The organism is Paenibacillus sp. ALJ109b, from assembly GCF_010747435.1.
In the GTDB taxonomy this organism is placed as follows: domain Bacteria; phylum Bacillota; class Bacilli; order Paenibacillales; family Paenibacillaceae; genus Paenibacillus; species Paenibacillus taichungensis.
The window spans coordinates 1-115,343 of sequence record NZ_JAAIFP010000030.1; the positions used below are offsets into that span (position 1 = coordinate 1).

The following is a 115,343-nucleotide window of genomic DNA, read 5'->3' on the forward strand; positions in this document are numbered from 1 at the left end:
GGTCGAGGGCTTATCCAAATATGCAGGTTGTAAGTCGCAAATTTCGTTTCGGATCTAGTTTTCAGAGAATAATCTCTGAAGCATATTCCCTGATAGCTCAGTTGGTAGAGCACTCGACTGTTAATCGAGTTGTCACAGGTTCGAGCCCTGTTCGGGGAGCCATATGGAGAGGTGTCCGAGTTGGCCGAAGGAGCACGATTGGAAATCGTGTAGGCGCCACAAGCGTCTCGAGGGTTCGAATCCCTCTCTCTCCGCCATAGTAAGGCCCGTTGGTCAAGGGGTTAAGACACCTCCCTTTCACGGAGGTAACAGGGGTTCGAATCCCCTACGGGTCATATTTAACTTCAAAAAAAGAAGTTGATTTACACAGCAGTTTTATGATAAGATCATAAATGTGTTGTTCGGAGGCTTAGCTCAGCTGGGAGAGCATCTGCCTTACAAGCAGAGGGTCGGGGGTTCGAACCCCTCAGCCTCCACCATATAACTTTTATAACGACGCGGGGTGGAGCAGCCCGGTAGCTCGTCGGGCTCATAACCCGAAGGCCGCAGGTTCAAATCCTGCCCCCGCAATTATACTTTCTTTCAAGAAAGTGATCTGGAACCGTGGTGTAGTTGGCCTAACATGCCTGCCTGTCACGCAGGAGATCGCGGGTTCGAATCCCGTCGGTTCCGCCATTTTAATCTTTACATGAGGAAGCTGTTCACTAAATCTGCTATATGGCACCGAACGCCCTAGATAAAGTGTAACGTTTCAGGATTAAACTTTATTATGGCTCGGTAGCTCAGTCGGTAGAGCAGAGGACTGAAAATCCTCGTGTCGGCGGTTCGATTCCGTCCCGAGCCACCATTTATCACAACTTAATACGCCGGTGTAGCTCAACTGGTAGAGCAACTGACTTGTAATCAGTAGGTTGGGGGTTCAAGTCCTCTCGCCGGCACCACTTATGGAGGATTAGCGAAGTGGCCAAACGCATCAGACTGTAAATCTGCTCCCGTACGGGTTCGGTGGTTCGAATCCATCATCCTCCACCAGTTTTTAGGGGCATAGTTTAAAGGTAGAACAACGGTCTCCAAAACCGTTGGTGTGGGTTCAATTCCTGCTGCCCCTGCCAATTAACTTTTAAGAACATATTGTATTATGGCGATCGTGGCGAAGTGGTTAACGCACCGGTTTGTGGATCCGGCATTCGGGGGTTCAATTCCCCTCGATCGCCCCTTTGTTTTTTTGGGGATTAGCCAAGCGGTAAGGCAACGGACTTTGACTCCGTCATGCATAGGTTCAAATCCTATATCCCCAGCCATTTGCGGACGTGGCTCAGCGGTAGAGCATCGCCTTGCCAAGGCGAGGGTCGCGGGTTCGATTCCCGTCGTCCGCTCCAAAATATGGCGCCATAGCCAAGTGGTAAGGCACAGCTCTGCAAAAGCTTTATCCCCAGTTCGAATCTGGGTGGCGCCTCCAGTATAATTTTATAAAACACGATATGCCGGCGTGGCGGAATGGCAGACGCGCTCGACTCAAAATCGAGTGGGAAACCGTGGAGGTTCGAGTCCTCTCGCCGGTATTCAAGTAAGTAAAAGCTCATTAGATGCAAAATCTAATGGGCTTTTTTATTTGGCAGAATGTAAGTACTGCTTTACCCGTAAACTGGCGATTTATCAATTGATGTGCAACTGCGTCAATTTCCTCCCACGACTTCTACACCTGGTTTATGGTATGTATTTGATGCGCAAATATCCAATCCCTCTGGAATAAACCTGTATGAGCACTGACTTGCCGAGCAGCAATCCCCTTTCTTAGTGCTTTCTTAGTGGCTTTAACCTACAAGCCAAGAAAAGGAAGTGAAGAGGCTTTTCAAAAGGTAATCTCTTCAGGAATTTCCCTTTTAAGGGCCCTTTACCGCTTCCGCTCTCTTTACAGCACAATGCCAGAAAAATCCCCCAGCCGGGCCTGCTGTTCTCCTGAGGCTTAATTGTATCACTGACCTCGCCGCGATTAAGCGAGAATGCCTTTACCTGTATCATGGCCTCTCATGGTTGTACCTTCGTGCATCGACTTCCTGAATAGAAAATGATTGCTTATTGTACGGAATTGACGACCAAATGAGCAATCACTGGTCAAGTCTGGAGTCTCATGCGATTTACAATATTCAGGCATTCAAGAGACATCATCCAGCTTTATTTGGAGACTCTAATTATGAATGGTTTCGTCTCATGATTAGAATTACGTGGGTATGAGGCTTTGAAATTACTTGCTTTCTTGTATCATAAATCTTGACACAGTTGGAAGCATAGGGGTACAGTGAAGTATAAGATTACATGAGGAGAATGAAGCTGTGGCTAAGTACTCGGTTATCAAAGAACATATTAAGCAAAGGCTGATAAGAGGTGAGTGGACTGAGGGCTATAGACTTCCATCCAGCCGCGAGTTTGCCCAATATTATGAGTCTAGTGTGAATACGATTGAAAAGGCAATTAAGGAGTTGGCGGAGGAAGGGTGGCTCATCCGGGATAGCCGCAGAGGCACCTTTATGAATAAAGGAAAGGAAACTTTGCAAAGTGGTACACGTCTGGTGGCTGCTTTTGTTTTTGGCATTGATAATCCAATATGGGCGACTGCGCTGCGAGGTGTGGAAGATACCTTATTTTTACGAGGCTATCAGCTGCTGAGTTCAAGTGATGATCGAAATCTTGAAAAGCTGGAATCCCTCGTGCGAGGGGCAGTCGAAAGAAAGGTAGAAGGGGTTATCTTAAGTCCCTTTATGAGCGAAGGGCATGAAGAGATTAATAATCGGATTTTCTCCCTACTTCAGGATTATGGGATCAAATACATAAGCTTGGATCGGGTGGTTTATAACACAAGCATTCCGTATGTAACCAGCGATAATATTGCGGGCGCTTACAACCTAACCAAACTGCTCATCGGACAAGGACATAAGCGTATATTATTTATTAAAAATAGTAATATAAGCACGATAAATGAACGACTTATGGGTTTTAAGCAGGCCTTTATTGACTCGGAATTAGAGTATTCTGATGAATTTGAAGTCTTTATTTCTACCAAGTATGAGGATTTCTCCGATGAATTTGATGATTACTGTGAAATTTTAGAGAGAAAAATGAAAGAGATGCAGTTCACGGCTGTATTTACTGCGAATGATCAAATTGCCGAGGCAGCCATCCGTTCCTTAGAAAATCTGAATTATCGTATACCTGATGATGTATCACTCGTAACCTATGATGCAGAAAATTTAAATCGCAGAATTAAATTAAATGTAACTGGGGTCACACAGCCTTTTTATGAAATGGGACAATGTGCTGCGCAATTATTACTGAAGATGATTGATGAGAATGAAGATCCATTGTTTTACGGACAAGTATGCAAATCGAACATTTATATCGGGGAGTCTGTTAATTCGATATCTGAATGATTTTTTTTGGCATAAATTTATTGAGCGGCTTCATTGAAATTCCGTTGCGGACTTTCAATGAAGCCGCTTTTTGATTCGTATTTGATAACCAATAAGGGGAAATAGTGCTTACCGATAACATCTGTATCATTAACTGTATCATTAATTATATAATAACAAATAAAATATTGACACAGATATTCATTAGTTGTATTGTTTGTTGTAAGCGGTAACAATAATTTTTTTGGAGGGGCTTTAATGCTAAGTTTTTGAAGGAGGAAAGAGTAGTGATGGTAACTTCACACAAGTTTTTTAAACGATTTTGGAAGCAAAGGTATTTATTTTTAATGGTCTTGCCTGGCTTTTTAGTTGTACTGGTGTTTAGTTACTTTCCAATGTACGGGATACAGATTGCCTTCAAAAAGTATAGTGCGGTTCGCGGGATGTGGGGCAGCGAATGGGTAGGTTTTAAGTACTTCATTTTATTTTTCCAAGATCCTATGGCGATGAGGGTGCTCAAGAACACCATATTGTTAGGTATCTATTCCTTGTTATGGGGATTTCCGGCCCCGATCATTTTGGCGTTGTTATTCAACGAATTAAAGTTCCCTAAATTTAAAAAAGCGGTGCAGACCATATCCTATTTGCCGCATTTTATCTCCACGGTCATTATTGTTGGTATTCTTCGGACATTCACTGAGAGGGATGGCTTGTTTAACAAAATTGCAGGTTGGTTTGGCATTGATCCGATTGTGTTTCTGTCAGAGCCAGAATGGTTCAGAACCATATTTATCAGCTCAAACATATGGCAAGGGATCGGTTTCGGTACAATCTTGTACCTAGCGGCATTAAGCAGTGTTGATCCTACGTTACATGATGTTGCGAGTATTGACGGAGCAAATCGTTGGCAGAAGGTGCTGAATATTAACTGGCCGCACATCAAACCAACAACGATTATTTTGCTTATTTTATCTCTTAGCGGGATTTTGGGGACGGATTTTCAGAAAATCCTTATGCTTTATAACCCAGACACCTATGAGGTTGCGGATGTTATTGGAACCTATCTTTATCGTGAAGGGATCATGGGGTCAAGGTTTGAATATACGACAGCTATCGGGCTCTTCCAGTCCTTGGTTGCATTTATCTTGCTTATAGGGGCAAACATGTTAAGCCGTAAAGTATCAGACACGAGTATTTGGTAGGGGGTGTGGAACATGGTAGGTAAAGAAAGTGTTGGCTCTAAAATATTTGATCTGTTCAATATTTTGTTGATGCTGCTTCTATGTGTGGTCATGTTATATCCCTTTTTGCACGTTATTGCAGTTTCTTTAAGTAGTTCTGAGCCTATTCTTAGAGGCGATATTACGATTTTTCCGAAAGGGTTTAACGTAGGCGGTTACAAATATATCTTGCAGGATCCATTTCTGTATTCAGGCTACGCACATTCCATTATATATGCACTCGGGTCTACCTTGTTTATGCTAACCTTTACTTCGCTAATGGCGTATCCGCTGACAATTCCGGACTTCATGGCCAAAAAATTTCTTTCGATCTTTTTGATCATTACAATGTTCTTTAGTGGTGGCTTGATCCCTTCTTATTTACTCGCACGCAGTCTTCATCTACTTGATACCTATTGGATTATGATTATCCCCGGCTGTGTATCTGCGTTTAATGTCTTTTTATTCAGATCCTTTTATCAATCCATACCATCCGACTTGCGTGAATCCGCTGTTATTGATGGTGCTAACGAGGTTCAAATCTTAACGAAAATTTATTTGTCACTTTCCAAGCCACTCTTGGCAACATTTGCACTATTCGGTATTGTCGGGAGCTGGAATGGATGGTTTGAAGCACTGGTGTATCTTCAGGATGAGAATAAGTATCCTTTACAACTGATCCTAAGGAAATATTTATTCTCCATTTCCTTCGATTCCGGGACGGGAACAGAAGTCATGCAAGCGATGATGGCGCAAATGAATGTGAATCCGAAAAATATTCAAATGGCGATTGTTGTCATTGCGATGTTCCCCATCATGGTGATCTATCCGTTCCTCCAAAAATATTTTGTAAAAGGTGTCATGATTGGCGCTGTTAAAGGTTGATTTTGCAAGGCAGTTGAGAGGATTGGACAAAAGAGATGACGATGATTCCAGGAGGGGTAACGATGAGACAACGCTTCAAATTATCTTCTTTATTACTTGCAAGTGTACTAAGCATGGGAACTATCTTAGCAGGATGCAGCTCTGACTCTAATTCCACAAATTCGGGAAACAGCGAAACTACGGAGCAAGCTGGAACGCTAAGTTTTTCTGTAACCCTGCCTTCCTTTGGCGCCAAAATTGAAGATTCTATGGTGCACAAGGAATGGATTAAACAGATGGAAACTCTAATGGGTGAGAAGCTGGACATTAAATATAATTACATCCCGATTGGCGAATACGAGGAGAAATCCAAGCTTTTGCTTGCGAGCGGCGATACAACGGATTTGTTCATGGTCATGAGCAAAGACCTTTTTAAGCAATATGAAACGGAGGGTACATTCCTGGAACTGAGCAAGTATAAAGACCTTCTGCCTAACTATATGAGCCTAATCGACCAAGCAACAGATGGGAGAATCAAGGCAATTCGATCGGATGGGGAGTTCTATGGATTATGGAACATTGACCTTCCAAGGCAAGCGAAGGCTAAAGGCATGGGCGTATACACTCCGGCAACCTATCGATATGATATTTTTCAAAAGGAAGGCATTCATATTCCAAACACGATAGATGAGCTGTATGCAGCCGCAAAAACGTTAAAAGAGAAATATCCGGATTCCTATCCGGTGAATACACAAAGCAGCTCTTTCGATCCACTCTTTTATGCAAATCACAACGGAGGCTCGTCCATCTATTGGAATGGGAAAAATTATGTTTACGGACCGTTCGAAGAATCATATAAGGACGCGCTGCAATTTGCCAATAAGCTATATGCCGAGAAGCTGTTAGACCCTGAAGTGTTCTCGGATAAAACAGATGCTGTTAAGAAAAAAGCAATGAGCGGCACAAACTTCATCTTGCTGTCAAACTGGTTTACTTTTGCTGGTGACTGGAATCGTGCATCAACGGGAGGGGAGAAGTTTGTCATTTCTCTATTCCCCGATAATCCAAAATACGGGAAAGCATGGCAGAGCGTAAACGACTTCAATTCAGTAGGGGTTAGCTCGGGCGCTGTAATGGTCGTCAGTCCGAAGGCGAAAAATGTAAAAGATTTAGTAAAGCTGTTGGATTTGCAATATAAACCGGAAATTATAAACCTGATTACTTGGGGGATCGAAGGTACGAGCTACACCAAAGATGCCAGCGGCAAACCGACTTTTGTAGATTCGATCAAAAGTGCGGAGAACCCATGGATTGAAGGCGATAAATACGGAACGAGATCAAGCAGCTCCTACCGTCCTGGTCTGCAAATGGCCATTGATACAAGAGCATTTGTTGATTTTGCACCTAAGGACACAGGTAACGTAAATGGCAAACTGGTTGAACAACCGTGGGAAACTGTGTTCCAAGACATGCCGTTTCCAAATGATTACGTGCCTCCAATGATTTTCGAGCCTAGTCTTGAATTCACAGATGATGAACGCGAGCAGATCACTTCGGCCATGTCGCCGGTAAATACGTATGTAGCAGAGATGCAAAATAAATTCGTGAATGGCAAAGAAAGCTTTGATAAATGGGTAGATTTCCAGGCTAAGATTAAGAAAACAGGCGATCTCGATAAAGTTCTTAAGATCTATGACGATGCGTTGAAGAGATATGAGGAAAGACGTGCAGCGAATAAATAAATCAATAAATAATGGTCATGCCCGCTATGTCCTTCTAGGGGTGGGCATGATTTTGAACATTAAAACTGGAGGTGGATAACTGCATGGAAGCTGTGGAATGTAAACAGAGAGTGGAGAAGTATAAGGGAATCTTTACGGAACCGCCGGAAATTGTCCCTACGGACAAGGTCGTCGATAGCCCGGTCATTGGAAATGGCGATCTGGGCGTCACTATTAGCGGAAAGCCTGAACAGCAGCGTATATGGATTTCGAAAACGGATTTCTGGAAAGCGCAGCTGATGTACTCAAATGGTAGCCCGTGCTTGCTCGGCGGAATTGATGTTCATTTACCCGACCTGGCAAATGCTTCGTATTATAGCGAGCAGCGGCTGGATGAAGCAAAAATCGTATCGACATTTCATGGAGAGGCAGCGTCGGTCACGATGACTTCCTGGGTATCAGCCATGGAAAATGTGTTAATCGTAGAGCTGAGCAGCGAAGGGCAAGCCGTTGCCGTTACGCTAGATCTGTGGGTACAGCCTGGAAATGGCTCGGAAACGGAGCAGGGGCAGGTTGGCGATACTGCGTGGGTAGCACGTAAATTTACCGGTGAAGGCATTGAATGGCCGACGGAAGGTGTTATTGCTATGCGCAGCTCATCCGGCAGTCAGTCCTTTGAACTAAAACCTGGAACAAAACAATATATTATTGCCTACGTGGTAACGAACCATGATGAGGAGAATTACCTGCAGGAGTCTATCAGAAAAGTGGGACTTATCGACGAGAATAGGATGGCTTTACTTCGTTCAGAGCATGCTGACTGGTGGAGCGGGTTCTGGGCTAAGTCAACAATCGAAATCGGGGACGAACTGCTGGAGAAGTTCTGGTACGGCTCCCATTATATTATGGCTTGCTGCAGCCGAAACAAGAAGTTTGCACCCGGTCTATTCGGCAGTTGGATCACGACGGATACCCCGGAATGGGCGGGAGATTATCATTTGAATTATAATTACCAGGCCCCTTGGTGGGGTGTGTATTCGTCCAATCACATTGATTTGAGCGAGCCGTATGATACGCCGCTGCTGGAGTATATGGCAAATGGTCGTCGATATGCGGAGGAGTACTTGGGATGTAGAGGGCTCTATTACGATGTTGGTATTGGTCCGAAAGGTTTGCCTACTGCATTATGCAATACTCCTTATGAGAACGGGCACATGTTTTTGGGACAGAAGAGCAATTCGGTGCTGAGTACAGTTAACATGTTAATGCGGTTTTATTATACGTATGATTTGGAATATGCCGGTTTGGTGTACCCGTTCCTGATTGGGGTGGCGAATTTCTGGGAAGATTACTTGACCTTCGAGGATGGTCGTTATGTGATTTACCGTGATGCTATCCATGAAGTCGGAACTTATACAGAGTCGCACGAAAATGATGATTGGGATCGCGGTTTGGAGGATATGAATCCCATCCTTTCTTTAGCGCTCATCCGGATGTTATTTAAAGGGCTGCTCGATATTTCCAGGCAATTGCAGCTTGATGCAGATCGTCATGAGAAGTGGACTCATATCTTGGAGCATATTAGCGATTATCCGACATTTGAACGCGAAGGGAAAACGATATTTCGCTTAACGGAGCAAGGGCACGAGTGGTGGGGGGACAATACCCTCGCTATTCAGCATATATGGCCTGCTGGCGGAATAGGTCTTGACTCAGATCCGCAGCTTCTAAAGATTGCCAAGGACACGATTACAGTCTTGAATCGGTGGACGGATTATAACGGCTTTCCAACAATATTTACCGCTGCTGCGCGTGTCGGTTATGAGCCTGAGACTATTCTTCGCGAGCTTCGCCGCCAATGCTCGGAGCATAGCTTCCCGAATCTATTTATTTTCTTCGGCGGAGGAGGCATCGAATGCTGCAGCGGAGTACCTTCGGCCATCAATGAAATGCTGCTGCAAAGCCATGAGCAGGTGATCAAGCTATTTCCAGTTTGGCCACGGGAGAAAGATGCCCGTTTCCACAAGCTGAGAGCCGTTGGAGCATTTGTTGTATCCAGTGAGTTGTCGGAAGGAAAGGTAACACACATTGACCTTACAAGTGATAAGGGCAGAGTGTGCAGCATATTGAATCCATGGTCAAGTGGCGAGTTTTCAATTGTAGAGATAAATGGTGCTCCTGACCAGCAAAGGGAAGTCGAGTGGCAGTTGTCTGCAGACATCATTTCTTTTAATACAGAAGCCGGCAAGTCTTATAGACTGCTAGGACATTAGAAATAAAACCGCTAGCTACGAGGTAACGATTGAATATAGCATGTCAGGGGGAAAGTGTGTGTCAAAAATTAAAGATGTACTTGTGCTCCACCACAGCCATTTGGATATCGGCTATACTCATGCGCAGCCTATTCTACTAGAACTGCAGAAGAGATATATCGATCAGGCGTTACAATTATGCGAATCGACCGAGGATTGGGCGGAGGAAAATAAATTCCGCTGGACTTGTGAATCCAGTTACCCTGTGCTGAGGTGGCTGGAGGATGCGACAGATAAACAAATGAAGCAGTTCGGTCGTTATCTGCAAAGTGGGCAAATTAGCCTCTCGGCTTCGTTCATGCATACAACACCTCTTGTGACCGCGGAGCAAACGATTCGTATGCTGCAACCCATCAAGGAATTGCGCAGCCGGTTTGGGATCGACATCAAGACGGCGATTCACCATGATGTCAATGGTCAGCCTTGGCCTTACAGCCAATTGCTGCTCGATGCGGGTGTAGAGTTTTTCATCATGGGGATTAACATCCATATGGGCGCTGTTCCATTCAAAAGACCGAATGCTTTTCACTGGAAGGCGCCTGATCACAGGAAGCTGCTAACATTCAACGGTGAGCATTATTCACTGTTCAGTCAAATCTGCAACGTAAACGCCAAAAACACGGATAGCATGGCGGAAGGTCTTGCCCAATATCTACAGAAGATTGAGGATAATCCAGCCTATCCATTCGATTTCGTCTATTTAACTGCAACCAATCTGCCGCTATACGATAACAATCCTCCGGATCAGGATCTGGCAGACCTCATCAAACAATGGAATAGCGAGTCGCGCGAACAGCGAATTTCATTCGTGACGCCGGAGATGCTGTATGCAAGAGTGCGTAAGCATACGGAGCAGCTCCCGACATATGCCGGGGATTGGACGGATTACTGGAACTTCGGTTCCGGAAGTGCAGCCAAGGAAACGAAACTGAATCGCCGCACGAAGCAAGGCATGAAGGCAGTCGAGCTGTTGGAATCCTTCCAAGGGAAGGCGGATGGAAGATATTCTGAAATCAAACGGCAAGCGTGGGAGCAAATCCATTTATACGACGAACACACTTGGGGAGCATTTAACGCCATTGCCGATCCAGATCATTTGAATGTTGATATTCAATGGGCACACAAAGCGCATTACGCGTACCAAGGCAATAGTCTAACCGGCTACTTGCTTGGAAGCCAGTTGGAGCAGCTCTCCGAAAATCCGCTTCAGGGTGATAACCCCGAAGGGATTATGCTTTTGAATTATTCGTCTGTTCCAATCAAACATGATCTGCAAGTTCCCTTAAGCTTTCGAAAGCCTGGACGGCATCTGGCCGCCGACAGAATGAGGCAAGTGCTTATGAACAATGATCGCTTTACTACCGAAGAGAGCTACGGAGTGATTGAACTGCCGCCGTTCAGCTGGCGGAAAATTCCCTACAATAAGCTGGAGAAGGTGAAGCAGGCTTCAAATCTTGAAGTAATTGCCGGCGCCAAGGAGAAAGGGAACGATCCGTTTAGCGCGATGAATCGAGTATTCGAGATCAAGGTGTCAAACGGTCGTATTGAGTCTCCATATCACAGGCTTGATTTCGATCCGGTTACAGGAAGAATTCTTAGCTTGTATGACAAGCAAAGAGGCTGGGAGACACTTGATTTGACTAGTCCGTGGACGTTGTTCCAATACGTTCAGGAGACGATTGACACGACCGTCTCCGAAAATAGCAGACAAACTATTTTTTCGCGGGATGTTGAGAAAGGCAATAACAGCATCAGCTGCTGGAATAACGACTGGCCTGCTGCAAGGCAGACGTACTCCCGTTTGCTAGACTGTTTCGTTGAACGGGGCGCGAATGATGCAAAACTGGTGCTGCGGTGGGATGCGCCTGGAGTGGATCATCTGGAACAGCGCTTCACACTATTCAACTACCGTCCAGAGATTGAGATCAAAGTTTCTTATATGAAGCAAGATATCACCACTCCGGAAGGGACATACTTCGCGATTCCGCTCAATTTAGTGGACTGGCGATGCTTCTACGATACTGCCGGACAGCTTGTGGAGCTGGATGAGCAGCAGCTGCCAGGTGTATGCAGAGATTTTGTGACCGTGGACAAAAGCGTTTCCTTATTCGACGAAGACCACGGTGTGACACTGGTTTGTCCCGACGCGCCTTTGGTGCAAGTAGGGGATTTCAATTTTGGCAGAGAGCATAAGCAAATCGACAAGTCGGCCAATCCCTTGCTGTTAGCCTGGCCTATGAATAACTACTGGGAAACAAACTTTAGAGCACGTCAGCCTGGTTTCAATTCGTTTACTTATCTGTTGTCGACTTATCGGACGTTCGAACCGACGGCGATCACTGAAGCTTCCACCCAAGCCGTATCACAAATCTACATAACTCCTGTTATGGATTGCAAGAAGGAGGAGGCCGGGAGATTCATCAATTTAGAGAGTGAACATGTGCACATTTTTGATGTAAAACCGGCGGAGGCAGGCAGAGGCATTATTATACGGTTAAATAATGTGAAGGACGACAATTCAGAGGCTCAATTGAGTTTTCCAGGCAGACTGATTGTGGAAGCGTACGAGTCTAATATCCTTGAGGAGCAGTTGAATTCACTGGCTACCCAGGATGTAAACACGCTACATATCAGCCTTGGACCTAAGCAGATAAAGCATGTACTGATTATATTAGAAAAATAGGATAGCGAAAGATGAGAAAAATAAATCTTATGTGCGACTCAAATCGAATTGAAATCGTGGGGATCGAGTACTCTCCCGCATTGGAAAGCCCTACAAATTGCAAAAGCATTTTGTGGGGCAATTTTTATAATTACATTGGATGATACTGTCTTAGAAAGGATATGGAAGTATTTTTATGTGTTCACGCATAAACTAAATGGATATATTGTAGATATTCAAAGTCTGTGATATAGTTTGGATTAATTGCAGATATTATAGCTCTTTTAAATTTATAAAAGAAACGGAGTGAAGCAACGTGTCAGAGGAAAAACATGTATCCAAGCATTCTGAAATTTTATTTGATCGATCTGTATGGGAAGAAGCGTGGAAGAATCAGTCCACAGCTTCAAAATACAATATGAATAGCACGGCGTTTGACGCGACATCAGCATTTGAACGATGGGCCAGAGAATATCATCAACAGTCGTTTACTGAAGAGGGAAAGAAGCGATCCGAACGCATCACAGGCTGGATTGAAAATCAGGGAGTGAGTTTTGACGGGTTATCGATATTAGACATTGGAGCAGCGTCGGGCATCTTTACGATTCCTTTTGCAACCAAAGGAGCGACCGTGACTGCTGTAGAGCCCTCTGAACTGTTAGTTTCATTAATGAAAGAGACAATTCCTGCATCACTAACATCCAGTATTGATATCGTTTCAGAGCGGTTCGAGGACATATCGATTCAGGAAAAGGGCTGGGAAAAGAAATATGATTTTGCATTTGCATCCATGTGCCCGGCGATGTCGAATTGGGAAACGATTGAACAGGCGATAAGTACTGCCCGAAAGTATGTTTATATCAGCACGATGGCCGGAGCGAGAGAGCACACCCTAATCAATGAGCTTAAAGAGGTACTGGGTGTCTATCCATCACACGACCCGGGAGATATGGGATATATACAACAGCTACTGTACCTGAAAAATTATTCGTACACCATCTTAATCACTAAAGAAACAAGTTTTATTGAGATGCCTGTTGAGGAAGTCGTTGATAAGCTTCAGGAATGGCTTAACATGCACGAACTGCCAACGGATAAAGGTTCACTTGCCTTGGCGGAACAATATATTAGAGCCACTTACAAGGATGGTGTGGTTACATTCTCACGCGGAGGAAAGTTCGGTAAAATTCTGATTCAATTGGAGCAACCGAATATGAAAGTCGTACGTACCAAGGAACAGTAGACCCATTTCAGCAGTATTCAATTTAGATAAAGTTTTAAAAGGGAAAAGGGAGCAGATATACTGCTCCCTTTCTGATTGTCAGATATAAGACATCTTATTCTTCGACTAAATAACAAACGTTCTTCTTCTATATAATAGAAATAGTTATAACTCTCGTACTTGTCCCCCAAAGAGCCGTTTATTGCTTCATGGATAGATCAGGCTTCTGCTTACGTTCCCTATACTGTCCAGGCGTAATCCCTTCCCATTTTCGAAAAGAACGGATAAAGTTCTGCGGATTGTTATAACGAAGCCGTGCGGCGATATCCTTGACCGTCAGCTCGCTTTCGTCGAGCCACTTTTTAGCTATACTGAAGCGGTACTTCGTCAGATACTCACTGAATGAACAGCCTGTCTCTTTGCGGAACACACTACTTAGGTAGTTGGCATTGTAATGAAGTCTGGATGCGCATTCCTCCAACGTCAGATCATTATCGTATTCTTGCTGAATGATGGCAATCATTTTTTCGGATATATGCTGATATTGGGCGTACTGTCTTTCCTTCAAAATGAGAATGATTGGTATGATGATATGTTTGTTAAACCATTGCTCAACCTCAGCTGCATACTGCAGAGCATGAAGTTCATTGAAAATAGACCCATGGCCTTTGGAGATCTGTCCCAGTCGTATACCGGATTCCTGCATCATCTGCAAAATATGTGTTAACAATCGGGTGAGTGCTACCTGATATTCTTCCGGTGTGCATTCCATGCCAAAGAGCACTTCAAGCAGCTGATGGAGAAGAGAGGAGGCCAGGGCTTCATCGGCATTTTGGATAGCCTCTATCAGCGTATACTCCAGTGATTCGGGATATGGCAGTGCCCAATGGGAGGTACGATTATCGGTCGACTCAAATTGAAAGATGATGCCTGCTCCCAGTTTCATTCGATGCTTGAGTGCCTCAAAGGACTCCGTATAAGCTTGTGGTATCTGAAATAGGGAGGTGTGAGGCTGACTAAAGCCAATGCTTACTTGAAGACTAAGGATCTCACTGATCTGATGTTGGAGTTGTTCGGTTAACGTGTACAGATGTAGTGAAAAACGAACACGGTCTTGCTCAGAGGTACCGATGATTGTAACGACAGCCTGTTCATATACCACAGGAAGTAACTGTTGTTCTGCATAAATACTCTCCTCCAGTATGTTCTGAACGGCAAACAACAACAGATCCCGATCCTTGGCATGATATTTGGTGTGATTCATAAGATCAGTCTGGACTGCAATGACGGCTATTTGTTGCCACTCTTGAAGCTGTGAACCATAACCATTCTCTCTGAGTGTGTCATGAAGAGTGGATGGAGCATTTTTGCCCTGAAGCAGGTTGATTAAAAAATGAGTGCGTATCTGCAACTTATATTGATTTAGTTTGCTTTCAAGCTGGGATTGAGAAGCAGAGAGCTGCGAGACGCCAGCTCTGATTTGCTCGAATTCGTCTATATGAAGTGTAGACTTGGTTCCAAGGCGATCGGGTAAGCGTTTATCACCGAGTTGTGCAAGAAGCTTGCGGATGGGAATATGCATTCGTCTCGATCCTATCCATGAGAGCAACAGTGAGAGCAGTAGCATAGCAACACTGATATACATGGTGTGCAGCCCTATCTGAACATACTCGTGAGTAAGAATATTCGTAGGCGAAATGAGAATATATGTCCACCCTTTTAGAGAAGAATGCGTATAGGACAGCGAGTAACGTGTATCTGCAATACGTACCTCACGTTGACCTGAAGAGGCGGCGAAACCACGCTTAGATAACAATTCATTAAAGTTGGCCTTCGAATCACTGTCCCATATTCCTGCTGCGGCTAATGGCTGGCCAATATATTCGGGATCGGGGTGGACCATGATGCGCTGTTCACGATTCAAAATGATTAGTCCGACTGTAGAGCTATCGGGTGCATCCTCTTCCAGTGGTTTTTGCAGTGAACACGCGGGAATTCCCGCAATCAGGGCAGCGTCAGAAGAAATATTTACATCGGGTATCGATCTGGCGAGTGCAATATGGTAAATGCAGCCTGAATTCACCGGTCGCTCATTATTGTTAAACACAGATGAGGGTGCAAGCTGCCAACCGGATGTGAGTGTGTTCGATAACAAGTCTTTCATGGGCAGAGCCATTGGAAAATCAGTATTCAGGTACAGGCCAGCATGATTGATAAGCCAATCCTGGGTCTGATTTACGAGCGTAATATCCATTAGAGGCTCCCATGACCTCATATTCTTGAATTCGGTCTGTAACTTCTCAGCAAACAAAGGCCCGGTACCCTGAACCGATGATGATGAAGTTAGCGAATGGAGCGTGTCCGGTGACCGAACGGCCTGATCGAGCATATAGCTTACGGTTGCAAGTTTGTGCTCCACGTTGGTTTGCATTTGGATTAACAGTTGTTTATTAGCTTGAGCACGATGCAGCTCTGATTGATTTGAAGAATAGATAAAAGCGGCGATTCCCGTCAACAGAATGGGCAGGGTACTTAACAAGATTCCGAAGACTATCATTTTATGTAGATAGCTGAATGATCGCACAGGTCCACTCCTGACTTTTGAATTAGTAACACTTTCTATTTTAGTAAACGCTTACATATAGAACAATCTAAATTTTGTTTATTTGGATAAAAAAGTAATAAAAATTCAAGCAGAAATAAAGAGGTCATCAAATCGTTCAAATTATAATAGAGGTTGTTTTAGCTTTAATGGAAGGCATAATGGGAAACGTCAGTCGAGGGAGAACGTAGATAAGAGGTATGGAAGTCGTATTCATACGGGGTGAAACGGCTTTGAAGAAGGGTAATAAGGGATATCTAAGGCCTTTATTCGGTATAGTGGCCAATGGTCTGATCAAGGGACAGTCAAAGGTCCAACCCGATCCCCGACCTGAGTCTAGGATGAAAAACCGTCCACGGTCTGTTTTGAAAAGTCGCAGTTTCCCCTAGAATAAGGACATAAGGTTAAACAAGAAACAAACGAACAAACACACAAACCAAAATTAACGAACCGAAAGGGTGGTGAACAATAATTATGAGATGGAATAAAGGAAATGGCTGGGCGGTTGTACTGATTGCATTGGGTGCACTCCTCCTCTTCGGAAAGTTAACTCCTCTACTGGGACATTTAATGGGTTATCTAATTCCGATCCTGATGATTGCACTTGGCTACTACGGAGTTAAACGAGGAAATGTACTGCTTGGATGGATTGTTCTCTTCATCGGTATCCTCTCATTGCTGGGTAAACTGGCCTGGCTGATCGGACCGATCATCGCGATTGGCTTAATCATCTTCGGATTCTCCATGTTGAGTAATAATCGCAGTCGTCGTGGCCGTTACTAAGCTTTCACGATTATGATAAGGAGGACAGACAAAATGAGTGTATTTCGTCGAATGCGGGACATTACCGTAGCTAATTTAAACGAACATCTGGAGCAAAGTCAGGATCCAGTCAAACTGATTGATCAGTTTCTGGTCTCGACCCGCCAAGACATCGGTGAAGCCGAGAAGCTTCGTCATCAATATGCAAGCCATACCAGACAAATGAAACAACAAGCGGATCAGGCAGCAGGTATGGTACACAAACGGGAAGAACAAGCTTCCATGGCTCTGAAAGCAGGCGAGGAGCATTTAGCCAAACTTGCCTTGCAGGAGAAAATCCTCCACGAGGAAAAAATGGAGCAATACAATGAATTATACGCACAAAGCAACGCGGCTTTACAGGAATTGGATGAACAGATCGACCAACTGAAAGTGGAGTACCAAAATGTATACAGCAAACGTCAATATTACTACGCTCGTATGCAGACGATTCAATTGCAGCAAAGAATGAATCAGAGAGGTCACTACAACGGTCAGAATGTACCCTGTATGTTCAACCGGCTGGACGATCAAGTTTCTGATCTCGAATATGAGGCACAAAGTCTCCGGGATTTGCGGCGGATGAGTCAGGATGGGTCAGGTACATCTGGCACCATGTCATCCTCTACGCTGGACAAAGAACTGGAACGGCTGAAACAAAAGCTGAACAATGACAGAAAGGAGTAGACACATGAATAAACTTTACCGCTCATCGCGTAATCGTATGCTGACAGGTTTGATCGGCGGCATCTCTGAAAATCTTGGATTTAGTTCCACGCTGCTGCGTATCATTTTCTTCATCAGTATTTTCGCTACGGGGGGTACATCATTGTTGATCTACTTCATCGCTGCATTGGTAGTGCCAAAAGAACCCTATCACGCTGATCCATACACTTATGGTGCTGATCACGTAAGAGGATACAAGTAAAAGAAAGGAGTAAGCACATGAGCAAATTATATCGCTCAACGCGTGACCGGATGCTGACTGGATTATGTGGTGGGATATCCGAGTCGATCGGCATGGATTCAACCTTGCTGCGTATCATCTTCGTCATCAGTATCTTCGTAACTGGCGGCACGTCGTTGTTAATCTACTTCATCGCAGCACTGGTGGTGCCAAAAGAGCCATATCCACCTTATGATCCATACGGCTATGGTCCGGGCCCTGGTCCTGGCGCTGGTAGAGGGTACAACAACTTTGATCACGAGCCGCCAAGAGGTCCTTTCCAAAACAACCATAATCAAGGCCCAGGAAACTTCGGTCCTGGCCCAGGATACAACAGCAGACCTCAGTCTGGTCCACGTTCTTACGACAATAACGCTTACGGAGCAGGGTCACAGCAAGAAAGTGAACTTGATTCCATGATGAAAGATATTGAGAAAAAAGCATTGAAAAAAGAAGTTGAAGAGCTTCGCCAAAAATTATCTCGTTACGAGAAGGGAGAAAAGTAAAATGGGAGTATTTAAACGGATTAAGGATATGACTAAAGCGTCGGTAAATGATATGTTGGATAAAGTGGAAGACCCGATTGTAATGTTGAACCAGTACTTGCGTGACATGGAGGCTGAAATTCATGAGGCAGAGGTAACAGTTGCCAAACAAATGGCGAATGAGCGTCGCATGAAACAGCGTCTGGACGAAGCAGAACGTACATCGGTACAACGTGAGTCTCAGGCAGAGGCTGCACTGGCTAATGGTCAGGAAGAAGTGGCCCGTAAATTGCTGGAAGAGAAAATCTACTTCGATCAAAAAATTACGGAATACAGAGAACTTCATGCACAGTCCGAAGCTCAAGCCAAAGATTTGCTGCAACAGCTGCATGACATGAAAGATGAGTTCTACAAAATGCGTAACAAACGTAATGAACTCGTATCCCGTGCACAAATGGCGAAAGCCAAAAAACAAATGTCCCAAATCAACAGCTTGCACTCCATCGAGAGTGGCGGCGCATCCCTTGGATTCCACCGCATGGAAGAAAAAATCATGCAAATGGAAGCTGAAGCTGATGTGATCCGTGCACCTTATCGTAATACACAATCTACGTACACTAATCCTGTAGATACAGAAAAGCAATTCAAAGTGGATCAACAGCTGCAAGCTCTGAAAAACAAAATCGGCAATGGTGCCAAAAATGAAACGGGCGGTACTTCAAAAGAATAACTGTTCGCTCAGCAGACAATATGATATTCTATAAATCGTGAATAAAGAACGGTTTCTAGAACAAAGGTTAAGCCATACAGGTGTTCAAAGCCTGATATGGCTTTTCCGTCGAATTGGGAAGATCAACTTACAGAGGAGGTGCGGCAGAGATGAATAAGAAGGGTCAATGGCTTGCTGTTGTAATCATTGTCATCGGCATGCTGATGTTACTGAACCGAAGTATTAACCTGCTGACCGTCGCCGCACTGATTCTGTTAACGATAGGTATGGTTCAAGTTCGTAAGGGTGACACACACAAAGGCTATCGATACCTTGGTATCGGTGCCGCTCTGTTGTTGCTTGATAATCTAATGATTGTATTTTTGATTGTACTGGCTTCGCTGGCCTATTTTTATTCCAAAAACAAAAAGATTCATCTAGATGGACATGTCATGCGGAAGCAAAATTTTATGGCTCGTTACTATTGGGATCAAGCACCATGGACATTGCGGAGTATGAGCCTATGGCATGCCATGGGTGAGATTAATGCAGATTTGTCACTTTCCCTCCCGGAGGAGAAACAAACGATTGTACTTTTGCAGGGAGTTATGGGGAATGTTCGTCTGATACTGCCTGAAGATTATGGTGTTGAAATTGAGGCTTCGGTACTCTTTGGACGGATTAGCCTGAATGGAGAGCAGGATAGTGGCATGATGAACAAATTGGTATGGAGAACTCCTGGATATGAGTCCAGTGAACATAAAGCAAAATTTGTCATTTCTTATATTGTTGGCGACCTAAGCATCAGTAATCCGTAATAAGTTAAATAGGTGAAGAAGGAGGAGACCCGGATGAAGACAAAACGACATACCGACATGGTAACCCGAAGTATGGGTGAAGGGATCCTCCTTGTTTTCATTGTGCTCATTGTAATCTTGTATGTATTGTATACATATGGTTATCTTGCTCCGTTTGCAGGGTGGAGGCATCTGATTCAATCGGGTCTGGCGTTACTGCTGCTCTTGATCGGTATGGGTGCGGCCTTTGGCTTCTATCAGAGCTACCGGGTCAAACGCAGGCTTGAACTATTGCGAGAGACGCTGCTGCAATGGGAAAAGGGCTCACTTTCACGTACAGTGCCAGACCTTGGTATTGATGATGTCGGGCGATTAAGTGAGCAGCTTGGACGTATCGGCAAAAAGTGGGAAGATCAGGTATCCTCACTACAGAGGCTGTCTACGAATAACGCTCAGCTGGCTGAACAGGCCAGAATAACGGCCATTGTGGAAGAGAGACAGCGCCTGGCAAGAGAATTGCATGATGCGGTATCGCAGCAGCTGTTCGCCATTTCCATGACCGCAACAGCGGTTGGACGAAGAATGGAAAAGGATTTTGCGCGTGCCCAGCGGCAGGTGGCCTTGATTGAAGAGATGGCGTCGGTAGCTCAGTCTGAGATGCGGGCGTTACTATTGCATTTGCGACCTGTCTATCTGGAGGGTAAACATCTCGAACAAGGTTTGCGTGATCTTGTGATGGAGTTGAAAACAAAAGTACCTATGGACATCGTACTCGAAATGGATGAAGACATTCATTTGATCAAAGGCATTGAGAATCATCTGTTCCGTATTATTCAGGAAGCGATGTCCAATACATTACGTCATGCGAAGGCGGAAAAGATGGAAATTCGGCTTCAGCGCCGGATGGATGCCATTCGGGTACTGATTCGTGATGATGGTCAGGGATTTGATCTTGACGATCAGAAACAGGCCTCCTATGGTCTGACCAATATGCGTGAACGTGTGACTGAAATTGGCGGAGCCATTCAATTTGTAACGGCGCCGGGCAAAGGAACACGAATTGAGATTACAATACCTTTGATGAACGATGAAAGCGAGGAAGAACATGTCAATGGAGACGGGAATAGAAACGGAGACGGAAGCGGAAACGTCGATCAAAGTGTTGCTCGTGGATGATCATGAAATGGTACGTATTGGCCTCGCTGCGGTGCTGGATACCGAAGATGGCATTGAAGTAGTGGGGGAAGCGGGCAGCGGTGAGGAAGGTATTCGCTTGGCACAGGAGTATAAGCCTGATGTTGTCCTGATGGATCTCGTTATGGAAGGGATGGACGGGATTGAAGCCACCCGGCAGCTGCTTAAAATGTATCCGGAATGCAAGGTCATTGTGCTGACCAGTTATCTGGATGATGAAAAAATGTATCCGGTTATTGAGGCAGGAGCCTTCAGTTATCTGTTGAAAACATCGAGAGCCAATGAGGTGGCAGATGCGATCCGCGCAGCAGCTCGGGGGCAATCGGTTCTGGAGTCACAAGTGGCGTCAAAAATGATGAATCGTTTCCGACAGCCGCAGGCAGTGGCACCAGCTCATGATGAATTGACTGATCGGGAGATGGATGTACTTCGGTTAGTAGCTAAAGGCAAATCGAACCAGGACATTGCAGATGATCTCATTATCGGTATAAAGACAGTCAAATTCCATGTCACGAACATACTAGCAAAATTGGGCGTGGATGACCGTACACAGGCAGCCATCTATGCTTATAAGAATGGACTTGCGGAATAGAAAAAGAAGCGTGCGAAGGTTGAGGCATGCACTATGATTTTGCTGAGTAGATAAGGTGAAGTTAAGAAATCGGTGGAGCACGATTCGAAAGTTTGTTCTGCCCATAAGATGATATAAGGTCCGATCAGCCATGAAGATGGTGGATGGGGCTTTTTTTGTGTGCCAAAAAGAAGTTTAGCAAATGAGTAATGGGGGCATGCTGTTGATAGATTCATAGAGTGTAAGAAAGAGCGGAGGATTCGAATGTTAAATCGATGGATGACAGCAGGCATACTGGCATTAGCAATCATTATACTTGTAGGCATGACTCATGTGTACGCTGAGAAGACGGAATCCGAAGCAGGCAAGCTGGAACAATTGATGAAGACCGCCGATACAGCAATCGATCATGTGGACCGTCTAGTCATTAAATGGCAAGGGGAAGGCCGTGGAGATGCAAAAGAGCAGGCGGAGCTGCTTGCTCATCAGTTAGGATTGCAACAGCCTGAACGCGGTGTTCAGACGGGGCATGATGTGTATCGTAGTGAGATGGTTGCTGATGCTCAGTATGCAGGCATTCTGGTCAATGTTGTCGTGACGGGGGAAAAGGAATACTATGCGATCGTCCAATTAACAGGCAATGAACATACAGACCAACGTTTATTGACCACATTACATGAACAAGTATCCCAGTTGCTCAACGATTCGGGAATGAAAGCAGCATGGAATTTCGCTGTGCAGGGCACCGGTGCAACTGAAGAAAGTGGCGCCAGCAGTCAATTGCAGCAAATCGAGGAACAGCTATCTGGAGATATGAATATGCAAGCGATAGAACGTTATACAGATAACAGCACTGCCAGCGTGTCATATGAGGCATCGGATCTGCCCATAGCGATTAAGAGCGGTAAACATCACTTGAACATGCAGCTTGCTGTCCATCAGGATGACGAAAAGGGGACTAATCGAGTTACAGTAGGTTTCCCGGTGATCACGATCGAATATTAATGAAATATTTTAGCAGATTTATAAGTCTGATCATGAATTTTTATAGATGAAATTTCCATGAATTGTGGAAAAATAGTGATAATATTTCTCAGGAAAATTAGTGCAACCCATGGGGCTTTATGCTAAAATGGCATCACATCCAAGAAGGAAATTTGCTGGTAATTGACGGTTGTATGTTGCGTATATAACACCATTACATAGCTCGGGGAGAGTGTGGAGATATCTTCCCGGAAAGAAAGAGGAGCCCATGGTCGAAAAACAAATGCAAGATGAAGTGCAGACACCAGGTGCAGTATTTTTCATTTTTGGAGCAACGGGTGATTTGGCCCGCCGGAAGCTGTTTCCGGCGATCTACAGTCTCTACCGCGAAGGCAAGTTAGCCGAAGACTTTGCGGTTATTGGTGTAGCGCGTCGTCCGAGGTCACCAGAAGAATTCCGGGAAGACATCTATGAATCCATTAAGGAGTTCTGCCGCTATCCGGCGGGGGAACCCGACGAGTGGAACGCTTTTGTCGAACATTTTGAGTATAAATCACTAGATATCAATAACGTGGACGGTTTCAAAGAATTACGTGAGCAGACAGAGAGTTTGGAAGCGAAGTTTAACACACCGGGTAACCGTCTGTTCTATCTGGCGCTGGCACCTGAGCTCTTCGGTAGCGTCTCATATAGTTTGCGTGATGGTGGAATGCTGGAGAGCCGCGGGTGGAATCGACTTGTGATTGAGAAACCATTTGGATATGATCTGCAATCTGCGGAGCATCTGAATGAGCAGATTCGTGAAGTGTTCCGTGAGGAAGAGATTTATCGGATTGACCACTACCTGGGCAAGGAAATGGTACAGAATATCGAAGTGATTCGCTTTGGCAATGCCTTTTTCGAGCCGCTTTGGAACAATAAACATATTGCCAACGTTCAGATTACTTTGGGAGAGACGGTTGGTGTGGAAGAACGTGGTGGATATTACGATCATTCGGGAGCATTGCGAGATATGGGACAGAATCATATGCTGCAGATGCTGACGATGATTGCTATGGAGCCGCCAAGCCGTTTGTTCCCGGAGGACATCCGCGATGAGAAGGTTAAGGTACTGCGATCTCTGCGTGCGTTTACCTCTAATGAAGAAGTGAGCACTAACGTTGTGCGCGGGCAGTATACGGAAGGGGAGTATCGTGGTAAGCAGCTTCCCGGCTATCGTCAGGAGGACAAGGTTGATCCGGAATCCAATACGGAGACTTACTTTGCTGCACGTGTATTTGTAGATAATTTCCGCTGGGCAGGTGTGCCATTCTATATTCGGACAGGCAAGCGCCTTCCGGTGAAAACGACTGAAATTGTAGTTGAATTCAAATCCATGCCGAGTAACGTTTATCTGGGCAAAAAGTATAAACTGGAGCCAAACTTGCTCGTCATTCGGGTAAACCCGATGGAAGGCATTTATATTAAAATCAATGCCAAGAAGCCGGGTTCAGACTCCGAGATTCAGCCGCTGGCGATGGATTTCTGTCAGAGCTGCATGATTGGAATCAACTCGCCGGAGGCGTATGAACGTCTGCTGCATGATGCAGCAGAAGGAGACTCCACTTACTTTACCCGTTGGGATGAAGTTGCTACAGCATGGTCCTTCGTTGACCGGATTGCGGCGGCTTGGGCGGAAAATAACGGAGAGTTGCATACGTATCCAGCAGGTACGTGGGGGCCAGAAGCAACAGGCAAACTACTGGAGCAGGATGGGTTTCACTGGTGGCCGGTGAACGGTCAGGACGAAGATAGTGTCATCTGGCAAGTGAACAATTAATCGCGGGAGCAACATTTACTGTGGCAGAGATTTTGATTAGAGCGAAGTCATTGTATTGGTGATAAGACTAACACTGAAATAAGACTTGGGAAGAACGCAGAGATGCGATCTTTCCAGGTCTTTTTTGCGATGGAGAAGTGGGGATGTAAAAATGTACATATAATAAAATAAGTTATTGACAAAAAGTAAGTATATAACTTATACTCAATCCAAGAGATAAAGAGATTACGCAAAGACATGCGAAACCCGATGACGAATCGGATACGTACATCATTCATGAGATAAAATGTGAACCAGGTGAAGGGGTTACGAAATACATTCATGAAGAAAAAATTTTAGCATAATATCTTTAATCTAAGAATACTATTTTGTATATATTGAATGGAGGAAAAGAAAATGTTGGATGTAGGATTGTTATTGATTCGTTTGGTGATTGGGTTGTCGTTCATGGCGCACGGGGCTCAGAAGTTGTTTGGATGGTTCGGGGGATATGGAATCAAGGGTACCGGAGGCTGGTTTGAATCGATGGGGATGAAACCAGGCGCATTGGTAGCGCTGCTGGCAGGGCTCGCTGAATTCGGAGGCGGATTGCTGCTGGCTCTGGGTCTGCTCACACCGGTAGGCGGCATTCTGATTGCTCTGACTATGGTTATCGCGATTGTGAAGGTTCATGGTGCGAATGGATACTGGTCCACACAAAATGGGTTTGAATATAACCTTGCCATCCTGGTGGTTGGTGTAGCACTGGCTTTGACAGGTGGCGGACAATACGCACTGGACGCATTAATTTTCTAAGAGCGGCAAGCGAAATGAATAATGAGTACCTGGACGCCATAATGATGGCGGAAGGGTGCTCTTTTTTTGCAATCGGAAAAGAGAAGAATCTGCTGTACGTAATCGGTTATTTTCGGTAAAGATTATGGTACAATAGGAAAGTTGGATACTAAATCAGGTCTACGGCATGTATGAAGCACAAAGCTTAGGGAGGATGAACTCCGTTGTAAATGTGTAAAATTAACATAGGATACTTAACTGCCTAATATGCGAAATGCGAATGTACAATCAACCGGCCTCGCCGGATTGCATAAAGATTGAATGGTAGACCGGCCTCGCCGGATTAACGTGAATGAACGGACGAAAGGGATAGAATCTATGAGCAAAGCTGCAGATAACATTCTTCAACAGGAAGTGGACAAACGCCGGACGTTTGCCATTATCTCTCACCCGGATGCGGGTAAAACGACATTGACCGAGAAACTGTTGCTGTTCGGGGGCGCGATTCGTCTTGCCGGTACAGTAAAAGCTCGGAAAGCAAGCAAACATGCAACAAGTGACTGGATGGAGATTGAGAAACAGCGGGGGATCTCGGTAACTTCTTCCGTAATGCAGTTTGATTACCTGGGTCATCGCATCAATATCTTAGATACACCGGGTCACCAAGACTTCAGTGAAGATACGTATCGTACACTGACAGCTGCCGATAGCGCAGTAATGTTGATTGACGTGGCCAAAGGTGTCGAGGCACAGACCATTAAATTGTTCCAGGTTTGTGCGAAGCGCGGTATTCCGATCTTTACATTCATTAATAAGCTGGACCGTGAAGGACAAAGCCCGTTTGATCTGATGGAAGAACTCGAAAACGTACTGGGGATTCGCTCCGTACCGATGAACTGGCCGATTGGTACAGGTCGTGAACTTTGTGGCGTGTATGATCGAATGAAAAATCAGGTAGAATTGTTCCAAGGGGACGATCACTCGACGATTAAAGTACAAAAAGTGGATGGATACGAAGATCCGATCATTCGTGAGATGGCAGGAGATTATCTGCATGATCAGCTGTGTCAGGACCTAGAGCTTCTGGATGTTGCAGGAGACCAGTTCGACATGGAGAAGGTACAACGTGGTGAACTGACACCTGTATTCTTCGGTAGTGCCATCAATAACTTCGGCGTGCAGACGTTCCTCGAGAACTTCTTGCAGCTCGCACCGAAGCCGGAACCACGTCGCAGTACAGCAGGTGAGATTGAGCCAACGAATGAGAAGTTCAGCGGTTATGTCTTCAAAATCCAGGCGAATATGAACCCAGCACACCGGGATCGTATCGCATTCCTGCGGATTGTATCCGGTAAGTTCCAGCGCGGTATGAGCGTGAAGCATAATCGTGTGGGCAAAGAGATCAAACTGTCTCAGCCTCAGCAATTCCTGGCACAGGATCGGGACATTGTAGAAGAGGCTTACGCAGGCGATATTATTGGTCTGTTCGATCCGGGTATCTTCCGAATTGGCGATTCATTGAGCCAAGGTAGCGAGGTTATTTTTGATGAACTGCCAACGTTCTCACCAGAGATTTTTGCCAAAGTTACGGTTAAAAATGCATTGAAACATAAGCAGTACCAAAAAGGGATTGACCAGTTGACCGAGGAAGGAACAATTCAGGTGTTCAACACCGTTAGCTTCGACGAGACATTGCTCGGCGTAGTGGGTCAGCTCCAATTCGAGGTATTTGAATACCGGATGAAAGGCGAGTACGGGGTAGACGTGCAGCTACAGCGTATGCCATATCAATTTGCACGCTGGATCGTGGACGAGAATCTGGACCCAAGTAAATTCCGGATCAACTCTGCTCTGGTGAAAGATAAAAAAGGAAATCATGTAGTACTGTTCGAAAATGAATACGCGATGAGAACCGCAATGGACAAAAACCCAACGGCGAAATTCCTGGAGACAGCTCCATAAGTCGTTTTTTCCTAAAATAGCAAATACAACAGACAAAAATGACCTAAATCCCTGATCAGAGGGGTTTAGGTTTTTTTTGTCGTTCCCAGCGTTTATAGCTCATTAAGGATTTCGCCTTATGGGGGAAATGAGAATAACATTCAGTCATTATTCAGTCTGCTTCAGCAGCAACGGACGAGGATATCTCCGATCTGTTTGACCAGGTAGCTGAAATCATTCAAAGCCAACGCCCCGAACCTCCGCCTGCAAAGGATTCATCGCGTTCGGATCGCAATGGAACACCTCCAATGACGCAAGCCATGGGTCGAATAATGCCGTCATTTGTATGGAATAATCAAAAAAATTCTAAAGAACAGAACCAAGATAACACAATGAACAATGAGCTTACTGTTGATGAAAAGAAATCCTTGCTGAGTGAGTTGCAAAGTCTTATTTCCAGCTCGGGATTAGAGGCAGACGGCTTTTTTCTTTTCTAAAACACGGGTATACACAAACAAGGTACAGCCTCCTGAGTTATGCTCAGTGGCTGTACCTTGTTTGGTTGGGGAGCCTAATTAGTCTACAGGGATATAACTGCCTTGCTCTTGGAGCAAGGTATCATCCAGACCAATGAGCCAAATTCTTTCTTTGCAGACAGAACAACGTGATGATGGTACCTTTCCCTCCAAGGCTTCAGTTATCTGATGGGTTGAACGGGAATGGTGTGCAGATGCTCCTGCGCGATTTGAATTAATTCTTCCTGCTTGGCAGGTTCCGTGTTCTTCCAGATCATTTCGAAAATGGCACCAAGTCCGGGTAATGCTGCTTCCGGTCCATCTACAGAACCTTCAATCATCTCCCGGAGCTGATCATCACTTTTATCATGAACCTTATGAACAATGGCTTCACGCAGGCTTAATGTAATTGGCATCGCAAGTCCCTCCTCGTATATTCGGCTGCTCTAATACTGTTCCCTGGGAAGCGTGAGCGCATTCAAGTTTATTGGGCTTTGTGGTATACTACGAAGGATATTTACATTTACCCTTTAATTGAAAAATGGACTACCAATAGATGCGTAATGCTGAAGTGCAGCGGGAGGTTAGACCCTAATGGCAAAAAAACAATATGCCGTCATTGGCATGGGACGGTTCGGATCAAGTGTAGCCAATGCGCTGAGCGGCATGGGATTCGACGTACTGGCAATTGATGCAGACGAGCAGCGGACCCAGGAAATGTCCAATGTGGTGACTCATGCCGTATCGGCAGATTCGACGGACGAAGAAGCGTTGCGTGCGCTGGGCATACGAAATTTTGATGTCGTCGTTGTGGCGATTGGTGAAGACATTCAGTCGAGTATTCTCACGACCCTTATTCTGAAGGATATGGGTGTACCTGTTCTGATTGTAAAAGCACAAAATGAGCTTCATGGTAAAGTATTGCAGAAGATCGGAGCGGACAAGGTCATTTATCCTGAGCGGGATATGGGACTTCGTGTAGCCCATCATCTGACATCTCCAAACATTCTCGATTACATCGAGTTATCTGAGGATTACAGCATTTTGGAGATGAGAGCGTCTGAGCAAATGATCGGTAAAAATCTGCTGGAGCTAAATATTCGTGCGCGTTTCGGTTGCAACGTGATGGCGATTCGCAGTGGGAATTCGATGAATATATCTCCGTATGCCGAGGATCGGATTGCGGACGGCGATGTGCTGATCATTGTTGGCCACAAGGACCATTTGACGAAAATGGAGCTTGCATATCCAAAGTGATAAGTACGTTGATGGGATGATGGAACATTCTTTGGTCGGATAATTTCAATTCGTCATGTAACATGTTGATAAAAAATCCCGCAGACGGGAAGGATGGAAAGATGGATATTGTATCACCGCAAAATACACGTGTGAAGGAATGGGCACAGCTGCTGGAGAAAAAGCACCGTACCCGTCAACATAAATATATTATTGAAGGCATTCATCTCGTACAGGAAGCGCTGCGCGCCGGGGCGGATCTGGATTGCATCGTTTACGATGGGGAGCAGGGTGTACCCAAGGAACTGGCTGGACTGGAGGCTCCACTTCAGCGTGTGGAATGGATCAGTGTATCCCCTGCGGTTATCGCCAAGTGTACGGATACAATGACACCCCAACCTGTTTTTGCCGTTGTACATAAAGGTCGTGAGCCGCTTCAAAGCTTGTTGTCTTCCTCCAAGGGGCTGGTCGTTGTTTTGGACAATGTTCAGGACCCTGGTAATGTGGGGACGATTATTCGCAGTGCGGATGCAGCGGGAGCGGCAGGTGTTGTGCTCGGTGCGGGTTGTGCCGATGTCTATAATCCGAAAACGATCCGTTCGACGATGGGGTCATTGTTTCATTTGCCGATTGTAGAAGGGCAGTTGGAATCGTTACTGCCTGAAGCAAAGGCTGCGGGTGTAAAGTTGGTTAGTACGTCTTTGCAGGCAGAGTATTCGTGCTACAGTTATGATTTTACACAATCGGTGTGGCTTGTGATCGGTAATGAGGGCAAGGGCATATCGGAGTCTACTGCACAACTGGTGGACGATGCGATTACAATTCCAATGCAGGGACAGGCTGAGTCACTTAATGCCGCGATGGCGGCAACGATCTTGTTGTTCGAGGCGATGAGGCAGCGGATGGTTTAGCCGTTATCATATGAAGTAAGAAATATAAGCTTATTCCAACTCGAACGATGAGTGAGGAATGGGCTTTTTTTGCATGGTCGGAGAAAGTGGAAATAAATAAATCGAACGATATGGAGCTGGTATGCCAATATATAGTGTAAGGAGGAAGGGGATGGATGATGAGTGAGGCAGAAGAGTACATAAAACTTGTGGAATTAACCCGGGCTGGCGACTACGAAGCATACGGAGAGTTATATGAGCTAACGGTGAGGGATGTGTATCGTACTGTTCGTTTTCTGATTCGTGACTCATCTGACGCGGAAGATCTGGTACAGGAAATTTATATTCAGGCATACAGGTCATTAGAGCGTTACGATTCGGAGAGAGCGTTTCGTCCATGGTTAATGGGTGTGACAATGCGGCAGGTCCGAAGTTACCGGCGCAGACGGTTGACACAATTTCGTTTTAGCAAGCGGATGGAAAAGTCTGATACGGGGCTGGTGTATGATTTTTCCGGAGACTTAATCAACAAATTGGCAAATCGCCCTCTGCTTGAACAGGTGTACAGATTGCCGTACAAGCTGCAGCAGGCGATCACTCTTCACTATTTGAACGAGTACACGCAAGAGGAGATTTCATGCATATTGGACATTCCGCTAGGAACGGTAAAATCGCGTATTCATGCGGCATTAAGCAAGTTGAGGCAGAATCAGAAGTTGGACCTAGGTATTCGGGGAAAGGTGGAGGATGTGCATGAATCTCGATGAACAGCTGCGAACAGACTACCAGGAAGAGACCAAAGAGTGGACAATTCCTGAGAGAACAAAACATAAAATCATGAATGCGATTCGAAGTGAATCACGTCTCAAAAGACATCGGAAAAAATGGCTGGTTACTGTGCTGCTGGCTGCTGTGCTCATCATTCCTACTGGAGCCTATGCGGGGTACACCTATTTGGCTAACGAGATGTATGGCTCACAGGAAAATATATCATCGGTGGGTGGAACATCGGAGGATTACATGAGACTGGAGGAGAAGCTCCAGACAGCCAAAGCACATTTAAGTGAAGAGGAATTCATTCAATTTATGGGTCTGATGAAGCAATTGGGGCAAATGGCTTTGAAGTATGCGGATCAACAGGGAGAGATGCACCCCGAGCAATGGAGTGCCACAGAACAGACGGAGTTTAATCGTCTTAATGCAGAACTGGAACCATTTTTCAAAAAGTTGGAAGCAGCAAGTGTAGACTCTCCAAAAGAACCTTTGGACCAGGAGCAATTCTGGGAGGAACAGCTAGCAATGGCAGAGACGAAGTTTTCAAAGGAGCAGTTTACCGAGTTCAAATCGTTATATGAACAGATGAAGCAGTATGAAGCCATGGTGATGGATCAGGATGGGAACATGCATGAAGAACGATTGTCTGCGGAGCAGAAAGAAGAACTGAAGCAGGTACGTGAGCAGATTTTTCCCTTCTTGGAGAAGTTGGGACTGGATGTACGCAAACCGGGTGAGTAGCTTAGGTAGTGTTCAGGGGCTGAGGAGCGAAAGGATGTCATTCCTTTTGCTCCTTTTTATTTTGTAGAAATGATCTTGTAGATGATCTTCTTATCTGCCCTGCACTTTCATCCGATACTGATGCGGCGTAGTGCCTGTTGCATTGCGGAAGACTTTGCAAAAATAAGATGGGCTGGACATGCCTACACGGTGGCCTATTTCCGGAACAGCGTGTGTAGTACTCGTGAGTAACACACAAGCATGACGAATACGGGTAGCCTGGGCGTAAGCAACGATGGTAGTTCCGGTAGCTTTTTTAAATATATGGGACAGATGATAAGGCGAGAGATGCAGTGTATCTGCGATATCCTCCAGACGAAATGCTTCATTGTAGTGCTCTTCAATCCAATGCATGACAGCCTCAGCATGAGGATGCAGAGCGGAAGAACCCACTGGGAGCGCAGTAGAGTTGGGAAACCGCGTGTCTTTCCAAAGGTAGCGAAGCTGTGCGAGAAGTCCAAGTAAAAAAAGTCGTGTATCCTCTTCCGCTTCATGTGGAAGCAACGTAGGCAGAATATTGGCAAATTGCTCAATCATCTGAACCAGTGGGGAAGAAGCGGAAAGACGGATCGGTTGAAGCGGAGATGTTTGCCCGAAAAGGTCCATTGTAAAACGATTCGATACGGCAAAAAGCCGAGAGTGCGAGTTCAGCAAGTGCTGCTCATACATCAGGACACTGCGAACAAAGGGATGTTCTGTCGTGACTTGAATCTGGATCTGATGCAGCTGAAAAGGGCGGAATATCATCAGTGTACCCGGTTCAAGGGGGAAAGCCTGACCCTCGGTTATTAGCTGTCCATATCCATCATGGATATACGTGATTTCCATCTGTGAATGAGTGTGAAAAACCTCTCGGAACGCAGTGGTGGAGGTGCGACGGCATGCCAGATTAAATTGATCCTCAGTGATGATGGGCATTAGGAATGCCTCCCCTTCAAGAGCGCAATATAGTTTCATTTTATCACAAGATGAACGCATAAAAGCGCTTTATTATTGTGTATTGTGAAGAGAATAAGGGAGGTATGCATTCATGTTAAAAATAGCCATTATTGGAGCAGGCGCGATCAGTGCAGCGCATATTACAGCGTATTTGGCATTTCCTGAACGATGCCAGATCGTAGCTGTGGTGGATATGTACACGGAAAAAGCACAGAAACGAATTAACGAATACGGATTGAAAGGAGCGCAAGCTGTTACCGATTACCATGAATTGCTGGATCAAAACATTGATTTGGTTTCCATCTGTACCCCTCCATATACCCACGCACCGATCACATGTGATTTTCTGCATGCAGGTACACATGTGCTTGTCGAAAAACCAATGGCCTCTTCTTTACAAGAGGCGGATATGATGCTGGAAGCGGCGCAAACGAGTGGTAAGCTGCTTTCGGTGGTGGCGCAGAATCGTTTTACAACACCGATGATGAAACTGAAAGATGTGCTGGATAGCAAACTTATGGGTCCCATTGTCCACGTACAGGTCGATTCGTTCTGGTGGCGGGGCCATAATTATTATGATCTGTGGTGGCGTGGCACATGGGAAAAGGAAGGCGGAGGCTGTACTCTTAATCATGCGGTACATCATATTGATGCGATGCTTTGGATGATGGGCCCTCCGGTGGAACTGCAGGCCATGATGGCGAATACGGCGCATGATAATGCTGAAGTAGAGGATATTTCCATGGCGATGCTTCGTTTCCAAGAAGGAGCACTTGGTATGATCACCTGCTCCGTGGTACACCACGGAGAGGAGCAGCAGTTGATTTTTCAGGGTAAAGAGGCCAGGGTATCTGCGCCTTGGAAGGTCGTTGCTTCTACGGCACGAACGAATGGATTCCCAGAACCCAATCCAGATATGGAACAACAGATTCAAAAACTCGTTGACGACTCACCGGATGTTATTCATGTGGGTCATGCCGGGCAAGTGGAAAATGTGCTAAACGCCATTGAGACAGGATCACCGCTTCTGGTGGATGGGAAGAGTGGACGGGATACATTGGAACTCATTATAGGTATCTATAAATCGGCCAGTACGGGGGAGAAGGTTACTTTTCCACTAGAGGCGGAGGATGCTTTTTATACAAGGGAAGGGATTATGCAACATGCGGTGCATTTTTATGAAAAAAAGACAGCCGTGGAGAACTTCGAGGATGTGGATATTACGTTAGGGAGAAAGTTGGAGTCATAGTTAAATAAACATGGAAAAGAGGCCAGTCCCACAGATATTGTGAGATCTGGCTTCATTTTATTGAAATCCTATTTACAAAACAAAATCAATATACCCGATGTTTCTATCCATTTAATTTTGCGATGGCTTCTCTAATTAACCCTAAAGAGGTAATGTCATGGCCAAGGCAGAATCTGACGTAACTACGACATACTGGCAGGAAGTCATGCAGAAGCTGGAAAACAAATTGCCAGAGATGAAAAAACATTGGAGATAAATGTCCTCATTTTGCCGGTGGTGATGGGAAGTATGATAACATCAACACCGATTGGAGGGTTTCAAGTTTCTGGACGGGTATGCTATGGATTATGTACAATATGACAGGAGAGGAAATCTACCGGCATATGGCATGGTCGTGGGATGAAACTTTGGAGCAATGGTTTATAAGACCAATCCTAGATATTCATCACGATGTTAGCTTCCAGTCATTGGCATCAATGCGGGGAAATCCTTTATGTCCATGAAGGGCAAAGCATTGTGGTTTTGAATAATCATATCCATCCCATTTGTAAAGGCATACTCTTCTTTTTTCAGCCATATCAGCTGCATCAGGTTTATGCCGAGGTTCCAGATACACCAAATGAAAAGAATATTTTCTATGTATATCCCATTGTAATGGACCGATATCTGGAAGCGTTCCCGCATCGCCGTGCTTTTTTTTCGGGGTTGGGGGAGAATGGGAGGAATCGGTGCTGTTTTTGCTTCAACTTTTGAATGTTTTGGATCAACAAAGTGATGGGGAACAGGAGAGACAACCATACTTGGTCGAATCATGTCAATTAAGACATGCGGAGAAGATGATGCATTGGATTGAAGAGCACTATATAGATGAAATCAGATTGGATCATATGGCGAACGATATCCATTTATCCAAGTCTTATGCTTCCTGTATCTTTCAGCAAGAAACAGGAAGCGGTATTACGGACTACGTCACAGCCCGAAGACTCAAGCAGGCTTATCTTCTGCTGGAAACGACAACTCTTTCCGTTGAAGAGGTTGGCAGACGGGCGGGATTTCCCAATGGATCTTATTTCATTCAATTATTTCGCAAGTCGGCGGGAACCACTCCGCTACAGTATCGACAGCATTTTGAACGCAGCAGCAGACATTAAATCACATGAGTGTAACTGCTGATGTTAATAAAAGTAGCGTCAGTACATTATCGTGATGAAATTTAAAGTGCTATTTTAAAATTGAAATTGCAATGTATTCGGAAGTTAAAGCGAAAATGAAGTTTTCTCCTCTAAAATAGAATGAGTTTCTATACTTTCCTCAAAAGTACGTGCTACAGCCACTTATCGGCCCACCGTTCCACGGAGCTTAATGCGCGCCCCAGCTCTGTGCCTTTGCGGGACAACATATATTCTGTCCGAACAGGGCGCTCCGTAACCACATGACGCACGACCAGTCCCTCTTCCTCCAGTTCCTTCATCCGTTCATTAAGTACCCGTTTGCTCAGGTCCGGAATATAAGCGTGAATTTCACTGAATCGTTTGGGTTCTTCCATCAATGTATGAATAATGAGGGCTACCCATTTCCGGCCAATGATCTGATAAGACTGTTCCACCTTTTCGCATATTTGCTTGGCATTCTCATCATCGCTCATAATAGTACTCCTTTGATTTAGTTATGCTTATTATAGCATTAGTATACTTATTGTAACCTGAGTGTCCACAAGCCCTATGTGTAAAATGTCACATACCAATTGTTCTTAATGTTACCACATAAAGCGTTAACATTAAATAAAAACCCTATAAACACTGGTGTTCACAGGTTGGACACGATTGTTGACGAATTGTGACGACAGGTGTAAGATGGGTAACGTCAATTCAATTGGTTACAATTTATAACCTTGATTAAGGTTGTGGAGAGAAGGAATGTTCCATGTTTAATTCAGGTCAGATACACAAGCGGAGGTAAGGCGGGGAACTCCCCCACTAATTCCGTCTTTTGTCATGCTTGGATTTGAACATTTTGCATCATCATATACTATACTGCACAGATCATAGGAGGCACTCCAATGGACGCAATGACATTTGTCCTCTTCGGGGCAACAGGCGATTTAGCCAAACGTAAGATTTACCCTGCATTATATAATTTGTACATTGATTCAAAAATGCCGAAATCCTTCTCCGTTATCGGTCTTGGACGGCGTGAATTGTCGGATGCTGACTTCCAGTCGAATGTTGAAAAGTCACTTCATACCTTCTCCCGTCAAACACCGGAAGAAGAAGCTCAGGTTCGCGACTTCATTGGGGCTTTCCGTTATTGTTCTTTAAATAATACGAAGCTTGAAGATTACACCAAATTGCTGGAACTGGTTCAGAAACGTGAACAAGAGCTCAATATTCCCGAAAATCGCATGTTCTACATGTCGGTTGCACCGGAATTCTTTGAGCCAATTGCACTGAACATTCAAGAAAGCGGCTTGGGTAACACCAAAGGCTGGAAAAAACTTATCATCGAAAAACCATTCGGACACGATCTGCAATCTGCTCGTGAACTGAATGAGAAACTCAGCAATACCTTTGCAGAAGAAGAAATTTACCGTATTGACCATTTCCTTGGTAAACCGATGGTTCAAAATATTGAAACCCTCACTTACGCGAATCCGGTCATTCAGGCTTTGTGGTCCAATCGATACATTGCCAATGTACAGATTACGGCGAGTGAAACGGTTGGTGTTGAAGAACGTGCTGCATATTATGATCAAAGTGGTGCCCTTCGTGACATGTTCCAAAACCATATGCTCCAGTTACTGATGATGATTGGTTTGCACTTGCCAAAACGCTGCACACCGGAAGAAATTCAATTCAAAAAACAGAAGATCGCTGAAGCTCTTCGTCCATTGACGAAAGAGAATATCGCTTCCGAAGTCGTTCGTGCCCAATATGGAGCAGGCGAACTGCAAGGTGCTTCTGTTGTTGGATACTTGGACGAGCCTGACATTCCAGCTGGTTCTCAGAATGAGACATATGTTGCCGCGAGACTGTGGATCGATGATCCATTCTGGAGTGAAGTTCCATTTTACATTCGTACAGGTAAACGCCTGGCTGAAAAATCAACCAGAATTGTTGTTGAATTTAAGGCTCCATTGAAAACAGGTCATGAATCCGAAAATACAACAGAGCCTAACCTGCTGACAATTGAAATTGGACCGAAAGAAAGCATCTCGCTTCAATTGAATGCGAAAAACCCACTCAACCAAGGTGAAGTGGAACCGATGCATATGAACTTCAACTCAGGTGAACGCAACATTCCGGAAGCTTACGAAAACCTAATCTTTGACGCGATGCGTGGAGATTCTACATTCTTTGCTCACTGGAACGAAGTTGAACTGGCTTGGCAATGGGTACAGCCGATCTTGGAAGCATTCCAGGAGGGCAGTGTGCCACTCGACACGTACAGCGCTGGTTCGCAAGGACCTGAGTCAGCAGATCGTCTGATTGCAGAGAATGGCTACCGTTGGTGGTAAAAGTAGTGTAAGAGCAGCATCAGAGAAGAAAACACTACAGTCTGTTCTGCTCAATAATATACAAATTTTTATGAATTACACCGTTCCAATTTTGCATAAGTCCTTCCGGTAATACTCGGAAGGCCGCGAAAATTTTTGAATATAGATTAGCGGTTCAATTCAAATCAGTTCATAACAATTACGCGTGAGTAGTGAAGGGGACGAAATCGATTCTGAAGAAGCGAAGCGTGCGCCTTTATCCCCGGATTTCCCCCTTGAGGGTAATGAAAAGAAATCTGGGGGTAAGAGCGATCGAAAGAACGATTCGTAACCGGAACGGCTACTGCGCCAAGGTTAAGCACTTATTTTGGAATTGGCCAGATAAAAATTAGAAATGTTCATAACAGGAGGAACTAGCAATGAAACTTGGACTTATTGGATTAGGTAAAATGGGATTGAACCTGGGTAGAAACTTGATTGACCACAAACATGAAGTGGTTGCTTTTGACCTGAACGCTGAAGCTGTTAATGAAATGAAAGAATACGGCGCAACAGGCGTATCTTCTTATGCAGAAATGGTGGCTTCCCTTGAATCCCCACGTGTATTGTGGATCATGGTTCCTCACAACGTGGTTGACGCTGTATTGGCTGAAGTAAGCCCACTGTTGTCCAAAGGCGACATCATCATCGAAGCCGGTAACTCGCACTACAAAGAGTCCATCCGTCGTTACGAAGAAATGAAACCTAAAGGCATTCACTACATGGATGCTGGTACATCAGGCGGTATGGAAGGCGCACGTAATGGCGCATGTTACATGATCGGTGGCGATCCTGAAGCTTGGGCAGTAGTTGAGCCAGCGTTCAAGGATACTTCAGTTGAAAATGGTTACCTGTATGCAGGTAAAGCGGGTAGCGGTCACTTCCTGAAAATGGTTCACAACGGTATTGAGTACGGTATGATGGCTTCCATCGGTGAAGGCTTCGACGTATTGGAGAAAAGCGGCTTCGATTTCGACTTCGAACAAGTTGCTCGTGTATGGAACAACGGTTCCGTTATCCGTTCTTGGTTGATGGAATTGACAGAGCGTGCATTCTCCAAAGATGCTAACCTGGATGAAATCAAAGGGGTTATGCATTCTTCCGGTGAAGGACGTTGGACAGTTGAAACAGCATTTGACCTGCAAACTGCTACGCCAGTTATCGCGTTGTCCCTGTTGATGCGTTACCGCTCCCTGGAAACAGACACGTTCACAGGTAAAGTTGTCGCAGCATTGCGTAATGAATTTGGCGGTCACGCTGTAGAAAAAAATTAATTCATATATAACTGTTAACATATACGAATAATCGGGTAATGATGAGTATAGTTGTTTACAAAATTCATCAAGTGGAGGGAACATATCATGAAATTTTTCTTAGATACAGGTAATGTTGAAGAAATCAAACGGATCGAACGTCTTGGTCTGGTGGATGGAGTCACGACCAACCCGTCTTTGATTGCCAAAGAAGGTCGCGTATTTAAAGAAGTGATTCAGGAGATCTGTGGCGTTGTTAAAGGCCCGGTCAGTGCTGAAGTAATCGGACTTAAAGCCGAGGATATGTTGAAGGAAGCTTATGAAATTGCAGAGTGGGCACCGAATGTAGTGATTAAACTACCGATGACCGAAGATGGACTCTATGCTTGTCATGAACTGACGCAAAAAGGAATTAAAACCAATGTGACGCTGATCTTCTCTGCAGCACAGGGCCTGATGGCAGCGAAAGCTGGCGCAACTTACATCAGTCCATTTGTTGGTCGTCTGGATGATATTGCGGTGGATGGCATGAAGCTGATTCGCGATCTGCGTCTCATTCTGGATACGTATGATTTGCCTTCCGAAATTATTGCAGCAAGCATCCGTAATATCAAACATGTCGAGGATGCAGCTCTTTCTGGTGCGCATATCGCGACCATTCCGGGTTCGCTCCTGCCAACATTGTGGAAACACCCGCTGACAGACAGCGGCATTGAGCGTTTCCTGAAAGATTGGGAGTCCGTTCCGAAATAATAAAATGTGGATAGGATCTGATGATTCCTCAGAGCCATATTCCATTAAAAAGCCTTTCGCCTTGCAGATAAACAAAATCTGCTGGCGAAAGGCTTTTTTAGTTGGAAGTGATGAGATCCCCGTACGAGCAGGTGCTGTCCTTCTTTTTCGGGACAACAGTGCATAAGGATAGTATATAGCCTATAGCTCATCCCGCAGGGGAGGGACGCCCGATGATGAGAAGACGATGGCGAAGCCGAAGACGGCGCAAGCCGCCAAGTGGCAGGCGCAAAATGTGGTTGATTATTTTATTGGTAACAGCATTTTGTTTGATGCAGGGTTTTGCCTATGTGGATAAGAAAATGAAACCGCCCATCATGCATCTGGCCAAAATTAGAGTGAAGCAAATTGCAACGGAAGCGATCAACAAGGCGATTACAGCGCAGGTTTCCGAAGGCAAATCCACCGAAGGATTGATTGACTGGAAAACTGATACGGCTGGGAAAGTGTCCGGATTCATGCTGAATTACGATGAGCATATGCGGATCACTGCGAGTACGATGAACATCGTGCAATCCACTTTGCAGAACGTGCATATGTTAAAAGAAAAAATTCCGCTGGGGCAGGCGTTGGGCAGCCCCGTACTGGCATCCTTTGGTCCAAGTATACCGGTTCGTATTGAGCCTCAGGGAGCCGTCAAGGTGGATCTGAACACCCGTCAGCAGAACGCCGGTATAAACATGATTCTGGTTGAAGTGTACATTCACATCATTGCCGAAGTCGCGGTGGTGGTGCCCTTTGACATGGAACCCGAGACCGTTGATACGGAAATTCCGATATCTTACCTGTTGGTGGTCGGGGATGTGCCGATGTATTACTATGATAATCAGGGCAAGCCGGTGGGCAGCAACGGTAGCAACGCACCCGCGATTGCACTGCCATCCGGTCAGACGGGTGTTTCGAGTGGTCATGGAGGAACGCCTAATGCAACCTCTCCCAATCAGCAGCAGGCTCCAGCAAACGGTCTGAACGGAAATGGACTGGAGGTTGAGCCGGATTTGTCTGATCCGAATGGGGGATTGCAGCTTGACGTAGATGTAAACCACTGATGAGTCAAAGGCAATATCGAATAAAAAAACGGGGCCTCAATGTGAGGTCCCGCTTTGCATTAAAAATCATCTCAATACTAAATAGATACTTCTTATCCTTCGTTCCAACCTCATTTTGCCTCAATTGCTTTTGGCTTTCTTCTGTTTGCGTTCTTCCTGCTCCCAATGCTTCAGATTAGGGTAAGGGTCAAACGACCATTCATTCAGCCCGCTATCACGATAAATTCCATAGTGCAGATGAGGAGGAAACTTACCTTGTGTACCCGGTTTACCATACCCTGAACTACCCACCCAGCCCAATACCTGACCTGGGGTAACCACTTCGCCGATATGGGCGTTTTTGTCGAAGCCGGATAGATGGGCGTAATAGTGGTAATGGTTGTTCAGATCACGAATACCGATACGCCAGCCGCCAAACGGATTCCAGCCTTTGATCTCCACGACACCGTAACAGGTACTGCGCACAGGCAGGCCATGTGGTGCAAAAATATCCGTGCCTTCATGAATACGATACCCACCCCAGCTGCGTTTGGTCCCCCAGGTGCTGCGGTAAGAGTAGTTGGTTCCAAGAGGGACGGGGAAGGCGTGATCAAAGAGATCGAGGTTGTCAAAATGCTCATATAATTTCGCGAATTGCTGAATGCGCTGCACCGCACGGGAGTTATGATAATATTCCCATAGAGCGATGTTGAAGTCCTCCGGCTTGTTCCCATAATTCTTAATAATGGAAGCCATGCTGTAGAGTACGTCCAGGTCATTATTGGCATCTGCTACACCATCACCAGAACCGTCACGACCATAACCATTGAAAAAGACAATGGAGCCCGGATGTTGATCCGTCTCATCTGGATTGAGCCAGCCTCTCCAGGCTGGGGAGGTCATGAATATGCCGGTCAGCCGTTCCGGATGTTTACGATCTTTCGGATGTGCACGCGAGATGGTTCGTTCGTATTGATCAATCGCTGCGAGCCTGTACCAGGGAATTTGGGTCATCTGACCAATGCTTTCATATAGATGTCGGCGTGAAGCGAAAATTTCCGCTGGTTTTTGCTTTACAGCCTGTGGTTTGGAATCAACGGCGGTGGGTTCACCGTAAACATCAACAGGCAAGAATGGGAGAAGCAGTGTGCCTGCAAGCAATGTTTTGATCCAAAAGGAATACGTTAACCGCGATGTAAAGCGATCTTGCACAGGGAAGCAGCCCCCTTTCCAATGAGATGATGCACATGGTGCCCGGTGAACCAAGCTATAACCTAGCGTTCTTCAAAAGTCTTCATTTTATCCATGTAAGCATTTTGCATAAATCCAAAAAGCGACTTTCAATCAGCGAGAGGTAGATCGAAATGGGTTTATTCGTCTACCTCTCGTACTCGGGAGCGAAGGAATCGAATTATGCAAAATGCGGATGTAAGACATGAATGCACAAGATGTGACAAATGGGGGTTTTTCCAGCGCTTTCATGGTATAATATGTTCCGAGCAACAGCCTAACTTCAGTAGAAAGAAGGTTTATGCATTGGCTAAACGTGTTAAAGAACCGAAACCGGACTGGATTCGGATCAAATTGACAACCGGCGATAACTATCAGGAAATGAAAACGATGATGCGTTCCAAAACGCTGCATACAGTATGTGAGGAAGCACGGTGCCCAAATATTTACGAATGTTGGGCCAATCGGACGGCTACTTTTATGATTTTGGGCGACATTTGCACACGGGCATGCCGTTTTTGCGCGGTGAATACTGGCTTGCCGACGGAACTTGATTTGCAGGAACCAGAACGCGTGGCAGAGGCGGCAGAACAGATGAATCTGCAGCACTGCGTAATTACGAGCGTGGCGCGTGACGACCTGAAGGATGGAGGAGCGACGATTTTTGCGGAGACGGTGAAAGCCGTTCGTCGTCGTTTGCCTTTATGTAGCGTAGAAGTGCTGATTCCAGACTTTTTGGGTGACCGGGATTCCTTGCAGATTGTCATGGATGCCAAACCGGACATCTTGAATCATAACATTGAGACAGTAGAGCGGCTATCGGACAAAGTTCGTGCCAAAGCAAAATACAAGCGTTCACTCGAACTGCTTGCTCGTGCCAAGGAAATGCAGCCAAATATCCCGACGAAATCGAGCATCATGCTTGGTGTAGGTGAGGAATATCATGAAATTTTGCAAACGATGGATGATCTGCGCGCTGTGGATTGTGACATTATGACGATTGGTCAATACTTGCAGCCATCTGAGAAACATCTGTTTGTGGAGAAGTATTATCCGCCAGAGGAGTTCGCATCATTGAAGCAGGAAGGACTGAAGCGTGGATTCAGCCACGTGGAATCCGGACCTATGGTCCGCAGCTCCTACCATGCCCATGAACAAGTGAAATCTGCTGCGAAAAATAGTGAAAAGGCGGCATCTCACGCATGATGGAGGAGACAGGTTTGGAAGAAGAAAAAAGTTCAGAACAGATTCAGGAATCGGTTCAGGAGCCTGTACAGGACAAACCTAAAGAACCGGTTATTGTTCAAATCGGCGGAAAAAATTATGAAATCGTGCAGAATCACAAAGAAGGCTGGAATCCTGAAGTGTTCCGTGACCGTTACAGCGAAGTGCTGGAGCGGTACGATTACATTATTGGGGACTGGGGTTACAGCCAGTTGCGGTTGAAGGGTTTTTACCGGGACAACCATCCCAAAGCAACGAAGGATTCCACGATCTCTAGCATGGTGGACTATATCAATGAATATTGCAATTTTGGCTGTGCGTACTTTGTGCTTCAGAAGAGCAAAGATCAGCCTCAAGCCAAAGCAAAAAGCGGTTCCTGAGAAGGACCGCTTTTTTTGTTGCATGTATTTAGTCCAAAAAAGCTGTGCGAACCCTGTTCCAAAACGGATATGGCCGGAAACGGGCAAAGCTGACCTTGTGACGAGCCACTTGGCAGCGTACGGATATGAGATCTTCCACCATAACATTTACGTGGTCAATGGTAAGCAGCAACCGCTGATCCTTGCGTGAGAAGATATCACAGTGATGGTGCTTGGGCAAAATAACCGGTGAACCCAGCGTCCGATAGACGCGGTTATTAATCGAAGCAATCTCGGCGATCTGAATGGCCTCGATCGTTGGATGCACCATGGCGCCGCCAAGCGCCTTGTTGTATGCCGTACTGCCTGAAGGTGTCGATACACAGATACCGTCACCCCGGAACATCTCAAACGTCACGTCATTAATGTCGACCTGAGCCACGACTGTACCGTCCACACCTTTTAACGTAAATTCGTTCAGTGCAATATAAGAGGTATTGCCCGACTTTTTACGAATCTCAAGCTCCAATAGCGGGTACTCGACAATCCGGGGTTTGAGTCGTTCCGGGTCGCCTTTGCCGCTCATCAATCGAACCAATTCCCGTAATTCTTCCTTTTTCCAATCGGCATAAAAGCCGAGATGGCCTGTATGAACCCCAACAAAAGCAATGTCCGGGATGCGGTCGATGAAATTGTGAAATGCTTGCAGCATCGTACCATCGCCTCCGATGGAGATGACAATCTCCGGCGATTCTGCATCCAGCTTAAACCCTTCCTCTTTTGCCAGCGCATGAAACTGCTGACTGAGATCAATCGATAACTGGTCTCCGCGGTCTTGAACATAGTATCTCAAGATGAAAGCTCCTTTGTGGTCATTATACTACCGATGATAATCAATTCCAGGGAAGAACACAACGTTGGATTGATATTCAGTTGAATATAAACGCACAGGATGGCTTATTTTTTCATACGTCGAGGTAAGAAAAAGGGACTCATCAGAGAAAGTATCAGTAGTAAAAGTAATACGACTCCAAGTACACCAATTCCCGAAAACAGGATCTGTCCCCAATCTGGTGTATACGAAAATAATTCTGGCTTGGCACCGGTTTGGAACAAAACAGGCCATTCTGAACCACCCATCATCGGCATCCATAACAAAAGTACAAGTATGGGTGCAATGAGAGCGTGGATTGCTCTCGCAAACAGAAAGGGGCCATATCTCATGGGTGTGTTGCTCAGGACACTCATAATCTGGGCATGGACGGATAATCCTCCCCAGGAGAGGACAAATGCAGCAGCAGCAGCTTTGTACACGAGCGGAATGGAAATGCCCGCCCCTCCTGCTTCCTTGGCTCCCAAAGTGACTTCGAATAATCCGCCTACGAGACTGTGAGATAAGGCAGGGGGGAATCCTGTATATAGAAGTAGTTGTTCCGTAATGGCGTATAACCCGCCCAGCCATCCAGTTTGAACGAGTAACTCCATCATAACGGAGAAGAATACAACTAACCCTCCTACGATAATAATAAGGCGAAGGGATGAGGAGATTGCCTGGCGCAGCAATTCACCAAATGCCCGTCCATCAGCCTTTCTTGCCTCGTGCATTGCATAAATGGCTCGGAGCAGTCTGTTTCTGTGTACCTCTTCAGAGGCGGAGGGAGAGTCGTTGATCGACTGTTTATCCATTACGGAGACATTTCCATGGAAGCGCATGAGCAAGCCCACAAGAAATGCAGCACCATAATGTGATGTGACCAGTATGGGAGCGATAGCTACATTATGAAAAAAACCGACCGATACGGCTCCAATCATGAAGATGGGATCGGATGATGTGGTGAAAGCAACGAGGCGTTCACCTTCTTCCCGAGTAACCAATTTTTGCTCCCACAATTGTGCAGTCAATTTGGCTCCAGTGGGATAACCGGAAGCGCAGCTGACAGCAAACACAAAGCCGCCGCTTCCAGGAACACGAAATAGCGGACGCATCAATGGATTTAAGAGTGTACCCAAAAAATGAACAATGCCAAAGCCAAGAAGCAGCTCGGAAAGCACTAGAAAGGGAAAAAGGGAGGGAAACAGCACGTCCCACCAAATGGATAGTCCTCGTACACCTGCATGCCAGGTTTCCGCAGGAAACAGCACCATCAACACACACAGGATCAGAAGAGCTAATGGGATCAGGACATGGGTGATTCGTTGTGAAGCGGCCATGAATTCTTCTCCTTTATTTTTGGAATGGTCAGTGTGCAGCAAAGCGATGGTGCTTTTGCCATCAATATATGAGACAAAGCGGACAAACAGTACAATTTAATGTTTAGAAAGCGCTTGCAAAAGTGGCTGTGTTTTTAATAGATGTATGCTAAAATGATAAAAACGCCTGGACTTCACCTATTTACCTAGAAGGTGGAATTAAATCGGATGGAGTGATGATTATGAGTCTTGTCACCGGAATCCTGGTTTGTGCTTTTGTTTATGTTATACGTGCCTCGCTTGCGCGCTCTGAAGAAGAGGACTGGCGAAGTTATTAATGAAATATTTGGTGCGCCAAACCTCATGTTTGGCGCTTTTTTTGTGCATTCCGTACGAGATAGACCTGTATGAGTCATGGCTGTGTGGGACCATAAGCCTTTCATGTTATATAGGACTTTTGGGATTTTTTTGATAGAATGAAGATAAAGGTGTTCGTGGCCTTGTTCTTCAATCTCCTTTCACAATTAAGCATGGGAGTGTAATATATGTCAAAATTCGACACCTGAAAGGAGGGAAAAGCGGAATGAATCCTAGTTTGAGCATCTACGACAATCTTGGTGGAGAGTCAGGCGTTCGCGCACTGGTCGAAGCTTTTTATCCGATTGTTCAGCAGAATGAGAAGTTGGCACCTCTTTTTCCGGAGGATATTCAGCCGGTAATCGACAAGCAATACATGTTTTTATCTCAGTTCTTCGGTGGTCCTGCATTGTTTTCCGAGGCTTTTGGTCATCCGATGATGCGTGCCCGTCATATGCACTTTGAAGTGACGGTTGAACGGGCAGAAGCCTGGCTTGCATGTATGGATCAGGCGTTGACACAAGTTGGTGTGGAAGAGCCGTTGCATTCTTTCGTCCTGCAGCGATTGTCGGGGCCAGCACATCATTTTGTGAATACACCTTAGTTCCAATTACAAGCTTATGGGAGAGGGATGGAATGAGTGGAATTAGAGCCTCTGTATAAGGTAAAGGTGAAGTGTCATTACTGCGAGACTGAGTATGATACCTCACGCGTAAGACCAAGCTTAAAACGGCCCTATCGGACGGATTCCGATTTTTGCGCGTATTACAAGCGGGAAAATCCGGATTTCTATGTTGTTCGAATTTGTCCTGAGTGTGGATTTGCTTCGACAGAGAATTCGACGGAACAATTAAACGATAAACAGCGCAAGGCTTTTAAGGAGCAGATCGGCAATCGTTGGGTGAAACGAGACTATAGCGGAGCGCGGACACTGGAACAGGCAATGGATTCGTACAAGCTTGGACTACTGGTTGCGCAGGTTATTCAGGAGAAAGATCGTGTCGTTGCAGGTCTGCTGCATCATATTGCCTGGCTTTATCGGTACATGGAGGATCATACCCAGGAAAACCGTTTTCTTGAATTTAGCCTTGAGGCTTATGTAAAGGTTTATGAACGGGAAGGTACTGGCGGGAATGAAGCCAAGCTTCTTTATCTTTTGGGAGAGTTGAACCGCAGGGTAGGTCGATTCCATGAGGCTGTAAAATGGTTCGGCAGGGTTATTCATGACAAGCGCATTACCGATGCAGCCATGATTCGTGCTTCGCGAGAGCAGTGGGCATTACTGCGGGAACAGATGATTTCGAGCAAGGTGGAATTGCCAGATGAAATGATTGAAGCAGACAAAGAGGCTGCGAAACGCAGCCCCATTTGATAAGTGAGAGTTGTTCTCTAATTGCGGACAGGACGACTGGACAGCAGGTAATCACTATCGTTGTCGATCACAGTCATGCTGGCATTACAACAAGGAAAGACCAGTAATTTCTTTTTGCCTTCGCGAATGCGTACAAGCTCCTTTGGTTTGAGTGGCAGCAGTACATTGTTTGCATGGCAGTACGGACATTGCTGTACATAAATGTCCCCCATTACAATATCGTAAGGCCAGCTGTTCTCAAAGGGGATCATTCTTGCTCGCCTTCCGTAGAGGCAGGTTTAGCCGCTTCTTCTTTGGCCAACTCGGCGATTTTCTGCATCAGGATATGCTGCGGCATATGCATCAGATGTTCGAGGGGAACACCCAGAGATTCTGCTAATTTGACGGCTGTGTCAGCCGAGACTTGTAAAGGTTTCATACGATTACCTCCTGAAAATAGCTTAAACTATTTCTCTAGTATAGAGATATAGCGCTTATAAAACCAGTTCTAATTCAAGGTTAATTATCCATTCTACTGAGAGAGGTGCCTTATTTAAATGAAAACACCATTACAACCCGTCTGGGATCTGGAGTCCATTTTTAGTGGAGGTTCTGCCTCAGAGTCATTCGCTGCGTATCTGATTGAGCTGGAGCAGGATGTACGTAAGCTGCAAGCCCTTTTGAAAGATACACCTGCACCCAAGTCTCTGGAAGAAACGAATGCGTTTGATCCGATCCTAGAACTGCTGCAGAGCTGTTATATCCGAATTTCGGAAGGGTCGGCATTTGTGTCCTGTCTTTCTTCACAAAACCAAAAGGATAAAAAAGCAGTTCAGCTTCAGGGAACCATTAGTTCTCTTGCCGCGATGTTGAACAGTACCAAGTCCCAATTCGACAATACGCTTAGCCAGACGACAGACTCTGTATGGGAAGCATGGATTGCTCGGGAAGATATTCAGCCGCTTGCCTTTGCACTGAACGAGAGCCGCACGCTAGCTCGTGAGAAACTGTCACCTGAACTTGAAGGTCTTGCGCTGGATCTCGGCGTAGATGGTTACCATGGGTGGGGAAAATTCTATAACACCATTGTAAGCAAGGTTAACATCCCATTTGAACAAAATGGTGAAACGGTGATGTTATCCGCAGGTCAGGCTGCGAATAAGCTGAGCGACAGTGACCGAAATGTGCGCGAGACTGTATTCGCTAACTGGGAACAGGCTTGGACGGATGTCGAAGACTTCTGCGCAGATACATTAAACCATCTTGCCGGTTTCCGTCTCAAATTGTATGAGAAGCGCGGCTGGGATGATATTCTCAAGGAACCTTTGGCGATTAACCGGATGTCGCGTCAGACGCTTGATACGATGTGGGACGTAATTAACGGTGCCAAACCTGCGTTGGTTCGATATTTGGAGCGCAAGGCGAAACTGCTTGGTGTAGAGAAACTCAGCTGGAGTGACGTAGATGCACCCGTAGGCAAGTCGGGTGGAAAAGTCACATATGACGAGGCGGCTATCAATATTGTTGATCAATTCGCCAAGTTCAGTCCCAAACTTTCCAAATTTGCAGAGATGGCGTTTGAGAAACGTTGGATCGAAGCAGAGGACCGCGCTGGCAAGCGTCCAGGGGGATTCTGTACGTCCTTGCCACTCAGCAAAGCAACACGTATTTTCATGACCTTCTCTGGGACGCCGTCGAATGTGTCGACACTTGCCCATGAACTTGGTCACGGATATCATCAGCACATTATGGAAGAACTGCCAGCCTTGAATCAACGCTACGCCATGAATGTGGCGGAGACGGCATCAACCTTTGCCGAGCTGATTGTAGCGGATGCTCTGGTTCAAGCAGCAACGGATGAGCAAGAGAAGCTAGCTCTGCTTGAAGACAAGATTCAACGAAGCGTTGCGTTCTTTATGAATATTCATGCTCGTTTCCTGTTCGAGAATCGATTCTATGAGCAACGCAAACAAGGTTTGGTGAATGCAGATGAGTTGTCCAGACTGATGGTGGAAGCACAGCAAGAAGCGTTCTGTGGTGCGCTTGCATCCGATCATCCGCATTTCTGGGCATCCAAGCTGCATTTCTATCTGACAGGTGTACCATTCTACAATTTCCCGTATACGTTCGGGTATATGTTCAGTGCAGGCATATACGCCAGAGCGCAGGAGGAAGGTACGGCATTTGCCGATAAATACGATGATTTGCTGCGAGATACGGGCCGAATGACGGTAGAAGAACTGGCTCAGAAACATCTGGGTACAGATCTTACACAACCTGATTTCTGGCAAAATGCAGCGAACCTGGTCATTGCCGATATTGATCAATTTCTTGAGATGACAGAATCCGCAAAATAGTATTCCTATATATGTAATGAGGCTGCAATCCTGTGTAAATGTACACGGGATTGCGGCCTTTTTTAGTGTTTTTTAAAGCTAAGCTCTCGTTAAATATTTTGTCGCAATTGAGAGAAATAACTCGCTAAAAGCACGCAAAATGGCAATTAATTGTGCAAATTATAGTCATAATTACCCAAGTTTGTTTGACTTTGTTGAATGACCACATTTGTTGTCATATAATGAGTCGTAAGTCCTTGTTTTGTAGGATGAAGTGCATAAAGGAGGAGCGTTATGGTAAAAATTGACCAGCTTTCATTAGCACGACAGTTGGATCTGGTGTTCAAAGAGCTTGATCATGAATTATCAGGGTTAGATTCAGGTGTAGTTTTTGTGCAAATACGAAATAATGTAATTGGAAAGTTTGGGATTCGACATAATCCGATAACCGGACGTGACGGTCAAATGGAAGTGGAGGACGGTGGACTAAACGAAACCCAACGCTCTTCTTTCCGCGCAATGGCACTGGAAACTTTGAAATTCAAGCGAAATTGGACTCATGGAGAAATTGCATATGATTTTACAGTAAGACAAGGTATGATTCTGGTTGATGCCACGATGGAGTCCAACTATAATATGGCGAACCTGATGATTCGTTATCCAAGAACCAATACATACATGGATTCAGGCATGGAGTCGTCTTCATAATTGTGAAGAGCACACAGGAAAGCGGCACTTCCGAGGAAGGCCGCTTTTTGTTATTGCATATGCGAGCACGAATTACGAGCTTACGAACGACCCGATAATTGCTGCTCAGCGATTTGGACCAGACGTTTAGTGATGTAACCACCCAGTGAACCTGTCTCACGGGAAGTGTAGTTACCATAGTAACCGTCTTGGGGAATTGTTACACCCAGCTCTTGTGCAGCTTCAATTTTCAATTGTTGCAAAGCTGCAGTTGCTTGAGGAACAACCAGATTGTTTGAAGAATTTCTGCTTCCTTGGTTTTGACCTCCGTACATGTGTGTCACCTCCTTATGGCTTGGTGATGTTAGTATGGTTAGAGAATGAGGAAATATGCATGATATGGCGTAAGGGAAAATTTGGATATAAAAGATAAGATATAACATGAAAAAAGCCGACCCAGTATGGATCGGCTACGTAGAATAAAAGGAAAAAGTAGGAGCTGTGTCCCATAGAAGTCGCCTGAGAGTACAAGATTCTACTCAGTTGGGGGTACAATCTCAATACGTGTAAAAAGTTCAACGGGCTGTTCTGGTTCCAGACGAATCAGTCCCGTTTGCTCGTCTGTTAAATTCAAATTGGGAGCATCAGGAAGCCAGGTATAAGGTTCAATGCATAGAAATTGATCGGATTCTCCCTTTGTAAAGAGGACCCAATGTTTGAAATATGCTTCATCCGCTGAATATTTAAGCGTGTATCCATCCTGCCTGCGCAAGTGAGCTACTGCTGGTTGCCCTTCGGCAGCTTTCAAAATAGTATCCCAGTTTCGTCCTTGCATGTTCATGCCTTCGTTCAAAGAAGACCATTCTCCAAGAGATTCAATCTCACCTGTAGGCAGTTGTTCTTCATTCTGAGCGTAAATTCCGGACACAGGAAGTTGAAGTGACCATTCAGCGGGTTTACCGTCAAGCAGAAACCATGTATGATATCCCATTCCAAAAGGAGCAGGAGTAGAGCTCAGATTGGTCACACGCAGACGCTGGCTTAACACCGCGTTTTGAAGTCTGAACGTCATCTCAAGCTTCAAAGGAATTGGAAATTGAGCCATCCAATGCTCTTCATTTTCAGTTAATAATTCCATTGTAATTGCACAGCCATCTTCATCTTCTTCGATGTCGCTGACACACCAGGACTGGCTGCGGTGGAGGCCGTGAATATGGTTGTCATTGGCCGTATTCTGATCGAATTGGTAATGAACTCCCTCATATTCGAATTGTCCTCGATGAATGCGGCCTGGCGGAACAAGAAGCGGAACGCCGAAGTGATACGGCTTCTGCAAATAAAAGGCTAGTTCATCTTCTTCTGGACTGCGAACGACATCGCGGCCCTGCACCAGATCGCGAATCGAGATAATATTATTTCCAAGACGCGGCAGCAGGGTAATCTCCAATTCACGGCTATGTAGGATATACGTGTCGTAACCATTCCATTGGCCTTTGGTCACTTGTTTCATATCGATGCTCCTTTTCCCACTTGAAATCTGTCTGCAAACGGCCTTTCCTATATGCCGTTGCAGGCGTGTCATTGTGTACATGCCATTTATCCCATTAGCATACCGAATGAATGCTGGTGATTAGGATAAGCAATTCCATCATAACAGATTTCTGTGAAGTGGGTAAAAAAAGCTATTCCCATTTTGACATTCTGGTCCGCGCGGATTAAGATGGTATTCTGAACGATGCGTTTTATCCAATGAATGATAATCAAAGCGATGACAGGGACAAGTAAGCCAAGAGAACTCTCTTCAGAAAGCCGGTGGATGATGTGAACCGGTGTGAACTCTTTACCGAATGGACCCTTGAGTGCTGGCTTGAACAGGCGATGTCTGAAGTTTGGACTACCCTTAGTAGAATCGGACGTATACTCCACGTTACGGAGAAATGAAGGCATTTCTTCTACATGATCTAATCAGGTCTAGAGGAATGGAGAAATGCGAATAAGGGTGGCACCACGGTCTCACGTCCCTTGCGGATGTGGGGCCTTTTTGCGTTCGCGGAGAATTAGGAACAAACAAATAGGGAGGCGTTATGTGAAATGAAAACAGTACTTTCGGGAATTCAGCCGAGTGGCAAGCTCACATTGGGCAACTACATCGGAGCAATTAAAAACTTTGTCAAATTGCAGCATGACTACCAATGTCACTTCATGGTGGTTGATCTTCACGCTGTAACGGTAGCTCAAGAGCCAGCAGCACTGCGTGAGCAATCTGAGGCGGTAGCTGCCTTGTTTATCGCAGCTGGAATCGATCCTACGAAATCCAATGTGTTTCTGCAATCCCATGTACCGCAGCACGCGGAATTGGGCTGGTTGATGACTACACTGACATCGATGGGCGAGCTCGAACGCATGACTCAGTTCAAGGACAAATCATCTGGTAAAGATTCCGTTGGCGCTGGGCTGTTTGTCTATCCTTCATTAATGGCTGCTGATATTTTGCTGTATAATGCTGATCTTGTGCCAGTAGGCGAAGACCAAAAGCAGCATCTGGAACTGACACGTGATCTGGCGGGACGCTTTAACCATCGTTATGGTGAGTATTTCACGATTCCAGACCCGTATATTCCACAGGTGGGTGCTCGTGTAATGTCACTGGATGATGCTTCTTCCAAAATGAGCAAAAGTAATCCAAATGCAGGCAGCTACATTGCCTTGCTTGATCCACCAGATGTGATTCGCAAAAAAATTAGCCGTGCCACAACCGATTCCGGTCGTGAGGTTGTATATGATCCGGCAAACAAACCTGAAGTCAGCAACCTGATGAGTATCTATGCTGAATGCGCAGGTCTGTCATTGAAAGAAGTAGCGGAGCGCTATGAAGGCAAAATGTATGGTCCATTTAAAAAAGAACTGGCTGAAGTGGTCGTATCTGTTATTGAACCTTTACAGGAACGGTATCGTGAGATTCGTGAGTCTGGCGAATTAACTGACATCCTGGAAACTTCAGCTCGTCGCGCAGAAGCGGTGGCTTCCCAGACACTTAATGCGGTTAAAGAACGTATGGGGTTTGTTCCTAGACGTACGTTGTAGTAGGACGAGGCAAGTAACTTAAAGTAAATGAATTGTTCACATAATAAAGAGGAGCCCTGATGGGGGCTCCTCTTTATTATCGTTTCGTACTAACCTATGAAGTTTACCGGGTCAAGAGGCTGTTTCCGAGGTGGTACGTGCTTCACGACGCTCTTTCTTTGCGCGAATAACAAATCCCCATCCGATGTTGGCAACGGACAAGACAAACAGCAGCGTAGCCAACCAGCCGGAGTAAGAGATCATAATCGCCGTAACCGCTAACAACATAATCGAAGAGAATGCAAACCATAGCGATAAACCTTTGCTCATTGGGAAAAACCTCCATATAGAAATTTGATGGAATTCCGTATAACCTGAAGCGCACGAGCCATAATAATCTTGCAAGCTTGCAATTACATTACAGACACAGATTGAAGGGAGATTTTAAATATGGCTCAAGGATCTCGTTCTAACAACTTGGTGGTACCTCAAGCAAACTCAGCACTGCAACAATTGAAAATCGAAGCTGCACAAGAACTGGGTGTAACTATCCCACAAGACGGTTACTACGGTAACTACACTTCCCGTGAGACAGGATCTCTGGGTGGGTACATCACCAAACGTCTGGTACAAATCGCTGAGCAGTCTCTGGCTGGGTCTGGCAAATAATTATTATAACCAAAAAGCAACAAGCAGAAGCCCGGAGCGGAAACGCTCCGGGCTTTCTCGCGCATTCGTTCCTATGTCTGATTGTGCCCTTCCATGCACCTTTCGTCAAGAGCGTGCGGATAAAAGTTTTTTATCCATTTTCTCGTCACTTAACCAGCCGACATACGTATCAATCGTTTCGAAATTTCGATCCATAACGACTACAGCGACAAATGGATATTGTTTGCGGTGTCGATAACGCACATCTGCCCAGCGAACCTTGTATCCTGCTGGTAATTCTTCCACCTCTGCAACAGCATAGGAGGTGAAGTAAAGAAACGCAGTGACTTCAGGAGAGTTGCGTGAGGCAGCGACAGCCGCGTGAGTGGACGATGAAGCATGGAGATTCCAGGTTAAGACGGAATGGTCCATTTTGCCAATCTCATAACTGCCGTCTTCAAATCTTTTCACCACATGCCATCGGTTCCAGGATATTGTTGGGATGACCATGTAATGAGCCTCAGAATTATTTTTGTCGAGTCGCTTCACCTGTCTAACAGCCATAGCACGTGCTATTGTCCGCCATACATAATACAAGCCAATCAAAATATACAGTGAAACAAAGAGTGGAGCAGGGGCGATCAGATCAAAAGCCCATAACAATATGGCCAGCACATGTGTGGTAAACAGAAACGGATCAAAAATATGAATGATGTTCCAGGCAATCCAGCGTTCAGTAAAAGGCCGCGCTGCCTGAGTTCCATAGGTATTGAACAAATCGGTAAAAACGTGAACGCCTACGGCGACAGCAGTCCAAGCCGCGACGTGTCCAACAGCGACACCCGGGAAGATCAGTGCAATGACACCAGTGATGAGCAGAACCCATAACAGGAGAAATGGCAGTGAATGGGACATACCCCGGTGATTCCGGATGTAGAGCGAGTTGCTTTTGAGACGTAACGCAGTATCGATGTCAGGAGCCTGCGAGCCTGCAATGGTTCCAACCATGACCGCAGCTGCGAGCATGGGACTCGTCGCGACAACAGGATCGACATAAGCCAGACCGGCCAAACCAATCCCCATGACAAAATGTGTAGAAGTATCCATAAACGTCTCCTTTGTGTGGTGTATCGTTAATGCGAGTTGCTTCTCTATCTAGGTGATACCCATATATAGTGTATATTATCCGCCTACCGGGAAGCAAAACACCCTAATTTCCAAAGATATGACAAGAACCTGCTCAATTGACAGCAATTGTACGAGCATTGTCAAACTCTTTTTCCTTTTCCTGTGATAAACTTTATATCGGAGGCAGAGAGAGAAACCTCCATGAGATCAAGAAGAAGGGGGATTCACAAGCGTGGACAATCCATTGAGATACCAGGCTTCTTCCGATTCGGCAACACGATCTGCGCCTCCGATGAAGTCAGGGACGTGGAAAGATTTTATCCATATTACGAAACCGGGCATTCTTCGAACCAACCTTATTGCGGTTTTTGGTGGCTTTTGGCTTGCATCCCAGTGGGACGTCAACTACGGCAAAATGCTGCTGACCCTGCTTGGAACGGTACTGATTATGGCTTCTTCTTGTGTATTTAACAATTACTTTGACCGTGAACTTGATCTCAAAATGGAACGTACCCGCAACAGGTCCTTGCCAACAGGACGTTTAACACCCAAAGTCGTTTTATCCTATGCCATTATTTTGGGTGTGATTGGATTATCCGTACTCTTTTCCTTCTCCGGGGTACTTGCCGGATTATGCGGCATTTTTGGCATGTTTGTCTATGTGATTATGTACACCCTTTGGTTAAAACGTTCGTCGACATGGAGCACCTCCATTGGCGGTCTGTCTGGTGCAATGCCGCCAGTCATCGGTTATGTCGCAGTAACTGGACGGATGGATCTTGGTGCATGGCTGCTTCTGGCCATGTTGTTTTTATGGCAGCCTCCACACTTCTGGGCGCTCGCGATCCGCAGGGTGGAAGATTATCGGGCTGGTGGATTTCCGCTATTACCGGTGGTAAAGGGTATTGAACGAACCAAGATTCAGATGATTCCTTATCTGGTTTTGCAAATCTTTGTCCCGGTCCTCATGTATGCTTACGGGTATGCAGGAATCTTCTATCTTACGGTCTCACTGATACTTTCCGTGCTGTGGCTGTACTACGCACTTAAAGGCTTTCGTGCACAAAATACAGATGCCTGGGCCAAAAAGGTATTCCTTTACTCCATTAACTATCTATCTTTGAGTTTTATAATGATGATTCTGGATACAGTGCACAAATGAGCAGCTTGAAATGCTTTAATAAACATTAGATGGGCACGGGTTCGTGGAACAGCTACAATAACAAGGGGGCCCATTGTCGGTTGGGTTCTTGGTATACATATGCAACAAAGTGGTATCGGAATGAGGAAATGTCATTCAAAATATGATCCAGAGTCCATGAATTTTATAGAGAACTGCTTCAACTTTTATGTATGCGTATTCATATGATCTGATATCGGAAGGGACGATAATGATGTTGAAAAAGTATAAATGGACATGGATGCTGTTAGGGCTTGCACTAATTATGGCGGTGTATTTAATGTGGGGCACCGTATTTGCCAGCAAGGAAAAATTACCCGAAATTCGGGAGATTCAATCCTTTTCGATGGAAAATGTGGATGGAAGCACAGTATCTCTGGATGATACCAAAGGCAAGGTGCGTTTGTTCTACTTTTATTTCACCAGTTGTCCGGATGTGTGCCCAATTACGACGTTTACGTTATCTCAGGTGCAGGATCTGTTGAAAGAGGACGATACCTTTGGCAAGGATGCCTCATTTGTGTCCATCTCGTTTGATCCGAAAGTGGATACCAAGGAGAAGATTAAGGAATTTGCAGATCGATTCCACGCGGATTATGAAGGCTGGTACTTCCTGCGGGGGGATATGGATCAAACGAAGCAGCTCGCCAGAGATTCATTCCAGATCCTCATTGAGGGTGAAAACAAGGACGATTTTGCCCATATGAACATGATTGGATTGGTGGATCGGAATAACCAGTTGCGCAAAGTATACAATGCGTTTAATACAGAGGATGTTGAACCAGCAGTCATTGCGGAAGACATTCGCAATCTGATCAAGGAATAAAGATGCGTTCATTATAATCGCCAAATAAAGAGGCTGCTTCCTGGGTTGAATGAATACCCCGGCGAGCAGCCTCTTACGGTTTAAAACGATGGGAATTCAGGATATTGGATATACGATTCCAATCCGGCTTTCTCCAGCTGGGCGATGATGTATTCATCGGGAGTTCCCTCTACACCCGCATAACCGCGTCGTGTATACATCTGTACTGCATCCGGGAAGGCATCTCGCAGCACACCCCTGATTTTTTTGCCCGAACTGTCATTATCCATAAATAAGTAGACCTCATCGTAACCAACCTGTTTGCGCAGCGACTCAAGCTTGAGGGAATTCAGTGTTCCAAACGTGCACAAAATGTTGATTTCGGGTCCTACAAGACGTTTTAGTTTGCTGCGGTCGTTTTTACCTTCCACAATGACATGAATAGGCATCATATTCACCTCTTGATCGAGAGCTTATGTCGACATTCCCCGGGAAATGTTGCAGCGGAAATCGACTGGATTATATAAAATGGACTTTCTAATTTTTACACGAGCGACTACATTGACAGAAACATCTTTGATTTCTAACTTTCAGCAACAGTGGCCGTTCCGTTTACGAATATTTAAGAAGAGATCTTGAAGATGAAGAAGTCACCTCGTTCGTGTGTAAAACATCAGTCCATTTTATATAGTTTAGCTGTAAATGGGGGAATGATGCAAAACCAAGAAAAATACAAGCCTTTCTGTTGTCAAAGAGTACGGATAGTAGATCATTCTGATACGGTTAACCCAGTATGCTTTTAGGATCAGATAGTGAAGCTTCGCGTCTGGCTGTGAAATAAGGGAGCAGCATAATGCCGATCATCAATAATACAAAAGCAATGAAATATGGCGATAAACCCACACGAAGCTGTCCTGCTGTGATTGGGCCGATGAAAGAACCGATGGAGGTAGCAATGGATTGCAATGAGAAGATTCGACCCAGCTTGTTTCCGCCGCTTAAATGAATAAAGAGTGTTGCCATGGCTGGGAAAATAATGCCTTTGGACATCCCCAGAACGAAAAGCACGGAAGACAACGGAATTTGTGGTATCGCCGCCATAGCAAAGAAACATAAAGACATCAGCAGCACACCTGCAATCAACCGCAGTTTGGGAGAATAACGGTTGAGAAATAGCATGCTCAGGGTAAATAGTGCTCCAATACTGATAATGGAAAACAAAAGTCCGGTAGACATCATGGACGAATGTCCGCCTCCACGCAGTGGCAGTTCAAAAAACAGAATTCCTTGGGCACAGGCAATGACAAGAGGCAGAGCAAAGTACCGCCAGGATACGGGCAGGAATTTTCTTTTTTCTTCAACCGGGTTGCTAGGCATGGCGGGCTCGGTCACTTTTTCGTGCTGAACTTCAACGAGGCCTTTGGGCATGGATAACCATGCGATAACACCAGACAGAATGAGCAGATAACCGAGACTTGCAAAGGTGGCCGAAAATCCTAAAGCTCCCACGATCAATGCGCCTGCGGCGGGGGACACCACGGATGCCAGCGTATGTACGACGCCATGGCCTGACATGTACTTACCTTGCTTGATTGGATCACTTGACAGCTGCGCAAGCAGTGCGAGACAGGCCGGAGAGAGAAAAGCAAGTACAAACCCGCTGATGGAGCGCAGGGCGAGCAGCTGCCATGGCGTATGGATTTGTGCCTGGATAAGCAAAATGATGCCTGCACCCAGCAAACTGAATACAATGTAACGACGACTGCCATGTTTGTCGATTTGGGTTCCGGCAATCAGATTGCCTGGGAGATGAGTCAAGGAATAGATGCCCATCATCCAGCCGATGAAGGTCGGGGCCGCCCCGAGCGAGATAGCGAAAGGGGTCAAGATTGGATACTGCGCGTGCAGATCAAAAACAGCAAGGAACAAAAATAGATATAGCCAGATGGCCGTTTTCACATAAGCCCCTCCTTGTTAAGCGATGCATGTTCAATAACTGGTCATGATGTGTTCCCCGTTCCCTTGGACAGAACCTCATGGTACTACTTGTACGCCCGGCGGGACGAACTTAGACCGTTTATTTTTACATAGGAGGGCTTAGCTGACAGCAGCTTCGGAAATCATGTATAATATTCGGGAAGTGTTAATAATCAACTCTAATACGGAAGGTGTAGTCATGAACATAGAAGTAATCAAAGAGTTTGTGATGCAGAACTGGCTGGTGATTGTGGTTGCGTTGATCATTTTGTTCTTTGTTCTGAACGTGGTCAAAACCGTATTGAAATGGGCGATTGCCATCATCATTATTGCGGCTCTACTGATATACAGCGGCATCTCCATTGATCAGATCAAACAGACAGTTACTGACGTTCAATCGAGTACGATGGACACATTGAAGAAGGAAGCGACCAGCATGATGCTCAAAGAAGCTTCCAAAGCAACATACACTAAGGGACAGGATGGAGCATTTACCATCACAAGCCCCAATGTGGAGATTAAGGGTAGAACGAATTCGGATAAAGTCGATGTTACATTCCGGGGGATCTCAGTGGGTGAATGGAAGGTCGACAATGAAACGATACGAACTTTTGTCAAACAGGCACAGGAGAACGGAACAGCACCGGCTTCGTAGTAAAGGAGGAATGGATACGTGCTGCAAAGTTGGCTGGATAGTCTGAAAGAATTCAACGGCATAACGATTATGCTGCTGCTGATTGTGGCCGCTTCATTGCTTCAGGGGTGGTCCAGAGGTGCTTCGCGTTCGGCAGGAAGACTCTTTGGATTCCTCATGGATGGCATTATGGCGGTCATTGGTATTCTGTTATCCATCGGTTTAACATTATGGCTTGCGCCATATGTTCAGCAATGGTTGTCTGTGCATGCGGCAGGCATGCCAAACCGTGAATTGAACCGATGGGAGCAGATGTATTATACATTGATTACGGCGATTGCTGATTTTCCGCTGATGCGGTTTGCCGTGTTGTTTGTGATTAGTTATGGCTTCATCCGATTGGTTCTCGGATTGCTCTCTTCCCTTATTTTCAGCAGAAGATACAGTTCGGCAGAGCAAGAGAGCAGACCAAAAGGATTTTTCAGCCGTTTTACGGGTGCTGTGATTGGTACAGTTATTGGCTCCGTCCGCGGGATGATTGTGATTGCCGTGTTGTTCATGATTGTCAGTCTCTATCCTGGCAGCATGTTTAGTCGCTATGTAGAGGCTTCACCCATTTATATGCAAGGGGCCAAATCTGTCATAGAGCCATTATCAGGTACTTTCATCAAAGACAAGCTACCCGTATTTACACAAGCCGTGCAAAAGGAACTTGGAGCGATTCTGCAACGCAAATATGAAGTCATTGACCATAACATTCCGGCGGATATTGAATCTGCGGCAAAAGAAATTGTGAAAGGTCAAACGACAGATGAAGCCAAAGCCAGGGCATTATATGACTGGGTAGGTTCTCGCATTCAATATGACTATGGTAAAGTGGATGACTATGAGCAAAAGGGCATATGGCACGAGCAGACGCCACAAAATACATTTGATACACGTCAAGGTGTATGTATTGATTACGCTCGTCTATATGCGGTCATGGCTCGTTCACAGGGGCTGGAAGTCAAAGTGGTTACAGGGCTTGGTTATAACGGGCAGGGTGGATATGGTCCACATGCTTGGAATGAAATATATTTAAGTGATTCGGAAAGCTGGATTCCGCTTGACCCCACTTGGGCGATCAGTGGCGATTGGTTCAATCCTCCTAACTTTGCCGATACCCATCTGAAAGATCAATCAGCTTAACATTACGCCGGACATGGGTCCGGGAGATGACGACGTTGCCAGGTTATCATGCCGAGGCTGTAAAGTCTGGACGGTATGCATCAAGTCATGAAAGAGGTAGGATGAATGAACAATCATTCAAAAGAGAAGGACGAACTTACGGACAAGCGGCGCTTCAGTTACCGGATGAACGTATTTTTCTTCGCATCCTTTGTTATTTTTAGCGTTATTATTGTACGGCTGGCATTTTTGCAATTCGTGGAAGGGCCTGAGCTCAGTCAGGAGGAAGCGAGCAATATTACCAAAGATGTACCGCTCGCTCCCGTGAGAGGAACCATCTATGATTCCACGGGCGAGGTGAAGCTGGCTTACTCCAAGCCGATTCAATCCTTGTATCTGACTTTATACAAAAACTATGGAGATGTGGATGGCAAGCCTAATCCGAATATAGCGGAAGTGGAGGACATCGCCACCCGGCTGCATGATGTTTTTGAGCAGTATAAGAAAAAGGATTCCGAGGCCCTTACGGTCGATAACATCTTAGAAGCAATGGACCTCAACTCGCGTAAAGCAAACGGGTTCATGCCACGTCTGATCAAGAGTGATCTGTCCGATGAGGAAGTGGCCTATTTCCTGCAGCACAAGGATGAATTCAAGGGAATTCAGATTGTAGAGGAAAGTGTGCGTTACTATGATCCGGATACGGTAGCCGTTCAGACGATTGGTTATCTCAAAAAGTTCAAAAGCTCCAAAACATTGGATAAATACAAAGAGGTTGATGAGGCCAATAAAAAGCAAACGGACCCAGGTCTTGTATATACCGAGAATGAGTTTGTTGGCTTTGATGGACTGGAACTGCAATATCAGGATGTTCTGCGGGGAAAAAGTGGGTATAACTCCGTTGATGTTGACTTGCGGAATTTGCCTGAAGGTGTAGCAGGCTCTACCCCACCCGAAAAAGGGTATGACCTGATTACAACGATTAACAAAAATGTTCAGGTGAAGACAGAACAGGCGATACTGGATCAACTAAGCTGGCTGCATACACATCCAGTTTCAGGTAAGCTGCACCCGAATGCCAAAACAGGTTTTGCGGTAGCTATGGAAGTGGATACAGGTAAGATTGTTTCGATTGCCAGTATGCCAGATTATGATACGAATATCTGGAGAACGGGTAGTATTAGCAACGATCAATATGATGACATCAAGTATGTATACCAAAATGGTACAATTCGCTCGTTCCCGCCCGACGATTCTAAAAAACGAGCTGAATCTATCGTATTACTTGGTTCAACGATTAAACCACTTAGTGTATTGATCGGTTTGAAAGAAGGATTTTTCACAACAAATACGGTGTATTCAGACAGAGGTTCAACGACTTTCGGTGGAGATAACCGTAGAGTTCAGAACTCATCGGGACACGTGTATGGGTCGTTAACTCCCCATGATGCGATTCGACATTCCTCGAACGTGTTCATGATTGATGAGATTGGCAAGAAACTTTACTCTCAATATGGCGCAGAGGGAATCAATGTTTGGGATAAATACATGAAGCAGTTCGGTTTGGGTGTATCTACTGGGGTTGATCTGCCGAATGAATTCTTGGGGATTAGGGATTATATGAACACCAATGAAAGTTCACTAACACGACTTGTTTATGGCTCCTTTGGACAACAAGGGAAATATACAACGATGCAGCTGGCACAGTATGCTACGATGCTAGCGAATAAAGGAAAACGTATGGAACCACAATTAGTCAGTGAGTTCCGTGATTCGCAAGGCAATGTGGTTGAGAAAATGAAACCGAAAGTGCTTAGCACAGTCGATTTTAATGATGCTTACTGGAATGAAGTACAGCGAGGCATGGCAACCGAAGTAACGGCGTTTAGTGGATTCCCTTATGACTTTGCAAGAAAAACAGGTACATCCACACAGTTAGTCGGAGGCAAATTGGTGGATAACGGGGTGTTTATTGCTTACGCTCCACGCAACAATCCGAAGCTGGCTGTAGCTGTGGTCATTCCGGAAGGGGGCTTCGGTTCGAACAGTGCGGCTCCGGTAGCACGTGCGATCTTCGACGCGTATGACGAGGAGTTTGGTCTGGACGGTGTACCGAAAAAAGATAAAAATAAGGAATCAGATACACAGTAATGTGAGTCTTTGATTCAAAGAGGGGACCCTTTCGAGGGTCCTTTTTACGTTTGCCAGGAGACTGAGAGGCCACTTTCCCACAAGCTGCTGCAAATCAGTATGTAACAAACATCGTTTATGACACGTTTATATAAGAGAATGAAAAATTATTTCAAAAGTAAAGAGATTAACGATATGTCTGTATTGACATCATTTCGAAAGAATGGCCATATGTCTCTTCTGTTTACGAAAATGTAACCAAAATCTGGAGGACATGGCAGCTGACCTTTGATAGACTTGTAGAAGGAAAGGTATGTTACTTGAACCGAATGATGCAATATGCGTGATAGATGAATCTACTTTTACATAAGAACGGAGAGGCTTATCCCATGTTTAACCGATTGAGGAAAAAGAAAATAACCAACGAAGATACACCAGTCAACAACAAGCCGTCTAGTGTAAGAATGAATGTGTTTTTTTTCGCTGCGTTTGTGATATTCAGTATCCTAATTTTTAGATTGGCCTTTGTGCAATTTGTTGAGGGACCTGAACTGACCTATATGGAAACTAGCCGTAATACCAAAGATATTCCGCTCGCCCCTGTTCGTGGGCCAATCTACGATGCGACAGGGGAAGTTGCGCTGGCTTATTCGGAGCCTGTGCAGTCCCTCTATGTATTGTTGTATGAGGATTATAGAAATGATGATCACAAGCAGGAGGCGCAGGAACTTGCTGATGAACTGGCGGCTGTGTTTAAGCAGTTTAATCCGGGGGACAAAGAACAACCAGATGCAGAAGAGATTATGAAGCGACTGGATCTGGAATCTCAGAAGGCACATGGGTATACTCCTCGTCTGGTGAAATCGGATCTCAACATGAAAGAAATTGCTTATTTTATGGAGAAAAAGTCTGAATATCCAGGTGCTATGGTACTTGAGGAAAATGTAAGAAAGTATGATCCCGATAGGGTCGCAGTTCAGGTGATCGGATATACAAGAGAGTTCAAGGGCCAACAGGACAACTTGGACAAGTATAGAGAAATCAGCAAATCGGAAGCAACAGAACGCGATCCAGGATTGCGCTATACCCAGCAGGAAAAAGTTGGAGTTGATGGCCTTGAATTTCAATATCAGGAGGAGCTTCGTGGGCGTAGCGGCTACCAATCGATCGATATTAATTTGCGTAATTTGCCAGAGGGTACGATGCAACAGACTCCGCCGGAGAAGGGATACAGTCTGGTCTCCACAATCAATAAGGAAATTCAGATGGCAGCGCAGCAGGCAATAACGGATGAATTGCGTAAACTTCCGAACGCCGTTACGGGATATGCGGTAGCCATGGAAGTGGATACAGGCAATGTAGTGGCTATGGCGAGTATGCCTGATTATGATCCGAATGACTGGGATTATGACAAGATCAAGTACGTTTATCGCAACGGAACAATGGCTTCCTTCCCGCCGGACGATTCGAAAAAACATACGGAATCCGTTGTTTTGTTGGGTTCCGTAATCAAGCCACTCAGTGTATTGATTGGATTGAAAGAAGGACTATTTACGACGGGGCAGACCTATCCCGATCAGGGATATGCCATTTTGGGGAAAGACGGGAGAAAAGTGAGGAACTCCCATTCTGCATATAATGGCAATATTACAGCGAGACGGGCTATTGAGAAATCTTCCAATGCCTTTATGATTGATATGGTTGGCAAAAGACTTCTAAATAAGTATGGCTCGGATAAAGGGCTTGATGTTTGGCACGAGCACATGCAGGAGTTTGGCTTGGGTGTATCGACTGGTGTTGACTTGCCTGGTGAATTCTTGGGCAGACTTGAGTATAAAAACAAAGATGAATCGGCTCTTACACGTCTGGCTTTTGCCTCATTTGGTCAGCAAGGTAAATATACAACGCTTCAACTCGCACAATATACCACGATGCTTGCGAATAAAGGCAAACGGATGGAGCCTCATTTAGTAAAGGAAATCCGTGACGCAGAAGGCAATGTGGTGAAGAAAATTAAACCAAAAGTGTTAAACGAGGTTGATTTTGCTGATGCATACTGGAATGAAGTGCACAAGGGTATGGTCACCAAAGTAAGTTCGTTTGAAGGGTTCCCCTACGATTATGCGAGAAAAACAGGAACCTCGGAGCAGGGAACAGGACCAAACAAAAAGGAAAACGGTGTATTTATCGCATTTGCACCACGGGATAATCCGAAGTTGGCTATAGCGGTTGTTGTGCCCGAAGGTGGCTTTGGATCGGTCAGTGCGTCTCCGATTGCACGTAAAATTTTCGATGCTTACGATGAAGTGTATGGCCTTGATGGGACTCCAAAAGGGAAGAAAAATCAGGGGAAAGATACAGAGTAACGTGAAGAAACGAAAATGAATTAGCACAGATAAGCGAAAAAAGACAAACAATCTAATTAAATCGCCAATATACTCATTTGGACAGGCAGGGGAAATTATCCCTTGCCTTTTTATTTTGCATCGGCTAAAATTTGCACAAGGGAAACATTATTAGTCTTGTATAAATTTTAATACCTTGTACAACAAAATTAGATGAGGACAATTATGTTAGGAGAGGGAAAGGGGCGGTTTGAATTGTTGATGGTGAAGATGAGGAGCATTCAGAGAGGGTTAATGACGCTGACAGCTCTTGTTCTGGTTATCGTGCTAACAGCGTGCTCAGGTGCAGCGGAAACAGGAGGTAGTGAAGGGAAGGTACAGGTCACAGCCACAACAGGCATGATTGCGGATGTAGCGAGGGAAGTCGGCGGGTCATATGTTGACGTGACCGGGCTGATGGGCCCAGGGGTAGATCCTCACTTGTACAAAGCTTCGCAGGGAGATATTCGGAAGCTGGAGCAAGCGAAGGTTATCTTCTATAACGGGCTGCATCTCGAAGGAAAAATGACAGACATCTTGGAGAAAATGTCCAAGAGCAAAATAGTAACAGCTGTCACGGAGAACATTCCGGTGGATGAATTGCGATCAGGGAAAGATACAGGCGGAACAGAATACGATCCACACGTCTGGTTTGATGTTAGCCATTGGATGCATGCCGCAGAAGCTGTACGCGATACACTCGTGGAAGCAGACCCTGAACACGCAGAAGAATACAAGGTACAAGCGGAGCAGTATTTAACGAAACTGGAGGCATTGGATACTGAGGTGCGGGAAAAAATCCAGGAGATTCCGGAAGCCAGCCGGGTACTGGTCACGGCGCATGATGCCTTTGGATACTTCGGCCAAGCTTATGACATGAAAGTGATGGGGCTCCAAGGAATCAGTACAGCAGCAGAGTATGGTGCGAGGGATGTCAGTGAGTTGCGAGATTACCTTGTGGAAAACAATATCAAAGCGGTATTTGTAGAATCCAGCGTACCGGCAAAAGCGATGGAAGCGATTATTGCGGGGGCAGCGGAAAAAGGACATACCGTAAGCATTGGTGGTGAACTGTTCTCGGATGCGATGGGTGCTGAGGGAACAGAAGAAGGAACGTATATCGGTATGATCCGCCATAACACTCAGACAATTGTAGAAGCATTAAAATGATAAACGATATGAAGAGAGGAGTGGACAGAGTATGAGCGATACAATTTTATCCGAAAAATCTCAATCACAACCAAATGCTAACCATCTGAAAGGAACACAGCCTACATCAGCTCCGCTTAGTGTTCGGGACCTGGCGGTGGCTTACCATAAAAAGCCGGTTCTCAGTGGGGTGTCTTTTGACATCCCGGAAGGTCAGCTGATTGGTATTCTTGGCCCCAATGGGGCAGGTAAATCAACCTTGATCAAAGCCGTTCTAGGACTAGTGCCAAAAATGCACGGCGAAGTGAAAATCTTTGGTCAGTCCTACCGAGAACAGCGTCGCCGAATCGGCTACGTACCTCAGCGTGAATCTGTTGATTGGGATTTCCCGACTCACGCCCTCGATGTTGTCATGATGGGGCGTTATGGACATCTGGGCTGGTTCCGCCGTCCTGGCAAAAAAGAACGGGATCTGGCAGCTCACTGCCTGGAGCAAGTGGGCATGGGTGATTATATGTACCGTCAGATCAGTCAGCTTTCTGGAGGACAGCAGCAGCGTGTCTTTCTGGCAAGAGCATTGGTACAGGATGCGGAATTGTATTTTATGGATGAGCCGTTTGCAGGTGTGGACGCCACAACGGAGAAAGCTATCATTTCACTGTTGGAACAGTTAAAGAAGCAAGGGAAGACCGTACTGGTTGTTCACCATGATCTGGCGACAGTAGAGGAATATTTCGACCATGTGCTGTTGCTTAATGGACGGCTGGTTGCAGGTGGACCGACGAATGAAGTATTTGTACCGGATACTTTGCAAGAGACGTACGGAGGCCGGATAGCGATGATCGGAAACCGGTCGGAGAAAGGCCAGGTGTAGTGCATGTGGAACTGGATAGTAGCCATTTTGTCCGATCCCAATACACGCTGGATATTGCTTGGCTGCTTGTTGCTCGGATTCAGTAGTGGAATTATTGGCTCTTTTACATTTTTGCGTCGTCAGAGTCTCATGGGAGATACGCTGGCGCATGCAGCTCTACCAGGAATTTGTATCGCTTTTATGTTGACTGAAACCAAATCAGTAGGATTATTTCTGTTCGGTGCGCTTGTGGCTGGAATCATTGCGACCTTCGGAATTTCGTGGATTACACGGTATTCCCGGATCAAGCAGGATGCGGCAATGGGGATTGTGCTAACTGTATTTTTCGGTATTGGCGTAGTGCTGCTTACTCGAATTCAGCACGGTGCAAGCGGCAGTCAGAGTGGACTTGATAAATATTTGTTTGGGCAGGCCGCGTCCATGGTGATGACGGATGTGTATGTCATGGGCGGTGTCTGTCTTGTATTATTGGTCGCTTGTCTGGCATGGTTCAAAGAATTCAAGCTGGTGAGCTTTGACCCGGGATTTGCACGAGGTATGGGACTGCCGGTTGGCATGCTGGAACAACTGATTCTGCTCTTGACCGTTATTGCGGTTGTCGCAGGGATTCAGGCGGTTGGCGTGGTGCTGGTCGCCGCTTTGCTGGTGACCCCTGCAGCAGCAGCTCGCTGCTGGACGGACTCGCTCTCGCTTATGGTACTGTTGGCCGGCGTATTTGGAGCACTGAGCGGTGCGACAGGTACAATCTTCAGCACCCTGGTGCCTAATCTGCCGACAGGGCCAGTAACGGTACTGGCAGCAACAGTGCTATTTGCGGGTTCCGCATTGCTTGCTCCACGACGCGGACTGTTAGCACGACGTTTGCGAAGTATGCAGGCGAAATCCGCCTATTTGAGAGAAGAACATGCCACGCTACAGACACTCTCTGCACAGCGAGCACAGCAGGAACGGGGTGAGTTGTAATGGCAACGTTTTGGATTATATTAACGGCTATCCTGGTATCCTCCGCCTGCGCCATTCTTGGCTGTTTTCTCATATTAAGACGGATGGCTCTGGTTGGAGATGCGATCAGTCATGCGGTTCTCCCAGGTATTGCGATTGCTTTCCTGTGGAGCGGTTCACGTGATTCGTTATGGATGCTGCTTGGGGCAACCGTATTTGGATTACTGACGGTGTTCTTCATTCAAAGCTTGCAGGCTGGAGGACTATCATCGGATGCTTCCATCGGAATAGTGTTTACGGCACTCTTCGCAGTGGGTGTGATTTTGATCAGTTTGAATGCCGGGCATATTGATCTGGATCTCGATTGTGTCTTGTTCGGTGAGATCGCTTATGTCCAGTGGGATACCTTAACGCTTGGAGGGACGGATGTAGGCCCAAGGGCGGTCTGGATGCTGGGCATCACCTTGCTGGTCATCCTCCTTGTAATCGGCCTGTTCTACAAGCAGTTCAAGTTGTGTGCTTTTGATCCGGCGCTGGCTGCGGCCTGCGGTATTCCGGTGGTGTTGTTCCACTATTTGCTTATGGGGCTCGTTTCCATGACATCTGTGGCTTCATTTGAGAGCGTAGGGTCTATTCTCGTGGTAGGCATGTTGATTGTACCTGCAGCGACGGCTTACTTACTTACGGATCGATTGGGTAAAATGATTCTGTACAGCGTGCTCGTAGGAGCAGCTTCCTCGGTAGGAGGCTACATCATGGCTTACGCGTTGGATGCTTCCATTGCAGGTTGTATGGTGGCCGTAGCAGGAATTCTGTTTGTGCTGGCCTTGCTGCTGTCTCCGAAGCATGGTATTGTCTTCCGGTATGCTCGTCGCAAATTTGCGGCACGTTAATGGATAAAAAAGTAGCAGCCGCCTGCATTGCAGGCGGTTTTTTCATGGATTTGAGTAAGTTTTATCTCGTACCAGACTCCTACACGAATTGGAACAGACACCTGTTGTCATGTTGCAAAGGTTCACCCGTATCGCGGGTTACTTTGTTGCAGGCCGACGATCTGTGGTAAAATGTCGTTAGCTGTGACGTCCGGAGCATCCGCCTACGCGAATGCCGGGCGATCTTTTTGTGAGAGTATGTTAGATAAGATATAAAGAGCATATAAGTTGAACTGGAGATACATTGGGAAACGGAGTGGACAGAAAAGTCCTGAAGAAGCGATTACTTGGTTTTATAAATTTTGTTTTTCCAAACAGGTATATGGGGTTTTATAAATAACAGGCGTAGTGGAGGGAACGGAATCGATCTGAAGAAGCGAAGCGTTCGCCTTTGTATCCAAATTACAACTATTAGAAAGTTGTTCAAGAAAATTTGGATACAACAGCGATCGGAAGACGATCCGTCCCCGTAACGTTCACCCTGCAGACCCTTAGGAATACCAATGTTGTAGCTATAAAGGAAATATATAAAATCAAAGATAACAGCGATCGAAAGGTTTTCTGGCCACGTAGTGTCTATATGTATATCCATGAGTTCAACTTGGAGAGAGACAACTGAGGAGGAAATACGGCATGAGTGAACTAAAATACAAATTGCTTGCATTGGATATGGATGGAACATTGCTTAACGATAATCATGAGATCACACAGGAAACCGCCAAATGGATTCAGATCGCCATTCGACGGGGCGTGCATGTGTGCCTTTCGACGGGAAGAGCTGTTTTTCATGCGATGCCTTATGCGGTACAGCTTGGGCTGGAGACCCCGATGGTAACGGTCAATGGCAGTGAAGTCTGGAAAGCTCCGCATGATCTGCATATGCGCCATCTAATGGACCCGGCATTGATCCGCAAAATGCAGGAGATTGGCGAAAAATATAATAGCTGGTACTGGGCATACTCCGTGGAAGAGCTGTTCAACCGGGATCGCTGGACGGACAATATTGAAGGTCTGGAATGGCTGAAATTCGGATTCAATACCGAAGTAGATGAAGTCCGTCACCAGATTATGATGGAGCTGCAACAAATGGGCGGCTTGCAAATGACGAACTCCTCACCTGTTAATATTGAGATTAACCCTGGTGGTGTATCCAAAGCGAGTGGCGTAGCTGAAGTCTGCAAGCTTCTGGGCATAGAGATGTCCGAAGTGGTTGCTGTTGGAGACAGCTTGAATGATCTGGCTGTTATTGAAGCTGTGGGTCTTGGTGTTGCCATGGGCAACGCGCAGGAGCAAGTGATGGAAGCGGCTGACCTGATCGTAGCGAGCAACAACGAAGATGGCATTGTTGAAGTCATCCGTGATCATATTTTGAAGGGGGAGTAACCTTTGCTCGCAACTGTTGGCTGGATTTTAATTGTACTGCTGTTTGCAGTGGGGATGGCCGGAACGGTATATCCCATACTGCCTGGTGCTGTAGCGATTTTCTTCGCGTTTCTGGTCTATGGCTGGTTCTTCAGCTTTGTTCCGTTCGGTGTATGGTTCTGGATTATCCAGATTTTGATCGTAGTGGTGCTGTTTGTGGCTGATTATGTCGTCAGTGCCTGGGGTGTGAAGAAATTCGGCGGCTCCAAATTATCGACGACTCTCAGTACGATTGGTGTCATCATTGGCCCATTTGTCATTCCGGCATTCGGACTTGTACTGGGGCCATTTATCGGTGCTTTTATCGGGGAACTGATCGGAGGTTCTTCACCAGCCAAAGCTTCTAAAGTCGGATTTGGTTCCGTGGTGGGGCTGTTTACGAGCACCGTAATGAAAATTATTTTGCAAATCGTCATGATTGTTCTGTTTATTATCTGGGTGGTAAGATTCGCATAGACGTTCGGGAGCGGCTTCATCTGGATGTACGTCGGTGTGGGGGAAAGAAGGGGAATTGGCTTGTCTAAGAAGGAAACATTCATTAGAGGTACGCTCATCTTGGCGGCAGCTGCGCTGATTGCGAGGGTACTCGGATTGGTTCAACGGGTGCCGCTGGAGCATATCCTCGGCGATATCGGTAACGCATCGTTTACCATCTCCAACACGGTATATTTAATGCTGTTAACCGTTGCTACAGCAGGCATACCGAGTACACTTAGTAAAATGGTCTCGGAACGTTATGCACTGGGACGCGCAGGTGAAGCTCAACAAATCTACCGTGCAGCCCTGATCTTTGCGGCTGTAGCCGGGGTAGTTATGTCTGCTTTATTATGGTTCGCAGCACCTTATTATGCGACGTACGTATCCAAAGTACCGGAATCGGTGAGCGCCATTCGGGCCTTGGCTCCAGCGCTGCTTCTCTTCCCGGCCATCGCAATGATGCGTGGATATTTCCAGGGTCGTGGCAATATGACGGCAGGCGGCATTTCACAGATTGTGGAGCAGTTTGCACGTGTAGGTACAGCGATCATCGTGGCGTTTGTTATGCTGCAATGGAATTATGATGATCAAACCATTGCGGCAGGGGCTTCATTTGGGGGCGTATTCGGAAGTATTGGCGCTTTTGCTGTCATGTTGTACTTCACCTTGAAGCTTCGCAAAAATGACCGTGCAGCGCAATTGAATTACGAGCGTGCGGAGCAATTGCCCATGCGGGGCATTTACAGCGATATATTCAAACTTTCGATTCCAATCGTATTATCTTCACTCGCTGTTCCGGCGATTAACTTTATCGATTCATCGCTAGTAGTTCCACTGCTTAGCGGACGAATCGGACTGGAAGAAGCGACAGGAGTTCTTGCCATTCTCGGTGCCAAGGCCCAAAGTATTGCAGGCATTCCTCCAATTTTGGCTATCGCACTGAGTCAATCACTTGTGCCAGTCATTTCGGCAGCTTTTGCACGCAAGGATGAAGTTCATCTGAAAAATCAGGTGACGCTTGCTTTGCGTATTTCGATTCTGACGGGAATGCCAATCGTTATCGCTCTGTGTGCGGCAGCGTATTCCGTTAACGGCTTGCTGTTTACCAGCCCAGACGGGACACCAATCATTACATTGCTGACGTTCGGTACTATTTTCCAAATTACGATGATGACCACGAACTCCATTTTGCTTGGGGTGGGTAAACCACGGATTACAATGATCAGTGTAGCTGCGGGTATCGTAGTCAAACTCATAGCGAGTTTAATCCTGGCTCCGATTTTTGGCATTTACGGAATCATTATTGCGACCGCATTGTGTTTCCTGGTTATTACGTACCTCAATCTGCGGGTACTTCGCAAAATTGTTGATTTCTCGATCATGGGTGATCGTTGGAAAGGATTCATCATTACCGTGCTGCTTGCAGCAGGTGTTGGTTTTGCAGCGAACTGGGCTGGGAACTCCATCTTTGATTTATTCCTGCCAGCACGTGTATCATTCCTCGTTACCTGTCTGTTTGTGGGTGCGCTTGTGGTTGTCGTGTATCTGGTACTCATGGTTGTTCTACGTGTACTTCGTAAAGACGAACTGGGCAGTTACCCTCGTATTTTGCAAAAAATACTCCGTCCGCTCATGCGTCTACAACGTGGAGCCGGGCAACGTGGATAATCGATTCAACACACAATACACACTTCGTTATATTGTTTGAAATAAGTACAAGCTCTGTCTGCTTTCATAGCGGACAGGGCTTTTTTATTTATACCAATAAAGGTAGTGCATTATTTTCTTCTAGACGAGTCCTCGACAAAGCCTCTGTCCTTAATGCGTCAAGGTTTTTGCATCATGGGCCAATGCAGTTTTCAGCATGCCGTACCGATGTTCATGGCTCATCTCAAACAGCCAGGGGCGGCGCGGGGCAGTGAGATGACCGAGGCAATCACGATTTTGCAGCCAATCCTGCCTTGTTATCGGTTCATACGGCGTATCACCCCATACAGCCAGCAATTCAGGACTATATAACCGTTGTCCTTCTGCTAGCCATTCTTGATCCAGCAGCTCCTGACTATAGAGCTCATTTTTTCCGGGTTCATCTTTATGTGCGGTGAACAGACCAGGCCAGTATTCAGCACGTGAGCCACGGTGGGGAACCGAGCGTGCAAACTCCAATGCTTGAGTAAACACTTGTTCCACGCCAAACAGCATCGCATATAAACCTTTGCCAAACATAATCCGCTCATCCAGCTTGCCAAAATGTTCAATAACCCGGCCTGCAAGACCTTTTTCCCGTCCGAGTGGAAATACGATATGATTCAGCCCAGCCAGATTATGCAGATGAAATGCGGGTTTGGACAGCACTTGTTTTTGAAAATAGGGATGCTGCACGACCCGGCTCTCGATATAGTTCTGCTCATTAATAATTAATGCCACACTAAGCAGCGAGCTGCATCGCTCCAGCCAAAATCGTTCCCAGAACGGCGTCATGAACGCCGATACATGAAAATGGGGCAACAAATGAAAACAGCTCCGGCCGATCCGACGGCTGTTCATATATAACAGAAGCTGGGGATATGCGTCCTGAAAAATGAGGGCATTGCATCGCTCCAGTAGTCGATACATATGCTCACGGTCTGTTTGATTTTGAAGATTGTGCATAAGGTCACTCTGGAGATCGGTCATGTGATATCCGCCGTTGCGAGATACCATATGGGCAAGCAGGGCCCAATGCAGCTCTGGATACTGTTCGTAACATTCCAGGTATGCTGCTGTCCGAGTGATATTACTCCGGTTGTTTTCCTGCGTTAATGTCTTGATCTCTTCCAGAATAATGCAGTCCTCTTCACAGACCAGTGCACTGAGCGTATTTCGGGCAAAAGCATTCTCGTTTCCAGGCAATAGGCGCTCCACCTCTGTTTGTACGGAAGCAGCCATGTCAGAGTCCCAAGCCATATCACGCAAGGGGTGACGAAGCTGTGCAGAGGCCTGCCAAGCCGCCTGTTTGCCCCTCCACACTTCCCGGGCCGCACCTGGTATGGATCGAACCATCTGTAATATTGACCCATGATGGGCAGGCTCGGAGGAATCCGTTTTAACGGAAGTCATGACATGACCTCCTTTCCTGATATTCTGATTACGCTTTTAGTTTAAGAAGCTATTGATGTCAGTATGCGCCGAATATTTGACTTCCACTCCGCAATTTGCTTCACTTAGAGGATAAGACAAGGTATAGAAAGGAAGATGTTGTAATGGAAAAGATTACATCGAAACCAGAATTTGATGTGGCAATCCAATCTCCGCGTTTGACTGTAGCTGTATTTAAGGCAGATTGGTGTGGCGATTGCAAGTACATCGATCCGTTTATGCCTGAAGTTGAAGAGAAGTTTGCTCGTGAGCTGAAGTTGGTTGAGGTCGACGTAGATCAGGTGGGTACAGTGAGCGAAGAGCAAAATATTCTCGGCATCCCCAGCTTTGTAGCTTACACAGATGGCCGGGAACTTGTTCGTTATGTGAACAAACTGCGCAAGTCGAGAGAAGAGATTGAGCAATTCCTGCAGCGTGCAGTTGAGGTGTATAATACGATTCATAAATAAAGCATGACAGGTTAACCATGTTAAAGGTTATAATTAAAGGAACGCCATTTCTCTTGAAATAGGGAAGTGGCGTTTGTATTTTCCGAGTTTTCGGGAAAAACTAACGTTGTAATAATGTACATATTTGCCGATGACCTGCGGGTCAACTTCTCGACAGACGTTAACATTTTGTCACAAAGCGCGGCGTCAATGACACATTTATCCGGTATAATGAATTTAGTTGTGAAATAAGTGTCAAAGTACCGAATCAAGCGGAGGATGTAGTTCTTCGCCATCTTAAACCAACAGCGGGTGAGAAAAAATTGAAACACTTAACCTTGTTTAAATGGTTAACCGTATTAACCTGTCTTGTCATGTTTCTGGCCACATTTGGTGGAGGCGTTGTGACCCGAACGGAATCGGGCCTCGGCTGCGGCGCGGAATGGCCTTTATGTAACGGAAAACTTGTGCCTGCACACACTGTTGCCTCACTAATTGAATTTTCCCATCGCGCCGTCAGCGCACTGGCAGGGCTTTTGTCCATAGCCTCTTTTGTAGCATTTTTGCGTTTTGGCAAATCACGCCGTGATCTGCAATTGTTTTCATTGTTAACACTGATATTTGTTATTGTCCAGGGAATTATGGGGGCTTTTGCCGTCGTATTCTCCCAATCTTCCGCAGTCATGGCACTGCATTTCGGATTTGCCTTAATTGCTTTTGCCAGCTCCTTGATGATGGCGCTAGGTATTCGGCAGGAAGCTCGCCATGGTGGATTGGAACGACTGAATCGATATCCGCGAGTTAGCAAAGGCTTCCGAAATCTGGTGTGGTTTTCCACGATTTATACGTACCTCGTGGTATATACTGGAGCATTTGTGAGCCATACGGATTCTGCTGGAGGCTGTTCAGGCTTTCCGCTCTGTAACGGGCAGATTATTCCTGAGCTCTCGGGAGGAGTAGCTGTTGCTTTTGCTCACCGGGTGGCGGCTGTTTCATTAGTAATTGTCATTGCAATTCTCGGTCATTTTGCGTATCGCAAACATCCGGATAACACGGAATTAAGAGCGTTAGGAGTCATTTCTGTTGTTCTGGTTTTGTTGCAAGTGGTTATTGGTTTTGGACTGATGCTCACGATGAACCGCCCGGAAGTGTATATGTTTGTAGCGCTGGCGCATATGCTTGATATTGCCATTTTATTCGGGGTATTAACCTATATGAGTTTCCTGGTGTACAAGCTGCATCGGCCCGTTAACCGGTTCTAATATATCCGAATTATTGTAGTTCAGGGGATGAATCCAGTGAAGTTCACCATCCGATGATGTACATCATTGGACAGGTGAACTTTGTTTGATGTCAGGCGTGTCAGGGCACCCTATTGTAAGCAGCGGTCACACGTTTACTCTGATTCCGATTTTGTTTAATATGATGAATTATTATTAATTTGATGATCTGCAGAGTGGAAAGAGGAGGCTATATATGCTGCGAACGTTGCTGGGTGAAAAGCCGCGTAAGAATGAAGGCATACTAAAGGACGCGATGGAAGCGATGGCGGATACGCTTGAGCTATTTCAGCGACAGATGCATGTGGACCATGATCCTACCCATGATTTTCGTAAACTGTATATATGGACCCAGGGATTGATCTCTTCGCTGGATGAATTGGAGCAAAGCTGTTTTGCAGCTTCCCATTTCCGTCAGAAAGTCAAAGCGGGCTCTACGGATGATATGACATTACCAGAAAAAGCAGAGTATGCCCGTTACGTCTATTTCTATAAGGATGGCTTCATCCGATGTTTTGCCATTCTGGATAAATTAGGTACAGTGTTGAATGAAATATTTGAGCTGAACACAACCAATGTTAAAACTCATTATTCTTATTTCACCGTATTAAGACAGTTCGGATATGATAAGCTGCATTATGTTCTTGCCAACGAACTAATTCGGATCAAGGACTCTTACCGTGAGCCAATGAGCAAATTGCGCAAACGGCGAAACATGGAGATTCATTACATGAACTCCGAAATGCAGGATGATCTGTGGCAGCTGCACCAGACTTTGCAAGGGAAAGTGAAGCTGGAGGATCTGGATCAGCATCTCGTGGAACTCCGCAAAGGTGTGGATATGGTCTGTGAGACGTTAAAAGCAGCGTATGGCTACATCAATGAGAAGTGGCATAAACAGGGAATGAATCAACCGGCGAACTGATTGGATAGTAATATTTGCCTTTGACAAATCGGAATACTTGGATTATACTGAGTTCCTGATCGACAGTTAGATGGAATTAACATTTATGACATTAACATTATAACTACTACTGAACTTATAAATTAAATATTTCTTATCGAGAGCGGCGGAGGGACAGGCCCGATGAAGCCCGGCAACCGATTTATAACTGCATGACAGCTGTGTCATACTTTATAGATGTTAGGTGCTAATTCCTACAAAATGGTGCAAGGCACGATTTTGGCAGATGAGAAGGTATAATCTTTCACGTGAAGAGCCCTTTTTGTTTCTGCAAAAGGGGCTCTTTTTTTGTACGATGAAGGGGAGTTTTCCTTTCATTCGGGTAAAGATACATGTAGGCAGTGGGAAGGAGCAGTAATTTTGATTGAATTAAAAGGTTTAACCAAGACGTACGGTAAAGGTTCAAAAAGTACGACGGCCTTATCCGATCTAAATTTGAATATCCGCAAGGGTGAAATATTTGGGGTTATCGGTCATTCCGGTGCAGGCAAGAGTACATTGATTCGTTGTATCAATTTGCTCGAACGCCCCACGGCAGGCGAGGTTTGGGTTGATGGAATCAACCTAACCGATCTTAATAAGTCCGATCTGCAACAACAACGGCGTAAGATCGGCATGATTTTTCAACACTTTAATCTGTTATCCTCAGCTACGGTGTATGACAATGTGGCTTTTCCTTTGAAGCTCGTTAATACGCCCAAAGCTGCAATTGATCGCAAAGTGAAGGAAATGCTTGCATTGGTTGGACTGGAGGACCACAGCAATAAATATCCGGCCCAGCTGTCAGGCGGACAGAAGCAAAGGGTTGGTATTGCAAGAGCGCTCGCGAGTGATCCGAACGTGCTGCTGTGTGATGAGGCCACATCGGCACTTGATCCCCAGACAACCGATTCGATTCTGAAGTTATTGCTGGATATCAATAAAAAGTATAACCTGACGATTGTTCTAATTACCCATGAGATGCACGTGATCCAGAATATCTGTGATCAGGTGGCGGTTATCCATCAGGGAGGCATCGTGGAGCAAGGCCCAGTGACGGAAGTATTCCTTAAGCCGCAGCATGCCATTACGCGTGACTTTATGATGCGGGATCATGAGGTTGGAATTGCATTAGAAGAGACCGCTCTGGCGAGTGCAGATGTCTCATTACAGACGAACGGAGCTTCTAAGCTTGTGAAAATATCCTTCCTGGGCAATAAAACCTATGAGGCGATTTTGTCCAGAACGGTTCGTAAAACAGGAGTGGATTTCGCCATATTGCAAGGCACCATTTCAACGATCAAACAAGTTCCCTATGGACAGCTGACCGTTCGGTTTGAGGGGCAGTTAGATGAGATTAATCTCACCATTAAAGAGTTAGTGGATCAGGGACTTGATGTGGAGGTGCTTCGTTAAATGGATTTTTCAACGGTACGTTGGGAAGAAATCGGTAAGGCTTCAATTGAAACGCTGCAAATCCTGGGAGCATCGGGCCTGTTCACGATCATCATTGGTCTACCGTTAGGCGTATTGCTGTTTATGACGGCAAGGTCGACTTCGATTCAGTCTCAAGTGGTGTACACGATACTATCGTTTATTGTAAACATTCTGCGATCAGTGCCATTTATCATTCTGATTGTTGCACTCATTCCGTTTACGCGTTCACTGGTTGGCACAGCTACAGGGGTGCTGGGTGTTATACCTCCGCTCGTCATTGCCGCAGCTCCATACTTTGCCCGGTTGGTGGAAACTACACTGCGTGAAGTGGATCGTGGCGTCATTGAAGCGGCACAGGCGATGGGGGCTTCAACCGGACAGATTGTAAGGCGTGTGCTTCTGCCAGAGGCATTGCCGGGTCTGCTAGCCGGGATCACCATTACAATCGTTACCCTTGTTTCCTACACGGCGATGGCGGGAATGGTTGGTGGTGGAGGTCTGGGAACATTGGCAATCAACTACGGATACTTCCGTTATCAGAATGAAATTATGATTATATCCGTTGTATTTATGATCATTCTGGTGCAAGTGCTTCAGATGGCTGGCGATCGTTTGGTTAAATGGTTCACCAGGAAATAACACATATATAGCATTTGCCTGATTCGGTATCGATTTGGGGCAAAATGCAAAAAAAATTTATTGGAGAAGGGGTTTTACACATGAAAAAATGGTCTTTTGCTCTACTTAGTATTATGCTGATTGCGGTTCTAGCGGCTTGCGGAAACAACAAGGATTCCGACAGCGGCGCTGACAATGCTGGAGGCGCACCGCGCACCGTAGAATTGAAAGTGGGAGCATCACCTACACCACATGCGGAAATTTTGGAAAGCATCAAGCCTGAACTCGAAGCTGAAGGCATTCGCTTGCAAATCGTGACTTTCAATGATTATGTTCAACCTAACCAACAGCTTGAAGATAAACAACTGGACGCGAACTTTTTCCAACACCAACCTTACCTGGATACAGAGAACAAAGAACGTGGTTTCCACCTCGTTGCTGTAACACCTGTGCATGTTGAGCCATTTGCTGGCTATTCCAAAAAAATCAAATCATTGGATGAGTTGAAAGACGGCGCAAAAGTAGCCATCCCTAATGACCCATCCAACGGCGGTCGTGGACTGTTGTTGCTCGCAAAAGAAGGACTTATCACGCTGAAAGACAACACAAATATCACTTCTACGATTCAGGATATTACAGCTAATCCGAAAAACCTGAATATCATCGAGCTGGATGCAGCCATGATGCCTCGTCAACTGGATGAAGCAGACCTGGTATTCATCAACGCCAACTACGCGCTGGAAGCCAATCTGAACCCAGAGAAGGATGCGCTGCTGATCGAGGACCTGCAAGGTAACCCTTATGCAAACATCCTCGTATCCCGTGAAGATAACAAAGATGCAGATGCCATCCAAAAACTGGCTGCAGCTCTGCATTCCGAAGAGGTTAAAAAATTCATCAAAGATCGTTATCAAGGTGCTGTAGAACCTGCGTTTTAAACTGAACGTTTAAGCTGAAAATAAATTGTACTCGGCGCCACTTCTTACGGCGCTACTAAAGAAAGCCCTGCATCCTCTTTATAGAGAATGCAGGGCTTTTTGTTTTGTACATCATGTTAAAGAGCGTTTTGATGTAAGGGCACTTCGATGTAGTACTTATTATTATAAGTACTTTACTTATAAGCTTAACGTTTATTCGGATCAGTATCTGAATGTCCATCTGTCTGTTGGACATCAGGACCTGCGGACTCCTGTCCAGCAGCATGCTGTTGGTAAGCTTCCTCTGCAGGAGATAGCGAATTCTGATCTCCTGGGTCAGCATTCTTTTTGCGTCCAGTCAGCTTGCGACGAATCCATCCGAAAGCACCAACAATGGCGGCCACGATGACAAACCACCCTTTTTTGAGCAAAAGCAATAATCCGACTTTCTTAGCTACAGCTACACCAGCACCACCGAGAATCAGACTGGTCAGGCCGAGTTCTGATTTTTTGTCTACGGATGCATCAAACTCTTCATAGGTGTTTCCTTTGATCACGTTGAGCTGGTTAAGCACGGAGTTTTCAAACTGTTTGCGGTTTTCTTCAAAATTGGCACTATCCGTAACGAGGATAACACCGATGTATCCTTCACGGGTGAGTACATTCACATTGTAATTGACGAGTTTTTCCCGCTCTGCATCCTCAAGACCAAGAGAATAGATCAATTGATGTTTGCTGCTGTCATAGGCGGGCTCAATTTCCCATCCGTTGATAAACAGCTGATTTTCGGGTGTCGTTTTCTCATTTTGTTCTTCTGTACCTCTTTTGTAGCTATCGAGCAGTTCATCGGCGTCCAGATCGTCTTTTTCACTGTCATCGACATGACCGGTATCGTTATATTCAAAGATAACATACCAGTTGGAGTTTTCGCCGGCGCCATAGATACTTCCGATTTCTGTTCCATTGGGGAAGGAGTCGGTGTCCTCCAAAAACCTTTGGGTGTTAGCTGCATCGAGATAGGAGAGATTTTCAGCTACGTTTAATGTTGCTTTGTTATCAAGTACTACGTTTGAAGGCCCGTCAATCCATTGATAATCTTCCGTGGAGCTATTACTTTCACTTTCTGCAGATGCTGTGGTCGAGAATGGAGCTTGAAATGAGGCGATAAGCAAAATTGCGAGTAGAGAGGCTAACCATCTTTTCATTTACGCTGTATTCCTTTCGAAGTTGTCATGCAATGTTGTCATTTACATGAACATATGTATTGTGTCGTTATATTCATAAGAAAATAAGGACTTATCGACAGTACCATAGGTACTCAAACCCGACAAGGGGAATCTGGATATAAAGGGTTAATTTTCCTACAAAAGACCTAATTCATTTTATTTCAGTGCTTTGAAAGCTAAGTATTTAGTCCTTATTTTACACTTTCTTGCAAATGGTACAGATTGGTGGGAAACGCGAGTTGTGGGGGGATGATAAATCTTTTATACTGGATGAGTGACTGCTCTTTGAAGAGGGGGATGAACGTGAAGGGAAAGATTGCCCTCATAACGGGAAGTGCCAAAGGGCTTGGTAAAATGACGGCCCTCAGTCTGGCGGATCAGGGTTGTCATATTGCTCTGAATTACGTACATAGCCGTACGGAAGCTGAGGCATTACAGGCTCAGATTATCGCCAAAGGAGTGCGGTGTATTGCCATTCAGGCCGATATTTCCAAGACAGAAGAGATCACCATGCTCGTTGCACAGGTTGAAGAGGAACTGGGCAGCATTGATATTCTTGTGAACAACGCAGGCCCTTTTGTCCGTGAACGACGACTGTTTGCCGAGTATTCCGAAGATGAGGTTCAGATGCTTGTACAAGGAAACCTGCTTGGACCGATGTTGCTGGATCAGCGTGTATTGCCGGAGATGCGGCGCAAGCAGTGGGGACGAATTATACATTTTGGCTTCAGTCATGCGGGAGAAGCGAGGTCATGGCCTCATCGGGCGGTTTATGCTGCTGCGAAGGTAGGTCTGGTTTCATTTACAAAGACACTTGCTGTGGAGGAAGCTCCCTACGGCATTACGGTTAATATGGTCTGTCCAGGTGATATTCGTGGTGCCAACAAAGAGAAAACGATTGATGAGATGGCAGGGATAACCGACGAGGAAACGCCGAGAGGACGTCCTGGGAGCGGTGAAGATATTGCGCGGGTGATCACTTATCTGTGTCTGGATCATTCCGATTTTATAACAGGTAACATTATGGATGTATCTGGAGGACTTGATCCGATTCGTCCTAACATACAGCGTGAGGATGCATAGCACAAAAAAAGAGCCCTCCGCTTCATGCGAAGCGAAAGGTTCTTGAGGTTTATTTCGTGAAGGATTGATTAGAATACTTGTACGACTTCTTCGACACCCTCAACTTCTTCGAGAAGGGCGCGTTCAATCCCGGCTTTTAAGGTAATGGTGGAGCTTGGGCAGCTGCCGCAGGCACCGACCAGTTTCAGCTTAATAATGCCGTCCTCCACGTCGACCAGTTCCACGTCACCGCCATCGCGTTGCAGGAACGGACGAAGTTTGTCAAGCACTTCAGATACCTCATCATACATGGTGCTTTGTGCGTTTTCGCTCATTTTTTTCAACTCCTTTCCTCACTATAGTATATTACAATTGGCCACAAATTAAAATGGTCAAACAAAGCAGGTGAACCTACATGAGACCGATTATTGAATTTTGTGCCAATAATATGCATTTTGGCACAGATGAAGTCATGGATCAACTGGAAGAAAATCCAGACTATGATGTGATAGAATACGGCTGCCTCAGCAATTGCGGCCAATGTTACATGAATCCATTTGCACTGGTGAATGGTGAGTTAGTTATCACCGACAAAGTGGAGGATTTATATAACGCCATCTTGGCCAAAATTGCCGAAGCCGATGCCTGGGATGAGTTGGATCTCGATTAACCGAGATGACGCTTGGACATCCAGAGCACACCGCTTTTTAGAATACGTGGCACACGTCCCATCATGGACGTTTTGCCCATCAGCCCAAATCCAGCCTTTTTGCCGAGTGCACCGAGTGTGCCACGAAGCTTGAGTGGCTGCGGATTGGGCTTTTCGCCTTTCCAGAGGGCATGCTGAATATGGGCGATTTGTTCACCCTGTACTTCGGCAGCCTGACCGCTTGGTGCATAAGGCACGCTGGCGCAGTCACCTACTACATAAACATCGGTATATTCTGGAATTTGATAATATTCGTTCAGTACGACACGACCTTGTGGATCCTTGGTCACATCGAGATCCTGTACGACTTTTACGGGCTGAATGCCGGCTGTCCAGACTACCGCATCCGTTAGAATTTCTTCATCCCGGTTGAAAATGGCGTTCGGTTCAAGTCGGGAAATGGCAATATGCCCACGTGTCTCGACCTGATGTTCACCAAACCATTCATGAACATAAGCGGACAAGCGCTGCGGAAAAGCGGATAATACACGTTCTCCACGGTCCAGGATGCTGATGTTCAGATCCGGTCTGCTCTCACGAAGCTCGGCAGCGATCTCGACGCCGCTCAATCCACCGCCGACGATATGCACGTTACCATAAGCTTTGACTTCGTTAAGACGAAGGTAGGTTTCCCGTGTTTTGCTAAAGCTTTGAATTGTACAGCTATATTCCTCGGCTCCCGGCGTATTGTGGAATCGGTCTGTACATCCAAGTCCAATCACGAGCTTGTCATACTCCAACGGGTCCTGGCCTTCAAATTCAATCTGACGCTGTTCCAAGTCAATCGAAGTTACTTCTCCGTAACGATAAGTGACTTTGTCGCTGACTGGGAATTGGATACGCAGGTCATAATCGGATACGGTCCCTGCTGCGAGTGCGTAATATTCAGTTTTCAATCCTTGGAAGGGACTGCGGTCCACCAACACGATTTGTGTATCTGACGGGATCTTGCCTTCCAGAAGTTCCTTGATAATCGTGAGGCCACCGTAGCCGCCTCCGAGAATGACGAAATTTTTCATGACTCGGCTTCCTTTCTGCATCAGTCCCGTGTGAACGGGGCTGTAACCTGTGGAGCAGCTATGCAATAACATAGCTGCTCCTGTTTTTTTAATCTGGATTTGAAATGATTGAAAATGGGCATTTAAAATTACAGATATGCTTCAGCAATCTGCACCACTCCATGCCAAACGCTCCCGGGTAGAATGAAAGTCGCTTATGGGAATGATGCCTCATACTACATGCTATTCGTACACTTGAATTTCATTGTAGAACGTATCACGTTCAACCGGAATGCGTCCAGCACCCTTAATTAACCAAATAAGCTCTTTGCGGGTAAGGCCTTCAGGCGTTAGTGCACCTGCTGCATGACTAATCCGTTCGCGAACGATCGTGCCGTGTGCATCCGAAGCACCGAATCCCAGAGCGACTTGAGTCAGCTGTGGACCGATGTTGATGAAGTAGGCTTTGATATGATCAATGTTATCCAGCATCAGACGGCTAATCGCAATCGTTTTGAGATCCTCGTATGCAGAGTTACGCCGCATGATGCTGGCGTTTTTGCTTTTCGGCTGCATGGAAAGTGGGATAAAGACCATAAATCCGTTGGTTTCATCTTGCAATTCACGAATCTGTACCATATGGTTCACACGATCTTCATAGGACTCAATGGATCCATAAAGCATCGTGGTATGGGTACGCATGCCCAAATTATGAGCAGTACGGTGCACTTCCAGATAACGGTCAACGTTTGCTTTGTTTACGCGCATTTTTTTGCGGTATTCATCGGACAGGATCTCAGCGCCGCCACCAGTCAGTGATTTCAGACCTGCTTTTTGCAGTTCTTGTAGTACTTCCTTGATGCTCAGTCCGCTGATGCGAGTGAAGAAATCAATCTCGGCCGCCGTGTAGGCTTTCAGCGTAACGTCCGGATATTTCTCGTTTAAAGCACGCAAGGAATCGACATAATATTGAAAAGGAACATGGTTGTTATGTCCGCCTACAATATGGAACTCGCGTACACCTGGGTGAATATGCTGTTCTACGTAATCAATCATTTCCTGACCAGACAATGTGTAAGAGCCATCTTCGCCCTGATCTTTGCGGAAGTTACAGAAGGCACAATGAGCTTCACATACGTTGGTAAAATAAAGGCTCATGTTTTCAATAAAATAAACTTTCTTGCCATTCTTACGCAGGTTGGCCTCATTGGCCAGTTGGCCCAAAGTCAGCAGATCATCCGATTCATACAGATAAACGCCGTCTTCTACGGTCAGCCTTACGCCGTTCTGCACTTTCTCAACGATTTCAGCCATTCTTTTGTCTGTGAACGGTGTTACCAATGTAGACATTTTGTATCCTCCTATTCTTAACCGGAAACGAGTTGTGTGTAGGACTTACTTACAGAACTACATAGAAAAGATGCGGTCATCTGCCGCTTCTTATATGGACTAACTCTTATTTACCCGGTGCAGCCTGTGCTGCGTACGTAAAGCTAATTTTTTCAATAAAGTGAGTCTTGTGACTCTATATGCATTGGGGACTGCGTACAGTCTCGAAATGTGAAAAAAATTACAACTCTATATATGATCATCACTCGAATAAGTCATGACAAAATATCGACATTTCAAAGCGATCACCTACTCATTATAAACCTCGTGTCCCGGGGGTTCAATACACTGGGAAGAAAAAGGAGTTAAGGGGGAACGCGGAAACAGGCAAAGATGACTTGAGCCCCTTGACGGGGTGGAGTATAATTTAAAGAAGAGTTAACGAAAGGTTGTTCAAAAAGTACGCTTTTGATTACGAAGGATGCCTAGCGGCATCTCAGCGTCGAATATGGGATTCAGCCGAAATGTCCGTTGCTCACGTAGTTTTGCCTACGCTCCGCTACTCCATTTCTATCTTCATCCCATCTTCTTGGTACTGAAAAGCGCCCTTTTTGAACATGATTTTATATGAAAAAGGAGAGTGACCTGGCATGATTAACATCAGCGAAACGGCTGCTGACAGATTGAAAGAAATGCTTGCACAGCAAGAGACACCTGGTATGTTCTTGCGTCTTGGCGTAGCACCGGGCGGTTGTACCGGCTTTTCGTACGCCATGGGCTTTGATGATAAAGAGTCCGATGAGGACCTCTATATGGATATTCAGAATATGAAGGTTGTTGTAGAGAAGGAAAACCTGAAATATTTGAATGGACTCGAAATTGATTTTGAAGAATCCGGCATGTCCGGCGGTTTCACCATTCACAACCCGAATGCAGTGGCAACATGCGGCTGTGGATCATCCTTCCGTACGAGGGAAGAAGCAGGCGTACCGGATAAAGATTGTTAATAGTTGCGAATCACGACCTCTATAGCGGATTAGTCTTGTACTAATTACGTTATGGAGGTCTTTTTTTGCGTGGTGGTTTGGTATGTACTTTGGTTGTTCATATTAAGGTGTGCACCTGGACGCTTTTTTAGAGAGGTGAAGTTGACAACTTATGTTGTAACTAATATAGTTACATTATGAGATTTAACAGAGCCTAATCACAAAGGAGAGATTATGATGAAGATTGGAATTATTGGCGCGACAGGCAAAGCAGGGAATTTAATTTTGAGAGAAGCGTTGGATAGAGGGCATGAAGTGACAGCGATCGTTCGTAGCGCATCTAAGGTAGAAGATAAAAGTCTGAATGTACTTGAAAAAGATGTATTTGACCTCACGGCAGAGGATGCCAAATCATTCGACGTGATCGTCAATGCATTTGGTGCACCAGCTGGTAAAGAGAATCTGCATGTGGAAGCAGGACAAGCCCTGATTAACATACTGAAAGAGGCGCCGAATACTCGTCTGATCGTTGTTGGTGGTGCAGGCAGTCTGTTCACAGATGAAACCCAAACCTTGCGGGTTGTAGACTCCCCTGGATTCCCTGATGCATACAAAGCAACAGCAACCAACCAGGGTAAAAACTTGCAGGATCTGCAAGCTTCCTCAGGTATCCAATGGACGTTCCTGAGCCCGGCGGGATTCTTTAATCCAGAGGGTATACGCACAGGCAAATACCAATCGGGTAAAGATCAGATTCTGGTGAACAGTGAAGGCAACAGCTACATCAGCTATGCTGACTATGCCATCGCTTTGGTCGATGAGATCGAAAACCCCCAGCATAAGAACGAACGCTTTACGGTTGTAGGCGAAGCGAAGTAATTGAATTGAACTTGAAGATGAAAAATGGACGCCAATCATTATACTGATTAGCGTCCATTTTTTCTTATGAAGTTGAAGCTCTAAAATCCTCGATGCTAGTGAGGTGTAACGTCATCTGTATTTGGATTTTCTATCAATTCTACGGACTCTGCCGACTCCATACTTTCAACACTATCTACAACCTCAACGAGTCCTACAGCCAATGTAGTGACTGCCGCAGCGGCAATTAGATTCTTGGCCCCGAGCTTACTCTCTCCATGTCCTCGTCTTTCATGCCGACAACCACATCTTTGCCGCCGTTATACACATACTTAGCTGATACCACTACGCCTTTAGCTGTATTAGAAACAGCACCTCCAATATCGGCAAGTCCCGCATCTAACGTTGTATTGTCTTTTCTGATCACACCACTCGCCATATCATATGTACCGCTGGCAAGTTGTCCTACCGTTTTCCCTGTATTAATCGTAGCTTTTTCTACGCCATTACCAATTTCTTTAATAAATGGACTTCCTGTAAGTTCTCCGGCCACTCGGACGGTGCCGCCCAGTACTTTTCCGGTCACTTCTCCTGCAAACTGACCCAGTTCTTTTAAAAATCCCATATATATTCCCCACCTTTTAAATAAGGTTGCACATGTGCTGTCTGAATCTTTTGTCTTAATTATATAAGTATATGAACGATAAGACTATTTACGTTCAGATTCATCAAGCGTTCCTAATTAACATGAACCAATTCAACGAATTCGATCTAACCTATCTACCCAAACTGAAGAAGCAAACCAACTAGCCTAGCTTATACTCACTACAACCCCCAAAAAAAGGCTCTACTCCCCCACGGAAGTAGCGCCTTTTTCTTTTTCCTACCCCAAATTCCTACTTAACACATTTTAGAAGTATCTCATAAGCAGCAAACATAGTGGAGGGGAAGGAATCGATTCTGTAGAAGCGAAGCGTGCGCCTTTGTATCCAAATTTCAACTAATAAAAATTTGATTCAAGAAAATTTGGATACAACAGCGATCGAAAGAACGATCCGTACCCGTAACGCCACCTACTGCTCAACAGTAACTTATCCCCGTGTTTAGTCGATAAATCCTTCCAACATTACAGTCGGCAAGCCGTTAGACTGCCATGCACCTTTGCTGTAACCGCCGTTGTAGCCCGGCGTTGCTTCAGGCTCCCAATAGAATACACCTTTACCTTTGCTGCTCGGCAGGTTGCGGAATTGCGTTTTCATCGCTGCGACGAAACTTTTACCGGCTGCCGGTTGGGTATTATCCATCCCGATTTCCGATACGATAATCTCCTTACCATACCGGTTGATCAGATCCTTGGCATTATTCACAGCATTGGTGACAGCCGTGTTCCAGCCGGAAGCGGAAGGATAGAGGGACATGGCAATCATGTCAAAGTTGGCACCGTTATCGATCAGACCACCGATATTCCATACATAGAGGGCGTTATCGTCCCCACCTGCGAGGTGAACAATTGTTTTGGTGTTGGTGCTGATGGATTTTACGGCATTATGGCCCGTGTTCACCAGCCACGCATAGTTTTTCATGTTGGTGGATGCTTTTCCATCCTCCCATAACATACCGTTGCTTGTTTCGTTACCGATTTGTACCCAGTCCGGGGTTACGCCTTTGCTCTGCATGGCTGTCATGACTTCACGCGTGTGATTCCATACGGCATCCATCAGCTGTTGGAACGTGTAGTTTTTCCAGGCCGCAGGTTTCGTTTGTTGACCAGGGTCAGCCCAGGAATCGCTATAGTGCAGGGTCAACATGACACTCATGCCTGCATTTTTGGCACGCAGGGCCAGAGCAGCTGCACGATCTTTGTTCATGTAACCGTTACCATAATCATTCGAAGGATTAACAAAGACACGAATACGAACGGAGTTGATCTGGTAATCATTTTTCAAAATATCAATAATATCACGCTGCACGCCGTTTTTGTCTTTCCATTTGTAACCTTGCGCTTCCATCCCGGGCACCCAACTGATGTCGGCCCCTTTGGCGAAGCTCGGTGCAGCACTGGCATGCTGGCCTGCTGGCAGCATAATGGAGGTGAATAACAAAACAAAGACCAGAGCGATGGATGTTTTGAAACCCCTTACATTTTTGAACATTACAATATGCCTCCTCGAATATGGGTTGAGTTGCAACCTAATTATATCGAGCATCATTTACTCAGCTACAGGGTCCATTTCCAATATTTTGGTTGTTTTTTCAACCTCTCCCGAAAAAAGACAAAACAAAAAGCCGTCCGAAGACGGCTTTTCTACCCGTGGCGCTTTTTGAAACCTTGATCCGTATCCCGCGCCTCCACCAGAACAGTTTATTTTGAGCTAGTGGATCGGGTAAGGGACACGTTCAACATGTGATTAGATATGTTGACGCACCTCCTTTCCTTGTGGCAAGAGTATACAACACTCTTTTCTGGAAAGCTAGTCTTTTTTTCATATATACGCAAAATTATTTTTCGGTTTGGAACATCGTGATATCCCGATCATAATGACTCTTCGTACCGTTGTCGTTGCGAATTCTAACGCTGTCTTCGCTGATCTGTTCTACGATGCCACGGCCCACTTCACAATATACGCCAGCCGGATCTTCCTGCCATGCGGTTACCGTGCATTGGGATAGTGCAGCTGTGAAAAACTCTATATTTTTTTGTAACGTTCTAGGTTTGTTCGATTTCATTATATACTCCTTTAACAAAAACAATTTTAGAATGTGGACAGCAACCGGACATTTTACACTGTAGATCACTTTACTCTGTCTCCTGCTCTTTGTAAAGGGATGGAAAAAGTTATCGTCATGAGGTATCATTTACATAAATTTTACATTGCGTTTACACTACGCTGACGCTTGTAGCCAATCACGAATAGTACAATTAGTTGAGAACATCTAACCAAGAATAGATATGTAACAAATTCGGAGGCCATACATGCATAGAGATGTTAAAACAGGTAACTACGTTAACCGTGATTTGAGTTGGGTAGAATTCAATCGTCGTGTGCTTCAGGAGGCGCAAGATCCAACAACACCTCTGCTGGAACGTATGAGGTTTCTTGGTATTGTCGCCAGTAATCTGGACGAGTTCGTAAGTGTAAGGGTAGCGGAGACGAAAGAGAAGATCAAGGCTGGATTTACGCAAAAGGATTTTACGGGCTACACCCCTGCCGGTTTGTACCGTAGATTAATTAAACGAACGGGGACCATGGTCGCCGAGCAATATAAAACGTATCGGGAACTGATTCGTCTTCTCGCCAAGAAAGGTGTCCATTTTCAGGAATATACAGATCTAAATATGACCCAACAGCGAGCAATGGACCAGTACTTTCATGAGATCATTTTTCCCGTATTAACACCGATGGCTATCGATTCGAGCCGGCCATTCCCACTGGTACACAATAAGTCTGTATATCTGTCCGTGATGCTGCAGAAGGAAGAAGAGCAGGAGGGAGAGCCATTTTTGGCTATTGTGCAGGTTCCCTCTAATCTGCCGCGGGTCGTTCAGGTGCCTTTAAGGGCTAATAGTAAAAAGAAAACGTTCATTCTCATCGAGGATCTCATTAAGCATCATATTCATACCTTATTCAGCGGATATGTGCCGCTGGCTGTTCAGGAGTTCAGAGTGACCCGCAATGCGGATCTTTCCATTAATGAAGAAGAAGCTGAGGATTTACTTGAGGCGATCGAGAAGGAGCTGCGGCGCAGACGCCGGGGAGCACCGGTACGGTTGGAAATTTGCAAGGATTTCCGCCCGGATGCGTTGCTAGAGTTGCAGGAAGAGTTCGATATTCAAGACCCTGTGTACGAGATCGATGGACCGCTGGATTTGAGCTTTCTGGCCGGGTTCGTAGATAGTTTGGATGGCTTCTCTCATCTGAAATATAGTCCGGTGCAGCCTGTGTATCCCCTGGAGTTCCTTCCTCGAGAAAGTCACTTCGAATTGCTGCGTAAACGGGACGTGCTCGTTCATCATCCATACGAATCGTTCGAACCGGTAACGGATTTTATTGTGGAAGCTTCGGAAGATCCGCGCGTGATGGCGATCAAAATGACGTTATATCGGGTGAATGGTGATTCCCGTCTCATCCCCGCACTGGCTCATGCAGCCGAGAGCGGCAAACAGGTGACGGTTGTTGTTGAATTGAAAGCCAGATTTGATGAAGAACGTAATATTGCATGGGCCCGCACGCTGGAGAAGGCAGGTTGTCATGTCGTATATGGATTGGTCGGATTAAAGACCCATGCCAAGATTATTCTCGTCGTACGCAGGGAACAGAGTGGTCTGAGAAGGTACGTGCATGTTGGAACAGGTAACTATAATGAAAGTACGGCCAAAGTGTACACCGATGTAGGACTGTTTACCTCCAATCCGATCATTGGTGAAGACGCATCGGAATTGTTTAATGAGATTACCGGTTATTCAGGACCCAAAGCCTTGCAGGCATTCCGCGTCGCCCCTGACGGCATGAAGGATGAACTGTTCGCGCTCATTCGTCGGGAAAGGGAACATGCCTTCAAGGGAAGACCGTCCAGGATTATTGCCAAAATCAATTCTTTATCCCATCAGGATATCATTGATGAATTGTATCTGGCATCTCAAGCTGGAGTACAGATCGATCTGATCGTGCGCGGTGTATGCTGCTTGCGTCCGGGGGTAGAGGGACTTAGCGAGAATATTCGGGTGATTAGCATCGTGGACCGGTTCCTGGAACATTCCAGACTGTTTTATTTTGAAAATAGCGGGAACCCGGATGTGTATCTATCCAGTGCAGACTGGATGACCCGTAATTTGAAGCGGAGAATAGAACTGATGTGTCCCGTGTTTGATCCAGAGCTGAAAAAGATGTTGGTCGACATATTGAATCTGTCACTCATGGATAATGTGAAGGCAAGAGAGCTCATGCCTGGCGGTAATTATGTTTTTGTACAAAATGAAAAGCCCCCGCTGAGAAGTCAGACGGAGGCGATGGGCATTATTCCTTGGAAGCCTGCTGAATGGAGTGCGTTAACGTAACTCCCCAAGCTTCCTGTAAATCCTTGACGGCATCGTCAAGGCCGCTCAGTTCCAGTAACGGCTCGGCTGTACAGATGAATTGCATCTGCAGCGAGTCGTTTTCTTTTGTTGCCTTTATGGCGGTTATACTTTCAGATCGATTAATTGCTTCAGTCACGCGCAGTAGAGAGCCCAAACGATGGGCATGCCGTTCGTCCGAATCCTTTAGAATGTCCCTGTGCTTATGCAGCAGCTGGGGCGTTCTTTTTTTTGGATGATAATCGGCTGCAATGGCACTCAGGATGGTCTCCCGGTGAGATAGTCCGTAGATGCTTGCATTCATGATCCAATAAGCCGAGTGCTGCGGATACCGGAAGTAGTTAATCTGTTTTCCAGCCATGTGCAGCATGGAGACCGTGTACAAAATCCGGGCATCCGCTGGATCGGGAGCACTACCTTGTAAGGCGGTATACAGGGTAAGTGCATCATGGTGAATCCGATTCAGACGTTTCTCCGGAATGGGTGGACCAAAATGAATGAAGTTGCGAATGCTGTCTCGCAGCGCATCTGGCACGACTGGCTTACCTTCAGCCAGGAGATCCCTTAGCAAACCATCCCGTAATCCCGCTCCGCTCACGACATAACGATCCCCCTGGATGATTCGGAAGACCGTCCGCAATATAAGTACACCTGGAACAATAATGTCGGCACGATCCTTGGCAAGTCCGGGAACTTTCTTGCGTTGTGCCGAGGTTAGATGTGGCAAAGAACGAGCGATATTATCCATCTCTTCTGCACCGATTTCATAATGATGCGTAACTGGTAGTGAGTATTGTGTTCTCTTCTGCTCCACTTTGGCCAGTGTACGCATGGTGCCACCAAGTCCAATGAGAGGTAGTCCGGGATGCTGTGTAACCCAATCCTGATCGCTTAATGCCTGTATAACTTCATTACATAGTGCAGCCGCATTTGCCTCAGTCCACTGATCTTCCCCACCATAACGGGCATGTGAGTTAACCGCACCAATAGGCAGAGAGATGCTGTGCAGTCTTTTTCGATCACGGAATACAGTGATCTCGGTACTGCCGCCGCCAATATCCACGACGTAACCATCTGCAATATCAATCGATTGAGTGACACCTAGGAAACCGTAATAGGCTTCCTGATCACCGGATACACATTCGATGGTAAGTCCCGTCTCGGCTTCCAACCAACCTATAATTTCTGGGGCATTGCCTGCATTCCGAATGGCTGCCGTAGCTGCAGCCCGGATAAGCTTGGTTTGATATGCTTCGCAAGTAGCCCTGAATTGTCGCAAAATCGTAATGGCCTTGTCAAGTGAATGTCGCAGGATGGTTCCGTCTTGTTCAACCACATTGCTTAGACGAGCGGCATATTTGTCTTCATGAATGATGCGATAGGCTCCATCCTGGTCGAGTTCATAAATAACCAGACGAATGGAATTGGAACCGATATCGATGATTCCGAGTATTTCGTTATGTGTCATAAGCATCTCCTTCTACAGAGGTTAATCTACCCGACTTTCAGCAAGGCAGCCATGGCTTCCGGTGAACCCGGAGGCGTCGAGGAGAAGGGCGTGGTCAGCATGACCACAATGATGAAGACGATAAAGCAGGCAAACAGAATACAACTTACAGCAAAACCGCGATTGCTTTTCTTCATAAACAGTCGAATACCTGTAACGAATAGAAGTACCGTAATGGCTACCAGAACGATAGAAATTGCAAAATAGGCTACGCCATACAGTGATTTAAAAAATGATTCCATGTCTTCTGAACGCTCCTTAGATCCTCATATTTAAGCCTCTCCAAACCATTCCTTAGTAGCATACGATAGATTGATGCGTTTGAAAAGCAAACCAGGCGCCTGTTCCGGCCTTGAACCAAGCTGATGGACTATATCAAAGGAAAAGGGGCCCTAGCCTTGGACAGACATCCAAGAAAGCACGGCTTCTGTTGAGTATGTATAAGGAAGGACTATTGTTCACGAAAGGAGATCAACCCATGTCGAGACAGCTTGCAAGCAAATGGCTGAAGACAGCGGCGCTGTTGAAATATCCGGTAGCTGCTGTCCACATCCCACAGACGAAGGCGTTCAACTCGGGGAATCTGCTAAACATGCTTAGTCATTATGGAATGGTGTATATCAAACCTATTGTTGGTGGTGGAGGTTACGGTGTCATTAGAGTATCAGCAAGCGGAGGCGTCTATCGGTACACTCATATGAAAATAACCCGTTCTTTTACTCAGTTTAATCAGATGTACCGTTCTCTAATCCGTGTAAAAGCCAGACGGAGATACCTGATCCAGCAAGGCATTCATTTGGCCACCATTCAAGGCAGACCTGTCGATTACAGAGTCAAAGTCGTCAAGACGGAAAGAGGCTGGGTATTCCGTTCAATAGTGGGACGGCTCGCTCGTCCAGGACTGGTCGTGACCAATCTTAGCAAAGGAGGAACGATGCTGTCCGGTAGGAGAGCGCTCGGTTTGTCTCTTCCTCATATTTCTGGAAAACATAAACGTCGCGAGATGCGTTCACTGACACTTACCTGTACGCATATTATGGAAAGACAGTTCCCAGGTGTGGGACAGCTCGGCTTCGATTATGGACTGGATCATTCAGGAAAGATATGGATTTTGGAAGTGAACACCAGACCGCAATGAAAATGGTGACAAAAGCTAAAAAAATCCAAAGAAAATCCGATAGTAATATAGAAGGAAACTAGATGGAAAACGTTTGGAATTTAACAAAAAAGGGTAATTTACTCGCATCAACTCTTGAAACTATGAATTTATTCTAAAAAAAACGCTATGATAATCGTTCTGTTTGATAAGCTACGGTCCTGTGTATAAATACTGTCCACACTATCCACGTTGATCAGTCAACATTTTTACCATTTATCAACAAACTATACACAGGATTTCCACATGACGTTGTGGATAACAAGAACGCTTGTTCTCTTTATAAATCTCTGATATGATAGTTTTGAGGAAAAAAAAGGAAAGGTTGTGGCGGGAAATGGCTATGTTATCCGATGAGATGTTGTTGGATTCCTACCATAAGGCGATTGAGTTGAATCTCGAACGAGATTTCATCGCACTGCTGTTGGCAGAAATCCATAAGCGCAAACTGGGTACCGACGTATCTGCCATTCTTCACTAGAGATCCTCATTGCAGGCAATGTTACAGGTTTCCGGACATGTCCCATAGATTGACAGGCCACAGTGTGCTTGTTTGACAATGGTGACAGTACATCATATGATTGCAAACGTTTTCGGCTTCGTCTGCCGTGTCAGAGGAAGTGTGAATGACGTAGGGGCTGTATGGTCCGGTGTAATCGTCCAATTTGCCGCATTCTGACAGTCCCTGAAGGCAGTGGGGACAAGCCTGCTCCGGTACAACCAGACCGTTACACAGCGGGCATATATAAGACAAGGGTATCCCTCCTGATCTTCAATTCATTCAGGAGTAAGATACCCTTTTTTGTGTCTTTTATGTTCTATATGATTCCATTAGGAATTATCGCTTCATGTTACTGCTGTGTCCCGGGGACAACTTGGCGTCTGGATCGAAGTAAACCTTGGCATTGTTGACTGCGGTTGGTGCTTCACCGAATCCGACAGCAATCAGCTTCAGCTTGCCTGGATAAGTTGTAATATCTCCGGCAGCATAGATACCCGGAATCGAAGTTTCCATGCGGGAATCGACCACGATGGAATTGCTATCAATTTCGATGCCCCATTCTGCGATAGGTCCCAAGGAAGAGACAAAGCCGAAATTGACGATTACATCATCGACTTCAATTTCCTGTGTTTCCTTCGTTTTAACGTGAGCCAAAGTAACCTTGGTAATGCTGTCTTCACCGTGAAGTTCCGTAATTTCGGTAGGTGTAACGATGTTTACCTTGGAATTCATCAGGTTTTCGACACTGTGCTCATGCGCGCGGAATTTGTCGCGGCGATGGATCAGGGTTACTTGCTCAGCGATTGGCTCAAGCATAAGCGCCCAGTCTACAGCGGAGTCACCGCCACCACTGATCAGTACTCTTTTGCCTGCAAAGGCGTTCAGGTCACTGATGAAGTAGTGCAGATTGGTTTTTTCGAATTTGGCCGCGCCCTCAAGCTCCAGACGACGGGGTTCAAATGCACCCACACCTGCAGTGATAATTACGGCTTTGGCGTGATATTCATTCACATCGGTTTTTACAACGAAGTGACGTTCTTCTAATTTCTCTACGGATACGACCTTTTCCTCAAGACGGATGTTCGGGTTAAAATGGCTCATTTGCTCCACCAGATTATTCACCAGTTCCTGAGCGGTAACTTTCGGGAACCCGGCTACATCATAGATGAATTTTTCGGGATAGAGGGCGGCAAGTTGTCCACCAAGTTGTGGCATACTTTCAACCAAAGTAACAGATGCCTGACGCATCCCTCCGTAAAACGCGGCGAACAGACCCGCAGGGCCGCCACCAATAATAAGTAAATCGGTCATGTCATGACCGGCAGTTTGTGCAGTCAAGAATCAACAACACCTTTCTTATTTTAATAGGTAGTTAACAGAAATAATAAAGCCGGGTACGAATGGTAACCAGCGTTTGTTGCTGAACTGTCTTTTTCATTATAAACGGTGTAAACTGGGTTGCAAAGTTGGCAGTTTGATGAATCTGGGAACAATAGATGAAGATCAGGTGAGAATAGGATGAAATTGGAAATGAAAGGTTATGAAAAATAACAAAAAAAACCTTGATCTTTGCCAGAAATACAGATATCCTTGACCTGTACTATGTGTTTTTTTGTCTAATTTAGCCCCAATTTGTAATGTGAAGACAATACCCGCGTTTTGTTGAATCTTGTGTATAATTTCACAATTTTAATCGATAACTTGCATGCAAAAAGTTCAAATAAATTCGCGAAGTTAACATTTGTCGTCATAATGGATAAGACCTCATCAATATGGGTAAGTAAGAGCCTTTTTACAACAAAACAATCGAATGGCTGATGCGAGCGAAACTGGAAGGGGTATAGACATGAGCAGTATTCCCAAAATCGTCATCCTCGGCGCGGGCTATGGCGGGATTCTGACAGCCCAGCGGCTGCAGAAGGAATTGAACTATAACGAGGCCGATGTCACATTGGTGAACCGGCATGATTATCATTATATCACTACACATCTACATATGCCGGCAGCTGGCACAGATACCATTGAACATGCACGGGTCCCGATTTCGAAGCTGATTGACGAGTTCAAGATTGATCTGGTCAAATCTTCGGTGAAGGAGATCCGCCTGCAGGATCGGAAGATTATTCTGGAGGATGGCACGTTATCCTATGATTATCTGATTATTGGATTGGGTGGGGAACCGGAGACCTTTGGTATTCCAGGCATGCTCGATCATGCCATGACAATTCGCAGTATTAACTCGGTCAGAATGATTCGCGAGCATATCGAATATCAGTTTGCCATGTACAAAAACGATAATAAACGTAACCGCATTCGTTTTGTTGTGGGTGGGGCTGGCTTCAGTGGTGTCGAATTCGTGGCTGAACTTGCGGATCGCATTCCTCAGCTTTGCAAGGAATTCGACGTGAATCCCAAAAATGTGCACATCTATAATGTTGAAGCAGCGCCTTCAGCTCTGCCGGGCTTTGATCCGGAACTGGTTGAGCATGCAATGAACGTGTTGAAGAAAAAAGGCGTTACTTTCAAAATCGGTGTTCCGATCAAGCAATGTCTGCCAGACGGAGTCATTGTGGGTGAAGGAGAAAAACTCGATGCAGCAACGGTCGTATGGACCGGCGGTATTCGTGGAAATGCTTTGCTTGAACAGGCAGGCCTTGAAGTGATGCGCGGACGGGTGAAGGTCGATGAATTCCTTCGTGCCCCAGGGCATGAGCACGTCTATGTCATCGGTGACAATTCACTCGTGTTCAACAACGAAGGGCGTCCATATCCACCAACAGCTCAGATCGCGATGCAGCAAGGTGTTAACTGTGCCAAAAACGTTGTCGCTGCCATCCGCAAAAAGCAGCCGCAGCCTTTTGTATTTACAAGTAAAGGTACAGTTGCATCACTGGGGAAAGGTGAAGCTATCGCCGTCGTAGGCGGTAAGAAATACAAGGGTTGGAAGGCGGCTCAGCTGAAAAAGCTGGTGGATCTCCGGTATTTGTTTATCATCGGTGGCATTCCCTTGGTACTGAAGAAAGGGCGGTTTTTTGGATGAGACATTGCAGTGTTCAGGTCAGAGGACTACTCACACGCGAAGAACTGGATCGTTACAACGCCCTGATGCAGGTTGGCGGTTATCTGGAGGAACAGGATCAGTATGATCTGGCTTATATCGTTCAGAAGGAAGTGGATATTCTCATTTTGCCTGCCATTGAGCGGCTTAAGGAGAAGGGACGTGACCGTGACCGGGCAACGGCTGAGTTTTTGGAATCTCTGAAAGCGGTTGATGAAGAGGATCAGGATTAAGCAATCACGTTATCCAAAAGAACCTGAGGCATCCATTTATTATTGAACATTTCATATTCATTCGAAAACGTAAAAGCACCGCTGACCCTATCCTTAATGGAGGTGTCGCGGTGCTTTTTGTGATTTATCCGATTTACAGCTTGAGCATCTCTTCCAATGTTGCTTCGTTCAGCAGACTTCCCACATAGAAAGAGCCGAATTCGCCATAACGGGCACTGACTTCGTCAAAGCGCATCTCGTAAACGAGCTTCTTGAACTGAAGTGCATCATCCGCAAACAATGTAACGCCCCATTCCCAGTCGTCGAAACCAACGGAACCGGTAATGATTTGTTTCACTTTGCCAGCGTAACTGCGGCCAATCATGCCGTGGCTGCGCATCATCGTACGACGCTCGTCCATCGACAGCATGTACCAGTTGTCATTCAGCTCGCGTTTTTTGTTCATCGGGTAGAAACAGATGTATTGCCGCTGTGGCAGGACCGGTTTGAGACGAGCGATGATTTCCGGGTTCTGCATAGGGTCTTCGCCCTCTTTGCCAAGATAATTGCTCAGTTCCACTACACTGACATAAGAATATGATTTGGTGGTGTATTGGGCAAACATCGTTTTGTTGAACGCGTTCTCAACGGCTTTCAGATCTTCTAGCGTTTCACGCAAGTGCATCATGACAAGGTCAGCCTTCTGTCCCACAACGGTATATACGACAGTGCTTCCTTTGGATGAATCCTCTACAGCTTTCCATTCCTTCCAGAATGCCTGAAGCTCGTCCAGTGCTACGGCGCGTTCCTCATCATCTGCTGCTTTCCAGGCCGCCCAGTTAATCGAGCGGAAGTCATGCAGGGCGTACCAGCCCTCCAGTGTTGATGCGGCTTCGTTCATTGAATTGATTCCTCCTGCAGGTTATATTTCCAAATCCCGGTAAGGGACGGTTGAGTACTTTATCGTCTTCATTGTATCCCAACAGGAAGCAGAAGGGCAAATGAAGAGAAGGTGAATATAGGGAAATTTGTCCAGAAAGTTCGTTGCTTCGCCACATTTTTTGCGGTACACTATCTACTATCCGTAGTAAGAGAAACCGAGTCAGTGAAAGAAGAGGTGAACGTCACCCGATGCAGTTTATACCTGTGCTGGTATTGATGGTGTTATTTTTCGTTATGATGTTTGGTATCGGTTTCATTCTGAATATGCTGATGAAGACAACCTGGTTTCCTTCCTATCTGTTCATTATTGTCATTCTGCCTGTCGTCGTGTATTCCTTATGGGATCATACGGCATCGCTGATGTCGCATTTGGGATCTTTCCATATTGTAGACTATATGACGGGCGTAGCTGGACTTGCTGGAGCGCTCATCAGTGGCTGGGCCATTCGCAAACTTCGTCTGGGTGGGTACAAAATGTTTTGATCGGCTAGCCAAATGGCAGCAAACGCTGGACTGCATTTTCCGTAAAGGTCTTGCCTTTGTCGTAAACGCTTACGAGTGCAAAGGGAAGGCTTTTTGGCATGCAGTCCAAAAAATGTGCATGATTATTTGGACATGTCTCATATATATATGGATAACATTTCTCCATATGTTCACTTGTGTTCTAAGGCTGTAGCTTTTATAGTAATCTAGCAACTCTGCGAAAACGTGAATGCTGTCGACCTAGGACGAAACGGAGCGAGAACAGGTCCGTTTTTTACCTGTTTTTGAGCATTTGAGGATCGGACATTTATGATAGAATAGATAAACATACTTTTGGGGAGAAGGAGATCAAGCTATGCGCATGAAGAATTTGCACCATTATACTGAACATCATCGCTACTGCGTATACAGGGAGTTTGGACTTAGTGCCCTGGATGACCGCATGCTCACCGGAGCGTATCAGCCAATGGTAGGTGCCTTTGCGATAGGCTTGTATCGACTGCTGTTTCAGCATCTTCCCGGTGAACAGGTCGGTTACTCGCCGCTTGAACAGCAACGGAGGCTGTTCATGACGCTGGGACTCGAGCCTAGCGAGAAAGGGCGCAAATATTTGGTGGAGCAGGCATCCAAGCTTGAAGCCGTTGGTTTGCTTCAGACTTCACGACTGTATATTCCGGAAAATGACGACTACATTTATGAATATGAGCTGCAACCTCCGCTCTCTCCGGCAGAATTTTTCCGTACACAGCATTTGACACTGTTGCTTCGTGACAAAATCGGCAAGTTCGCCGTACTCTCACTACGTTCCGGTTTTTCGGCGATAGAGAGCGGTGACGCGCCTTACCCGGCAGCAAATAAAGAGAATATTTCCGTTCCTTTTTACGATATATTTGAATTGAATACGCATGTCATTGATTATGAGCTGGAACAGGCGTTGTCGGAAGTGTCAACTTCGGCTCAGCGCAGCGGGATAAGTGGTGCAGCGGAAGAGAATAGCCTGAATTATGCCGACATTATATTGCGTTTTCCGCGTGAGTCGGTCAATCGCCGTCATGTGGAGCAATTGCGGTTCGACCACGAACAGCTCGGCATTGTGAATTATGTGGTGAACAAGTTCAATCTCAGCGTACAGGATGTATGTCGATTGTTGGATGAAGATGATATCTTTAACCCTCAGGGGCAGCTCGTGCTGGATGATCTTCAACACAAGGCAAGCCTGCAGTTCAGACAGACCAAGAAGCGACATGAGCAGCAGACGGTGCAGGCAGCGAAGGTTGTTGCCCTCAGACAGCATATGGAGGAGCCTGAGCGGAAAGAGGATTCCGGTGAACCGCCTGTCGAACATGTGGTACAGATGGAATACTACGTCGAAGTGCCACCACAATTTTCGACCAAGTGTGATATTCATCAATACAACATGATGCTGCGTAATGAGCCCTACACACGATTGCTTCAGACGTTCTTCCCTGGTGCCGTACCGGACAACCTGGTGGACATTTTTGAGAAGATCGACCTCAGCTACAAGTTGCCTGGTGAAGTGATCAATGTGCTGATTCATTATTTGATGGCATTGCTTGTATCCGGTGGTGAGCAAAGAATTAACCGTAACTTTGTTGAGGCCATTGCCTCCAACATGCTGCTCAAACAGGTGAATTCCTATGAGAAGGCGGTACAATACATTCGTGACCAAGCCAAGGTCAAAGGCAAACAGGCTGCTGGTGCAGCTGGAACCCGTTCCCGTACATACGGCAAAGGAACCAAAGCCAAACCCGAAATTCCGATTGTACAAGACATAGGCGCCGACGGCGATGCCGTATCCGAAGAAGAGTTTGAAGAGATGATGAGGTTTGCCCAGCAGATGCAGGCAAGCAAACAAAAGGGAACCTCATAACTTTTATAATAATGACCCAAAAGACGAGTCACCTAAATCAAAGGAGACTCGTCTTTTATTCTTTCAAGGAAAAGAGGAGTGCTCCCGATGGCAAAATGGGATAACATGCTGTCCATGCTTTGGATGCTGCGATCTGGAAGAAAGCTCACCGCCGCTCAGATCGCGGACAGTTTGGAGATTAGCGTCCGCACCGTGTATCGATATATCGACGCATTATGCGCCAGTGGCGTTCCAGTCGTTGCGGAATCAGGCCATGATGGCGGTATTCGTATTCTGGAAAATTTCAAGGAAACGCCATTATTCTTCAACGCTGTAGAGTTGAAGGCACTTGTGGATGCGTTTAAATTTGCCCAAGGTGCTGGCTATCCGTATGTGCAGGAGCTGGAGTATGCGTTGAAGAAGGTGGAGAACGGACTGCACGAGGAGCAGCGCCACGATCTGTCTCGCCAGCAGAGCAGCTTGGATGTCGTTTCTTCAGCGCGTGCCCCTTCTGTTGTTCCGTTGTTGCGGGACTTGGAACAAGCCACGAAAGACGGGCAAACGGTCCGTATGGTCTATCGCAAAGCGAATGCGGAGCAGGCTGACGAACGTGAAGTCGATCCATATGGCCTAGCGTATGACCGAAACGAATGGTACGTTGTCGCGTTCTGCCATCGGTCGCAGGCGATGCGGACGTTTCGCGTCGAACGAATCGAACAGCTGGAGTCAACCGAAGCGAGGTTTGACAAGCCGGAGTCTTTCTCTGCATCCGCATTTTTCTGTGAGCAGTCCAACCAGAGACGGGAGGCAGATGGTCCGATGACGGTTATCCGTATTGAGGGACATCCTGACACGCTTAATGCGGTTTGCAACCACTGGCATCTGCGCCACTATTTGACGGAACGAACCGATCGGGAGGCACGGTTTCTGATCGATGCTCCGACGATGAACAAATACCTACCGACATATCTTCTGACGTTCGGCACGGCCATTCGCATCCGCGAACCACTGGAGTTGAAGCGGCGGATTCAGGAAAAGGCATACGGTATCGCCAAACATTATGAAAACGATCCGAATTGAAGTTTGTTGACAACATTTGTCAGCGAACTTGTTATATGATAAAGACACAGCTGCGGCAGCCAAACCATGTGAAGAAGGGGAAGGTGAATTTATCGATGCTTCAACAACCATACCGACTGTATGATTATCATGTTTGGGCAAATGATCGATTGTTTGCACACCTGGAGCAACTCCCGAAGGAAGTATTCCATGCGGAAGTGACGAGCGTGTTCCCATCCGTATCACAAACATGTGCACACATGTACTTGTTTGAACAGCTCTATATGCTCGTGCTCGCGGAAGTTCCGAACGAGGAGATTTTCCCGAAAATCTCGGGCTGGACAGAAGAAGCACTGGGCAAAACCGTGAATGAGATGCGTGAGCTGTTTGGCAGCGTTGCCGAACGTTTCCGCGATTTACTGCGGCATACGCCTGACCCGGACAAAAAAATGACAATCGAGCATCCGAAATACGGTAAAATGGAAACACATTTTTCGGACATTCTACAGCATGTTGTCAACCACGGGACGTATCACCGGGGCAATGTGACCGCGATGTTGAGACAGCAAGGTTATACCGGTGTGCCAACCGATTATATATTTTATTTGTTGGAACAGCAGAAAGTTCAAGGGTAGTGCCAAACATAAATTAGGCCCTTCCGGCTTCCTGTAGGGAAGCGAAAGGGCTGAATTGATTTCTTGTGAATCTTTTATCGCAGAATCGTCGTTGCTTTATTGCCAGCATAATCTTCGATAACGAGCTTCAGGGAGCTGGTGCTGGATGCAGGCGTGAATGTCAGTTCACTCAGCTTCGTTCTACCCCGAATGATATAAGGGAATTTCTGCGAAACGTAAGTTACTCCGAATTCGCGTGCTACCTCATTTTCATAGACATAGATTTTGTACCAATCCTCCAAATCAGGCAATGCGAGGGTATACTTTCCATCCTTTACCGTAACCTTTTCCTTGGCATATGGTGTAATCTGAGTATCTGCCAGTTGTCCGGTCGTAGTGACTGGATTCTGTTTGCCAATGGCAATATCCAGGACGTAATGTTCACCATTGGTCGGCAGGCCTGTCAGAATGGCAGACTGTTTTCCTTTTTTGACCTGAAGTGTCTTGGTGAAAGGTTCCTTCGTGTACTCCGTTTGGAGTGTAAGCTGGATCGGCTCTTTACCTGGGTTCTTCTTCGGGTTTTTCCAACTGACAATAGCATCGCCATTGTTCTTGAATTTCACATCAATGTCCTGAACAGCTGCATTAAGATCATAGGACAGGACGGTTGCTTCACTCTCGGTACCATCTGCGCCTACAGCACGAATGGACAATTCGCCAGCGGGATGTTTGAGCGTTTTAATATAAAATGTGGAGTCATACACGCCGCCGACATATGCGCCGTTCTCATACAGATTATATTGCTTAACCTTCGAATAGTCCTCGATATCCCATTCGACAACCAACTCATCGGTGTTGGTCAGTGCTTTGGCAATATGGAATCCGGTTGGAGCATTCGGTTTGGCGGCAGAACCGTCGGATATACGAATCTCACCAATGTTCATCTGATATTTTTCAATCGTAGTACCATTAGGATTGAAGGATAGACCAAAAGCTGCAACGGTCTTCCCTTGGTATGCACTCAGATCGAGTGAAGTAGTCTTCCAGTCTGCCGTGTGCTGACCTGAATCTGGCACTTTGACTTTGACCACTTTGGTTGGCTCATCCTCAAATATCAGTCCGACATACATGGAGGAAGCGTCGTTGACAGACGGTTTATTATAGGTGAGTTCCAATTTGGATTGGGCGTTGATCGACAGATCCGTCTTGTACAGACGTAGGAAATTGTCCGTATTCAGACTTCCATTTACGACAAGAGAACTGCCGCCAGTGAACGCACCAACGGAATCATAAGTATAACGAGCACCTTTTTCATAGGTTGGACCATAGTCAAAATCAACAGTGAGTTTGTCACCTTGACTATCCATCCACCACTGCCAGGTGACCGGGATATCCTGAATATTAATATTGGACCATTCGGTTGCATTGGAGACGGTTCCGCCCTCATAATATTTCAGACCGTGGCCTGTATTGAAGTTGGTCACAAAATTGGAGCCATGAATAACGGAGCGTTCGGTGAGGTAAGCGGCGATGCCGTCCCACTTTGCACCAGAAGCATACACGTCGGATAGATCAACGGATGTCGTACGGCGTGCATTGGTTGGGTCCTGATTCGGACCTGACCACCAAGCGCGGTCACGCACAAAGGTCATCCATTGGTACTTATCTTCGGCTCTATGATTCGTGCTGCCATCGCCCATTTCTTCATCCAGGGCATTATGGGTAAAGTCGGCACCAAGCGTTGCAATACTGTTCATCGGTTGACCGTTCTCATCCAGATTGTTACGCAGATCGTAGAGTTGCTTCCAACGGCCAAACTGGTCATTCCCACCTTCGATACCGGCAAATACCGTTTCCAGTGGGTCAAGACCTAAATCTAGGGCATGATCGCGCGAATCGCGCAGCATGTCATGGTTCCACACGTAATTCAGGAAGATCGAATCCGAGACTCTGCCTAATGCAGAATCTTGCACAAAAGGGCTGTTAAGTCCATTAAACTGGTTCTGGTATTGAATTTTGCCTGTTGTATTGATGGTGGAGTCATACCACTGAACATATAGTCCTTCGTCTCTTAAATACTTCATGAATTTCTTGTAGGAAGTAATGTCTTCAGGCGCAACGCCTTTGGCAACCTCCTCCTGATTGAAGAAGTATCCGTCGTAATTATAATACTTTGCCATCTCGACCAGCTTTGCAGCGACAGGGAAATTCCCTTGTTCATCTTGCACAAGCATTTGCTTGTAGGTTTGTGGTCCACGATCGTTGTCTGAGAAGAAGATGTTGGCGATGGAACGGACACCGTTTTTGTGTGCAGCATTGGTGTAGGCTGGATTCGGAATGTTTAAAATGCCAAACTCAAAGTACTTTTCCGTCCATTCCTTATTAGGGTCATACAATTCCTCAGGCACGCCAGCAGAAGCCATACCATGCCAATAGCTATAATAATCTGTGTACTGCCAATAATTAAAGAGGTATTCGCTGAATTCATTAGTGTACGGGGTGCTGTCAAAGAATGAATTGCCATAATCGCCACTCATCGTAAACAGCTGGGTGTCCGGGCTGAGTTCAGGATAAGCCTGCGTAGCCGCAAAGGCATCGTTACGTGGCTGCAAAGGTACATGAGCACGAAGCAGATCACCATGGATATCACTTTCGGGTGTCCAATTCAGAATCTGGGCAGCGGTGTAGCCATGCTGATATGGCTGATTTACTCCCTTGGCGCTGTCACCTGTGTAAGGAAGCGTGTCTCCGGCATAAACGGATGAGGCAATGACTTGTCCAAGCAGAGCCGAAGTGAGAACCATTGCGGTTACTTTGGGGATAAGGCCTTTGGGTTTGTGTTTGCGTGTCATGTTGTTCCTCCTTCAAGTCGAATGAATGTAAGGTATTCTTTTACACAAAAATAAACTTATGGTTAACGATAGGGCATGAAAGCATTTTCAAATAGGGCTAAATTAAAGAAAAACAGGTATAAACTAAAGAAAAGTTCGAGGTGACAAGTTAATGTTAGAAGGCAAATGATATAATTTAGACAGGAAAACAGCATCGGGGGGAACATGTGACTTGAAAATTGTTAGCGTTTACAAAAATTTCTTTAAAAATAATATGTTTATGAAGATGCTGTTCATCTTCTCCATGATTTCGATTGTAACGATTATTACCTTGTCCTATATCATTTTCCTGTCAGTGTCCGATGCCACGATTCGCCGAGAGCTGGCGATCCAGAAAGCGGCCATGGAGAGTGTTGACCGATATATTCATCAGCAGTATGAATCGGTGCAAAACATGGTGAGGGATATGCATCAGAATGAGGCCTTATCAGCCAATATCACCTATCTGATGAACCACACGTACGCCGAGTATGTACAGCATCTGACGAATGGCTATTATGCGAATCAGGATGATTATTCAGCTGATGTACTGAAACATTTTCAAAATATCATGGATCGCAATTCGGATATCAATCAAGTGATGTTATATAGTGCCGAGCGACAGGATCTGTCCAGCTTCAATCAACATAAGCAGTTCAGAAAGCTAAACACCAATGTGGCTCATTCCTATATTCCTGACGTGATGGCGATGGAGACACCGAATATCAGCGCACCTAACTATTGGATTCGTAAAGAAATTGATCAATGGGACCCGGCGCTGTATGCGATTCGTGTGCCTATCAACGATACACAGACCCTTCGAAATTTGGGCCAGTTCCTTGTGTTCTTTGACTCAGCAGGTATTGGCAACGCTTTGGATAGTTATGAAAGTAATCTCAAGGGAGAAATTGTGGTGCTGTCAGCCAAGGGTACAGTATTGTTCGATTCCAACAGTAACTATTACGGCAAGAAGTACCCGTATATCAATGTGGCTGATTCCCTGTTTGATCAGACAGATATGGATTCGATGAAAAAGGAACGAAATATGTATGTGAACAAGTTTGTCTCGGCGGATCAGGGATATGTGGTCGTTGGCACGGTTCCTGTGGATGAGATGGCTGAGGCCTATGCGGGTACACGCAATACAATCGTTTCGATTAGCATCATATGTATCCTGTTTGCAGTGCTGGTTCCGGCGTTTTTCATTATTAATTTTGCCAAACGCACTCGCAGAATCATTCGTTTCACCCAAAGGGTGAAATACGGCAACCTGACAGCACGCATCGATGATGCCCGTGATGATGAGCTTGGACAGATCTCGCACAGTTTCAACGATATGCTGGATGAACTTAATCAATATATTGAACGCGTCTACAAAGCCGAGATCAAACAAAAGGAGACAGAACTGGTCGCTCTCCAGGCACGGATTAATCCTCACTTTCTCTATAACACGCTGGAGGTCATCCGAATGAGGGCGATTTCGCAGGGGGCGAAGGATGTCGGTGAGATGATTTACAGTTTATCCGTGTTATTCAAGAGCCTTGTTCAACAGAAGAAAAATTATACGCTCAAGGATGAGATGGAAGCTTGCCGTTTGTATCTGGAATTGTTCCGGATCAGATATAAGGACATTTTCATGTATACAATTCAGTTGGACCCCGTTCATAACCAGCATCCTGTGGTCAAGCTGTCCCTGCAGCCGATTATTGAGAACTATGTGGTGCACGGCATTCAGACAGAACGTTCGGATAATCAATTAACGATCGTTGTTGAAGAACTGGGCGATGCTTTGCAGGTAGAGGTCAGAGATAACGGTAAAGGCATTGAGCCTGAGCGCCTGACTGAAATTTTAGAAGAACTAGAACGTCCGGAAGAGTCTGGTAAAATGTTCGGACTGCGCAGCGTTCACACCCGTTTGCGTTTCCTGTATGGACCGGAATTCGGCATCACGATAGAGAGTACACTCGGAGAAGGAACCCTGATCAGGGTTCGTTATCCTCATACAGAAGGGACAGGTATTTAATATGTACAAGGTATTTATTGTGGATGATGAACCGTTCATCATTGAAGGATTGTACGATATTTTGGATTGGTCGTCGTTCGATATGGAAATTGTAAGCCATGCTGGCAATGGACAGGCCGCATTAAACGCCTTGTCTGCGCAGCCTGTGGACATACTGATCACGGATATATCCATGCCATTCATGAATGGTCTGGATCTGATTCGGGAAGCAAGGCAATTGCAGCCTGACATCAAGGTAATTATTCTAAGTGGTTTTAATGAGTTTGAATATTTGAAAGAGGGCATGCAGCTGGGCATCGAAAATTACCTGCTCAAACCGATCAATGTGGAAGAACTGGAATCGACGCTTCGCAATACGGCTTCCAAGCTGGACCATGCGTTGTCTCCTCAAACAGATGATTCTTATGGTGTTCAGATTCTGAAAGACAACATCCTTCATCGATGGCTGACGGGGCAGATTGCGGCCACGGAATTCGAGGAACGTGCACAGTTCTTGAATCTTTCGCTGGATGCACCTGATGTTGCAGTAGCTATACTGCGCACTAAAGGGGAAGTATCTGGCATGTTCGAGCGAGTGGAGGGTATGCTCAAGGAAAAGTCCTATGTGAACGTATTTCATGATATCGATGGAGATATCGTCATTGTTGCCAATGTGCATGCAGGTGAGGATGAGAAAGAGAAGTTTATGGAGTGCCTTCAGGCATTATCCGCTGCGCTGTGTGAAACACATCCTGCTGTTCTGATTGGGGCAGGAAGTCTGATGCGTGGACTTCACCATGCTCCTGCAAGCTATCAGGAGGCGAAAAAGGCGCTCCAGTATGTGATGATCTATCCCGATCTCAAAGTGATTGATCATGCCATATTGGAGAAGGGTGGAAGCTCTGCTTCTTCCTTCTCGATCGATTGGAAGGAGTACGCGAAGCTCATTCTATCCCGTAATGCAGAGCTGCTTGCGGAGCGAATTCGGGTCGATTTTGAACAGCACCGCGACGGGGTTACTCCGGCTGAGTTGCAGAACATCGCATTGGAAGTGGTCATTCGCTTCAAGATGGAATTGGAGGGCATCAAACATTCGGATGAATCGGCTATTTACCAACGTGGACTTCGCCTTGTATTGGACAGCGGAACCTTTGATGAGCTCGTGCAGGCATTGCAGCAGGTTGGAACGGAGACAATTCAGTCTCTACTTCAGGATTTAAAGAATCCGATCGTCAACCAGGTGCTACAACATATTGACAAACATTACGCAGAAGAGCTTTCCCTGAAGCTGCTGGGTGCACACTACCATCTTCATCCGGTATATTTGGGACAACTGTTCCATAAGGAGACGGGGGAGACTTTTGCCGAATATATCAATAAATACCGGATTGAACGTGCCAAGGAACAGCTGCGCAATTCGAATCTGAAAGTGCATGAGATCGCAAGGAATGTTGGGTACTGGGAGACCGGATATTTCTATAAACAGTTCCGCAAGTATGTGGGAATTTCACCAACCGATTTTAAGGTTTTTGGATAATTTTCAGTGGATCACCGATGGGACCAGTGGACTGAAATAAATGAGACATTCTGGGGACAGGAGGGCATGCAATGGAGTTGATGCCAAATGTTACTCAGTATGTCTTTTTGATGTAAGCGATTTATTCAAATAGGTACAAATTAATGAATCATTACTGATTTCTCTTTAATTTGTACCTCGAAATATTAAGTTTATCTTCTTTTTGAAAATGCTTTCATTCGATAAGGTTAAAGCAGTTAGTTTGTAGAGCTAAAGGGAACACGAAAAGGGAGGATCAAGGAAATGAGTAAACAAAGAAAAAGTTTTTCTCTCGTACTTGCATTGTTGATGGCGGTTACACTCGTTCTTAGCGCCTGTGGAGGAAGCAAGGATGCTTCAGAATCAGGAGAAGCAGGAGAGGATCCTGTCGAGCTGATCTGGTACACGATCGGTACCCCTCAGAAAGATGTTAATAAAGTGATGGAAGAAGTCAGCAAGTACACGAAAGAAAAAATTAATGCCACAGTAACGATGAAAATGGTTGACTGGGGTGACTATCCGCAAAAAATGCAAGTTAACGTAGCATCCGGTGAGCCAATGGACATCCTGTTCACCTCTTCAGGCGGATTCGATTATGTTCAAAATGCCAGAAAGGGCGCATTCCTAGAGCTGGATGACTTGCTCCCGAAATACGGTCAGGATCTTATTAAAACCATTGATCCTGCATTCCTGAGCGGTTCGAAAGTAGACGGACACAATTACGGAATTCCGGCCAACAAGGAGCTGCCTCAACAAGAGGTATGGCGTTTCAACAAAACGCTGCTTGATAAATACAAAATGGACATCTCCAATATCCGTACGTTGGACAGTCTGGAGCCTTTGCTCAAAACGATCAAGGAAAATGAGCCAAGCGTGACTCCATTTGGAATGGATAAAAACTTTGTTCCTTATGTTCCTTACGACTACGTCATTCAGAACTTGCCAATGGCAATCAAGCTGGATACGACAGATTACAAGATTGTGAACATTCTGGATACTCCGGAAATGAAAGCAGCTCTCAAAACGATGAGCAAATACTACAAAGCTGGTTATGTATCGCCAGAGGCAGCAACAACAGGCTCCACCAATGACCTGACTACATCAGGCAACTGGTTCCTGGATCGTGCACAGACACAACCGCTCGCGGACAACCAGTGGTCAGCAAGCTACGGATACCCGGTAGTTTCCACACCAGCAAGTGACGCGATCATCACCAACACGTCTGTACAAGGTTCGATCATGGCCATCTCAGCCAACTCCGAATATCCGGAGAAAGCAATGGAGTTCCTGAACCTGTTGAATACAGATCCAGTGCTGCGCAATATGGTTGATTCCGGTATTGAGGGCGTTCACTACAAAAAAGTGGATGAAACGCACATGGAAAATCTGGCTGAATCCAAGAACTATGATATGCCTTCTTACTCCCTCGGTAACAACATGTTGTTGTATCTGAACAACAATGACCCGGATAACAAATGGGATGAGTTTAAGAAGTTTAATGCAGAGGGTGTAAATTCCCCAATTCTGAGCTTTAACTTTGACTCAAGCAAGGTGTCGTCGGAACTGACAGCAGTGCAGAATGTCAAAGAGCAATACTGGGCCGCATTGATGACAGGTACGCTGGACCCAGAGAACAATTTGGAGCAAGTGATTGAGAAGTTCAATCAAGCCGGACTTGAAAAAGTGATGGCTGAAGCCCAAACCCAGCTTGATGCCTGGAGAGCGGCAAATAAGTAAGGGTAAATTCAGGGATCGGGCCGCTGCTTGTTGCGCCCGATCCTTTTTCATTCAAGCCTGAAGGAGGATCTCCATATGACCGCATTTTTGAAAAATCTGATTAGAAACCGAGTCATGCTGTTCATGGTGCTGCCAGGCGCCATCTGGTTCTTCTTCTTCTCCTACTTGCCATTGGTTGGTACAGTAGCAGCATTCAAACAATATCGTTTCAGCCGCGAAGGCTTCTGGGCCAGTCTGATGAAGAGCGAATGGGTGGGTTGGGATAACTTTAAATTCCTGTTCAGCACCAACGATGCTTGGCTGATTACTCGAAACACGCTATTTTATAACCTTGCCATTATTATTCTGGGGCTGGTATTCGCTGTAGGTTTGGCAATTCTGCTCTCGGAGCTGGTCAATAAACGATTGGCCAAATTGTATCAAACAGGTATGTTCCTGCCGTATTTCCTATCATGGGTTATTGTCGGTTATTTCGCGTTCAGCTTCCTGAGCATGGACCGGGGGATGTTGAACCAGATTATTGGGTGGTTCGGTGTGGAACCGATTCAGTGGTATTCGGAAGCGAAGTATTGGCCGTATATCCTGGTGTTTGTAGCTTTGTGGAAAACGATCGGGTACAACAGCATTGTCTATCTCGCTTCCATTCTGGGGATTGATCGGTCGCTGTATGAGGCAGCGATGATCGATGGCGCCAATAAATGGCAGCAGATCCGCAACATTACGATTCCTTTGCTCTCACCTATCATTATTATTATGACGTTGCTGGCTGTGGGTCGCATCTTCTATGCCGACTTTGGTCTCTTCTATCAGGTTCCAAGGGATTCGGGTACGTTGTATGCCGTTACCAATGTTATTGATACGTATGTGTATCGTGGCTTGAAAACAAGTGGTGAGATTGGCATGAGTACCGCTGCCGGATTATATCAATCCGTTGTAGGCTTCGTGCTTGTTATCATTTCCAACTATGTTGTACGCAAAATCGATAAAGATAGCAGTCTATTCTAGGACAAGGGAAAGGAGTGAACCACTGTGGCTCAAATCGTAAAAAAACGCGACTTCCATCATGTATCCAATGGCTGGAACGTCATTATGAATATTTTGGCCGGACTATTCGCTTTAATCTGTGTATTTCCTTTCGTGTTTGTAGTGATCATCTCGTTCACGGACGAGAAAGCACTGGCCCGTGACGGGTATCGACTGATTCCGAAGGAATGGAGTCTTGCAGCCTATCAGTTTGTGTGGCAGAGTGGAGACACGCTGCTGCGTGCTTATGGGGTAACCATTCTGGTGACGGTGCTGGGTACCATCATCAGTCTGATTCTAATGTCGCTGTATGCTTATGCAATTTCCCGCAAGAGTTTCCGTTATCGGAGATTTTTCTCCATATTTGCCATTCTGACCATGTTGTTCAACGGCGGGATGATTCCGACCTATATGGTCGTATCCCAACTTCTTCATTTAAAAGATAGCATATGGGCACTGGTTCTGCCGCTCGCAATGAATGCCTTCTATATCATGATCCTGCGTACGTTCTATTCAACCAGTGTGCCGGATGCAGTCATTGAATCCGCGAAAATTGATGGAGCCGGAGAATTCTATACGTTTATGAAAATTGTCATTCCATTATCACTGCCAGGGCTGGCGACAATCGGATTGTTCAGTACGCTCGGTTACTGGAACGATTGGTTCAATGCACTGTTATATATCGATAATCCCAACCTCGTACCGCTGCAATCGATGCTGATGCGGATCGAGTCCAGCATCCAGTTCATCCAGCAGAACTCGGCGAACAGCTCGATGAGTCTGGCGGCGATGCAATCCATCCCGCAGGATACTTCACGGATGGCCATGGTGGTTCTCGCCACGTTGCCGATTATTTTCGCATATCCGTTCTTCCAGCGTTACTTTGTACAAGGTCTGACGGTCGGAGCTGTCAAAGAGTAACCGAATCACTTCTATAGGGTGGAGGCGTCGAAGGATGATGATATATAAGGATAAAAGCAAATCCGTGGAAGAGCGAGTAGAACATCTGCTGAGCTTAATGACGACGGAAGAAAAGGCGGGTCAACTCATCCAGCCTTTTGGTTGGCAGACATATACGAATGATCAAGGGAACATCACGCTGAATGAATCCTTTAAGCAGCAGGTGGAAAAGGGGGGCGTAGGCTCCCTGTACGGTGCACTTCGTGCAGATCCATGGACGGGTGTTACGCTTGAAAATGGACTGTCTGCCAGAGAAGGGGCAGAAGCAGTAAACCTTATTCAGCGTCATGCTGTAGAGCATTCCAGACTGGGGATTCCCATTCTGATCGGAGAGGAATGCTCGCACGGACATATGGCGATTGACGGGACGGTCTATCCAGTTCCCCTGCTCTTGGGAAGTACCTGGAATGTGGATCTGTACCGTGACATGTGTCGTGCGGTCGCTCGCGAGACGCGTGCTCAAGGTGGTGCGGTAACGTATTCTCCGGTACTGGATGTTGTACGTGATCCACGCTGGGGGCGTACTGAGGAGTGCTTTGGTGAAGACCCGTATCTCATTGGTGAGCTAGCTGTTGCTTCCGTGAAAGGACTTCAGGGCGAACGTTTGGACCAAGAGGATGCGGTAGCGGCTACACTGAAACACTTTGTCGGTTATGGCAGCTCGGAAGGTGGACGCAATGCGGGACCGGTGCATATGGGCTGGCGTGAGCTGCTGGAAGTAGATCTATATCCGTTCCGCAAAGCTGTTGAAGCAGGTGCTCAATCCATTATGCCGGCTTATAACGAAATCGACGGTATCCCGTGTACGGTTAATACGGAACTGCTGGATGACGTTCTACGAAAAGACTGGGGCTTTGACGGTCTTGTGATTACGGACTGCGGTGCCATCAACATGCTCGCAAGTGGGCATGATGTGGCGGCAGATGGATTGGAAGCATCCGTACAGGCCATTCAGGCAGGTATTGATATGGAAATGTCCGGTGAGATGTTTGGACAATATCTGGTGCAAGCAATCTCGGAAGACAAACTTGAAATGCATGTACTGGATCAGGCTGTCCGCCGAGTGCTGGCACTGAAATTCAAGCTGGGATTATTCGAGAAGCCTTATGTGGATGCCGATCGAGCGGCAGAAGTCATTGGCAGTGAAGAACATATTCAACTGGCACGCCAATTGGCTGCAGAAGGTGTGGTCTTGCTCAAAAATGAAGCTGCAACGTTACCTCTGTCGACGGCAACAGCGGGCCGAATTGCTGTCATTGGTCCTAATGCAGACCAAGCCTACAACCAGTTGGGCGATTATACTTCCCCCCAACCGAAGTCCAAAGTGGCTACGGTGCTGGATGGCATCCGCAGTAAGCTTGCTGTAAGTGAGAGTGGGCACGTAGGGGAAGGCTCAGCTGCACATTCGAATAGTGAAAATCAGTTGCTTTATGCACCGGGATGTCGCATCAAGGGTGATTCGAGAGAAGGGTTCGAGCACGCAATAGAAACTGCACGTCAGGCCGATACGGTCATCATGGTCGTTGGCGGCTCGAGTGCCCGTGATTTTGGTGAAGGAACGATCGATCTGAAGACAGGTGCTTCCAATGTGTCCGATAACTCATGGAATGACATGGAGTGTGGAGAAGGCATTGACCGCATGACGCTTGGGCTTGCAGGAGTCCAGCTGGAGCTGATTCAAGAGATTCACAAGCTTGGCAAAACACTTGTCATTGTTTATATCAACGGTCGCCCGATCACCGAGCCTTGGTTGGATGAACATGCCGATGCCATTCTGGAAGCATGGTACCCAGGCCAAGAGGGTGGGCATGCCATTGCGGACATCTTGTTCGGTGAAGTGAATCCGTCCGGCAAACTGACGATATCCATTCCGAAGCATGTGGGTCAATTACCGATTTACTATAATGGCAAACGTTCACGCGGCAAGCGTTATTTGGAAGAGGATCTGGAGCCTCGTTATCCATTCGGATATGGGCTTAGCTATACTACTTTTGATTACAGTGTGCCGAAGCTGAGTGCAGAATCGATGACAGCAGACGAAACAGTTACCGTATCGGTGGAAGTCACCAATACGGGGTCTTGCAGAGGTGCAGAAGTCATTCAGATGTATGTATCCGACGTGGTC

106 protein-coding genes, 15 tRNA genes, 1 riboswitch and 1 other annotated feature (1 of these 123 running past the window's edge) are annotated in these 115,343 nt (G+C 45.9%); of the genes, 92 read left to right on the forward strand and 29 right to left on the reverse strand.

Features of this window, described 5'->3' with window-relative positions; genetic code table 11:
- Nucleotides 1–86 precede the first annotated feature (86 nt).
- The 22 genes from G3352_RS25285 to G3352_RS25390 all read left to right on the forward strand — a co-directional run bounded on the left by G3352_RS25285 (nucleotide 87) and on the right by G3352_RS25390 (nucleotide 13,429).
- Nucleotides 87–162, forward strand: a tRNA-Asn gene (locus tag G3352_RS25285).
- A gap of 3 nt (nucleotides 163–165) precedes the next feature.
- Nucleotides 166–257, forward strand: a tRNA-Ser gene (locus G3352_RS25290).
- 6 nt (nucleotides 258–263) lie between these two features.
- Nucleotides 264–335 (forward strand) — tRNA-Glu (locus tag G3352_RS25295).
- Between the two features lie 68 nt (nucleotides 336–403).
- Nucleotides 404–479 (forward strand) — tRNA-Val (locus tag G3352_RS25300).
- 17 nt (nucleotides 480–496) lie between these two features.
- Nucleotides 497–570, forward strand: a tRNA-Met gene (locus G3352_RS25305).
- Between the two features lie 27 nt (nucleotides 571–597).
- A tRNA-Asp gene (locus G3352_RS25310) sits at nucleotides 598–675 on the forward strand.
- 96 nt (nucleotides 676–771) lie between these two features.
- Nucleotides 772–847: transfer RNA gene (locus G3352_RS25315), tRNA-Phe, on the forward strand.
- 18 nt (nucleotides 848–865) lie between these two features.
- Nucleotides 866–941 (forward strand) — tRNA-Thr (locus G3352_RS25320).
- A 5-nt stretch (nucleotides 942–946) separates the two neighbouring features.
- A tRNA-Tyr gene (locus G3352_RS25325) sits at nucleotides 947–1,032 on the forward strand.
- A gap of 6 nt (nucleotides 1,033–1,038) precedes the next feature.
- Nucleotides 1,039–1,112 (forward strand) — tRNA-Trp (locus G3352_RS25330).
- Nucleotides 1,113–1,141: 29 nt separating this feature from the next.
- Nucleotides 1,142–1,214, forward strand: a tRNA-His gene (locus G3352_RS25335).
- A 12-nt stretch (nucleotides 1,215–1,226) separates the two neighbouring features.
- Nucleotides 1,227–1,301: transfer RNA gene (locus G3352_RS25340), tRNA-Gln, on the forward strand.
- Between the two features lie 3 nt (nucleotides 1,302–1,304).
- Nucleotides 1,305–1,379, forward strand: a tRNA-Gly gene (locus G3352_RS25345).
- A 6-nt stretch (nucleotides 1,380–1,385) separates the two neighbouring features.
- A tRNA-Cys gene (locus G3352_RS25350) sits at nucleotides 1,386–1,459 on the forward strand.
- A 24-nt stretch (nucleotides 1,460–1,483) separates the two neighbouring features.
- Nucleotides 1,484–1,562 (forward strand) — tRNA-Leu (locus G3352_RS25355).
- 771 nt (nucleotides 1,563–2,333) lie between these two features.
- Nucleotides 2,334–3,428, forward strand: coding sequence for a substrate-binding domain-containing protein (locus G3352_RS25360; protein ID WP_163761008.1), 1,095 nt, complete (start codon nucleotides 2,334–2,336; stop codon nucleotides 3,426–3,428).
- A gap of 269 nt (nucleotides 3,429–3,697) precedes the next feature.
- Complete coding sequence (locus G3352_RS25365) at nucleotides 3,698–4,609, forward strand: ABC transporter permease (RefSeq protein ID WP_163761082.1); 912 nt, start codon at nucleotides 3,698–3,700, stop codon at nucleotides 4,607–4,609.
- A gap of 12 nt (nucleotides 4,610–4,621) precedes the next feature.
- The gene (locus tag G3352_RS25370; RefSeq protein ID WP_163761009.1) at nucleotides 4,622–5,512 is read left to right on the forward strand and encodes a carbohydrate ABC transporter permease; all 891 of its coding nucleotides are present in this window, start codon (nucleotides 4,622–4,624) and stop codon (nucleotides 5,510–5,512) included.
- 62 nt (nucleotides 5,513–5,574) lie between these two features.
- Nucleotides 5,575–7,233, forward strand: coding sequence for an extracellular solute-binding protein (locus G3352_RS25375; protein WP_163761010.1), 1,659 nt, complete (start codon nucleotides 5,575–5,577; stop codon nucleotides 7,231–7,233).
- A gap of 83 nt (nucleotides 7,234–7,316) precedes the next feature.
- Complete coding sequence (locus G3352_RS25380; RefSeq protein ID WP_163761011.1) at nucleotides 7,317–9,485, forward strand: glycosyl hydrolase family 95 catalytic domain-containing protein; 2,169 nt, start codon at nucleotides 7,317–7,319, stop codon at nucleotides 9,483–9,485.
- A 58-nt stretch (nucleotides 9,486–9,543) separates the two neighbouring features.
- A complete protein-coding gene (locus G3352_RS25385) occupies nucleotides 9,544–12,207 on the forward strand; it encodes a glycoside hydrolase family 38 N-terminal domain-containing protein (protein ID WP_163761012.1) in 2,664 nt (887 codons plus the stop codon).
- A 295-nt stretch (nucleotides 12,208–12,502) separates the two neighbouring features.
- Nucleotides 12,503–13,429: a methyltransferase domain-containing protein gene (locus tag G3352_RS25390; protein ID WP_163761013.1), complete on the forward strand. Its 927-nt coding sequence runs from the start codon at nucleotides 12,503–12,505 to the stop codon at nucleotides 13,427–13,429.
- Between the two features lie 178 nt (nucleotides 13,430–13,607).
- Here G3352_RS25390 and G3352_RS25395 read toward each other — a convergent pair whose 3' ends face one another.
- Entirely contained in the window at nucleotides 13,608–15,965 is a 2,358-nt protein-coding gene (locus G3352_RS25395; protein ID WP_163761014.1) for a helix-turn-helix domain-containing protein, read from the reverse strand.
- A gap of 519 nt (nucleotides 15,966–16,484) precedes the next feature.
- On the opposite strand from G3352_RS25395, the gene G3352_RS25400 reads away from it, so the two are divergent.
- The 13 genes from G3352_RS25400 (at nucleotide 16,485) to G3352_RS25460 (ending at nucleotide 27,528) form a co-directional block, all read left to right on the forward strand.
- Nucleotides 16,485–16,793: a LiaF transmembrane domain-containing protein gene (locus G3352_RS25400; protein WP_062324034.1), complete on the forward strand. Its 309-nt coding sequence runs from the start codon at nucleotides 16,485–16,487 to the stop codon at nucleotides 16,791–16,793.
- Nucleotides 16,794–16,826: 33 nt separating this feature from the next.
- Nucleotides 16,827–17,498, forward strand: coding sequence for a PspA/IM30 family protein (locus tag G3352_RS25405; protein ID WP_163761015.1), 672 nt, complete (start codon nucleotides 16,827–16,829; stop codon nucleotides 17,496–17,498).
- 4 nt (nucleotides 17,499–17,502) lie between these two features.
- Nucleotides 17,503–17,739: a PspC domain-containing protein gene (locus G3352_RS25410; protein WP_063566169.1), complete on the forward strand. Its 237-nt coding sequence runs from the start codon at nucleotides 17,503–17,505 to the stop codon at nucleotides 17,737–17,739.
- Between the two features lie 17 nt (nucleotides 17,740–17,756).
- The gene (locus G3352_RS25415; protein WP_063566168.1) at nucleotides 17,757–18,263 is read left to right on the forward strand and encodes a PspC domain-containing protein; all 507 of its coding nucleotides are present in this window, start codon (nucleotides 17,757–17,759) and stop codon (nucleotides 18,261–18,263) included.
- A 1-nt stretch (nucleotide 18,264) separates the two neighbouring features.
- The gene (locus G3352_RS25420; protein ID WP_024634152.1) at nucleotides 18,265–18,972 is read left to right on the forward strand and encodes a PspA/IM30 family protein; all 708 of its coding nucleotides are present in this window, start codon (nucleotides 18,265–18,267) and stop codon (nucleotides 18,970–18,972) included.
- A 149-nt stretch (nucleotides 18,973–19,121) separates the two neighbouring features.
- Entirely contained in the window at nucleotides 19,122–19,769 is a 648-nt protein-coding gene (gene liaF, locus G3352_RS25425; protein WP_163761016.1) for a cell wall-active antibiotics response protein LiaF, read from the forward strand.
- Between the two features lie 33 nt (nucleotides 19,770–19,802).
- Nucleotides 19,803–20,924 (forward strand): sensor histidine kinase, encoded by a 1,122-nt coding sequence (locus G3352_RS25430; RefSeq protein ID WP_076290951.1) that lies wholly within the window; start codon nucleotides 19,803–19,805, stop codon nucleotides 20,922–20,924.
- Entirely contained in the window at nucleotides 20,860–21,534 is a 675-nt protein-coding gene (locus tag G3352_RS25435) for a response regulator transcription factor (protein WP_090904561.1), read from the forward strand. Before G3352_RS25430 ends, G3352_RS25435 begins: the two co-directional genes overlap by 65 nt.
- 243 nt (nucleotides 21,535–21,777) lie before the next feature.
- Nucleotides 21,778–22,518: a YwmB family TATA-box binding protein gene (locus tag G3352_RS25440; RefSeq protein WP_163761017.1), complete on the forward strand. Its 741-nt coding sequence runs from the start codon at nucleotides 21,778–21,780 to the stop codon at nucleotides 22,516–22,518.
- Between the two features lie 247 nt (nucleotides 22,519–22,765).
- On the forward strand, nucleotides 22,766–24,316 hold the full coding sequence (gene zwf / locus G3352_RS25445; protein ID WP_163761018.1) for a glucose-6-phosphate dehydrogenase: 1,551 nt from the start codon (nucleotides 22,766–22,768) through the stop codon (nucleotides 24,314–24,316).
- A gap of 396 nt (nucleotides 24,317–24,712) precedes the next feature.
- Nucleotides 24,713–25,111: a DoxX family protein gene (locus tag G3352_RS25450; protein ID WP_053783291.1), complete on the forward strand. Its 399-nt coding sequence runs from the start codon at nucleotides 24,713–24,715 to the stop codon at nucleotides 25,109–25,111.
- 357 nt (nucleotides 25,112–25,468) lie between these two features.
- A complete protein-coding gene (locus tag G3352_RS25455; protein WP_076290948.1) occupies nucleotides 25,469–27,052 on the forward strand; it encodes a peptide chain release factor 3 in 1,584 nt (527 codons plus the stop codon).
- A gap of 287 nt (nucleotides 27,053–27,339) precedes the next feature.
- A complete protein-coding gene (locus G3352_RS25460) occupies nucleotides 27,340–27,528 on the forward strand; it encodes a hypothetical protein (RefSeq protein WP_163761019.1) in 189 nt (62 codons plus the stop codon).
- Nucleotides 27,529–27,728: 200 nt separating this feature from the next.
- On the opposite strand, the gene sspI is transcribed toward G3352_RS25460, so the two are convergent.
- Entirely contained in the window at nucleotides 27,729–27,962 is a 234-nt protein-coding gene (sspI, locus tag G3352_RS25465) for a small acid-soluble spore protein SspI (RefSeq protein WP_062324046.1), read from the reverse strand.
- A 178-nt stretch (nucleotides 27,963–28,140) separates the two neighbouring features.
- On the opposite strand from sspI, the gene G3352_RS25470 reads away from it, so the two are divergent.
- The 4 genes from G3352_RS25470 (at nucleotide 28,141) to G3352_RS25485 (ending at nucleotide 31,187) form a co-directional block, all read left to right on the forward strand.
- Entirely contained in the window at nucleotides 28,141–28,803 is a 663-nt protein-coding gene (locus G3352_RS25470; protein ID WP_064635682.1) for a potassium channel family protein, read from the forward strand.
- A gap of 101 nt (nucleotides 28,804–28,904) precedes the next feature.
- On the forward strand, nucleotides 28,905–29,693 hold the full coding sequence (locus tag G3352_RS25475; RefSeq protein WP_163761020.1) for a TrmH family RNA methyltransferase: 789 nt from the start codon (nucleotides 28,905–28,907) through the stop codon (nucleotides 29,691–29,693).
- Nucleotides 29,694–29,851: 158 nt separating this feature from the next.
- Nucleotides 29,852–30,439 carry a sigma-70 family RNA polymerase sigma factor gene (locus tag G3352_RS25480; RefSeq protein WP_163761083.1) on the forward strand — a complete coding sequence of 196 codons (588 nt, stop codon included), beginning with the start codon at nucleotides 29,852–29,854 and terminating at the stop codon, nucleotides 30,437–30,439.
- Entirely contained in the window at nucleotides 30,426–31,187 is a 762-nt protein-coding gene (locus tag G3352_RS25485; RefSeq protein WP_163761021.1) for a DUF3600 domain-containing protein, read from the forward strand. Before G3352_RS25480 ends, G3352_RS25485 begins: the two co-directional genes overlap by 14 nt.
- A 90-nt stretch (nucleotides 31,188–31,277) precedes the next feature.
- On the opposite strand, the gene G3352_RS25490 is transcribed toward G3352_RS25485, so the two are convergent.
- Complete coding sequence (locus G3352_RS25490) at nucleotides 31,278–32,144, reverse strand: AraC family transcriptional regulator (protein ID WP_163761022.1); 867 nt, start codon at nucleotides 32,142–32,144, stop codon at nucleotides 31,278–31,280.
- A gap of 112 nt (nucleotides 32,145–32,256) precedes the next feature.
- On the opposite strand from G3352_RS25490, the gene G3352_RS25495 reads away from it, so the two are divergent.
- The 3 genes from G3352_RS25495 to G3352_RS25505 all read left to right on the forward strand — a co-directional run bounded on the left by G3352_RS25495 (nucleotide 32,257) and on the right by G3352_RS25505 (nucleotide 34,565).
- A complete protein-coding gene (locus G3352_RS25495; RefSeq protein ID WP_163761023.1) occupies nucleotides 32,257–33,414 on the forward strand; it encodes a Gfo/Idh/MocA family protein in 1,158 nt (385 codons plus the stop codon).
- Between the two features lie 450 nt (nucleotides 33,415–33,864).
- On the forward strand, nucleotides 33,865–34,167 hold the full coding sequence (locus G3352_RS31755) for an AraC family ligand binding domain-containing protein (RefSeq protein ID WP_163761024.1): 303 nt from the start codon (nucleotides 33,865–33,867) through the stop codon (nucleotides 34,165–34,167).
- Between the two features lie 47 nt (nucleotides 34,168–34,214).
- A complete protein-coding gene (locus G3352_RS25505; protein WP_163761025.1) occupies nucleotides 34,215–34,565 on the forward strand; it encodes a helix-turn-helix domain-containing protein in 351 nt (116 codons plus the stop codon).
- Nucleotides 34,566–34,738: 173 nt separating this feature from the next.
- On the opposite strand, the gene G3352_RS25510 is transcribed toward G3352_RS25505, so the two are convergent.
- A complete protein-coding gene (locus G3352_RS25510; protein ID WP_063566151.1) occupies nucleotides 34,739–35,059 on the reverse strand; it encodes a winged helix-turn-helix transcriptional regulator in 321 nt (106 codons plus the stop codon).
- A 414-nt stretch (nucleotides 35,060–35,473) separates the two neighbouring features.
- Between G3352_RS25510 and zwf (G3352_RS25515) the strand changes: the two genes are divergently transcribed.
- The 4 genes from zwf (G3352_RS25515) to yunB all read left to right on the forward strand — a co-directional run bounded on the left by zwf (G3352_RS25515) (nucleotide 35,474) and on the right by yunB (nucleotide 40,040).
- Nucleotides 35,474–36,928 (forward strand): glucose-6-phosphate dehydrogenase, encoded by a 1,455-nt coding sequence (gene zwf, locus G3352_RS25515; protein WP_163761026.1) that lies wholly within the window; start codon nucleotides 35,474–35,476, stop codon nucleotides 36,926–36,928.
- Between the two features lie 398 nt (nucleotides 36,929–37,326).
- Nucleotides 37,327–38,220, forward strand: a complete 894-nt coding sequence (gene gnd, locus G3352_RS25520; protein ID WP_163761027.1) for a phosphogluconate dehydrogenase (NAD(+)-dependent, decarboxylating) — start codon at nucleotides 37,327–37,329, stop codon at nucleotides 38,218–38,220.
- An 87-nt stretch (nucleotides 38,221–38,307) separates the two neighbouring features.
- On the forward strand, nucleotides 38,308–38,952 hold the full coding sequence (gene fsa / locus G3352_RS25525) for a fructose-6-phosphate aldolase (RefSeq protein WP_024632668.1): 645 nt from the start codon (nucleotides 38,308–38,310) through the stop codon (nucleotides 38,950–38,952).
- A 212-nt stretch (nucleotides 38,953–39,164) separates the two neighbouring features.
- Nucleotides 39,165–40,040 carry a sporulation protein YunB gene (gene yunB / locus G3352_RS25530; RefSeq protein WP_163761028.1) on the forward strand — a complete coding sequence of 292 codons (876 nt, stop codon included), beginning with the start codon at nucleotides 39,165–39,167 and terminating at the stop codon, nucleotides 40,038–40,040.
- A gap of 120 nt (nucleotides 40,041–40,160) precedes the next feature.
- Here yunB and G3352_RS25535 read toward each other — a convergent pair whose 3' ends face one another.
- Nucleotides 40,161–41,231, reverse strand: coding sequence for a peptidoglycan DD-metalloendopeptidase family protein (locus G3352_RS25535; protein WP_163761029.1), 1,071 nt, complete (start codon nucleotides 41,229–41,231; stop codon nucleotides 40,161–40,163).
- Nucleotides 41,232–41,555: 324 nt separating this feature from the next.
- Here G3352_RS25535 and lipA point away from each other — a divergent pair, with 324 nt between their 5' ends.
- Nucleotides 41,556–42,455 carry a lipoyl synthase gene (gene lipA, locus G3352_RS25540; RefSeq protein WP_076290937.1) on the forward strand — a complete coding sequence of 300 codons (900 nt, stop codon included), beginning with the start codon at nucleotides 41,556–41,558 and terminating at the stop codon, nucleotides 42,453–42,455.
- A complete protein-coding gene (locus G3352_RS25545) occupies nucleotides 42,452–42,853 on the forward strand; it encodes a YutD family protein (protein WP_240343221.1) in 402 nt (133 codons plus the stop codon). The genes lipA and G3352_RS25545 overlap by 4 nt, the downstream gene beginning before the upstream one ends.
- Before the next feature lie 28 nt (nucleotides 42,854–42,881).
- Here the strand turns inward: G3352_RS25545 and G3352_RS25550 are convergent, their stop codons facing one another.
- Both G3352_RS25550 and ylbJ read right to left on the reverse strand, forming a co-directional pair.
- A complete protein-coding gene (locus tag G3352_RS25550) occupies nucleotides 42,882–43,685 on the reverse strand; it encodes an NAD kinase (RefSeq protein WP_024634403.1) in 804 nt (267 codons plus the stop codon).
- A 104-nt stretch (nucleotides 43,686–43,789) separates the two neighbouring features.
- A complete protein-coding gene (gene ylbJ / locus G3352_RS25555) occupies nucleotides 43,790–45,043 on the reverse strand; it encodes a sporulation integral membrane protein YlbJ (protein ID WP_163761030.1) in 1,254 nt (417 codons plus the stop codon).
- A gap of 562 nt (nucleotides 45,044–45,605) precedes the next feature.
- Here ylbJ and G3352_RS25560 point away from each other — a divergent pair.
- Together G3352_RS25560 and G3352_RS25565 are read left to right on the forward strand one after the other, a co-directional pair.
- Nucleotides 45,606–45,983, forward strand: a complete 378-nt coding sequence (locus G3352_RS25560) for a globin domain-containing protein (protein WP_163761031.1) — start codon at nucleotides 45,606–45,608, stop codon at nucleotides 45,981–45,983.
- 36 nt (nucleotides 45,984–46,019) lie between these two features.
- Nucleotides 46,020–46,751 carry a DUF2225 domain-containing protein gene (locus G3352_RS25565; RefSeq protein ID WP_064635694.1) on the forward strand — a complete coding sequence of 244 codons (732 nt, stop codon included), beginning with the start codon at nucleotides 46,020–46,022 and terminating at the stop codon, nucleotides 46,749–46,751.
- A gap of 17 nt (nucleotides 46,752–46,768) precedes the next feature.
- Here the strand turns inward: G3352_RS25565 and G3352_RS25570 are convergent, their stop codons facing one another.
- Nucleotides 46,769–47,002 (reverse strand): hypothetical protein, encoded by a 234-nt coding sequence (locus tag G3352_RS25570; protein WP_063566143.1) that lies wholly within the window; start codon nucleotides 47,000–47,002, stop codon nucleotides 46,769–46,771.
- Complete coding sequence (locus G3352_RS25575) at nucleotides 46,999–47,169, reverse strand: YycC family protein (RefSeq protein WP_064506463.1); 171 nt, start codon at nucleotides 47,167–47,169, stop codon at nucleotides 46,999–47,001. Before G3352_RS25575 ends, G3352_RS25570 begins: the two co-directional genes overlap by 4 nt.
- A 118-nt stretch (nucleotides 47,170–47,287) precedes the next feature.
- Here G3352_RS25575 and G3352_RS25580 point away from each other — a divergent pair, with 118 nt between their 5' ends.
- Together G3352_RS25580 and G3352_RS25585 are read left to right on the forward strand one after the other, a co-directional pair.
- Nucleotides 47,288–49,087, forward strand: a complete 1,800-nt coding sequence (locus G3352_RS25580) for a M3 family oligoendopeptidase (RefSeq protein WP_163761032.1) — start codon at nucleotides 47,288–47,290, stop codon at nucleotides 49,085–49,087.
- Nucleotides 49,088–49,360: 273 nt separating this feature from the next.
- A complete protein-coding gene (locus G3352_RS25585; protein ID WP_063566141.1) occupies nucleotides 49,361–49,774 on the forward strand; it encodes a hypothetical protein in 414 nt (137 codons plus the stop codon).
- A gap of 80 nt (nucleotides 49,775–49,854) precedes the next feature.
- Here the strand turns inward: G3352_RS25585 and G3352_RS25590 are convergent, their stop codons facing one another.
- Nucleotides 49,855–50,088, reverse strand: a complete 234-nt coding sequence (locus G3352_RS25590) for an alpha/beta-type small acid-soluble spore protein (RefSeq protein WP_076290933.1) — start codon at nucleotides 50,086–50,088, stop codon at nucleotides 49,855–49,857.
- 200 nt (nucleotides 50,089–50,288) lie between these two features.
- Nucleotides 50,289–51,263 (reverse strand): aldose 1-epimerase, encoded by a 975-nt coding sequence (locus G3352_RS25595; protein WP_163761033.1) that lies wholly within the window; start codon nucleotides 51,261–51,263, stop codon nucleotides 50,289–50,291.
- 249 nt (nucleotides 51,264–51,512) lie between these two features.
- Nucleotides 51,513–51,779, forward strand: a binding site (T-box leader).
- A gap of 65 nt (nucleotides 51,780–51,844) precedes the next feature.
- Here G3352_RS25595 and trpS point away from each other — a divergent pair.
- Nucleotides 51,845–52,837: a tryptophan--tRNA ligase gene (gene trpS, locus G3352_RS25600; RefSeq protein ID WP_163761034.1), complete on the forward strand. Its 993-nt coding sequence runs from the start codon at nucleotides 51,845–51,847 to the stop codon at nucleotides 52,835–52,837.
- Between the two features lie 111 nt (nucleotides 52,838–52,948).
- Here the strand turns inward: trpS and G3352_RS25605 are convergent, their stop codons facing one another.
- Entirely contained in the window at nucleotides 52,949–53,146 is a 198-nt protein-coding gene (locus tag G3352_RS25605; protein WP_163761035.1) for a hypothetical protein, read from the reverse strand.
- A gap of 120 nt (nucleotides 53,147–53,266) precedes the next feature.
- On the opposite strand from G3352_RS25605, the gene G3352_RS25610 reads away from it, so the two are divergent.
- Entirely contained in the window at nucleotides 53,267–53,485 is a 219-nt protein-coding gene (locus G3352_RS25610) for an alpha/beta-type small acid-soluble spore protein (protein WP_017692386.1), read from the forward strand.
- Between the two features lie 105 nt (nucleotides 53,486–53,590).
- On the opposite strand, the gene G3352_RS25615 is transcribed toward G3352_RS25610, so the two are convergent.
- Nucleotides 53,591–54,571 carry a metal-dependent hydrolase gene (locus G3352_RS25615; RefSeq protein ID WP_163761036.1) on the reverse strand — a complete coding sequence of 327 codons (981 nt, stop codon included), beginning with the start codon at nucleotides 54,569–54,571 and terminating at the stop codon, nucleotides 53,591–53,593.
- A 253-nt stretch (nucleotides 54,572–54,824) separates the two neighbouring features.
- On the opposite strand from G3352_RS25615, the gene cyoE reads away from it, so the two are divergent.
- Complete coding sequence (cyoE, locus tag G3352_RS25620) at nucleotides 54,825–55,754, forward strand: heme o synthase (protein WP_163761037.1); 930 nt, start codon at nucleotides 54,825–54,827, stop codon at nucleotides 55,752–55,754.
- Nucleotides 55,755–55,986: 232 nt separating this feature from the next.
- Entirely contained in the window at nucleotides 55,987–56,598 is a 612-nt protein-coding gene (locus G3352_RS25625) for an SCO family protein (RefSeq protein WP_083679049.1), read from the forward strand.
- A gap of 80 nt (nucleotides 56,599–56,678) precedes the next feature.
- On the opposite strand, the gene G3352_RS25630 is transcribed toward G3352_RS25625, so the two are convergent.
- Both G3352_RS25630 and G3352_RS25635 read right to left on the reverse strand, forming a co-directional pair.
- Nucleotides 56,679–57,026 carry a toprim domain-containing protein gene (locus G3352_RS25630; protein WP_024631255.1) on the reverse strand — a complete coding sequence of 116 codons (348 nt, stop codon included), beginning with the start codon at nucleotides 57,024–57,026 and terminating at the stop codon, nucleotides 56,679–56,681.
- A gap of 334 nt (nucleotides 57,027–57,360) precedes the next feature.
- The gene (locus tag G3352_RS25635; protein WP_163761038.1) at nucleotides 57,361–58,536 is read right to left on the reverse strand and encodes an MFS transporter; all 1,176 of its coding nucleotides are present in this window, start codon (nucleotides 58,534–58,536) and stop codon (nucleotides 57,361–57,363) included.
- Nucleotides 58,537–58,753: 217 nt separating this feature from the next.
- Between G3352_RS25635 and G3352_RS25640 the strand changes: the two genes are divergently transcribed.
- From G3352_RS25640 to G3352_RS25690, 11 genes are all read left to right on the forward strand, one after another.
- Complete coding sequence (locus G3352_RS25640; protein WP_076290926.1) at nucleotides 58,754–59,209, forward strand: ATPase; 456 nt, start codon at nucleotides 58,754–58,756, stop codon at nucleotides 59,207–59,209.
- Nucleotides 59,210–59,278: 69 nt separating this feature from the next.
- Nucleotides 59,279–60,376 (forward strand): transglutaminase domain-containing protein, encoded by a 1,098-nt coding sequence (locus G3352_RS25645; protein ID WP_205525063.1) that lies wholly within the window; start codon nucleotides 59,279–59,281, stop codon nucleotides 60,374–60,376.
- 105 nt (nucleotides 60,377–60,481) lie between these two features.
- Complete coding sequence (locus tag G3352_RS25650; protein WP_163761040.1) at nucleotides 60,482–62,506, forward strand: peptidoglycan D,D-transpeptidase FtsI family protein; 2,025 nt, start codon at nucleotides 60,482–60,484, stop codon at nucleotides 62,504–62,506.
- 368 nt (nucleotides 62,507–62,874) lie between these two features.
- Complete coding sequence (locus tag G3352_RS25655; protein WP_163761041.1) at nucleotides 62,875–64,851, forward strand: peptidoglycan D,D-transpeptidase FtsI family protein; 1,977 nt, start codon at nucleotides 62,875–62,877, stop codon at nucleotides 64,849–64,851.
- 204 nt (nucleotides 64,852–65,055) lie between these two features.
- Nucleotides 65,056–66,039 carry a metal ABC transporter solute-binding protein, Zn/Mn family gene (locus G3352_RS25660; RefSeq protein WP_240343222.1) on the forward strand — a complete coding sequence of 328 codons (984 nt, stop codon included), beginning with the start codon at nucleotides 65,056–65,058 and terminating at the stop codon, nucleotides 66,037–66,039.
- 31 nt (nucleotides 66,040–66,070) lie between these two features.
- A complete protein-coding gene (locus G3352_RS25665; protein ID WP_240343223.1) occupies nucleotides 66,071–66,892 on the forward strand; it encodes a metal ABC transporter ATP-binding protein in 822 nt (273 codons plus the stop codon).
- 3 nt (nucleotides 66,893–66,895) lie between these two features.
- Nucleotides 66,896–67,855 carry a metal ABC transporter permease gene (locus G3352_RS25670; RefSeq protein ID WP_163761042.1) on the forward strand — a complete coding sequence of 320 codons (960 nt, stop codon included), beginning with the start codon at nucleotides 66,896–66,898 and terminating at the stop codon, nucleotides 67,853–67,855.
- Nucleotides 67,855–68,727 (forward strand): metal ABC transporter permease, encoded by an 873-nt coding sequence (locus G3352_RS25675; protein ID WP_063566127.1) that lies wholly within the window; start codon nucleotides 67,855–67,857, stop codon nucleotides 68,725–68,727. The genes G3352_RS25670 and G3352_RS25675 overlap by 1 nt, the downstream gene beginning before the upstream one ends.
- 672 nt (nucleotides 68,728–69,399) lie before the next feature.
- Nucleotides 69,400–70,149, forward strand: coding sequence for a Cof-type HAD-IIB family hydrolase (locus G3352_RS25680; protein WP_163761043.1), 750 nt, complete (start codon nucleotides 69,400–69,402; stop codon nucleotides 70,147–70,149).
- Nucleotides 70,150–70,203: 54 nt separating this feature from the next.
- Nucleotides 70,204–70,644 carry a DUF456 domain-containing protein gene (locus G3352_RS25685; protein ID WP_063566179.1) on the forward strand — a complete coding sequence of 147 codons (441 nt, stop codon included), beginning with the start codon at nucleotides 70,204–70,206 and terminating at the stop codon, nucleotides 70,642–70,644.
- A gap of 60 nt (nucleotides 70,645–70,704) precedes the next feature.
- Nucleotides 70,705–72,333: a putative polysaccharide biosynthesis protein gene (locus G3352_RS25690; protein WP_099858137.1), complete on the forward strand. Its 1,629-nt coding sequence runs from the start codon at nucleotides 70,705–70,707 to the stop codon at nucleotides 72,331–72,333.
- A gap of 150 nt (nucleotides 72,334–72,483) precedes the next feature.
- Here the strand turns inward: G3352_RS25690 and G3352_RS25695 are convergent, their stop codons facing one another.
- Entirely contained in the window at nucleotides 72,484–73,764 is a 1,281-nt protein-coding gene (locus G3352_RS25695; protein ID WP_163761044.1) for a DUF2515 family protein, read from the reverse strand.
- A 143-nt stretch (nucleotides 73,765–73,907) separates the two neighbouring features.
- Here G3352_RS25695 and G3352_RS25700 point away from each other — a divergent pair, with 143 nt between their 5' ends.
- The 6 genes from G3352_RS25700 (at nucleotide 73,908) to G3352_RS25725 (ending at nucleotide 79,447) form a co-directional block, all read left to right on the forward strand.
- The gene (locus G3352_RS25700; protein ID WP_063566123.1) at nucleotides 73,908–74,252 is read left to right on the forward strand and encodes a thioredoxin family protein; all 345 of its coding nucleotides are present in this window, start codon (nucleotides 73,908–73,910) and stop codon (nucleotides 74,250–74,252) included.
- Nucleotides 74,253–74,569: 317 nt separating this feature from the next.
- On the forward strand, nucleotides 74,570–75,493 hold the full coding sequence (locus tag G3352_RS25705) for a COX15/CtaA family protein (RefSeq protein WP_256336683.1): 924 nt from the start codon (nucleotides 74,570–74,572) through the stop codon (nucleotides 75,491–75,493).
- 214 nt (nucleotides 75,494–75,707) lie between these two features.
- A complete protein-coding gene (locus G3352_RS25710; RefSeq protein WP_163761045.1) occupies nucleotides 75,708–76,436 on the forward strand; it encodes a Cthe_2314 family HEPN domain-containing protein in 729 nt (242 codons plus the stop codon).
- A gap of 130 nt (nucleotides 76,437–76,566) precedes the next feature.
- Nucleotides 76,567–76,708: riboswitch (SAM riboswitch) on the forward strand.
- A 127-nt stretch (nucleotides 76,709–76,835) separates the two neighbouring features.
- Nucleotides 76,836–77,870, forward strand: coding sequence for a methionine ABC transporter ATP-binding protein (locus tag G3352_RS25715; protein ID WP_163761046.1), 1,035 nt, complete (start codon nucleotides 76,836–76,838; stop codon nucleotides 77,868–77,870).
- Nucleotides 77,871–78,530 carry a methionine ABC transporter permease gene (locus tag G3352_RS25720; RefSeq protein WP_076290913.1) on the forward strand — a complete coding sequence of 220 codons (660 nt, stop codon included), beginning with the start codon at nucleotides 77,871–77,873 and terminating at the stop codon, nucleotides 78,528–78,530.
- 80 nt (nucleotides 78,531–78,610) lie between these two features.
- Complete coding sequence (locus tag G3352_RS25725) at nucleotides 78,611–79,447, forward strand: MetQ/NlpA family ABC transporter substrate-binding protein (protein WP_076290912.1); 837 nt, start codon at nucleotides 78,611–78,613, stop codon at nucleotides 79,445–79,447.
- 185 nt (nucleotides 79,448–79,632) lie between these two features.
- Here the strand turns inward: G3352_RS25725 and G3352_RS25730 are convergent, their stop codons facing one another.
- Nucleotides 79,633–80,631, reverse strand: coding sequence for a DUF2167 domain-containing protein (locus G3352_RS25730; RefSeq protein ID WP_163761047.1), 999 nt, complete (start codon nucleotides 80,629–80,631; stop codon nucleotides 79,633–79,635).
- 324 nt (nucleotides 80,632–80,955) lie between these two features.
- On the opposite strand from G3352_RS25730, the gene G3352_RS25735 reads away from it, so the two are divergent.
- Nucleotides 80,956–81,735, forward strand: a complete 780-nt coding sequence (locus tag G3352_RS25735) for an SDR family oxidoreductase (protein WP_163761048.1) — start codon at nucleotides 80,956–80,958, stop codon at nucleotides 81,733–81,735.
- 68 nt (nucleotides 81,736–81,803) lie between these two features.
- Here the strand turns inward: G3352_RS25735 and G3352_RS25740 are convergent, their stop codons facing one another.
- Nucleotides 81,804–82,049, reverse strand: coding sequence for a NifU family protein (locus tag G3352_RS25740; protein ID WP_024632664.1), 246 nt, complete (start codon nucleotides 82,047–82,049; stop codon nucleotides 81,804–81,806).
- 80 nt (nucleotides 82,050–82,129) lie between these two features.
- Between G3352_RS25740 and G3352_RS25745 the strand changes: the two genes are divergently transcribed.
- Nucleotides 82,130–82,384: a YuzB family protein gene (locus G3352_RS25745; protein ID WP_163761049.1), complete on the forward strand. Its 255-nt coding sequence runs from the start codon at nucleotides 82,130–82,132 to the stop codon at nucleotides 82,382–82,384.
- Here the strand turns inward: G3352_RS25745 and G3352_RS25750 are convergent.
- Entirely contained in the window at nucleotides 82,381–83,442 is a 1,062-nt protein-coding gene (locus tag G3352_RS25750; RefSeq protein WP_063566178.1) for an NAD(P)/FAD-dependent oxidoreductase, read from the reverse strand. The genes G3352_RS25745 and G3352_RS25750 overlap by 4 nt on opposite strands.
- Before the next feature lie 222 nt (nucleotides 83,443–83,664).
- Nucleotides 83,665–84,771: an aminofutalosine synthase MqnE gene (gene mqnE, locus G3352_RS25755; protein WP_053783250.1), complete on the reverse strand. Its 1,107-nt coding sequence runs from the start codon at nucleotides 84,769–84,771 to the stop codon at nucleotides 83,665–83,667.
- A gap of 629 nt (nucleotides 84,772–85,400) precedes the next feature.
- On the opposite strand from mqnE, the gene G3352_RS25760 reads away from it, so the two are divergent.
- Both G3352_RS25760 and G3352_RS25765 read left to right on the forward strand, forming a co-directional pair.
- Nucleotides 85,401–85,757, forward strand: coding sequence for a HesB/IscA family protein (locus G3352_RS25760; protein WP_163761050.1), 357 nt, complete (start codon nucleotides 85,401–85,403; stop codon nucleotides 85,755–85,757).
- A 216-nt stretch (nucleotides 85,758–85,973) separates the two neighbouring features.
- Nucleotides 85,974–86,615, forward strand: coding sequence for an NAD(P)-dependent oxidoreductase (locus G3352_RS25765; RefSeq protein ID WP_163761051.1), 642 nt, complete (start codon nucleotides 85,974–85,976; stop codon nucleotides 86,613–86,615).
- 226 nt (nucleotides 86,616–86,841) lie between these two features.
- On the opposite strand, the gene G3352_RS25770 is transcribed toward G3352_RS25765, so the two are convergent.
- The 3 genes from G3352_RS25770 to G3352_RS25780 all read right to left on the reverse strand — a co-directional run bounded on the left by G3352_RS25770 (nucleotide 86,842) and on the right by G3352_RS25780 (nucleotide 89,321).
- Complete coding sequence (locus G3352_RS25770) at nucleotides 86,842–87,219, reverse strand: hypothetical protein (RefSeq protein WP_163761052.1); 378 nt, start codon at nucleotides 87,217–87,219, stop codon at nucleotides 86,842–86,844.
- Between the two features lie 478 nt (nucleotides 87,220–87,697).
- Nucleotides 87,698–88,678 (reverse strand): glycoside hydrolase family 53 protein, encoded by a 981-nt coding sequence (locus G3352_RS25775; protein WP_236703614.1) that lies wholly within the window; start codon nucleotides 88,676–88,678, stop codon nucleotides 87,698–87,700.
- Between the two features lie 415 nt (nucleotides 88,679–89,093).
- Nucleotides 89,094–89,321 (reverse strand): hypothetical protein, encoded by a 228-nt coding sequence (locus tag G3352_RS25780; RefSeq protein ID WP_072735535.1) that lies wholly within the window; start codon nucleotides 89,319–89,321, stop codon nucleotides 89,094–89,096.
- Nucleotides 89,322–89,568: 247 nt separating this feature from the next.
- Between G3352_RS25780 and ppk1 the strand changes: the two genes are divergently transcribed.
- Nucleotides 89,569–91,650, forward strand: a complete 2,082-nt coding sequence (gene ppk1, locus G3352_RS25785) for a polyphosphate kinase 1 (protein WP_076290907.1) — start codon at nucleotides 89,569–89,571, stop codon at nucleotides 91,648–91,650.
- Here the strand turns inward: ppk1 and G3352_RS25790 are convergent.
- Together G3352_RS25790 and G3352_RS25795 are read right to left on the reverse strand one after the other, a co-directional pair.
- Nucleotides 91,610–93,136 (reverse strand): Ppx/GppA phosphatase family protein, encoded by a 1,527-nt coding sequence (locus G3352_RS25790; RefSeq protein ID WP_163761053.1) that lies wholly within the window; start codon nucleotides 93,134–93,136, stop codon nucleotides 91,610–91,612. The two genes, ppk1 and G3352_RS25790, sit on opposite strands and share 41 nt — an antisense overlap.
- A gap of 26 nt (nucleotides 93,137–93,162) precedes the next feature.
- The gene (locus G3352_RS25795) at nucleotides 93,163–93,417 is read right to left on the reverse strand and encodes a hypothetical protein (protein WP_063566109.1); all 255 of its coding nucleotides are present in this window, start codon (nucleotides 93,415–93,417) and stop codon (nucleotides 93,163–93,165) included.
- Nucleotides 93,418–93,653: 236 nt separating this feature from the next.
- On the opposite strand from G3352_RS25795, the gene G3352_RS25800 reads away from it, so the two are divergent.
- Both G3352_RS25800 and sda read left to right on the forward strand, forming a co-directional pair.
- A complete protein-coding gene (locus G3352_RS25800) occupies nucleotides 93,654–94,313 on the forward strand; it encodes a YheC/YheD family protein (RefSeq protein WP_076290905.1) in 660 nt (219 codons plus the stop codon).
- A gap of 355 nt (nucleotides 94,314–94,668) precedes the next feature.
- Nucleotides 94,669–94,812 (forward strand): sporulation histidine kinase inhibitor Sda, encoded by a 144-nt coding sequence (sda, locus tag G3352_RS25805; RefSeq protein WP_017692430.1) that lies wholly within the window; start codon nucleotides 94,669–94,671, stop codon nucleotides 94,810–94,812.
- A gap of 21 nt (nucleotides 94,813–94,833) precedes the next feature.
- Here the strand turns inward: sda and G3352_RS25810 are convergent, their stop codons facing one another.
- Entirely contained in the window at nucleotides 94,834–95,085 is a 252-nt protein-coding gene (locus G3352_RS25810; RefSeq protein WP_072735483.1) for a hypothetical protein, read from the reverse strand.
- A gap of 84 nt (nucleotides 95,086–95,169) precedes the next feature.
- Nucleotides 95,170–96,144 carry an NAD(P)/FAD-dependent oxidoreductase gene (locus tag G3352_RS25815; RefSeq protein ID WP_240343228.1) on the reverse strand — a complete coding sequence of 325 codons (975 nt, stop codon included), beginning with the start codon at nucleotides 96,142–96,144 and terminating at the stop codon, nucleotides 95,170–95,172.
- Between the two features lie 535 nt (nucleotides 96,145–96,679).
- On the opposite strand from G3352_RS25815, the gene G3352_RS25820 reads away from it, so the two are divergent.
- Together G3352_RS25820 and G3352_RS25825 are read left to right on the forward strand one after the other, a co-directional pair.
- Nucleotides 96,680–97,873, forward strand: coding sequence for an NAD(P)/FAD-dependent oxidoreductase (locus G3352_RS25820; RefSeq protein WP_024632649.1), 1,194 nt, complete (start codon nucleotides 96,680–96,682; stop codon nucleotides 97,871–97,873).
- Nucleotides 97,870–98,124, forward strand: a complete 255-nt coding sequence (locus G3352_RS25825; RefSeq protein ID WP_024632648.1) for a hypothetical protein — start codon at nucleotides 97,870–97,872, stop codon at nucleotides 98,122–98,124. Before G3352_RS25820 ends, G3352_RS25825 begins: the two co-directional genes overlap by 4 nt.
- Before the next feature lie 133 nt (nucleotides 98,125–98,257).
- Here the strand turns inward: G3352_RS25825 and hemQ are convergent, their stop codons facing one another.
- Nucleotides 98,258–99,004 carry a hydrogen peroxide-dependent heme synthase gene (hemQ, locus tag G3352_RS25830; RefSeq protein ID WP_076290903.1) on the reverse strand — a complete coding sequence of 249 codons (747 nt, stop codon included), beginning with the start codon at nucleotides 99,002–99,004 and terminating at the stop codon, nucleotides 98,258–98,260.
- A 230-nt stretch (nucleotides 99,005–99,234) separates the two neighbouring features.
- Between hemQ and G3352_RS25835 the strand changes: the two genes are divergently transcribed.
- From G3352_RS25835 to G3352_RS25850, 4 genes are all read left to right on the forward strand, one after another.
- Nucleotides 99,235–99,528 carry a YuiB family protein gene (locus tag G3352_RS25835; RefSeq protein ID WP_163761055.1) on the forward strand — a complete coding sequence of 98 codons (294 nt, stop codon included), beginning with the start codon at nucleotides 99,235–99,237 and terminating at the stop codon, nucleotides 99,526–99,528.
- Between the two features lie 355 nt (nucleotides 99,529–99,883).
- Entirely contained in the window at nucleotides 99,884–101,419 is a 1,536-nt protein-coding gene (locus G3352_RS25840; RefSeq protein WP_163761056.1) for a replication initiation and membrane attachment family protein, read from the forward strand.
- A gap of 87 nt (nucleotides 101,420–101,506) precedes the next feature.
- Nucleotides 101,507–102,478, forward strand: a complete 972-nt coding sequence (locus G3352_RS25845) for a helix-turn-helix transcriptional regulator (RefSeq protein ID WP_163761057.1) — start codon at nucleotides 101,507–101,509, stop codon at nucleotides 102,476–102,478.
- Between the two features lie 95 nt (nucleotides 102,479–102,573).
- Entirely contained in the window at nucleotides 102,574–103,092 is a 519-nt protein-coding gene (locus G3352_RS25850) for a DinB family protein (protein WP_163761058.1), read from the forward strand.
- A 74-nt stretch (nucleotides 103,093–103,166) separates the two neighbouring features.
- Here the strand turns inward: G3352_RS25850 and G3352_RS25855 are convergent, their stop codons facing one another.
- Nucleotides 103,167–105,923, reverse strand: a complete 2,757-nt coding sequence (locus G3352_RS25855; RefSeq protein WP_163761059.1) for an endo-beta-N-acetylglucosaminidase — start codon at nucleotides 105,921–105,923, stop codon at nucleotides 103,167–103,169.
- Between the two features lie 211 nt (nucleotides 105,924–106,134).
- Here G3352_RS25855 and G3352_RS25860 point away from each other — a divergent pair, with 211 nt between their 5' ends.
- The 6 genes from G3352_RS25860 to G3352_RS25885 form a co-directional block, all read left to right on the forward strand.
- A complete protein-coding gene (locus G3352_RS25860) occupies nucleotides 106,135–107,964 on the forward strand; it encodes a sensor histidine kinase (protein WP_076290898.1) in 1,830 nt (609 codons plus the stop codon).
- Between the two features lies 1 nt (nucleotide 107,965).
- Nucleotides 107,966–109,480, forward strand: coding sequence for a response regulator transcription factor (locus tag G3352_RS25865; protein WP_163761060.1), 1,515 nt, complete (start codon nucleotides 107,966–107,968; stop codon nucleotides 109,478–109,480).
- Between the two features lie 282 nt (nucleotides 109,481–109,762).
- Entirely contained in the window at nucleotides 109,763–111,235 is a 1,473-nt protein-coding gene (locus G3352_RS25870) for an ABC transporter substrate-binding protein (RefSeq protein WP_163761061.1), read from the forward strand.
- A 75-nt stretch (nucleotides 111,236–111,310) separates the two neighbouring features.
- Nucleotides 111,311–112,240 (forward strand): ABC transporter permease, encoded by a 930-nt coding sequence (locus G3352_RS25875; protein ID WP_063566098.1) that lies wholly within the window; start codon nucleotides 111,311–111,313, stop codon nucleotides 112,238–112,240.
- Nucleotides 112,241–112,324: 84 nt separating this feature from the next.
- Nucleotides 112,325–113,179, forward strand: a complete 855-nt coding sequence (locus G3352_RS25880; RefSeq protein WP_205525065.1) for a carbohydrate ABC transporter permease — start codon at nucleotides 112,325–112,327, stop codon at nucleotides 113,177–113,179.
- 34 nt (nucleotides 113,180–113,213) lie between these two features.
- On the forward strand, nucleotides 113,214–115,343 hold the 5' portion of the coding sequence (locus tag G3352_RS25885) for a glycoside hydrolase family 3 N-terminal domain-containing protein (protein WP_205525055.1). 219 nt of this gene lie beyond the right edge of the window; the window shows 2,130 of its 2,349 coding nt (coding positions 1–2,130); the start codon lies at nucleotides 113,214–113,216; its stop codon lies off the right edge, out of view.

Coding starts and splice junctions, on each gene's coding strand:
- G3352_RS25365 (WP_163761082.1), top strand. CDS start 3,698: ATGGTAACTTCACACAAGTTTTTTAAACGATTTTGGAAGCAAAGGTAT.
- G3352_RS25370 (WP_163761009.1), top strand. CDS start 4,622: ATGGTAGGTAAAGAAAGTGTTGGCTCTAAAATATTTGATCTGTTCAAT.
- G3352_RS25375 (WP_163761010.1), top strand. CDS start 5,575: ATGAGACAACGCTTCAAATTATCTTCTTTATTACTTGCAAGTGTACTA.
- G3352_RS25380 (WP_163761011.1), top strand. CDS start 7,317: ATGGAAGCTGTGGAATGTAAACAGAGAGTGGAGAAGTATAAGGGAATC.
- G3352_RS25395 (WP_163761014.1), bottom strand. CDS start 15,965: ATGATAGTCTTCGGAATCTTGTTAAGTACCCTGCCCATTCTGTTGACG.
- G3352_RS25400 (WP_062324034.1), top strand. CDS start 16,485: ATGAGATGGAATAAAGGAAATGGCTGGGCGGTTGTACTGATTGCATTG.
- G3352_RS25405 (WP_163761015.1), top strand. CDS start 16,827: ATGAGTGTATTTCGTCGAATGCGGGACATTACCGTAGCTAATTTAAAC.
- G3352_RS25410 (WP_063566169.1), top strand. CDS start 17,503: ATGAATAAACTTTACCGCTCATCGCGTAATCGTATGCTGACAGGTTTG.
- G3352_RS25415 (WP_063566168.1), top strand. CDS start 17,757: ATGAGCAAATTATATCGCTCAACGCGTGACCGGATGCTGACTGGATTA.
- G3352_RS25420 (WP_024634152.1), top strand. CDS start 18,265: ATGGGAGTATTTAAACGGATTAAGGATATGACTAAAGCGTCGGTAAAT.
- liaF (WP_163761016.1), top strand. CDS start 19,122: ATGAATAAGAAGGGTCAATGGCTTGCTGTTGTAATCATTGTCATCGGC.
- G3352_RS25430 (WP_076290951.1), top strand. CDS start 19,803: ATGAAGACAAAACGACATACCGACATGGTAACCCGAAGTATGGGTGAA.
- G3352_RS25435 (WP_090904561.1), top strand. CDS start 20,860: ATGGAGACGGGAATAGAAACGGAGACGGAAGCGGAAACGTCGATCAAA.
- G3352_RS25440 (WP_163761017.1), top strand. CDS start 21,778: ATGTTAAATCGATGGATGACAGCAGGCATACTGGCATTAGCAATCATT.
- zwf (WP_163761018.1), top strand. CDS start 22,766: ATGGTCGAAAAACAAATGCAAGATGAAGTGCAGACACCAGGTGCAGTA.
- G3352_RS25450 (WP_053783291.1), top strand. CDS start 24,713: ATGTTGGATGTAGGATTGTTATTGATTCGTTTGGTGATTGGGTTGTCG.
- G3352_RS25455 (WP_076290948.1), top strand. CDS start 25,469: ATGAGCAAAGCTGCAGATAACATTCTTCAACAGGAAGTGGACAAACGC.
- G3352_RS25460 (WP_163761019.1), top strand. CDS start 27,340: ATGACGCAAGCCATGGGTCGAATAATGCCGTCATTTGTATGGAATAAT.
- sspI (WP_062324046.1), bottom strand. CDS start 27,962: ATGCCAATTACATTAAGCCTGCGTGAAGCCATTGTTCATAAGGTTCAT.
- G3352_RS25470 (WP_064635682.1), top strand. CDS start 28,141: ATGGCAAAAAAACAATATGCCGTCATTGGCATGGGACGGTTCGGATCA.
- G3352_RS25475 (WP_163761020.1), top strand. CDS start 28,905: ATGGATATTGTATCACCGCAAAATACACGTGTGAAGGAATGGGCACAG.
- G3352_RS25480 (WP_163761083.1), top strand. CDS start 29,852: ATGAGTGAGGCAGAAGAGTACATAAAACTTGTGGAATTAACCCGGGCT.
- G3352_RS25485 (WP_163761021.1), top strand. CDS start 30,426: ATGAATCTCGATGAACAGCTGCGAACAGACTACCAGGAAGAGACCAAA.
- G3352_RS25490 (WP_163761022.1), bottom strand. CDS start 32,144: ATGCCCATCATCACTGAGGATCAATTTAATCTGGCATGCCGTCGCACC.
- G3352_RS25495 (WP_163761023.1), top strand. CDS start 32,257: ATGTTAAAAATAGCCATTATTGGAGCAGGCGCGATCAGTGCAGCGCAT.
- G3352_RS31755 (WP_163761024.1), top strand. CDS start 33,865: ATGTTAGCTTCCAGTCATTGGCATCAATGCGGGGAAATCCTTTATGTC.
- G3352_RS25510 (WP_063566151.1), bottom strand. CDS start 35,059: ATGAGCGATGATGAGAATGCCAAGCAAATATGCGAAAAGGTGGAACAG.
- zwf (WP_163761026.1), top strand. CDS start 35,474: ATGGACGCAATGACATTTGTCCTCTTCGGGGCAACAGGCGATTTAGCC.
- gnd (WP_163761027.1), top strand. CDS start 37,327: ATGAAACTTGGACTTATTGGATTAGGTAAAATGGGATTGAACCTGGGT.
- fsa (WP_024632668.1), top strand. CDS start 38,308: ATGAAATTTTTCTTAGATACAGGTAATGTTGAAGAAATCAAACGGATC.
- yunB (WP_163761028.1), top strand. CDS start 39,165: ATGATGAGAAGACGATGGCGAAGCCGAAGACGGCGCAAGCCGCCAAGT.
- G3352_RS25545 (WP_240343221.1), top strand. CDS start 42,452: ATGATGGAGGAGACAGGTTTGGAAGAAGAAAAAAGTTCAGAACAGATT.
- ylbJ (WP_163761030.1), bottom strand. CDS start 45,043: ATGGCCGCTTCACAACGAATCACCCATGTCCTGATCCCATTAGCTCTT.
- G3352_RS25560 (WP_163761031.1), top strand. CDS start 45,606: ATGAATCCTAGTTTGAGCATCTACGACAATCTTGGTGGAGAGTCAGGC.
- G3352_RS25570 (WP_063566143.1), bottom strand. CDS start 47,002: ATGATCCCCTTTGAGAACAGCTGGCCTTACGATATTGTAATGGGGGAC.
- G3352_RS25575 (WP_064506463.1), bottom strand. CDS start 47,169: ATGAAACCTTTACAAGTCTCGGCTGACACAGCCGTCAAATTAGCAGAA.
- G3352_RS25580 (WP_163761032.1), top strand. CDS start 47,288: ATGAAAACACCATTACAACCCGTCTGGGATCTGGAGTCCATTTTTAGT.
- G3352_RS25585 (WP_063566141.1), top strand. CDS start 49,361: ATGGTAAAAATTGACCAGCTTTCATTAGCACGACAGTTGGATCTGGTG.
- G3352_RS25590 (WP_076290933.1), bottom strand. CDS start 50,088: ATGTACGGAGGTCAAAACCAAGGAAGCAGAAATTCTTCAAACAATCTG.
- G3352_RS25595 (WP_163761033.1), bottom strand. CDS start 51,263: ATGAAACAAGTGACCAAAGGCCAATGGAATGGTTACGACACGTATATC.
- trpS (WP_163761034.1), top strand. CDS start 51,845: ATGAAAACAGTACTTTCGGGAATTCAGCCGAGTGGCAAGCTCACATTG.
- G3352_RS25605 (WP_163761035.1), bottom strand. CDS start 53,146: ATGAGCAAAGGTTTATCGCTATGGTTTGCATTCTCTTCGATTATGTTG.
- G3352_RS25610 (WP_017692386.1), top strand. CDS start 53,267: ATGGCTCAAGGATCTCGTTCTAACAACTTGGTGGTACCTCAAGCAAAC.
- G3352_RS25615 (WP_163761036.1), bottom strand. CDS start 54,571: ATGGATACTTCTACACATTTTGTCATGGGGATTGGTTTGGCCGGTCTG.
- G3352_RS25625 (WP_083679049.1), top strand. CDS start 55,987: ATGTTGAAAAAGTATAAATGGACATGGATGCTGTTAGGGCTTGCACTA.
- G3352_RS25630 (WP_024631255.1), bottom strand. CDS start 57,026: ATGCCTATTCATGTCATTGTGGAAGGTAAAAACGACCGCAGCAAACTA.
- G3352_RS25640 (WP_076290926.1), top strand. CDS start 58,754: ATGAACATAGAAGTAATCAAAGAGTTTGTGATGCAGAACTGGCTGGTG.
- G3352_RS25645 (WP_205525063.1), top strand. CDS start 59,279: ATGCTGCTGCTGATTGTGGCCGCTTCATTGCTTCAGGGGTGGTCCAGA.
- G3352_RS25650 (WP_163761040.1), top strand. CDS start 60,482: ATGAACAATCATTCAAAAGAGAAGGACGAACTTACGGACAAGCGGCGC.
- G3352_RS25655 (WP_163761041.1), top strand. CDS start 62,875: ATGTTTAACCGATTGAGGAAAAAGAAAATAACCAACGAAGATACACCA.
- G3352_RS25660 (WP_240343222.1), top strand. CDS start 65,056: ATGTTAGGAGAGGGAAAGGGGCGGTTTGAATTGTTGATGGTGAAGATG.
- G3352_RS25665 (WP_240343223.1), top strand. CDS start 66,071: ATGAGCGATACAATTTTATCCGAAAAATCTCAATCACAACCAAATGCT.
- G3352_RS25670 (WP_163761042.1), top strand. CDS start 66,896: ATGTGGAACTGGATAGTAGCCATTTTGTCCGATCCCAATACACGCTGG.
- G3352_RS25675 (WP_063566127.1), top strand. CDS start 67,855: ATGGCAACGTTTTGGATTATATTAACGGCTATCCTGGTATCCTCCGCC.
- G3352_RS25680 (WP_163761043.1), top strand. CDS start 69,400: ATGAGTGAACTAAAATACAAATTGCTTGCATTGGATATGGATGGAACA.
- G3352_RS25685 (WP_063566179.1), top strand. CDS start 70,204: ATGGCCGGAACGGTATATCCCATACTGCCTGGTGCTGTAGCGATTTTC.
- G3352_RS25695 (WP_163761044.1), bottom strand. CDS start 73,764: ATGACTTCCGTTAAAACGGATTCCTCCGAGCCTGCCCATCATGGGTCA.
- G3352_RS25700 (WP_063566123.1), top strand. CDS start 73,908: ATGGAAAAGATTACATCGAAACCAGAATTTGATGTGGCAATCCAATCT.
- G3352_RS25710 (WP_163761045.1), top strand. CDS start 75,708: ATGCTGCGAACGTTGCTGGGTGAAAAGCCGCGTAAGAATGAAGGCATA.
- G3352_RS25720 (WP_076290913.1), top strand. CDS start 77,871: ATGGATTTTTCAACGGTACGTTGGGAAGAAATCGGTAAGGCTTCAATT.
- G3352_RS25725 (WP_076290912.1), top strand. CDS start 78,611: ATGAAAAAATGGTCTTTTGCTCTACTTAGTATTATGCTGATTGCGGTT.
- G3352_RS25730 (WP_163761047.1), bottom strand. CDS start 80,631: ATGAAAAGATGGTTAGCCTCTCTACTCGCAATTTTGCTTATCGCCTCA.
- G3352_RS25740 (WP_024632664.1), bottom strand. CDS start 82,049: ATGAGCGAAAACGCACAAAGCACCATGTATGATGAGGTATCTGAAGTG.
- G3352_RS25745 (WP_163761049.1), top strand. CDS start 82,130: ATGAGACCGATTATTGAATTTTGTGCCAATAATATGCATTTTGGCACA.
- G3352_RS25750 (WP_063566178.1), bottom strand. CDS start 83,442: ATGAAAAATTTCGTCATTCTCGGAGGCGGCTACGGTGGCCTCACGATT.
- mqnE (WP_053783250.1), bottom strand. CDS start 84,771: ATGTCTACATTGGTAACACCGTTCACAGACAAAAGAATGGCTGAAATC.
- G3352_RS25760 (WP_163761050.1), top strand. CDS start 85,401: ATGATTAACATCAGCGAAACGGCTGCTGACAGATTGAAAGAAATGCTT.
- G3352_RS25765 (WP_163761051.1), top strand. CDS start 85,974: ATGAAGATTGGAATTATTGGCGCGACAGGCAAAGCAGGGAATTTAATT.
- G3352_RS25770 (WP_163761052.1), bottom strand. CDS start 87,219: ATGGGATTTTTAAAAGAACTGGGTCAGTTTGCAGGAGAAGTGACCGGA.
- G3352_RS25775 (WP_236703614.1), bottom strand. CDS start 88,678: ATGCTGCCAGCAGGCCAGCATGCCAGTGCTGCACCGAGCTTCGCCAAA.
- G3352_RS25780 (WP_072735535.1), bottom strand. CDS start 89,321: ATGAAATCGAACAAACCTAGAACGTTACAAAAAAATATAGAGTTTTTC.
- ppk1 (WP_076290907.1), top strand. CDS start 89,569: ATGCATAGAGATGTTAAAACAGGTAACTACGTTAACCGTGATTTGAGT.
- G3352_RS25790 (WP_163761053.1), bottom strand. CDS start 93,136: ATGACACATAACGAAATACTCGGAATCATCGATATCGGTTCCAATTCC.
- G3352_RS25795 (WP_063566109.1), bottom strand. CDS start 93,417: ATGGAATCATTTTTTAAATCACTGTATGGCGTAGCCTATTTTGCAATT.
- G3352_RS25800 (WP_076290905.1), top strand. CDS start 93,654: ATGTCGAGACAGCTTGCAAGCAAATGGCTGAAGACAGCGGCGCTGTTG.
- sda (WP_017692430.1), top strand. CDS start 94,669: ATGGCTATGTTATCCGATGAGATGTTGTTGGATTCCTACCATAAGGCG.
- G3352_RS25815 (WP_240343228.1), bottom strand. CDS start 96,144: ATGACCGATTTACTTATTATTGGTGGCGGCCCTGCGGGTCTGTTCGCC.
- G3352_RS25820 (WP_024632649.1), top strand. CDS start 96,680: ATGAGCAGTATTCCCAAAATCGTCATCCTCGGCGCGGGCTATGGCGGG.
- G3352_RS25825 (WP_024632648.1), top strand. CDS start 97,870: ATGAGACATTGCAGTGTTCAGGTCAGAGGACTACTCACACGCGAAGAA.
- hemQ (WP_076290903.1), bottom strand. CDS start 99,004: ATGAACGAAGCCGCATCAACACTGGAGGGCTGGTACGCCCTGCATGAC.
- G3352_RS25835 (WP_163761055.1), top strand. CDS start 99,235: ATGCAGTTTATACCTGTGCTGGTATTGATGGTGTTATTTTTCGTTATG.
- G3352_RS25840 (WP_163761056.1), top strand. CDS start 99,884: ATGCGCATGAAGAATTTGCACCATTATACTGAACATCATCGCTACTGC.
- G3352_RS25845 (WP_163761057.1), top strand. CDS start 101,507: ATGGCAAAATGGGATAACATGCTGTCCATGCTTTGGATGCTGCGATCT.
- G3352_RS25850 (WP_163761058.1), top strand. CDS start 102,574: ATGCTTCAACAACCATACCGACTGTATGATTATCATGTTTGGGCAAAT.
- G3352_RS25855 (WP_163761059.1), bottom strand. CDS start 105,923: ATGACACGCAAACACAAACCCAAAGGCCTTATCCCCAAAGTAACCGCA.
- G3352_RS25865 (WP_163761060.1), top strand. CDS start 107,966: ATGTACAAGGTATTTATTGTGGATGATGAACCGTTCATCATTGAAGGA.
- G3352_RS25870 (WP_163761061.1), top strand. CDS start 109,763: ATGAGTAAACAAAGAAAAAGTTTTTCTCTCGTACTTGCATTGTTGATG.
- G3352_RS25875 (WP_063566098.1), top strand. CDS start 111,311: ATGACCGCATTTTTGAAAAATCTGATTAGAAACCGAGTCATGCTGTTC.
- G3352_RS25880 (WP_205525065.1), top strand. CDS start 112,325: ATGAATATTTTGGCCGGACTATTCGCTTTAATCTGTGTATTTCCTTTC.